This window comes from Sedimentitalea nanhaiensis DSM 24252, from assembly GCF_000473225.1.
GTDB classification, from domain to species: Bacteria; Pseudomonadota; Alphaproteobacteria; order Rhodobacterales; family Rhodobacteraceae; genus Sedimentitalea; species Sedimentitalea nanhaiensis.
In genome coordinates this window covers 3,857,836-3,970,557 of the sequence record NZ_KI421509.1, presented here as the reverse complement: position 1 = coordinate 3,970,557, position 112,722 = coordinate 3,857,836, and the positions used below count along the sequence as shown (strand labels likewise).

General features: G+C 60.3%; 111 protein-coding genes and 2 pseudogenes (2 of these 113 cut by a window edge). 41 read left to right on the top strand and 72 right to left on the bottom strand.

The annotated features are described in order from the left end of the window. Together NANH_RS0121670 and NANH_RS0121665 are read left to right on the top strand one after the other, a co-directional pair. Positions 1-2,579: the 3' portion of a sarcosine oxidase subunit alpha family protein gene (locus NANH_RS0121670; RefSeq protein ID WP_027263930.1), read on the top strand. It extends 379 nt beyond the left edge of the window; 2,579 of the gene's 2,958 nt are visible here — the last part of the coding sequence; its start codon lies off the left edge, out of view; it ends in the stop codon at positions 2,577-2,579. Then, positions 2,572-3,138, top strand: a complete 567-nt coding sequence (locus NANH_RS0121665) for a sarcosine oxidase subunit gamma (RefSeq protein ID WP_027263929.1) — start codon at positions 2,572-2,574, stop codon at positions 3,136-3,138. Before NANH_RS0121670 ends, NANH_RS0121665 begins: the two co-directional genes overlap by 8 nt. Before the next feature lies 1 nt (position 3,139). Here the strand turns inward: NANH_RS0121665 and NANH_RS0121660 are convergent, their stop codons facing one another. Further along, positions 3,140-4,150: a GlxA family transcriptional regulator gene (locus NANH_RS0121660; protein ID WP_027263928.1), complete on the bottom strand. Its 1,011-nt coding sequence runs from the start codon at positions 4,148-4,150 to the stop codon at positions 3,140-3,142. A 115-nt stretch (positions 4,151-4,265) separates the two neighbouring features. On the opposite strand from NANH_RS0121660, the gene NANH_RS0121655 reads away from it, so the two are divergent. Then, positions 4,266-4,922 (top strand): helix-turn-helix domain-containing protein, encoded by a 657-nt coding sequence (locus NANH_RS0121655; protein WP_027263927.1) that lies wholly within the window; start codon positions 4,266-4,268, stop codon positions 4,920-4,922. Between the two features lie 15 nt (positions 4,923-4,937). Here the strand turns inward: NANH_RS0121655 and NANH_RS0121650 are convergent, their stop codons facing one another. The 4 genes from NANH_RS0121650 to NANH_RS0121635 all read right to left on the bottom strand — a co-directional run bounded on the left by NANH_RS0121650 (position 4,938) and on the right by NANH_RS0121635 (position 8,803). Then, positions 4,938-6,005, bottom strand: coding sequence for a heme-dependent oxidative N-demethylase family protein (locus tag NANH_RS0121650; RefSeq protein WP_027263926.1), 1,068 nt, complete (start codon positions 6,003-6,005; stop codon positions 4,938-4,940). Positions 6,006-6,016: 11 nt separating this feature from the next. Beyond that, complete coding sequence (locus NANH_RS0121645) at positions 6,017-6,982, bottom strand: PDR/VanB family oxidoreductase (RefSeq protein WP_027263925.1); 966 nt, start codon at positions 6,980-6,982, stop codon at positions 6,017-6,019. Further along, positions 6,979-7,587, bottom strand: a complete 609-nt coding sequence (locus tag NANH_RS0121640; RefSeq protein ID WP_027263924.1) for a dimethylamine monooxygenase subunit DmmA family protein — start codon at positions 7,585-7,587, stop codon at positions 6,979-6,981. The genes NANH_RS0121645 and NANH_RS0121640 overlap by 4 nt, the downstream gene beginning before the upstream one ends. A gap of 79 nt (positions 7,588-7,666) precedes the next feature. Beyond that, positions 7,667-8,803, bottom strand: a complete 1,137-nt coding sequence (locus tag NANH_RS0121635) for an aminomethyltransferase family protein (protein WP_027263923.1) — start codon at positions 8,801-8,803, stop codon at positions 7,667-7,669. A gap of 351 nt (positions 8,804-9,154) precedes the next feature. On the opposite strand from NANH_RS0121635, the gene NANH_RS0121630 reads away from it, so the two are divergent. The 12 genes from NANH_RS0121630 (at position 9,155) to glnT (ending at position 19,073) form a co-directional block, all read left to right on the top strand. Then, positions 9,155-10,750, top strand: a complete 1,596-nt coding sequence (locus NANH_RS0121630; protein ID WP_051372541.1) for an APC family permease — start codon at positions 9,155-9,157, stop codon at positions 10,748-10,750. A gap of 170 nt (positions 10,751-10,920) precedes the next feature. Beyond that, on the top strand, positions 10,921-11,214 hold the full coding sequence (locus tag NANH_RS0121625) for a hypothetical protein (protein ID WP_027263921.1): 294 nt from the start codon (positions 10,921-10,923) through the stop codon (positions 11,212-11,214). A gap of 8 nt (positions 11,215-11,222) precedes the next feature. Next, positions 11,223-11,600, top strand: a complete 378-nt coding sequence (locus NANH_RS0121620; protein ID WP_027263920.1) for a hypothetical protein — start codon at positions 11,223-11,225, stop codon at positions 11,598-11,600. Positions 11,601-11,623: 23 nt separating this feature from the next. Further along, a complete protein-coding gene (locus tag NANH_RS0121615; protein WP_027263919.1) occupies positions 11,624-11,809 on the top strand; it encodes a hypothetical protein in 186 nt (61 codons plus the stop codon). Then, complete coding sequence (locus NANH_RS0121610) at positions 11,806-13,203, top strand: APC family permease (RefSeq protein ID WP_027263918.1); 1,398 nt, start codon at positions 11,806-11,808, stop codon at positions 13,201-13,203. The genes NANH_RS0121615 and NANH_RS0121610 overlap by 4 nt, the downstream gene beginning before the upstream one ends. Before the next feature lie 11 nt (positions 13,204-13,214). Next, the gene (locus NANH_RS0121605; RefSeq protein WP_036050201.1) at positions 13,215-13,640 is read left to right on the top strand and encodes a universal stress protein; all 426 of its coding nucleotides are present in this window, start codon (positions 13,215-13,217) and stop codon (positions 13,638-13,640) included. Further along, on the top strand, positions 13,637-14,308 hold the full coding sequence (locus tag NANH_RS0121600) for a hypothetical protein (RefSeq protein WP_027263916.1): 672 nt from the start codon (positions 13,637-13,639) through the stop codon (positions 14,306-14,308). The genes NANH_RS0121605 and NANH_RS0121600 overlap by 4 nt, the downstream gene beginning before the upstream one ends. Continuing rightward, positions 14,305-14,595: a hypothetical protein gene (locus tag NANH_RS0121595; protein WP_027263915.1), complete on the top strand. Its 291-nt coding sequence runs from the start codon at positions 14,305-14,307 to the stop codon at positions 14,593-14,595. The genes NANH_RS0121600 and NANH_RS0121595 overlap by 4 nt, the downstream gene beginning before the upstream one ends. Before the next feature lie 80 nt (positions 14,596-14,675). Further along, positions 14,676-15,572, top strand: a complete 897-nt coding sequence (locus NANH_RS0121590) for a class II glutamine amidotransferase (RefSeq protein WP_027263914.1) — start codon at positions 14,676-14,678, stop codon at positions 15,570-15,572. Position 15,573: 1 nt separating this feature from the next. Then, positions 15,574-16,257 carry a GltB/FmdC/FwdC-like GXGXG domain-containing protein gene (locus NANH_RS0121585; protein ID WP_027263913.1) on the top strand — a complete coding sequence of 228 codons (684 nt, stop codon included), beginning with the start codon at positions 15,574-15,576 and terminating at the stop codon, positions 16,255-16,257. Between the two features lie 10 nt (positions 16,258-16,267). Then, positions 16,268-17,608 carry an FMN-binding glutamate synthase family protein gene (locus NANH_RS0121580; protein ID WP_027263912.1) on the top strand — a complete coding sequence of 447 codons (1,341 nt, stop codon included), beginning with the start codon at positions 16,268-16,270 and terminating at the stop codon, positions 17,606-17,608. 103 nt (positions 17,609-17,711) lie between these two features. Then, positions 17,712-19,073: a type III glutamate--ammonia ligase gene (gene glnT / locus NANH_RS0121575; RefSeq protein ID WP_027263911.1), complete on the top strand. Its 1,362-nt coding sequence runs from the start codon at positions 17,712-17,714 to the stop codon at positions 19,071-19,073. A 247-nt stretch (positions 19,074-19,320) separates the two neighbouring features. On the opposite strand, the gene glyA is transcribed toward glnT, so the two are convergent. The 6 genes from glyA to NANH_RS0121545 are packed head-to-tail and all read right to left on the bottom strand — an operon-like array spanning position 19,321 to position 27,638. Next, positions 19,321-20,616, bottom strand: a complete 1,296-nt coding sequence (gene glyA / locus NANH_RS0121570; protein WP_027263910.1) for a serine hydroxymethyltransferase — start codon at positions 20,614-20,616, stop codon at positions 19,321-19,323. Between the two features lie 22 nt (positions 20,617-20,638). After that, positions 20,639-23,305 carry a phosphoenolpyruvate carboxylase gene (locus NANH_RS0121565; RefSeq protein WP_027263909.1) on the bottom strand — a complete coding sequence of 889 codons (2,667 nt, stop codon included), beginning with the start codon at positions 23,303-23,305 and terminating at the stop codon, positions 20,639-20,641. After that, on the bottom strand, positions 23,305-24,276 hold the full coding sequence (locus NANH_RS0121560; protein ID WP_027263908.1) for a 2-hydroxyacid dehydrogenase: 972 nt from the start codon (positions 24,274-24,276) through the stop codon (positions 23,305-23,307). The genes NANH_RS0121565 and NANH_RS0121560 overlap by 1 nt, the downstream gene beginning before the upstream one ends. 12 nt (positions 24,277-24,288) lie before the next feature. Continuing rightward, positions 24,289-25,170, bottom strand: a complete 882-nt coding sequence (gene sucD, locus NANH_RS0121555) for a succinate--CoA ligase subunit alpha (RefSeq protein ID WP_027263907.1) — start codon at positions 25,168-25,170, stop codon at positions 24,289-24,291. Further along, a complete protein-coding gene (locus NANH_RS0121550) occupies positions 25,170-26,366 on the bottom strand; it encodes a malate--CoA ligase subunit beta (protein WP_027263906.1) in 1,197 nt (398 codons plus the stop codon). Before NANH_RS0121550 ends, sucD begins: the two co-directional genes overlap by 1 nt. A gap of 24 nt (positions 26,367-26,390) precedes the next feature. Continuing rightward, positions 26,391-27,638: an alanine--glyoxylate aminotransferase family protein gene (locus tag NANH_RS0121545; RefSeq protein WP_027263905.1), complete on the bottom strand. Its 1,248-nt coding sequence runs from the start codon at positions 27,636-27,638 to the stop codon at positions 26,391-26,393. Positions 27,639-27,832: 194 nt separating this feature from the next. Here NANH_RS0121545 and NANH_RS0121540 point away from each other — a divergent pair, with 194 nt between their 5' ends. The 3 genes from NANH_RS0121540 (at position 27,833) to NANH_RS0121530 (ending at position 30,835) form a co-directional block, all read left to right on the top strand. Further along, positions 27,833-28,516, top strand: a complete 684-nt coding sequence (locus NANH_RS0121540) for a response regulator transcription factor (protein WP_027263904.1) — start codon at positions 27,833-27,835, stop codon at positions 28,514-28,516. 81 nt (positions 28,517-28,597) lie between these two features. Beyond that, positions 28,598-29,575 carry an HpcH/HpaI aldolase/citrate lyase family protein gene (locus NANH_RS0121535; RefSeq protein WP_027263903.1) on the top strand — a complete coding sequence of 326 codons (978 nt, stop codon included), beginning with the start codon at positions 28,598-28,600 and terminating at the stop codon, positions 29,573-29,575. Between the two features lie 3 nt (positions 29,576-29,578). Next, positions 29,579-30,835, top strand: a complete 1,257-nt coding sequence (locus NANH_RS0121530; RefSeq protein WP_027263902.1) for a glycerate kinase type-2 family protein — start codon at positions 29,579-29,581, stop codon at positions 30,833-30,835. Here NANH_RS0121530 and NANH_RS0121525 read toward each other — a convergent pair. Next, positions 30,823-31,251 carry a group II truncated hemoglobin gene (locus tag NANH_RS0121525; protein ID WP_027263901.1) on the bottom strand — a complete coding sequence of 143 codons (429 nt, stop codon included), beginning with the start codon at positions 31,249-31,251 and terminating at the stop codon, positions 30,823-30,825. The two genes, NANH_RS0121530 and NANH_RS0121525, sit on opposite strands and share 13 nt — an antisense overlap. Positions 31,252-31,421: 170 nt before the next feature. Between NANH_RS0121525 and NANH_RS0121520 the strand changes: the two genes are divergently transcribed. Next, entirely contained in the window at positions 31,422-32,252 is an 831-nt protein-coding gene (locus NANH_RS0121520; RefSeq protein WP_175543441.1) for an EamA family transporter, read from the top strand. Here the strand turns inward: NANH_RS0121520 and NANH_RS0121515 are convergent. The 11 genes from NANH_RS0121515 to NANH_RS0121465 all read right to left on the bottom strand — a co-directional run bounded on the left by NANH_RS0121515 (position 32,237) and on the right by NANH_RS0121465 (position 45,507). Further along, a complete protein-coding gene (locus NANH_RS0121515; RefSeq protein ID WP_027263899.1) occupies positions 32,237-33,142 on the bottom strand; it encodes a bifunctional 5,10-methylenetetrahydrofolate dehydrogenase/5,10-methenyltetrahydrofolate cyclohydrolase in 906 nt (301 codons plus the stop codon). The genes NANH_RS0121520 and NANH_RS0121515 overlap by 16 nt on opposite strands. After that, on the bottom strand, positions 33,139-34,032 hold the full coding sequence (gene folD, locus NANH_RS0121510; protein ID WP_027263898.1) for a bifunctional methylenetetrahydrofolate dehydrogenase/methenyltetrahydrofolate cyclohydrolase FolD: 894 nt from the start codon (positions 34,030-34,032) through the stop codon (positions 33,139-33,141). Before folD ends, NANH_RS0121515 begins: the two co-directional genes overlap by 4 nt. Positions 34,033-34,085: 53 nt before the next feature. Beyond that, positions 34,086-34,397 carry a chorismate mutase gene (locus NANH_RS0121505; protein ID WP_027263471.1) on the bottom strand — a complete coding sequence of 104 codons (312 nt, stop codon included), beginning with the start codon at positions 34,395-34,397 and terminating at the stop codon, positions 34,086-34,088. A gap of 185 nt (positions 34,398-34,582) precedes the next feature. Continuing rightward, a complete protein-coding gene (locus NANH_RS0121500) occupies positions 34,583-36,259 on the bottom strand; it encodes a formate--tetrahydrofolate ligase (RefSeq protein WP_027261753.1) in 1,677 nt (558 codons plus the stop codon). A 35-nt stretch (positions 36,260-36,294) separates the two neighbouring features. Continuing rightward, positions 36,295-39,075: a formate dehydrogenase subunit alpha gene (fdhF, locus tag NANH_RS0121495; protein WP_027263897.1), complete on the bottom strand. Its 2,781-nt coding sequence runs from the start codon at positions 39,073-39,075 to the stop codon at positions 36,295-36,297. Positions 39,076-39,078: 3 nt separating this feature from the next. After that, a complete protein-coding gene (locus NANH_RS0121490; RefSeq protein WP_027263896.1) occupies positions 39,079-40,767 on the bottom strand; it encodes an NAD(P)H-dependent oxidoreductase subunit E in 1,689 nt (562 codons plus the stop codon). 218 nt (positions 40,768-40,985) lie between these two features. Further along, complete coding sequence (locus tag NANH_RS28705; RefSeq protein WP_154665589.1) at positions 40,986-41,138, bottom strand: hypothetical protein; 153 nt, start codon at positions 41,136-41,138, stop codon at positions 40,986-40,988. 99 nt (positions 41,139-41,237) lie between these two features. Further along, entirely contained in the window at positions 41,238-42,644 is a 1,407-nt protein-coding gene (locus tag NANH_RS26835) for an efflux transporter outer membrane subunit (protein ID WP_051372538.1), read from the bottom strand. Positions 42,645-42,662: 18 nt separating this feature from the next. Next, positions 42,663-43,808, bottom strand: a complete 1,146-nt coding sequence (locus tag NANH_RS0121475; protein ID WP_027263894.1) for an HlyD family secretion protein — start codon at positions 43,806-43,808, stop codon at positions 42,663-42,665. A gap of 3 nt (positions 43,809-43,811) precedes the next feature. Next, positions 43,812-44,204 carry a hypothetical protein gene (locus tag NANH_RS29105; RefSeq protein WP_074920791.1) on the bottom strand — a complete coding sequence of 131 codons (393 nt, stop codon included), beginning with the start codon at positions 44,202-44,204 and terminating at the stop codon, positions 43,812-43,814. A gap of 490 nt (positions 44,205-44,694) precedes the next feature. After that, positions 44,695-45,507 carry a response regulator gene (locus NANH_RS0121465; protein ID WP_027263893.1) on the bottom strand — a complete coding sequence of 271 codons (813 nt, stop codon included), beginning with the start codon at positions 45,505-45,507 and terminating at the stop codon, positions 44,695-44,697. Positions 45,508-45,631: 124 nt separating this feature from the next. Between NANH_RS0121465 and NANH_RS0121460 the strand changes: the two genes are divergently transcribed. The 3 genes from NANH_RS0121460 to NANH_RS0121450 are packed head-to-tail and all read left to right on the top strand — an operon-like array spanning position 45,632 to position 48,134. After that, positions 45,632-45,811 carry a NepR family anti-sigma factor gene (locus tag NANH_RS0121460; protein WP_027263892.1) on the top strand — a complete coding sequence of 60 codons (180 nt, stop codon included), beginning with the start codon at positions 45,632-45,634 and terminating at the stop codon, positions 45,809-45,811. Next, positions 45,811-46,362, top strand: a complete 552-nt coding sequence (locus tag NANH_RS0121455) for an RNA polymerase sigma factor (protein ID WP_027263891.1) — start codon at positions 45,811-45,813, stop codon at positions 46,360-46,362. Before NANH_RS0121460 ends, NANH_RS0121455 begins: the two co-directional genes overlap by 1 nt. Continuing rightward, complete coding sequence (locus tag NANH_RS0121450; RefSeq protein WP_036050194.1) at positions 46,359-48,134, top strand: sensor histidine kinase; 1,776 nt, start codon at positions 46,359-46,361, stop codon at positions 48,132-48,134. The genes NANH_RS0121455 and NANH_RS0121450 overlap by 4 nt, the downstream gene beginning before the upstream one ends. A gap of 127 nt (positions 48,135-48,261) precedes the next feature. On the opposite strand, the gene pqqE is transcribed toward NANH_RS0121450, so the two are convergent. The 7 genes from pqqE to NANH_RS0121415 all read right to left on the bottom strand — a co-directional run bounded on the left by pqqE (position 48,262) and on the right by NANH_RS0121415 (position 53,778). Further along, positions 48,262-49,377, bottom strand: a complete 1,116-nt coding sequence (gene pqqE, locus NANH_RS0121445) for a pyrroloquinoline quinone biosynthesis protein PqqE (RefSeq protein WP_027263889.1) — start codon at positions 49,375-49,377, stop codon at positions 48,262-48,264. Next, complete coding sequence (pqqD, locus tag NANH_RS0121440; RefSeq protein WP_027263888.1) at positions 49,374-49,649, bottom strand: pyrroloquinoline quinone biosynthesis peptide chaperone PqqD; 276 nt, start codon at positions 49,647-49,649, stop codon at positions 49,374-49,376. The genes pqqE and pqqD overlap by 4 nt, the downstream gene beginning before the upstream one ends. Then, positions 49,649-50,398: a pyrroloquinoline-quinone synthase PqqC gene (gene pqqC / locus NANH_RS0121435; RefSeq protein ID WP_027263887.1), complete on the bottom strand. Its 750-nt coding sequence runs from the start codon at positions 50,396-50,398 to the stop codon at positions 49,649-49,651. Before pqqC ends, pqqD begins: the two co-directional genes overlap by 1 nt. Beyond that, entirely contained in the window at positions 50,395-51,291 is an 897-nt protein-coding gene (gene pqqB, locus NANH_RS0121430) for a pyrroloquinoline quinone biosynthesis protein PqqB (RefSeq protein ID WP_027263886.1), read from the bottom strand. The genes pqqC and pqqB overlap by 4 nt, the downstream gene beginning before the upstream one ends. 22 nt (positions 51,292-51,313) lie before the next feature. Beyond that, positions 51,314-51,409: a pyrroloquinoline quinone precursor peptide PqqA gene (gene pqqA, locus NANH_RS0121425; protein WP_027263885.1), complete on the bottom strand. Its 96-nt coding sequence runs from the start codon at positions 51,407-51,409 to the stop codon at positions 51,314-51,316. A gap of 107 nt (positions 51,410-51,516) precedes the next feature. After that, complete coding sequence (locus NANH_RS0121420) at positions 51,517-52,200, bottom strand: response regulator transcription factor (protein WP_027263884.1); 684 nt, start codon at positions 52,198-52,200, stop codon at positions 51,517-51,519. Positions 52,201-52,209: 9 nt separating this feature from the next. Continuing rightward, positions 52,210-53,778: a sensor histidine kinase gene (locus NANH_RS0121415; RefSeq protein WP_027263883.1), complete on the bottom strand. Its 1,569-nt coding sequence runs from the start codon at positions 53,776-53,778 to the stop codon at positions 52,210-52,212. 177 nt (positions 53,779-53,955) lie between these two features. Here NANH_RS0121415 and NANH_RS0121410 point away from each other — a divergent pair, with 177 nt between their 5' ends. Next, complete coding sequence (locus NANH_RS0121410; RefSeq protein WP_027263882.1) at positions 53,956-54,159, top strand: hypothetical protein; 204 nt, start codon at positions 53,956-53,958, stop codon at positions 54,157-54,159. A gap of 4 nt (positions 54,160-54,163) precedes the next feature. Here NANH_RS0121410 and NANH_RS0121405 read toward each other — a convergent pair whose 3' ends face one another. The 9 genes from NANH_RS0121405 to NANH_RS0121365 form a co-directional block, all read right to left on the bottom strand. Then, the gene (locus tag NANH_RS0121405; protein WP_027263881.1) at positions 54,164-54,958 is read right to left on the bottom strand and encodes an ABC transporter permease; all 795 of its coding nucleotides are present in this window, start codon (positions 54,956-54,958) and stop codon (positions 54,164-54,166) included. Then, positions 54,955-55,674 carry an ABC transporter ATP-binding protein gene (locus NANH_RS0121400; protein ID WP_027263880.1) on the bottom strand — a complete coding sequence of 240 codons (720 nt, stop codon included), beginning with the start codon at positions 55,672-55,674 and terminating at the stop codon, positions 54,955-54,957. Before NANH_RS0121400 ends, NANH_RS0121405 begins: the two co-directional genes overlap by 4 nt. Before the next feature lie 151 nt (positions 55,675-55,825). Continuing rightward, entirely contained in the window at positions 55,826-56,419 is a 594-nt protein-coding gene (locus NANH_RS0121395; protein ID WP_027263879.1) for an ABC transporter ATP-binding protein, read from the bottom strand. Further along, positions 56,416-57,108 carry an ABC transporter permease gene (locus tag NANH_RS0121390; protein ID WP_081710573.1) on the bottom strand — a complete coding sequence of 231 codons (693 nt, stop codon included), beginning with the start codon at positions 57,106-57,108 and terminating at the stop codon, positions 56,416-56,418. Before NANH_RS0121390 ends, NANH_RS0121395 begins: the two co-directional genes overlap by 4 nt. Positions 57,109-57,179: 71 nt before the next feature. Next, positions 57,180-58,145: an ABC transporter substrate-binding protein gene (locus tag NANH_RS0121385; RefSeq protein WP_027263877.1), complete on the bottom strand. Its 966-nt coding sequence runs from the start codon at positions 58,143-58,145 to the stop codon at positions 57,180-57,182. A 35-nt stretch (positions 58,146-58,180) separates the two neighbouring features. Beyond that, positions 58,181-58,435, bottom strand: coding sequence for a PepSY domain-containing protein (locus NANH_RS0121380; protein ID WP_027263876.1), 255 nt, complete (start codon positions 58,433-58,435; stop codon positions 58,181-58,183). 15 nt (positions 58,436-58,450) lie between these two features. Then, positions 58,451-58,891 carry a cupredoxin domain-containing protein gene (locus tag NANH_RS0121375; RefSeq protein ID WP_027263875.1) on the bottom strand — a complete coding sequence of 147 codons (441 nt, stop codon included), beginning with the start codon at positions 58,889-58,891 and terminating at the stop codon, positions 58,451-58,453. A gap of 14 nt (positions 58,892-58,905) precedes the next feature. Then, positions 58,906-59,880 (bottom strand): YVTN family beta-propeller repeat protein, encoded by a 975-nt coding sequence (locus NANH_RS0121370; protein ID WP_027263874.1) that lies wholly within the window; start codon positions 59,878-59,880, stop codon positions 58,906-58,908. Positions 59,881-59,893: 13 nt separating this feature from the next. Next, positions 59,894-61,081 (bottom strand): ABC transporter substrate-binding protein, encoded by a 1,188-nt coding sequence (locus NANH_RS0121365; protein WP_027263873.1) that lies wholly within the window; start codon positions 61,079-61,081, stop codon positions 59,894-59,896. A gap of 222 nt (positions 61,082-61,303) precedes the next feature. Here NANH_RS0121365 and NANH_RS0121360 point away from each other — a divergent pair, with 222 nt between their 5' ends. From NANH_RS0121360 to NANH_RS0121350, 3 genes are read left to right on the top strand one after another with little or no spacing between them, the layout of a single operon-like run. After that, positions 61,304-61,846 carry an SRPBCC family protein gene (locus tag NANH_RS0121360; RefSeq protein WP_027263872.1) on the top strand — a complete coding sequence of 181 codons (543 nt, stop codon included), beginning with the start codon at positions 61,304-61,306 and terminating at the stop codon, positions 61,844-61,846. Next, positions 61,809-62,777 (top strand): YncE family protein, encoded by a 969-nt coding sequence (locus NANH_RS0121355; protein WP_036050188.1) that lies wholly within the window; start codon positions 61,809-61,811, stop codon positions 62,775-62,777. The genes NANH_RS0121360 and NANH_RS0121355 overlap by 38 nt, the downstream gene beginning before the upstream one ends. Next, complete coding sequence (locus NANH_RS0121350) at positions 62,774-63,583, top strand: quinoprotein dehydrogenase-associated SoxYZ-like carrier (protein ID WP_027263870.1); 810 nt, start codon at positions 62,774-62,776, stop codon at positions 63,581-63,583. The genes NANH_RS0121355 and NANH_RS0121350 overlap by 4 nt, the downstream gene beginning before the upstream one ends. A gap of 2 nt (positions 63,584-63,585) precedes the next feature. On the opposite strand, the gene NANH_RS0121345 is transcribed toward NANH_RS0121350, so the two are convergent. From NANH_RS0121345 to NANH_RS0121315, 6 genes are all read right to left on the bottom strand, one after another. Beyond that, positions 63,586-64,134 (bottom strand): PQQ-dependent catabolism-associated CXXCW motif protein, encoded by a 549-nt coding sequence (locus tag NANH_RS0121345; RefSeq protein ID WP_027263869.1) that lies wholly within the window; start codon positions 64,132-64,134, stop codon positions 63,586-63,588. Next, a complete protein-coding gene (locus tag NANH_RS0121340; RefSeq protein ID WP_245601490.1) occupies positions 64,131-64,928 on the bottom strand; it encodes a substrate-binding domain-containing protein in 798 nt (265 codons plus the stop codon). Before NANH_RS0121340 ends, NANH_RS0121345 begins: the two co-directional genes overlap by 4 nt. Before the next feature lie 22 nt (positions 64,929-64,950). After that, positions 64,951-65,424 carry a c-type cytochrome, methanol metabolism-related gene (locus NANH_RS0121335; protein ID WP_245601541.1) on the bottom strand — a complete coding sequence of 158 codons (474 nt, stop codon included), beginning with the start codon at positions 65,422-65,424 and terminating at the stop codon, positions 64,951-64,953. Positions 65,425-65,564: 140 nt separating this feature from the next. Continuing rightward, a complete protein-coding gene (gene xoxF5, locus NANH_RS0121330; RefSeq protein WP_027263866.1) occupies positions 65,565-67,367 on the bottom strand; it encodes a lanthanide-dependent methanol dehydrogenase XoxF5 in 1,803 nt (600 codons plus the stop codon). Between the two features lie 251 nt (positions 67,368-67,618). Beyond that, entirely contained in the window at positions 67,619-68,443 is an 825-nt protein-coding gene (gene fghA, locus NANH_RS0121320; RefSeq protein ID WP_027263864.1) for an S-formylglutathione hydrolase, read from the bottom strand. A gap of 8 nt (positions 68,444-68,451) precedes the next feature. Next, positions 68,452-69,564: an S-(hydroxymethyl)glutathione dehydrogenase/class III alcohol dehydrogenase gene (locus NANH_RS0121315; protein WP_027262817.1), complete on the bottom strand. Its 1,113-nt coding sequence runs from the start codon at positions 69,562-69,564 to the stop codon at positions 68,452-68,454. 161 nt (positions 69,565-69,725) lie between these two features. Between NANH_RS0121315 and NANH_RS0121310 the strand changes: the two genes are divergently transcribed. Then, entirely contained in the window at positions 69,726-70,349 is a 624-nt protein-coding gene (locus tag NANH_RS0121310; RefSeq protein ID WP_036051086.1) for a hypothetical protein, read from the top strand. Between the two features lie 4 nt (positions 70,350-70,353). Here NANH_RS0121310 and NANH_RS0121305 read toward each other — a convergent pair whose 3' ends face one another. Next, positions 70,354-71,382 carry a quinoprotein relay system zinc metallohydrolase 2 gene (locus NANH_RS0121305; protein WP_027263862.1) on the bottom strand — a complete coding sequence of 343 codons (1,029 nt, stop codon included), beginning with the start codon at positions 71,380-71,382 and terminating at the stop codon, positions 70,354-70,356. A 122-nt stretch (positions 71,383-71,504) separates the two neighbouring features. Between NANH_RS0121305 and NANH_RS0121300 the strand changes: the two genes are divergently transcribed. Beyond that, positions 71,505-72,317 carry a quinoprotein dehydrogenase-associated SoxYZ-like carrier gene (locus NANH_RS0121300; RefSeq protein WP_027263861.1) on the top strand — a complete coding sequence of 271 codons (813 nt, stop codon included), beginning with the start codon at positions 71,505-71,507 and terminating at the stop codon, positions 72,315-72,317. 17 nt (positions 72,318-72,334) lie between these two features. On the opposite strand, the gene NANH_RS0121295 is transcribed toward NANH_RS0121300, so the two are convergent. The 14 genes from NANH_RS0121295 to NANH_RS0121230 form a co-directional block, all read right to left on the bottom strand. Beyond that, the gene (locus NANH_RS0121295) at positions 72,335-72,688 is read right to left on the bottom strand and encodes a hypothetical protein (RefSeq protein WP_027263860.1); all 354 of its coding nucleotides are present in this window, start codon (positions 72,686-72,688) and stop codon (positions 72,335-72,337) included. Further along, positions 72,685-73,359 (bottom strand): hypothetical protein, encoded by a 675-nt coding sequence (locus tag NANH_RS0121290; RefSeq protein WP_027263859.1) that lies wholly within the window; start codon positions 73,357-73,359, stop codon positions 72,685-72,687. The genes NANH_RS0121295 and NANH_RS0121290 overlap by 4 nt, the downstream gene beginning before the upstream one ends. 61 nt (positions 73,360-73,420) lie before the next feature. Beyond that, complete coding sequence (locus tag NANH_RS0121285; protein WP_027263858.1) at positions 73,421-75,679, bottom strand: ATP-binding response regulator; 2,259 nt, start codon at positions 75,677-75,679, stop codon at positions 73,421-73,423. 2 nt (positions 75,680-75,681) lie between these two features. Next, the gene (locus NANH_RS0121280) at positions 75,682-76,839 is read right to left on the bottom strand and encodes an FIST N-terminal domain-containing protein (RefSeq protein ID WP_027263857.1); all 1,158 of its coding nucleotides are present in this window, start codon (positions 76,837-76,839) and stop codon (positions 75,682-75,684) included. Positions 76,840-76,845: 6 nt separating this feature from the next. Next, positions 76,846-77,571, bottom strand: coding sequence for a LuxR C-terminal-related transcriptional regulator (locus NANH_RS0121275; protein WP_027263856.1), 726 nt, complete (start codon positions 77,569-77,571; stop codon positions 76,846-76,848). A 102-nt stretch (positions 77,572-77,673) separates the two neighbouring features. Then, positions 77,674-78,864 carry a BatD family protein gene (locus NANH_RS0121270; RefSeq protein WP_027263855.1) on the bottom strand — a complete coding sequence of 397 codons (1,191 nt, stop codon included), beginning with the start codon at positions 78,862-78,864 and terminating at the stop codon, positions 77,674-77,676. Continuing rightward, the gene (locus NANH_RS0121265) at positions 78,861-79,538 is read right to left on the bottom strand and encodes a hypothetical protein (RefSeq protein WP_027263854.1); all 678 of its coding nucleotides are present in this window, start codon (positions 79,536-79,538) and stop codon (positions 78,861-78,863) included. The genes NANH_RS0121270 and NANH_RS0121265 overlap by 4 nt, the downstream gene beginning before the upstream one ends. Further along, complete coding sequence (locus NANH_RS0121260) at positions 79,535-80,434, bottom strand: VWA domain-containing protein (RefSeq protein WP_027263853.1); 900 nt, start codon at positions 80,432-80,434, stop codon at positions 79,535-79,537. The genes NANH_RS0121265 and NANH_RS0121260 overlap by 4 nt, the downstream gene beginning before the upstream one ends. After that, a complete protein-coding gene (locus NANH_RS0121255) occupies positions 80,431-81,384 on the bottom strand; it encodes a VWA domain-containing protein (RefSeq protein ID WP_027263852.1) in 954 nt (317 codons plus the stop codon). Before NANH_RS0121255 ends, NANH_RS0121260 begins: the two co-directional genes overlap by 4 nt. Continuing rightward, complete coding sequence (locus NANH_RS0121250) at positions 81,377-81,748, bottom strand: hypothetical protein (protein WP_027263851.1); 372 nt, start codon at positions 81,746-81,748, stop codon at positions 81,377-81,379. The genes NANH_RS0121255 and NANH_RS0121250 overlap by 8 nt, the downstream gene beginning before the upstream one ends. Beyond that, entirely contained in the window at positions 81,745-82,650 is a 906-nt protein-coding gene (locus tag NANH_RS0121245) for a DUF58 domain-containing protein (RefSeq protein WP_027263850.1), read from the bottom strand. Before NANH_RS0121245 ends, NANH_RS0121250 begins: the two co-directional genes overlap by 4 nt. Beyond that, complete coding sequence (locus NANH_RS0121240; protein ID WP_027263849.1) at positions 82,647-83,603, bottom strand: AAA family ATPase; 957 nt, start codon at positions 83,601-83,603, stop codon at positions 82,647-82,649. The genes NANH_RS0121245 and NANH_RS0121240 overlap by 4 nt, the downstream gene beginning before the upstream one ends. 322 nt (positions 83,604-83,925) lie before the next feature. Beyond that, positions 83,926-84,537, bottom strand: a complete 612-nt coding sequence (gene scpB, locus NANH_RS0121235) for an SMC-Scp complex subunit ScpB (protein ID WP_027263848.1) — start codon at positions 84,535-84,537, stop codon at positions 83,926-83,928. Between the two features lie 53 nt (positions 84,538-84,590). Beyond that, positions 84,591-85,484 (bottom strand): DUF1403 family protein, encoded by an 894-nt coding sequence (locus NANH_RS0121230; RefSeq protein ID WP_027263847.1) that lies wholly within the window; start codon positions 85,482-85,484, stop codon positions 84,591-84,593. Positions 85,485-85,602: 118 nt separating this feature from the next. On the opposite strand from NANH_RS0121230, the gene NANH_RS0121225 reads away from it, so the two are divergent. Beyond that, positions 85,603-85,845, top strand: a complete 243-nt coding sequence (locus tag NANH_RS0121225; RefSeq protein WP_027263846.1) for a BPTI domain-containing protein — start codon at positions 85,603-85,605, stop codon at positions 85,843-85,845. Here the strand turns inward: NANH_RS0121225 and NANH_RS0121220 are convergent. From NANH_RS0121220 to NANH_RS0121210, 3 genes are read right to left on the bottom strand one after another with little or no spacing between them, the layout of a single operon-like run. Then, on the bottom strand, positions 85,835-86,875 hold the full coding sequence (locus tag NANH_RS0121220) for an ABC transporter substrate-binding protein (RefSeq protein WP_027263845.1): 1,041 nt from the start codon (positions 86,873-86,875) through the stop codon (positions 85,835-85,837). The genes NANH_RS0121225 and NANH_RS0121220 overlap by 11 nt on opposite strands. After that, complete coding sequence (locus tag NANH_RS0121215; protein ID WP_027263844.1) at positions 86,872-88,260, bottom strand: sensor histidine kinase; 1,389 nt, start codon at positions 88,258-88,260, stop codon at positions 86,872-86,874. The genes NANH_RS0121220 and NANH_RS0121215 overlap by 4 nt, the downstream gene beginning before the upstream one ends. Next, the gene (locus tag NANH_RS0121210) at positions 88,253-88,924 is read right to left on the bottom strand and encodes a response regulator transcription factor (protein ID WP_027263843.1); all 672 of its coding nucleotides are present in this window, start codon (positions 88,922-88,924) and stop codon (positions 88,253-88,255) included. The genes NANH_RS0121215 and NANH_RS0121210 overlap by 8 nt, the downstream gene beginning before the upstream one ends. Positions 88,925-89,111: 187 nt before the next feature. Between NANH_RS0121210 and NANH_RS0121205 the strand changes: the two genes are divergently transcribed. The 3 genes from NANH_RS0121205 (at position 89,112) to NANH_RS0121195 (ending at position 92,180) form a co-directional block, all read left to right on the top strand. Next, positions 89,112-90,101 (top strand): Bug family tripartite tricarboxylate transporter substrate binding protein, encoded by a 990-nt coding sequence (locus NANH_RS0121205; protein WP_027263842.1) that lies wholly within the window; start codon positions 89,112-89,114, stop codon positions 90,099-90,101. Between the two features lie 96 nt (positions 90,102-90,197). Next, positions 90,198-90,629 carry a tripartite tricarboxylate transporter TctB family protein gene (locus NANH_RS0121200; RefSeq protein ID WP_027263841.1) on the top strand — a complete coding sequence of 144 codons (432 nt, stop codon included), beginning with the start codon at positions 90,198-90,200 and terminating at the stop codon, positions 90,627-90,629. A gap of 12 nt (positions 90,630-90,641) precedes the next feature. Beyond that, positions 90,642-92,180 (top strand): tripartite tricarboxylate transporter permease, encoded by a 1,539-nt coding sequence (locus NANH_RS0121195; protein ID WP_027263840.1) that lies wholly within the window; start codon positions 90,642-90,644, stop codon positions 92,178-92,180. A 328-nt stretch (positions 92,181-92,508) separates the two neighbouring features. On the opposite strand, the gene NANH_RS26825 is transcribed toward NANH_RS0121195, so the two are convergent. From NANH_RS26825 to NANH_RS29395, 5 genes and pseudogenes are all read right to left on the bottom strand, one after another. After that, complete coding sequence (locus tag NANH_RS26825; RefSeq protein WP_051372535.1) at positions 92,509-93,798, bottom strand: cytochrome-c peroxidase; 1,290 nt, start codon at positions 93,796-93,798, stop codon at positions 92,509-92,511. Further along, complete coding sequence (locus NANH_RS0121185) at positions 93,799-94,515, bottom strand: SCO family protein (RefSeq protein ID WP_027263839.1); 717 nt, start codon at positions 94,513-94,515, stop codon at positions 93,799-93,801. It lies immediately after the preceding gene. Positions 94,516-94,610: 95 nt separating this feature from the next. Beyond that, positions 94,611-95,921, bottom strand: a complete 1,311-nt coding sequence (gene mtoX / locus NANH_RS0121180; RefSeq protein WP_027263838.1) for a methanethiol oxidase — start codon at positions 95,919-95,921, stop codon at positions 94,611-94,613. 33 nt (positions 95,922-95,954) lie between these two features. Beyond that, positions 95,955-96,758 carry an IclR family transcriptional regulator gene (locus NANH_RS0121175; protein ID WP_027263837.1) on the bottom strand — a complete coding sequence of 268 codons (804 nt, stop codon included), beginning with the start codon at positions 96,756-96,758 and terminating at the stop codon, positions 95,955-95,957. Positions 96,759-96,921: 163 nt separating this feature from the next. Next, positions 96,922-97,058, bottom strand: a pseudogene (locus NANH_RS29395) (integrase core domain-containing protein); the annotation flags it as partial. Between the two features lie 355 nt (positions 97,059-97,413). Between NANH_RS29395 and NANH_RS28830 the strand changes: the two are divergent. Genes NANH_RS28830 through NANH_RS0121150 form a run of 4 tightly spaced genes read left to right on the top strand, consistent with a single transcriptional unit; the run spans position 97,414 to position 102,806 of the window. Beyond that, positions 97,414-97,665, top strand: a complete 252-nt coding sequence (locus tag NANH_RS28830; protein WP_139236612.1) for a hypothetical protein — start codon at positions 97,414-97,416, stop codon at positions 97,663-97,665. After that, positions 97,656-99,446 (top strand): adenylate/guanylate cyclase domain-containing protein, encoded by a 1,791-nt coding sequence (locus NANH_RS0121160; protein WP_074920789.1) that lies wholly within the window; start codon positions 97,656-97,658, stop codon positions 99,444-99,446. Before NANH_RS28830 ends, NANH_RS0121160 begins: the two co-directional genes overlap by 10 nt. Before the next feature lie 48 nt (positions 99,447-99,494). Continuing rightward, entirely contained in the window at positions 99,495-100,682 is a 1,188-nt protein-coding gene (locus NANH_RS26820) for a phosphatase PAP2 family protein (protein ID WP_051372533.1), read from the top strand. Between the two features lie 27 nt (positions 100,683-100,709). Next, a complete protein-coding gene (locus NANH_RS0121150; protein ID WP_027263835.1) occupies positions 100,710-102,806 on the top strand; it encodes a S8 family serine peptidase in 2,097 nt (698 codons plus the stop codon). Here the strand turns inward: NANH_RS0121150 and NANH_RS29845 are convergent. Next, on the bottom strand, positions 102,777-103,226 hold the full coding sequence (locus NANH_RS29845) for a hypothetical protein (RefSeq protein WP_367889536.1): 450 nt from the start codon (positions 103,224-103,226) through the stop codon (positions 102,777-102,779). The genes NANH_RS0121150 and NANH_RS29845 overlap by 30 nt on opposite strands. 229 nt (positions 103,227-103,455) lie before the next feature. On the opposite strand from NANH_RS29845, the pseudogene NANH_RS26810 reads away from it, so the two are divergent. Continuing rightward, a pseudogene (locus tag NANH_RS26810) lies at positions 103,456-104,847 on the top strand (IS3 family transposase). Between the two features lie 285 nt (positions 104,848-105,132). On the opposite strand, the gene NANH_RS0121130 reads toward NANH_RS26810, so the two are convergent. After that, positions 105,133-105,339, bottom strand: coding sequence for a heavy-metal-associated domain-containing protein (locus NANH_RS0121130; protein ID WP_027263833.1), 207 nt, complete (start codon positions 105,337-105,339; stop codon positions 105,133-105,135). 141 nt (positions 105,340-105,480) lie between these two features. Here NANH_RS0121130 and NANH_RS0121125 point away from each other — a divergent pair, with 141 nt between their 5' ends. From NANH_RS0121125 to NANH_RS0121105, 4 genes are all read left to right on the top strand, one after another. Then, the gene (locus tag NANH_RS0121125) at positions 105,481-107,988 is read left to right on the top strand and encodes a heavy metal translocating P-type ATPase (protein WP_027263832.1); all 2,508 of its coding nucleotides are present in this window, start codon (positions 105,481-105,483) and stop codon (positions 107,986-107,988) included. 13 nt (positions 107,989-108,001) lie between these two features. Then, positions 108,002-108,397, top strand: coding sequence for a Cu(I)-responsive transcriptional regulator (gene cueR / locus NANH_RS0121120; protein WP_027263831.1), 396 nt, complete (start codon positions 108,002-108,004; stop codon positions 108,395-108,397). 757 nt (positions 108,398-109,154) lie between these two features. Beyond that, a complete protein-coding gene (locus tag NANH_RS0121110) occupies positions 109,155-110,093 on the top strand; it encodes a fatty acid desaturase family protein (RefSeq protein ID WP_027263830.1) in 939 nt (312 codons plus the stop codon). Position 110,094: 1 nt separating this feature from the next. Continuing rightward, complete coding sequence (locus tag NANH_RS0121105; protein WP_027263829.1) at positions 110,095-110,409, top strand: non-heme iron oxygenase ferredoxin subunit; 315 nt, start codon at positions 110,095-110,097, stop codon at positions 110,407-110,409. A gap of 75 nt (positions 110,410-110,484) precedes the next feature. Here NANH_RS0121105 and NANH_RS0121100 read toward each other — a convergent pair whose 3' ends face one another. Next, the gene (locus NANH_RS0121100; RefSeq protein ID WP_027263828.1) at positions 110,485-110,982 is read right to left on the bottom strand and encodes an aminomethyltransferase family protein; all 498 of its coding nucleotides are present in this window, start codon (positions 110,980-110,982) and stop codon (positions 110,485-110,487) included. Between the two features lies 1 nt (position 110,983). Next, positions 110,984-112,722, bottom strand: partial view of a sarcosine oxidase subunit alpha family protein gene (locus tag NANH_RS0121095; RefSeq protein WP_245601489.1) — the 3' portion only. Its footprint extends 1,171 nt past the window's final position; the window shows 1,739 of its 2,910 coding nt (coding positions 1,172-2,910); its start codon lies beyond the right edge, outside the window — the gene reads right to left on this strand; it ends in the stop codon at positions 110,984-110,986.

Here is a 112,722-nt window from a genome sequence, read left to right as displayed (position 1 = left end):
AGACCTTCATGTGGCCGGCGGCTTTCTGGGAAAAGCTGTACGAACCGATTATCCGCAAGGCCGCCGGTCTGGGTTCGCTGTCTCTGCAGGACGATCCGGACGAATATGACAAGGGGTTCCTGCATTGCGATCTGCTGATCGTCGGGGCAGGGCCATCGGGTCTGGCTGCCGCACTGACTGCCGGGCGGTCCGGGGCGCGGGTGATCCTGGCAGATGAGGATTTTGCCTTTGGCGGGCGCTTGAACTCCGAGACGTTTTCGCTGGGCGAAGATGCTGCGGCTGAGTGGGTTGCCCGGACGCTTGCAGAGCTAAATGCGCTGCCAAACGTGCGTTGCATGATCCGTACCACTGTAATCGGTGCGTTCGACCACGGCATCTGCGGCGCGGTCGAACGGGTGTCGGACCACCTGCCGGTGCCCGCGCCGGGCAAGCCCCGCCAGATCCTGTGGCGGATCTATGCCAAGCGGACACTGCTGTGTGCCGGAGCCATCGAGCGCCCGATTGCCTTTGAAAACAACGACCGACCCGGCATCATGCTCGCCGGTGCCATGCGCGCTTATGTCAACCGTTGGGCCGCAACTCCGGCACAAAAGGTCGCCGTGTTCACCAACAATGACGACGGGCATCGCACCGCTGTCGATCTGATCGCCAAGGGGGTCAATGTGGCTGCGGTGATTGACCCGCGCCCAGATGCGCCGCGTGTGGCAGATTGCGAATTGCTTGCCGGAGCGCAGGTTACCGATACTTCCGGTCGCCTGGGGCTGAAATTTATCGAGGTACAACTGGCGGACGGGTCCGAGCGCACTATCGAATGCGGCGCGCTTGGCGTGTCGGGCGGCTGGAACCCGAATGTGCACATGACTTGCCATCAGCGCGGGCGACCGGTCTGGGATGCGGGTATCGCGGCCTTTGTTCCGGGCGATGACGGGCCAGCGGGTCTGACCGTTGCAGGGGCGGCGGATGGGGCCTTTTCGACCCACGCGGCCCTGACCACGGGAGCGTCTCAGGCGGCTGCGTCCCTGGAGCAATTGGGCATCGCTGCGAAACCGGTCGATCTGCCCGCAGCCGAAGACACCCCGGTGAACCTGAAACCCTTCTGGTACGTCAAAGGCGGCAAGGGCCGCGCCTGGCTGGATCAGCAGAACGATGTGACCGTCAAGGACGTCAAGCTGGCCCATCAGGAGAACTTTCGTTCTGTCGAGCATCTGAAACGCTATACGACGCTGGGCATGGCCACGGATCAGGGCAAGACATCGAACATGGGCGGGTTGGCGATCATGGCCGAACTTGCCGGAAAATCCATCCCCGAGGTGGGGACCACGATCTTTCGGCCGCCGTATACGCCGGTCGCCATGGGAGCGCTTGGCGGGCGATCGCGGGGCAAGCATTTTCACCCGGTGCGCGAAACGCCCAGCCACAAATGGGCCACCGAACAGGGTGCGGTCTTTGTCGAGACCGGCAACTGGCTGCGGGCACAATGGTTCCCGAAACCGGGCGAAACCGAATGGCGGCAAAGCGTTGACCGCGAGGTGCGCGCCGTGCGCGGTTCGGTCGGGGTGTGCGACGTGACGACTTTGGGCAAGATCGACGTACAAGGCACTGATGCGGCACAATTTCTCAACAAGGTCTATGCCAATGCCTTTGCCAAGCTGGCAGTGGGCAAAACCCGGTATGGGCTGATGTTGCGCGAGGACGGAATCGCCATGGATGATGGCACCACGGCGCGGTTGGCCGAGGATCATTTCGTGATGACCACCACCACGGCAAACGCGGTTGGGGTCTATCGTCACCTGGAGTTTGTGCATCAGTGCCTGTGCCCGGACATGGACGTGCAGCTGATTTCGACCACCGAAGCCTGGGCGCAATACGCGGTGGCCGGTCCAAACAGTCGCAAGCTGTTGCAAAAGATCGTCGATCCTGAATTCGACATCAGCAATGAAGGGTTCGAGTTCATGGCCTGCCGTGAAATCACGGTCTGCGGCGGTCTGCGCGCGCGGTTGTTCCGGATTTCGTTCTCGGGCGAACTTGCCTATGAAATCGCGGTGCCGACGCGGTATGGCGATGCGCTGATCCGGCGATTGATGACGGCAGGTGCGGAATTCGATGTGGTAGCCTATGGCACCGAAGCGCTTGGCGTCATGCGGATCGAAAAGGGTCATGCGGCAGGCAACGAGCTGAATGGCACCACCACGGCGCTGAATCTGGGTATGGGGCGCATGGTGTCCAAGAAGAAAGACGCTATCGGATCAACCCTGTCCGAGCGTGAAGGGCTGAACCGCGACGACGCGCTGGCGTTGGTCGGTTTCAAGCCCCAGGACAGCAGCGCCAAGGTCACGGCGGGTGGCCATCTGATGGAGTTGGGAACGCCGGTCGATGCATCTCATAATCAGGGTTATGTAACATCTGCCTGTTATTCACCGATCCTGAATTCGTCGATTGGCATCGGCTTCCTGAAAGATGGCGCCAACCGTATGGGCGAGACCCTGCGTCTTGTCAGCCCGTTGACCGGCAGCGAGGTGCAAGTCGATGTCGTCAGTGCCCATTTTGTCGACCCTAAAGGAGACCGTCTGCGTGCTTGATCTCACTCCCCTGACCGCCCTTGGCGGCACAACCGCCCGCGTCGATAGTTTCGACGGCTTGCGGATTTCCGAATGTCCGGATTGGGCGCTGGCCTCGGTGGCCGCACGGCTGGGTCAGGAACCGGCTATGGCCAGCGCCGCGCGGGCGTTTCTTGGCATGGCGCTGCCGGATGTGGCGCGAACCGCAGAACCGGATCCGTTCGGGGTGTTCTGGATCGGACCCGACCAATGGATGATCGAAGCCCCGCATGACACCCACGAGTCTCTTGCGGCGCAGATCAAGGCGGCACTGGGCGACACCGCCTCGGTCACAGAACAGACAGATGGCTGGGTGCGGTTCGACTTGCAGGGAGAGCGCTGTCACGACGTTCTGGAGCGACTGTGCAACGCCGATACCCGCTCGATGGCACCGGGTTCCGTGACCCGAACCCGGCTGGAGCATCTGGGCTGTCTTCTGATCCGTCGCCCGCAGGACGATCATTTCAGCGTCCTTGGCCCACGTTCGTCCGCCCGCTCAATCCATCATGCACTGATGACGGCGGCGACCAGCGCAATCTGACTCAGACCGACGGGATCGAGCGGTTGTTCTCGACCCGGAACAGGTTGATCTTCTTGCGGTCCTGTTGCGGGGTCAGGCCAAAGGCTTCGCGGTAGTGGGCCACCATCGGGGTCGCCGTGGCATAGCCGACAGCCAAGGCGATCTGGGTCATGGTGTCCCGCGAATATTGTACCAGTTGGCGCGCGGCGTTCATCCGCAGCGACCGGTAATATTGAGACGGGCTGCGCCCAGTCGATCCTTTGAACAGGCGTTCTAGCTGGCGCGGCGACACGCCTACGATCCGCGCCACATCGGCCACGTTGAGCGGGTCCTCGATGTGGCTGGCAAAGATCCGTACCGCTTGGGCGACGGTCTCGGGCAACATGTCCGAGGTGCTTTCGCCGCGCACCGTCGGGATCTTCTGGCGCACCCCCTGCCCGCGCACCAGCGGATGCTGGAACCAGCAGGCGACCTCGGTCGTGACATCCTCTCCCAGGGTCTGATCGATCAGGTGCAGCATCAGATCAAAGACTGCCGCAGCCCCCGAAGCCGTCTGGCGTTGCCGGTCAATCACAATGACATCGTCGGTGGTTCTGAGATGCGGGAACTCGGCTGCGAAAGCCGCTTCGTAACACCAGTGCACGCTACAGACATGGTCCTCGAGCAACCCGGCGCGCGCCATTGGAAAGACACCGCCACTGACCCCGCCCAGCGTCATTCCGTGGCGGGCCAATCGGCGTAGATGCCCTTGCGTGGCCTTGGCGGTTGCAAACGGCGCCAGTGGACTGCTGAGCAGAAAAAGGTAATTCAGGTCCTCGACGTCCCGAAGGGCCAAATCCGGATCAAAGCTGACAGCGGCACTGGAGCGAACCCTATCGCCCGTTTCCGAAATCAGTTTCCATGCAAATGCAGTCTGTCCCGCGATCTCGTTTGCCGCCCGCAAGGGTTCGATCGCCGATGTCAGGCAAGCCATCGGGAAGCCCGGAAAAATCAGGAATCCCAGCACCGCCGGGCTATTATTTACAGTTACCATTTGTTACCCACAGGAAACAGTTTCCGAGCGTTTGGCTGAAATTGCACGATTTTTCTCTTGGGATGGATCAACACGCTGTAACCTCGAAACTAACACAAGATCGGGAAGGCCAGCCATGAAATCCGAAGCAGATGCGCTGAAAAAGGTCAAATCCGCCCTGAATCAGGATCCGCATCGCGTCCGTGATGGCCGCGAGAAAAACTTGGAAGTGGCGATTGGCAAGGAGGTTCGCGCCTTTCGCAAGCAGCAGAACATGACCGTTGTGGCGTTGGCCGAAGCAACGGGGCTGTCGATCGGGATGCTGTCGAAGATAGAGAACGGCAACACTTCGCCTTCTCTGACTACTCTGCAGGCGCTCGCCAACGCGCTCAGCGTACCGTTGACCGCCTTTTTGCGCCGGTTCGAAGAATATCGAGGCGCGATGCTGACCAAATCCGGACAAGGTGTCGAGACCGAGCGCATGGGCACCCGCGCGGGCCATCAGTACAATCTGTTGGGCCATATCGGATCCAACGCCAGCGGAGTGATCGTAGAACCCTATCTGATCACGCTGACCGAGCAGTCCGACGTGTTTCCGGCGTTTCAACATGACGGGATTGAAACCATCTATATGCTTGAAGGCGAGATCGGGTATCGCCATGGGACCGAGGTCTACGATCTGGAACCCGGCGATACGCTGTTTTTCGACGCTGACGCACCACACGGGCCGGAAAAGCTGAACAAACTGCCGGCCCGCTATCTGTCGATCATTTCGTACCCGCAACATTCCTGATGCGTGGGCAGGCCGTCAGGTCTGCAGTGGCGGCTCGGTGTTCTTGTCCGGCCAGATGCCGTCCGAAGTCGGCAACCCGTCGTCAAACTGTGACAGGTAGTCAACGATCATCGGCCGATTGTCGATGAACCCTTTGTATGTCGCCAGTTCGACCGGAAGATCGCGGATTACCCGGTGCAGGCGGCGGCCCCATTTCGGAACGGTTACCAGATCCTGCAGGCTGATCAGATAGCAGCGGATCGGGAACACCAGCGCATTGGACCGCGGCAGGCGGAAGAAGGTCTGCAACTCGACGCGCAGATGCTGTTTTGTGCCGATGTTTTCCGGCGTCAGCGTGGTCTTTTGAACGCCCCATTTGTGGTAATTTTCAGGGCTGGTATCGAGCAGAGGATTGACCGTCATGGTCCAGTTCAGGCGCCGTGCTGGCGTTCCCTGCTGGATGTTCAGCAGAAATTTCAGCGCCCGCACGAAAATGCCCATCTCATTCGCCTTGGGCACGGGCGCATGCCATTCAAAGAAGTTCATTCCGATGTCGAAGTCCAGACTCCAGTCCGCCTGGGTGGTGACCATGCCCGCGTCCATCCAAAGGTTGTCGTCACGCTGATCCAGCACCGCGAAATCGCCCTGGCTTTGGCGGGTGATATATTCCATCGGGCCATATGGCAGCGTGGTTTCATCCAGGAACACAAATTTGTGGTCGATGCCCAGTGGTTTGTTGATCCAGTGCCAGTTGTTGCCTTCCCGGTGCAGCTCGAACAGATCCGGATAATCCTCGGACTTGCTGACCATGATCAACTCCAGCAAGTCCCAACCCGCCAGCGTCATATGCGGCAGGCACTGACAACGCAGCGGATCCTCGGCCAGCACAAGCGCCCGATCCTTCATTTCAGAAACGTAATGCTCGTCGACATCAAACCGTTTCTCGAAAACCGATCCTGCGGGTCCACCCTGATGCTGTTCCATGTTCACCGAATACATGTAGCTGTCTTCGTGAAACGGAAAGGGGAAGCGATCAATGGCCCATTGCGAATTGCGGAACGTATAGTCGTCGCGAAAGGTCTCGTCGTTGAATTGGATTGTCATGATCTCTCTCCTCAGCGGTCCAGTACCAGGGTTTTGCCCTCGAACCGGCTGACGCAGGGCATGATCTTCTTTCCGCTGGCCTTCTGATCGTCTTCCAGCCAGTGATCATAGTGCAGGAACTTGCCGTCATAACCAATGACATCGGTTTCGCACTGCCCGCAGGCACCGCCCCGGCACAAATAGGGGGCATCGACTCCTGCGGCTTCGATGGCTTCCAGCAGGCTTTGGTGTTCGCCAACCCGGATGACCTTGTTGGACACGGCCAGCTTGACTTCGAACGGCTTGCCGGATTGCGGAGCCAGAAATTCTTCGTAATGCACCGCCTCGCGAGGCCAGCCGAGCGCCTCGGCCTTGCCCCGCACCCAGTCGATCATCCCTTTGGGGCCGCATACATAGATATGTGTGCCCAGCGGCTGGCCGTCCAGCAAATGTTCCAGGTCGATCGACTGTTTCTGTTCATCGTAGTAGATGTGTACGTTGTTGGGGTGATGATCGCACAGCTCATCGACATACGACCCCAACGCTGGCGAGCGGCAGGCGTAATGGAGTTCGAACCGACCGTTCGTTGCCGTCAACTGCTTGATCTGGGCCAGGAACGGCGTGATGCCGATACCACCCGCGATCATCAGATGTTTGCGGGCCCGCAGATCCAAAGAGAACAGGTTGACCGGATAGCTGATCACCATCTGATCGCCGGGTTTCACCTGCGTGTGCATGAAAAGCGACCCGCCCCGGCCAACGTCATCGCGTCGCACCGAAATGGTATAAGCGGTCTGATCCATCGGATCGGACATCAGAGAATAGGGATTCAGGCGCTGGATTTCGCCATCGTGCATCTCGACAACCGTGTGCGCGCCGCCTGAAAACGTGGGCAACAGCCCACCGTCGCTGCGCACAAAACGAAAGCGTTTGACCAGTTCGTTGACCTCGACCACTTCGCTCACGGTTACTGCGATCTTGTTGGTTCCGGCGCTCATGAGTACAGCTCCACCGGTTCGGGCACATTGCCGGGATTCTCGGCATCGACGCAGACGCCCTGATAGGCGGCGATCCGGCGCGAATAGTGATCGCGTACGAACAGGTTCAGACCACAATGGGAACAGACAAACGGATCGGTCATCACGTCGTCGGTGATACCCTTGCAATGCACGCATTGCATCCGGCGTGCGACCGAACCGCGATGTTCGGTCTGAATTGCACTGTGCGGAATACCGGCATCGGCGGCTTCACGCATCGCCTGCCCCATAAGGCTTTCCGTGCCGCTCAGGTAGATCTGCAACCCCATATGAGCATCCTGCAGGATGCGGCGCAGACGGGCCACTGCCGCCGAATAGCTTGGTCCGACGTACAACTGCGCCGCGCCCAGGTTTTCCAGATCTTCCAGATAGGTTTCGCCGGTGCCTTTGGGAAAGTAGAGAATGGTGGATTTGGACATCAGACGGTCATCCGCCTTGGCCAGTTCCAACAATGCTTCGGCGCCCTCGGCGTCTGCGATCATCAGGTGTGATTTGCCCGGGCGCGGTTCAAGCGTGCCCCAGACCGGTCGGCTGTTGATGGATTCGGGAAACTCGAATTTGGACATCAGCCCATATCCCTCCAGTGTTTCATGTCAGCAATAATCAAAATGCGGGACCGAACCGGCCCCGCACCTCTGTTCCGGATCAGCCTTTGGCGGTCCGCCGCTTTTTGTCCGGGTCATGGAACGGCATCGCATGGGCCACGCATTTGATCTCGCCGCTCGCGTTCTTGACCGCCATCTGCGTGCCGTCCACCGCACAGTCGACGGGCATGCGGGCAATTCCGACGTTCCATTTGTTCAGAGGAGAATACATTCCGATGGTGACAACACCAACCTGCTTGCCGTTCTTCAGCAGAGGCGCGCCTTCTTCGGCCGGTTCCTCGCCCTCCAGCTTGACGCCGTAGATCTTGAAACGTTCCTTGCCCTGCAGGCGGTAATGCTCTTCGGCACCGCGGAACCCGGTTTTGCCCGGAGAAACGGTAAAGTCCAGGCCCAGTTCCCACAGGGTGTCACCGGCTTTTTCATCCTCGAAAGGGTACATTTCCGAGTTGTCATAGGGAAAGAACAACAGATAGCTTTCGGCCCGCAGCCAGTCCAGCGTGGTGAACCGGGTCGGGATGATGCCCTTGGGTGCGCCTTTTTCGACAAGAGTGTCCCAGATATGTGGCGCGTCCTGACCGCGGCAGAAGATTTCATAGCCCCGCTCACCGGTATAGCCCGTGCGCGAGATCGTCACCGGCTTGTCGAACAGCGTGGTGTGCTGATGGCTGAAATACACCTGATCGCGGATACCCGGCACGCCCTGCTCCTGCAGGAAATCGACGGCCTTGGGGCCTTGCAACGAAATGTCGTGCAGGTTGTCGTCAAAACGTACATCCACATCACGTCCCGTCGCCGCCATCGTCAATTGTTCGTGGCCGCCGCCGGTGCCATGCACAACCATCCAGCTGTTCGGCCCCATGCGATAGATCACGCAGTCGTCGACGAACTTGCCCTCGTCGTTCAACATGGTGGCATAGGAGGACCGGCCCGGTTTGATCTTTTCCACGTTGCGCGTGGTGGCGCGGTCGATCACATGCGCCGCATGGGGTCCAACCAGATGCACCTTGTGCAGGCCGGAAACGTCCATGAAACCGGCGTTGGTGCGGATCGCCATGTATTCCTCGACCTGATCCTTGTCATAGGACCATGCGGTGCCCATTCCGCCCCAATCTTCCAGGTTCGATCCCAAGGCACGGTGCCTGTCCGCAAGGGTCGAAAATCTCCATGATGCCGTCATTCTGGTCTCCCTGTCTGTTGCGATTCTTGTGTGCAAATAAAATTGCGCCCTGATTTCAAACAGTTGACCCGGTAATACGGGTCAGCTTTCCGCTGGTATCTTGCCGAAACTCGGGTCGCGCTCCGAGAAGAGTTTTGCTGGGCATTGCCATCAAAAAACACAGGCTCGATCTAACTCAGTTGACAGAAAGCTTGCGGAGAAAGCAATAGTACATGAATAAAAGTTTACTACAGGGCAACAAATATGCGTGCGGCAGGCATCTTTTCGAATGCGCCCGTACAGCGCCCACAATCAGTAAGTTCAATAGCCGCAGGCAAAAAAATCATACGCGGCAACCAACAAGGAGCAAACATGATGGTTTCAACAACCGAATCAACTGCGCAATCCGGGGGCGGCGGAACTCTACACAGGACCATCGGCTGGAAGGATGCGTTCTGGATGGCCTCGGGCGTTCCCGCACTGGTCCTGTTCTCGATCGGTGGAATCGCCGCGACGATTGGTAGTCCGTCTTGGGTGATCTGGATGTTGTCGGTCTCCTTTGGCTTTCTGCAAGCCTTTGTCTATGCCGAGATCGCGGGGCTGTTCCCCAGCAAGTCAGGCGGCGCTTCGGTCTATGGCGCGGCGGCCTGGGTGCGGTATTCCAAGATCATCGCGCCCTTGTCGGTCTGGTGCAACTGGCTTGCGTGGACCCCGGTCCTGGCCATTGGCGGCGGACTTGCCGCCGGCTATGTGCTGACATCGTTGTTTGGCACCGAAGCTTCGATCAACGCGTGGGAAATTACGCTGCTGAATCTGGATTTCCTGAACGAAGGTCTGACGCTGCGCATAAACACGACGTCGATTGTTGGCACTGCTATTCTGTTCTGCGTGTTCATGGCTCAGCACCATGGAATTTCGCGTGCTGCCAAGATCCAGACAATCATGGGGCTGGCAGTTCTGATCCCGTTGCTGATCGTCGGTATCGTGCCCTTGCTCACGAGCGATGTGCTGACCGCCAACCTGACCCCGGTGGTACCGATTTCGGGATCGTGGGACATCGAAGGTACAACCCTGTTTCTGGGCGGTCTGTTCATCGCCGCCTGGTCGGCCTATGCGTTTGAAACGGCGATCTGCTATACCAGCGAGTTCAAGGATCCACAGCGTGACACGGTGCGTGCGATCATCGCCGCCGGCGTGGTCTGCGTCGTGGTCTATACATTGGTTCCACTCAGCTTTCAGGGCGTTCTGGGAGTCGAGGGCATGCTGGAACCGGGTATCGTTGATGGTTCGGCAGTGGCCGGTGCCATGGCGGGTATGGTCGGTGGCGGATCGATCATCGCCAAGATCATGGTGGTGATGCTGTTTCTGGCGCTGGTACTGGCGATCATGACCTCGATGGCAGGATCTTCGCGCACGCTGTATCAGGGATCGGTCGACGGATGGCTCCCCAAGTTCCTGTCCCACGCCAACGAACATGGAGCGCCGACAAAGGCGATGTGGACCGATCTGGGGTTCAACCTGATCCTGCTGATGATGTCGGACTATCTGTTCGTGCTGGCGGTCTCGAACTGCTGCTATCTGGTGTTCAACTTCCTCAACCTGCATTCCGGCTGGCTGCACAGGATCGACAATGGCAATGCCTACCGGCCCTGGAAGGCCCCGAAAATCCTGCTGTGGATCGGGGGCGGTCTGGCGTTTGTGAATGCGGTCCTGCTGGGTGCAGGAGCGAATGTCTGGGGCGAAGGTACCCTGCGGTCCGCGATCATCGCAATTGCTTTGATCCTGCCGGTGTTTGCCTATCGCCACTATGTCACCGACAAAGGCAAATTTCCGGAAAAGATGCTTGAGGATCTGACAGTTGGCGGCAATACCGACCTGTCGGTGCGTAAGGCGGGCATGCTGCCATATCTGACCCTCATGGCAGGGCTGATCGTGGTGGTTATTTCGAATCAGATCTTCCACCTCTGACCCATCCTTCAAAGGCAAAAGATAGGCACCTCTGGTGCCTGTTTTTATCTCTTCCACCCTTGTCAGTAATAAAAATTGACCAATAAGAAATTTTGTGCCACCGTTGCAACACTTCCGCGTAAGGAGAGAGGCGCGAGAACACATCAGAAAATTACAGGGAGGAAGGCAATTTGACCGATACTATGAAAGCCAGAATAGAGAAGATGTTCAGAGGCGACGCAATGTTCGCTTTTGGATTTGTGGTGGCGCTGTGGTGCGCCGTCATTTTTGTATTTTTCAGCGTTAAACCACTCATGACAGACAGCGGGCTCAGTACGGTTCTGATCTGCGCCGGGGCCTTCGTCCTGTTGTTCAACACCGCCGCCATCGTTGCGATGGTCCGGCACTATGCGCACGAAAAAGATTTCATTTACGGGTTGGACATTCGCCACCTCGACGAAATGCGTGCGGCCAAGGGAAAGTGATTCAAGCAATGGCTAACAAATATGAACCCCCAACTCAAAGCGGTCTGGGGCAGATCTTTGATTCCGTCTTTCTGCTGGCGCTGGTCTATATCGCGTTGTTCATCCCACTGGTGCTGGGACTGACCGGCGCAGGCGGAACCGACAATATGCCCGAAGTCGTCAATTGGGAAACACTGGAGCAAAATCCGGTGATGCAGGCCCAGTGGGAAAAGCTGGGATATACACCGGAAACAGCGGCCGAACTGATCACCCATCGGTTCGACTATACCATCGACCCGTTCATGCTGATCCTGACCGGCGTGGTGATCCTGGGCTATTTCATCTTCATGGTGAAGGCGTCCGACAAGGAATACCGCGACGTCATTCGCGAAAAATTTGACAGCTGAGCATCCGGGAGAGGGGCAAACCAATGTGGATAATACTTGAATACGCTGCCTGGGCGATCGCCGCCGGCATCCTGTTGTGGATGATCATGGATGCGGCGCGCGTGAACCGGCAATTCGACGAGGATACGCTGATGTCGTCCAAGGAAGGCGTGGATGAACTGTTGGAACATGGAGACGTACCGGAAGCCGTAGAGGGGACAAAAGGATGACTGCGCAAGCAACAAACAGCGACGCAAGCCAGGAACGCGTCGGCCTGCTGCGGGTTCTTGGTCCGGTGCACGTCTGGGCGCTGGGTGTGGGCATCGTTCTGGTGGGCGAGTTCATGGGCTGGAACTTTTCAGTCGGTAAGGGCGGCGCGTTTGGCGCGCTGATCGCCTGTTGGGTTATTGGCCTGCTGTACACCTGCGTCGCGATGATCGATTCCGAGGTGACATCGACCGTTGCCGCCGCCGGTGGGCAATATGCCCAGGCCAAGCACATCATGGGGCCTTTGATGGCCTTTAATGTCGGGCTGTACCTGGTGATGGCCTATACGATGCTGGAGGCCGCCGATGCGTTGATCGTGGGAGACCTTCTGGCCATTCTCGCCGGGCAAAGCGGATATGATGCGTTGGATCCACGTCCGTTTGTGGTGCTGATCATCGCGTTGCTGGCCCTGCTGAACTATCGTGGCGTGTTCATGACCCTGTCGCTGAACTTTGTCATCACAGCAGCGGCTTTCGTGTCGATCCTGATCCTTTTCATCGGCGTCAAGCCGTGGCAACCGGGTGCGATCCTGCAACACCAGGGCCTGCTGACCGAGCTGCCCTATGGCTGGATCGGGGTCATCGCATCGTTCCAGTTTGGGATCTGGTACTATCTGGGCATCGAAGGCACCTGTCAGGCCGCCGAGGAAGTCCGCTCGCCCAGCCGCTCGTTGCCACTGGGCACGATGACCGGAATCATGACTCTGCTGATTGCCGCCACACTGACATGGTATGTCTGCTCGGGCCTGCTGCCCTGGCAATATCTGGGTCAGGCTACGGTGCCACTGTATGACGCCAGCCGCATGACCGGGTCTCTGATGCTGCAGATCTTCCTCTTCGTCGGCACCATGTTCGCCGCCACGGCTTCGGCGAACGGCTGCATCAACGACGCCTCGCGCGCGTGGTTCTCGATGGGGCGGGACCGCTATATGCCGCAGTGGTTCGGCGCGGTGCATCCGGTGTATCGTACCCCTTACCGTTCGATCCTGATCCTGATCCCGATTGCCGTGTCTTTTGCCTTTACCGGGCTGCTGGACCAGGTGATCACCTTCTCGATCCTGTCGGGTTTGCTGGGCTATACGTTTATGCCGATCAACATGATCCTGTTCCGCCGTAAATGGCCGCTGGGCACGATCCGGCGCGGGTATGTGCATCCGTTCCATCCTCTGCCGGCGATTGTGCTGATGGCGCTGTGCGTCACGACGTTCTTTGCCACCTATCTGGGCTTTGGCACTCAGCTCTTGGCGATGATGATCTTTTACATCGTGGCTTCGCTGTGGTTCGTCCTGCACCGTTACAAATTCGTGCGCCGTGCGGATCAGTTCACCATGAACTGGCCGAAACCGCTGGGTTATTGAGGAGCATTGCCATGATTGACAAGATACTTTGTGCGATCGACGGATCAAAGGCCGCCATCAAGGCTGTGGATTTTGCCGTGGGAATGGCTGCAAAATTCCAGGCGGAACTGCAGTTTGTTACAGTCAGCACCGTATCCCAGGAAAGCGCGTCCAAAAGCGCCTACTGGGACAGCCGCCTGTTCGAGGCTGGCGAACGTCAGATCGCACGCGAGCTGAGCGAGGCCCTTTCGGCAGCAAAGGCCCAGGGGGTTCAGGCGACCTGCGCAACCATCAGCGGGCGCGATATCGCGGCCGCCATCGTGTCCTATGCGCAAAGCCACGCGTATGATCATATCGTGATGGGATCGACCGGACATACCGCCTTTGGTCGCCTGTTGATGGGGTCGGTGGTGGATGACGTGCTCAAGCGCGCGCATCCGCCGGTGACGGTCGTATGAACGAGGCGGCTCTCGCCGTGGCCGCCGGCGGCGTCGGCGCGCTGTTCTGGGCACACAATCGGGACAGGCGGCGCGCAATTGCGCGCCGTCAGTCCGTTTTCGACAATTGTCGCGGCCTGCTGAAAGACGCCGAAAAATGTGGTGACGGGCGGGGATACCCCGAATTACACGGCCAGCACCACGAACACCCTGTGCAGCTTGCGCTGATCAATGACACCGTTCAGCTGCGCAAGTTGCCGATCCTTTGGGTGTCGGTGACCCTACAGCGGCCCCTGCCCCATTGGCCCGGCGCGTTGGACATAATGATCCGGCCCACCAATACCGAATACTATTCGCCACATTCGTCCCTGGCGGATGGCCTGCCGACACCTGAGGGGTGGGACGCTGACGCGGTGATCCGTTGCGAAGATCGCGTCCGACTTGCGCCCCACCTTGACCGCCTTACGCCGCACGTGTGCGAATTCCTGTCGGACGGGCGCGGCAAGAATATGCTGATCACACCACGTGGTGTCCGGCTGATATGGCGTGTCGAGGAAAGCCGACGTGGCCATTATCTGGCCATGCGGCAACCGCTTTATGAAAACGAACAACTGGACCGGGGCCAAATGCAGCGCCTGCTGGACATCGCACATGGTCTTGCCAGCGATCTTGGAAAGGAAATCCATTGAGTGATACCGCTAAGCGACCGCCCAACCCCTATGTCGTGCTGGCCGTGGCTTCGGTTCTGACTGGCATGGGCCAGGTGATAAACGGACAAGCGGCGCGTGGTCTGATGATGGCCTTTACCGCTCTGTCGCTGGCCTGGGTGACCTATAACCTGACAACGCCGGACCACAGTTTTGTTGGGCGCTATGCTGGTGGGTTGATGATCCAGGCCATCGCATTGATGGATGCCTATCGTGTTGCCCGCTTCAGATGGGAGACGTGGCATCAGACCGAGCAACCCCTAAGATGAAAAAAAGTTTCTTACTAGTTGAAGTTCTGTCGGCTCAATGCTAGCGTTAGAATCAACATCACCGTGAAAGGACACACGCCATGTGCGGGATTGTGGGATTATTCCTGAAAGACAAATCGCTTGAACCGGAACTGGGCCGGTTGTTGACCGACATGCTGGTGACGATGACCGATCGCGGCCCCGACAGCGCAGGCATCGCAATTTACGGGGCCGAAAACGGCTCGCAGACCAAGCTGACAGTACAGTCGGATGATGCGGATGCAGATTTTGCAACGCTGGCCGACGATCTGGGGCGCGCCATCGACGCCCCGGTGACCCTGCGCCGCAAGGATACCCACGCGGTTCTGGATCTGCCGGCCGATCAGGCCAGCCAGGCCCGGCAGGCGCTGCGCGAACTGCGCCCTGGCGTTCGGGTGATGAGCCTGGGCGAAACCATGGAGATCTATAAGGAAGTCGGTCTGCCCAAGGATGTCGCGGCCCGCTTCGACGTTGCCAGGATGCAGGGCAGCCACGGTATCGGCCACACGCGGATGGCAACGGAATCCGCAGTCACCACCATGGGTGCGCACCCGTTCTCGACCGGTTCGGACCAGTGCCTGGTGCACAACGGGTCGCTGTCCAATCACAACAGCTGGCGGCGCAAGCTGGCGCGCGAAGGGGTTCATGTGGAAACCATGAACGACACCGAAGTCGGTGCCGCCTACCTGACCTGGAAGATGCAGACCGGCAGTACCCTGGGCGAAGCGTTGGAAAGCAGTCTGGATGATCTGGACGGGTTCTTTACCTTCGTCGTGGGCACCAAGGACGGATTTGGCGTGGTGCGCGACCCGATCGCATGCAAACCCGCAGTGATGGCCGAAACCGATCAGTACGTAGCCTTTGGCAGCGAATATCGCGCACTGGTCAACCTGCCCGGCATCGACGCCGCCCGGGTCTGGGAACCGGAGCCCGCAACCGTTTACTTCTGGAACCATTGACATGCAGACATTTGATCTTGAAGCGCGCGGCCTGCGCGACCTGAACTCCACCCTTCAGGCCCAGAAAGACGCCACCAACCAGACGGCCTGGGAAATCGTCAATGCCCGCGGCAGCCATGCCATTGCGGTGGGGCTGGACGCCCCCATCGAAGTGACGGTAAAGGGCTCGACCGGCTATTACTGCGGCGGCATGAACAAGCAGGCAACCATCCATATCGACGGGTCTGCAGGCCCTGGCGTGGCTGAGAACATGATGTCGGGCACCGTCATCGTCGAGGGCGACGCCAGCCAGTATGCGGGTGCCACAGGTCATGGCGGTCTGTTGGTCATCAAGGGCAATGCCAGCTCGCGCTGCGGCATCTCGATGAAAGGCCTCGACATCGTGGTGCATGGCAACATTGGCCATATGTCGGCCTTTATGGCGCAATCGGGTAACCTGGTGGTCTGCGGCGATGCGGGTGACGCACTGGGCGACAGCTTGTACGAGGCGCGCCTGTTCGTGCGCGGCGCGGTCAAAAGCCTGGGAGCCGATTGCGAGGAAAAGGAGATGCGCCCCGAGCATCTGGAGATCCTGCGCGACTTGCTTGAGCGGGCGGGCTGCGATGCCAAGCCCGAAGAATTCCGACGCTACGGTTCGGCCCGCAAGCTTTACAATTTCGACGTCGACAACGCAGCTGCGTACTGAGGAGATGGCAATGAAAGACGAACAACAACGTTTCGTGTCACAAACGGTGCCGATCCAGTCGGCGACATTCAGCAATCCGATCAACGCCGAGATCCGCCGTGCGGCGGCAACAGGCATCTATGACATTCGCGGTGGCGGCGCCAAGCGCAAGGTGCCCCATTTCGACGACTTGCTGTTTCTGGGCGCATCGATTTCGCGCTATCCGCTGGAAGGCTATCGCGAGAAATGCGACACCCGCGTGACGCTGGGCACGCGCTTTGCCAAGAAGCCGATCGAACTGGACATTCCGGTGACGATTGCAGGCATGAGCTTTGGTTCTCTGTCAGGTCCGGCAAAAGAGGCCCTGGGCCGTGGCGCTTCGGCGGCGGGCACCTCGACCACAACCGGTGACGGCGGGATGACCGAAGAAGAACGCGGCCATTCGACCAAGCTGGTCTATCAGTATCTGCCGTCACGCTATGGCATGAATCCGGACGATTTGCGCCGTGCCGATGCCATCGAAGTGGTTGTTGGGCAAGGTGCAAAACCAGGTGGTGGCGGCATGCTGCTCGGGCAAAAGATCTCTGATCGCGTTGCCGAGATGCGCAACCTCCCCAAAGGCATCGACCAACGGTCGGCATGCCGTCACCCCGACTGGACCGGGCCGGACGATCTGGAAATCAAGATCCTTGAACTGCGCGAAATTACCGGCTGGGAAAAACCGATCTATGTCAAGATCGGTGGTACGCGGCCTTATTTCGATACTACGCTGGCGATCAAGGCCGGGGCCGACGTTGTCGTTCTGGACGGCATGCAGGGCGGCACTGCGGCTACGCAGGACGTGTTCATCGAGCATGTTGGAATGCCCATCCTCGCCTGCATCCGCCCCGCTGTTCAGGCCCTGCAGGATCAGGGTTTGCACCGCGAAGTACAACTGGTCGTTTCCGGCGGCATCCGCACCGGGGCCGATGTGGCCAAGGCGCTGGCATTGGGGGCTGACGCGGTTGCGATCGGGACCGGTGCCCTGATTGCACTGGGTGACAATGCCCCCAAATGGGAAGAGGAATACCGCAAGCTGGGCACCACATCAGGGGCTTATGACGATTGGCACGAAGGTCAGGACCCGGCTGGGATTACCACCCAGAACCCCGAGCTGATGGCCCGGTTCGATCCGATCGAAGGCGGACGACACCTGAAGAACTATCTCAAGGTGCTGACGCTCGAGGCACAGACCATCGCACGCGCCTGCGGCCACAACCATCTGCACAACCTCGAACCCGAGGATCTGTGCGCCCTCACAATGGAGGCCGCCGCTATGGCGCGCGTGCCTCTGGCAGGCACAGAATGGTACCCCGGAAAACCCGGGTTCTGATGTATTGCAGCGCGGCGCCCGGCGGGCGTCGCGCTGTTTCGCGAGATGGCTTCCCAAAACAGAAAGCCAATGCGACCCCATATGACAGAGAGGAAAATTAATAATGCCCAAGGACCAGAAGGCCCCTGACGCCCAGACCAGTCTTGCGGATTTCGCCGCCGAGCGCGGCGTCAAATATTTCATGATATCCTTTACCGACCTGTTCGGCGGCCAGCGGGCCAAGCTTGTGCCGACACAGGCGATTGCCGACATGCAAGAGGACGGCGCTGGATTTGCCGGGTTCGCCACCTATCTCGATCTGACCCCGGCGCATCCGGATATGCTGGCGGTGCCGGACCCTTCGTCGGTCATTCAACTGCCCTGGAACCGCGAAGTGGCCTGGGTCGCGGCAAACTGCGTAATGGAAGGCCAGGATGTTGCCCAGGCGCCGCGCAACGTTCTGCGCCGCCTGATCGCCGAAGCCGCTGACGAAGGCATGCATGTCAAAACCGGCATCGAGGCCGAATTCTTCCTGCTTACCCCCGATGGAAAAGAGCTTTCGGACCCCTATGATACCGCCGAAAAGCCCTGTTACGATCAACAGGCGGTGATGCGCCGGTATGATGTGGTCAAGGAAATATGCGATTACATGCTCGAACTGGGTTGGGGTCCATACCAAAACGACCACGAGGATGCCAACGGCCAGTTCGAAATGAACTGGGATTTCGACGACGTTCTGGTGACTGCGGACAAACATTCGTTCTTCAAGTTCATGACCAAGTCGGTCGCCGAAAAGCACGGCTATCGTGCCACATTCATGCCCAAGCCGATCGAGGGCATGACGGGAAACGGATGCCACGCGCATATCTCGGTCTGGGACGCGCCCGGCGAGAAATCCAAAAAGAACGTTTTTGCCACCGACAAGAAGGGCGACGGCCCGACGGGCGAACTGGGTCTGTCCGAACAGGGTAAGTATTTCCTGGGCGGGATCATGAAACACGCCAGTGCGCTGGCAGCGATCACCAACCCGACGGTGAACAGTTACAAACGCATTAACGCGCCGCGCACGATCTCGGGCGCAACCTGGGCACCCAACACGGTGACCTGGACCGGTAACAACCGCACCCACATGGTGCGCGTGCCTGGCCCCGGTCGGTTCGAGCTGCGCCTGCCCGATGGTGCGGTGAACCCTTATCTATTGCAGTCCATCATCATCGCCGCGGGATTGGACGGCGTGCGCAGCCAGGCGGATCCGGGCAAACGTTGGGACATTGACATGTACGCTGAAGGTCACAAGGTTCGGGGCGCGCCGAAACTGCCGCTGAACCTGCTCGATGCGCTGCGGGAATACGACAAGGACAAGTCTCTCAAGGTCGCGATGGGTGAGGAGTTCTCTGCCGCCTACCTGAAGATGAAGCATCAGGAATGGAACGAGTTTTGCACCCATTTCTCGGAATGGGAAAAAGAGCGCACGCTGGATATCTGAACCAGCTTGATCAGACCGCTTCGACTTAAACCTGAATCATCTATCGCTGCCCGAAATCCGGGATTTCCAAGCGATAGATGAGAGCCGAAGTCCTGAGCCAAAGACGAAACTCTATCATTGAACAGGCCGCAGCAAGTGCTGCGGCCTGTTTGTTTCCGGGGTCAGCGATGCGCGTGCAGGCGCGGATATCTCTGAGGTCGGCCCGCCCGGTTTGGGCGGGCGTTCTGGAGTTGTGTCTGGGTGGCGCTCAGAGGTCGGGGTAGATCGGGAACCTGGCGCAGAGTGCGGTGACCTCGGCCTTGACGCGGGCTTCGGTCGCGGCGTTGCCGTCCTCGCCGTCGGCCGCGAGCCCGTCCACCACCTCGATGATCCAGTCCGCGATCTGGCGGAACTCGGCCTCGCCGAAACCGCGCGTGGTGCCCGCCGGGCTGCCCAGGCGGATGCCGCTGGTCACGGTCGGTTTCTCCGGATCAAACGGCACCCCGTTCTTGTTGCAGGTGATATGCGCCCGCCCCAGGGCCCGCTCGGTGGCATTGCCCTTGACCCCCTTGGGGCGCAGGTCGACCAGCACCACATGGGTGTCGGTGCCGTGGGTCACAGTGTCCAGACCGCCCTTGATCAACTGCTCGCTCAACGCCTGGGCATTGGTGATAACCTGTTGAATATACGTCTTGAACTCGGGCCGAAGCGCTTCTCCAAAGGCCACCGCCTTGGCCGCGATCACATGCATCAGCGGGCCGCCCTGGATGCCGGGAAAAATCGCCGAATTCACCTTTTTTGCGATTTGTTCATCATTGGTGAGGATCATGCCCCCACGAGGGCCGCGCAATGTCTTGTGTGTGGTCGTCGTGGCCACATGCGCGTGCGGGAACGGGCTGGGATGTTCGCCCGCCGCCACCAGACCGGCAAAATGCGCCATATCCACATGGAGGTACGCCCCGACCATATCCGCAATCGCCCGCATCCGGGCAAAATCGATCTGCCGCGGGATCGCACTGCCGCCGGCGATGATCAGCTTTGGCTGATGTTCGCGGGCCAGCGCCTCGACCTGGTCGTAATCCAGCATGTTGTCCTGCTGGCGCACGCCGTATTGCACGGCGTTGAACCATTTGCCCGACTGGTTGGGGGCCGCGCCGTGGGTCAGATGGCCGCCGGCATCGAGGCTCATGCCCAGGATGGTGTCGCCGGGCTGGATCAGCGCCTGCATCACGCCCTGGTTGGCCTGGCTGCCCGAGTTCGGCTGAACATTGGCAAAGTCGCAGCCAAACAACTGCCTGGCCCGCGCGATGGCCAGGTTTTCGGCGACATCGACGAATTCGCAGCCGCCATAATACCGCCGCCCGGGATAGCCCTCGGCGTATTTGTTGGTCATCACGCTGCCCTGCGCCGCCATCACCGCCGCGCTGACGATGTTCTCGGACGCGATCAGCTCGATCTCATCGCGCTGCCGGCCCAGCTCCGAACGGATCGACCCAAATATCTCGGGATCGCGCGACGAAAGCGGCTCGGTGAAAAATGTGTTGATCTTTTGCTGAACGTTCATGTGGGTTCTCCTCGCAAATTTGTCAGCCGGTCCATCCAAGCCCGGCGGCGATGCAATTCATCGACTGCATCAAAGGTACGGCTCCGGTTTGTTTCGGTGTGCTGCGCATGTCGCGCAAAAGCCCGATTTGCAGGGCGTGGATATGGTTCAAATCCGCGCGGACGAGCCCGAACCGCTTTGCCATGTTAGGGAACCGCGCCCCAATTTCGGCGCCATCGTTGAGAAACCGTATTGCTGAAACCGTCTGATCGAATTCATGACGGATCATGCCGAGTATGTGCTCGCGGACGATTTCGTCGTGGACCAGCGCGGCGTATCCGGTGGCCACTTCCATATCGGCCTGAAACAGGGATTTTTCGACCTCGTCCACAATCAGGCGAAACAAGCGGGACTTCTGAAACATTGTTTTCAGCAGCGCGTCGCCCTCGGCATTTCGAAACCGTCGGAAAGACGACATCGCTGCGCCAAACCCGTACCATCCCGTAATCAGATGCCGGTTTTGGGACCATGCAAAGACCCATGGGATGGCGCGCAGATCGTCCAGGCTGGCGGCTCCGAAGCGGCGCGCCGGGCGGGACCCCATCTTGAGCATGGCCAGCTCCTCGACCGGGCTGGACTGTTGAAAATAGTCGATGAAACCAGGCTGGTGCAGCAAGGTGCTGTAGGCGGTCTGGGACATGCCCGACAACGCTTCGAGCGCATCGTTGAACTCGGGACGCGTCTGTTCCGGCGCGCTATCCAGCGATCGCGCAAGCACCGAAGCGGCCAGCAGTTCCAACTGATTTTGCGCAGTACCACGATTGGCAAATTTTGACGACACGACTTCGCCTTGTTCGGTGGTGCGCAATTGACCGTTGATTGTGCCTTTGGGTTGGGCCGCGATCGCCCGCTCCGTGGGTGCCCCGCCCCGACTGACCGAGCCCCCCCTCCCGTGGAAAAATACTGGCGTCATGTCATGGGCCGCCAGAGAGCGCGTCACGCTGCGCTGCGCCTTTTCCAGTTCCCAGGATGAACACAGGAATCCGCCGTCCTTGTTGCTGTCAGAGTAGCCCAGCATGATTTCCACCCTGCCGCCGGCCGCGGCCAGGCTGCGCCGCGCAAGGGGAACCCGCAAAAGGGCGCCCAGGATTTGCGGAGCGGCGCGCAGATCGTCGATGGTTTCAAACAGAGGCACCACGTGCAGGTCCAGCCGTTCGGCACCAAATCCGGCATAGCGCGCCAGAAGAAAGACGCCCAATAAATCGTCGCAGGATCGGGTCATCGACAGGATGAACGGCCCCATTGCCTGGGGGTCGGCTCCAAACCGGGCCTCATGCATCAGCGCCAACAGGTTCAACAACTCGCGTGCCTGGTCCGACAGTTTTTCGCGCGCGATCCACGGCAGATCCGACTGGGCCAGCTCGGCCCGCAGCCGGGAAGACCAATCCGTTGTGCCATACGCGGGCGCGACATCCGACAGACCCCATATCTCGCCTAGAACCTGTGTCGTAACCGAAGAATTCTGCCTTACATCCAGGGTGAAGGTGCGAAAACCGAACACTTCGGCTTGCCAACGGATCGGACGCACGTGACGTGCGGCCAATCGCCGCGCATCAATTTCGGCCAACGCGGTTTCGACCCTGCGCAGGTCAGAGATAAAATCTGCCAGGTGGTCATAGGGTTGCGCTGTGCCGTCACGGGTCGCAAGCAACCGCCTGCGGATCGCGCTGAGCGCCTGACGGAACAGCTCACCCGGATTGCGGTGCAACTGTGCTTCGTCACGCGGGGCGGCAGCGATCACCGTTTGCAGCCGGTTGCTGGCGGTCTCGGGTAGCCGCGCTATGGACGAACTGATGCTGAGTTGCCGCGCTGCGGTCTCAAGTGCGGAAAGATAGCGATCAAGAATTGTCCGCCGCCCGCGTTCCAATGCGATGCGGGTCGTGTCCATGGTCACATTCGGATTGCCGTCCCGGTCGCCGCCGATCCAGGAATGGAAATGCAGGCAGGGTTTTGAGTTGTCTTCGGTGCCAAAGCGGTCGGCAACGGCATCGTGGAAGCGCTCGAACAAGTGCGGCACCGCGTCAAACAAGCTGTCGCGGAAGAACTGCAGACCCCATTCGATCTCGTCCTCGGGCGAAGGCCGTTCCCGGCGCAATTCTCCGGTCAGCCACAGCAGGTCGATTTCGGATTCGACATCCGCCAGCAAGTCGCGCCGCTCGCGGGGTGTCCAGCGCTGCGTTTCCAGAGTCACCAGCGCGCGATAAATCCGGCGATGGATTTCCAGAACTGTCACCCGCTTGGCTTCGGTGGGATGAGCGGTCAGGGTCGGTCCCACGGACAATGTGTCGGCCGCGCGCTGAAATTCGGACAGGGAACCCGTGGTGCAGCCTTCCAGAACCTTTGCGAAGCTGCCGTCAACCGCTGCTGGTCCCGCGCGGGTTTCGGTCATGCGACGTTCACGCATGGATGAATTTTCTTCAACGATCTTAATTAGTTGAAACCATATATTCAGCGCCTGAAGATACGCGATGCGGTCGGCGTCCGGTGGCAGGTTGGGGGTATCTCCCGCCAGCAGCGGCACGATGTCCGGAGCACGGCGACGGATCACATTCTGCCATAATGTCTGCAGTTCGCCGCGCAGTCGCGCGGCATAGCTGGGGGACACCGGGCCGGACGAGCCGGGTTGAACCTGTACAGCGTGCCCCAACATCAGTTGACCCGATCGCGGGGTTCACGGCCTTGAAAAAAGTCGCAAAGATTGTCGACGACGCGAAAGCCCATCGCCTCGCGGGATTCCCGTGTGGCGCTGCCCAAATGCGGCAACATTACCAGGTTGTCACAGTTCATCAGCGCCGGGTTAATATTCGGCTCGCCGTCAAAAACGTCCAGCCCGACCCCGGCGATGGTTTCAAACCACAGGGCCTGAGACAGCGCCAGTTCGTCAATGACTTCGCCGCGCGCCGTGTTGATCAGGAAGGCGTCGGGCTTCATCAGGTTCAAGCGGCTGGCATTGATCAGGTGACGGTTCTGCGCGCCGCCGGGACAATGCAGCGAGACAAAATCGCACTGCGGCAGCAATGCGTCGATGTTGTCGACCTGGGTGGCGTTGCATTGCGCCAGGATTTCGGGCGCGACCCGGCTGCGGTTCTGCACCAGGATCTTCATGCCGAACCCGTGGTGCGCGCGCTTTGCCATCTGCTGTCCGATGCGGCCATAGCCAATGATGCCGAGGGTCTTGCCCGAGACCTTGGTCCCGACCAGATGGGTCGGTCGCCAGCCGGTCCAACGTCCTTCGCGCACTTCGCGTTCGCCCTCGCCCGCGCGGCGCGCCACCATCAGCAGCAGCGTCATCGCCAGATCGGCGGTACATTCGCTCAGCACGTCCGGTGTGTTGGTTACGGTGATACCGTGGCGGGTGACGCCGGCCATGTCGATATGGCTATAGCCGACACCGTAATTGGCCAGGATCTTGGTCTGCGGCCGTTCCAGTTCAAGCGCGAGGTTGCCGATGCGGTCCGTCACCGTGGGCAGCACCGCGTCATAATTCTGCAGCGCGGTACGAAACTCCTCTGGGGTCAAGGGCGTGTCGGAAGTGTTCAGAACCGTGTCGAAACTTTCGCTCAGACGGGCTTCGACTGCGGCGGGCCAGCGGCGGGTGACCAGAACCTTGGGCTTCACCATGACTGCGTCCTCCTATTGCATGACATTCGCGATGGTTTCACCGATCACGGCCGGGTTCTCGGCCACGGTCACTCCGGCGGCGGTAAGGATCTCCACTTTTTCGCTGGCGCTTTCGCCAAAGGCCGAGATGATCGCGCCCGCATGCCCCATCGTGCGCCCCTTTGGTGCCGTCAGTCCGGCGACATAGGCGACCACCGGCTTGCTGATGTGGTCGCGGATATAGTCGGCGGCTTCAGCTTCTTGTGGGCCGCCGATTTCACCGATCATGCAGATCAGGTGGGTGTCGTCATCGTCTTCAAAGTGCTGCAGTATGTCCCGGAACGATGAGCCGTTGATCGGGTCGCCACCAATGCCGACGCTGGTCGAAACACCGATGCCGCGTTCTTTGAGCTGCGCCGCGGCCTCGTATCCAAGCGTTCCGGACCGCCCGATGATGCCCACGTTCCCCGGCAGGTATATGTGACCGGGCATGATGCCCAACAGGGCTTTGCCGGGGCTGATGGTCCCGGCGCAGTTGGGACCGGTCAGCACCATGCGTCGCTCTTTGGGATAGCGGTACATGTACCGTTTGACCCGGATCATATCCTGTGCGGGAATGCCGTCGGTGATGCAGACGCAATATCGAATGCCCGCATCGGCTGCTTCCATGATGCTGTCGGCGGCAAAGGGAGGGGGCACAAACACGAGCGTCGCCTCGGCCCCGGTTTCGGCCACTGCGTCCTTGACCGTGTTGAACACGGGTACACCTTCGACGGTTTCGCCACCCTTGCCGGGAACAACGCCGCCCACAACGTTGGTGCCATATTCGATCATGTCCTTGGTGTGGAACCGGGCCATTTTGCCGGTAATACCCTGAACGATGACCTTGGTATCGCGATCCAGAAAAATGCTCATCAGACAGCCCTCAGGTTGGGGTTTTGGTTCACGTCGCTGCGCCATGCGGCAACGGCGCGCTCGGCGGCTTCGTTCAATGTGGTGGCACGGATCAGGGGCAACCCGGACTGCGCCAGGATCTTCTGACCCTCCTGGACGTTGGTGCCGGCCAGGCGAACAATCACCGGGACATCGACCTGTACCTCGCGCAGCGCCTGCACCACACCTTCGGCGACCCAGTCACAGCGGTTGATGCCGGCGAAGATGTTGACCAGTACCGCCTGCACGTTCTTGTCCGACATCACCAGACGGAAGGCCTTGGCGACCCGTTCGGGGGTTGCGCCACCGCCGATATCCAGAAAGTTCGCGGGTTCGCCCCCAGCAAGCTTGATTGTGTCCATCGTCGCCATGGCCAGACCGGCGCCGTTGACGATGCAGCCGATATTGCCGTCCAACCCGACATAGGACAGGCCGCGGTCGGCGGCGCGGGATTCCCGAGGGTCTTCCTGCGACTTGTCGCGCAGCTCGGAAATCTGCGGATGGCGAAACAGCGCGTTATCGTCAAAGGTCATCTTGGCGTCCAGCGCCAGAATGCGGTTGTCGCCGGTGATCACCAGTGGGTTGATCTCGACCATGGTGGCGTCCAGCTCGGTGAAGGCGCGGTAACAACCCTGCAGGGTGCGTACCATCTGCTGCACCATGCCCGGCTCGATACCCAGATCGAAGGCGATCTCGCGGCACTGGAATTCCTGTAACCCGACGGCGGGCTCAACCGTTGCGCGCACAATGCTGTCGGGGCGCTCGGCCGAAATGTCCTCGATCTCCATTCCGCCCTCGGCGGAGGCCACGATCATCACCCGCTGGCTGGTGCGGTCCAACACAAAACCCAGATAAATCTCGCGGTCGATCGGCACCGCCGCCTCGACATAGACCCGATAGATGCCCTTGCCTTCGGGTCCGGTCTGATGCGTCACCAGCTTTTGCCCGAACATGCCCTCGGTCGCGGCCTGGATTTCAGCATCGCTGTCGCAAACCTTGACGCCCCCGGCCTTGCCACGCCCACCGGCGTGAACCTGCGCCTTTACCACCCAGCGGTCGCCGCCCATTTCACGGGCCCGATAGGCCGCCTGTTCCGGGCTATAGGCCAAAGCGCCCTGGGGCACCGCGACGCCAAAATTGCTTAGGACTTCCTTGGCCTGATATTCGTGAATATCCATGGTTTTTCCTCCCTCGGATGCGGCTTATTCGGCCGCGAGCGCTGTTTTGTAATGCCGATCCAGCCGGTCGCAGATGTCCCCCAGGTCGATCTCGGCCCCCAATTCATTCATGGCGGTGGCAAACCGGGTCACGATGTCGCTGATCGCGGCAGGGGTCAGCAGGTTCAGAATGCCGATCCGGACCTGCACCGGCGCCGACAGGGTCGGCCAGATGCCAAAGCCGGCCGAACGGCAATTCTGAACCAGTTCCATCTCGCGGCCCGCCAGGCTGTCGGGCAGGTTCAGCACCACAAGCGACGTCATGTTGGATGTGACCTTACAGCCCATCGCGGTGACCGCGTCGCGCAGCGCCGCCTCGTGAAAGGCATAATCCTTGGCCCGCTGGGCAACGGTGTGTTGCAGGGTGATCCGCAAAGCTTCGTGGAATGCGGCCACGGCATATGCCGAATGCGTGCGGTGATAAGTACCTTTGTCCACGTCCTGACCATCGACGATGCCCCAATGGCGTGCTTCCAGAATCGGATTGTGCACAAAGGTACGGCAGCCTGTCTGACGCAGGGTTTCGATATATCGGTCGGTAAAGGAAACCGGCGCATAGGTCAGTGGCAGGCAACAGATGCCCTTTTGCGGACAGGATGCCCAGCCTTGAACGCCGGGGAAGTCGTCGATCCTGAAGTCTTCGACACCCAGCGACGACACCGCATCCACAAGGCCCATGACATCATGTCTCTGGCACGCATCGGAAAAGCCGCGGATATCGTTGACCCGACCGGACCCGGTTTCCCAATGCGCCATCGCGGCCCATTTCGGTTTGTGTACCGCCAGCGCCGCCTCGACGATCTCGCCGCTAACGGATTCGCCATGCGGCACATCGACGATGATGACCGAGGCGGCTTTGGGGTCAAGCGGGTCGGCGGCCAGTTCCTCGGCAGTCGCGGCCTTCATCCGGACGGTCAGACCGTCGATACCCGAAAACGTTCCGTTGACGAACATCACCACCTTGTCGCCAGGCATGACCGCGCTGAACATCACGTCCAGACCGCTCCAGCCAGTGCCGGCAACGCCGAAGGTGTGGACGTTGCTGGTTCCCATGATGTCGCGCAGCATGTACTTGCACTCGACCATCCCGCGCAGAACGTCCGGCTGCATATGGTCGGCAACCCCGGCGCTGGCAAAGCGCTGCAGAACCCTTGGGTCGGTGTTGCCAGGCCCAGGGCCTGCCGCGATTGTCTCGGGAATTTCAAGCTGCGGGAAGATCGTTGAGTTCGTCATTTGCTGATTTTCCTCCGGGTCAACAACTGTCTATCCTCAGGAAACTTCTTCTCGACTATTTCTGCAACGTAAGTTACTCCTGCTTTTGGGTATCTAATTGGATAGGAAATTTACTACCCATATGGGTAAGTATGCCATTGCATTCCAAAAAACACCCTACACTTACGGGTAGTAAATTAAAATAAAGGGCGATAATGCAACATGTTAGCAAATCCACGCCGAAAATCTCGGTTATGCTGGCGGACAGCAATCCGCTGGTTCTGTCGGCTATGTCCGAATTTTTCGAACGCGATCCCCGATTCTCTCTGGTGGCAACAACCGGCACCGCCGAAGGCTTTCTGGGCACGGTCGTGCGGGCACCGGTGCAGATCGGTGTGATCGACTGGAACCTGCCGATTCTGGGGGGCGCCCGGCTGATCGAGGTGTTGCGCGAACAGGAAAACCCGCCGCGTGTCGTGGTCTATGCCGACCAGGGCAGCGACGTGCCCCGCTCCGCAATGGGCGCCGGCGCTGCCGGTTTTGTACCTCGCAGCGGGCCGGTGCAAAGCCTGCTCGACACCTGCGCCGAAGTCGCGGCTGGCAAGATGGTTTTTCCGTTTCTGGACGTGCGCGAATTGCAAAAAGATCCAATCCATTCTCTGTCCCGGCGCGAGCGGGTGATGCTGGAAGCCCTGTCCAAGGGGCTGACCAATATCGAGCTGTCCAAAGAGCTCGGGATCTCGACCAACACGGTGAAATTTCACCTCTCGAACCTCTATGAAAAACTCTCGGTTCGAAACCGCGCTCAGGCCATCGCATTCTACTATTCCAGCCGTCTGCCCGAGGAACGCGCGCGCCGGAATGATGCTGGGCCTTCTGGAGGGCCTGGACCAAAGTGAAAAAGAATTTCTTGACAGGAATAAATTTTTGTCCCTTGCATTGGCGTCATCGACCGGACCCCATCAAAGGAGCGTAGTCCCATGAGTTTTTTCCCCATCGAACAGGCCCCGGCCAGACTGAATCGCAGTGAACTGGCCGTGCCTGGAAGCCAGCCGCAAATGTTTGAAAAGGCTGCAGAGTCTGACGTCGATGTGATCTTTCTGGATCTCGAGGACGCGGTCGCCCCAGACGAAAAGGAACAGGCGCGCAAGAACATCGTGAAAGCCCTGAACGAGATCGATTGGGGCACCAAATCGATGTCGATTCGAATCAACGGGCTGGACACTCATTACATGTACCGGGACGTTGTGGACATCGTGGAACAGGCCGGAGAGCGTCTGGATCTGATCATGATTCCCAAGGTTGGCACCGCAGCGGATGTCTATGCTGTAGACATGATGGTGACCCAGATCGAGGATGCGAAAGGCTATAAGAAACGTATCGGATTCGAGCACATCATCGAGACGGCCTTGGGTATGCAAAATGTGCATGAGATCGCTGCCGCCTCCAAGCGGAACGAGAGCCTGCATTTCGGGGTTGCGGACTATGCCGCCAGTACCCGCGCGCGCACAACGGTTATCGGCGGCGTGAACGAGAACTACGCAGTGCTGACCGACCCCGACAGCGCCGGCAATCGCGCCGTGCATTGGGGCGACATGTGGCACTATGCGATATCGCGCATGGTGGTTGCAGCGCGGGCCAACGGCTTGCGCCCGATCGACGGTCCGTTCGGCGATTTCAGCGATCCCGAGGGCTATCGGGCCGCAGCCTACCGCGCTGCCGTGATCGGCTGCGAAGGCAAATGGGCGATCCATCCCAGCCAAATCGCGCTGGCCAACGAAGTCATGAGCCCCTCGGACGAGGAAGTCACCCGTGCGCGCAGGATTCTCGAAGCGATGGCCGAGGCCGAGGCCGCCGGCAAGGGCGCGGTATCTTTGGACGGACGGCTGATCGACTATGCATCGATCCGGCAGGCCGAAGTATTGGTGGACAAGGCCAGGCAAATCGCCAATGGCTAAGGCATGAGTATTGCAGAAATGCGCAGCCTGGCCCGGTCAATGTTCGACCGGGCCATTTCAGCCGCCGACCCGTCGCTGGCGGTACGTCGCCATCTGATGACCCATCCGTTTCCGCACGCGGATGGACGATGGATTGCCATTGCCATTGGTAAGGCTGCGCCGGCAATGCTGACGGAGGCGCTGCAACATTTATCGGGGCCGGTTTCGGCCCTGGGCGTGACCCACCACGAGAATGTCCAGGCCATCGAGGGTGCCGAAATCATGACTGCGGGACATCCTGTGCCGGATCGTGCCGGACAGGCCGCGGCAGAGCGGATCATCGAACTTTTGTCACAGGCCGGTCCAGACGACCGGGTTCTGGCACTGATTTCAGGGGGGGGATCGGCACTGGTCCCGGCCCCTGCACCGGGACTCAGCCTGCAGGACAAGCAGATCACCAGCCGCGTGTTGCTGGAAAGTGGTTTGGATATCAATCAGATGAACCTTGTCCGCCAACATCTGTCACGGCTCAAGGGCGGTGGTTTCCTGCGCCATGCGGCCCCTGCCCCGGTCACTGCGTTGATCCTGTCGGATGTCATTGGCGACGATCTGCGCGCCATCGCCAGCGGGCCGACCGTTTCGCCGCTGGGCAGCCGGGCTGAGGCTCTGGGCTTGTTGAAAGACGCGGGTATTTTCGAACGCTTGCCACAACCGGTGCAGGCCCATTTGCAGCAACAGCAGGACGACACCCCCCTGCCCGAAGCCCAGAACCATCTTGTTGGCAGCAACGGCATATCGCTGGACGCCATGCACGATGGCGTGCGCGGTTTCACCCCCCGGATCGTGTCGCGCAGCCTGACCGGAGACGTGGCGGACGCCGCGGGGACAATCCTTGAGGCCGCGCGTCAAGTGACCGAGGCGACCGCCCTGATTTTTGGTGGTGAGACCACCGTGCGGATCCGGGGTACCGGGCGTGGCGGGCGCAATCAGGAGCTTGCTTTGCGGATTGCCCTGGCAGGCCCGGATCGGCTGGACAGCGACTGGGTATTTCTCAGCGGAGGAACCGATGGGCGTGACGGGCCAACAGACGCGGCAGGCGGGTTGGTGGATGCCGGCACGATGGATCGGATGGTCGCGGCGGGGGTGGACGCCAAGGCGCTGTTGGAAAACAACGACAGCTATGCGGCGCTGAATGCTGTTGACGATCTGGTGATCACCGGTGCAACGGGCACCAATGTGGCCGATGTTCAGGTGATGCTCGTTCGACCTCAATCGGTATGAACGGAAATGTCGGCTGGCAGGCCCCAGGCCGCCAGATCGTTGACCAGCATCATACAAATCCGGCGCAGGATCGCCCGCATCTTGTCAATCTCAGGCCCGCCCAGCCCATTCTTTGCCAACGCGTGATCCATGCAGGTCAGCCAATCTTCGGCATCCTGTTGAGAAATCGGAATATGGGCATGCATCAGCCGCAGGTTCATGTGGCCGTGTTTTTCCTCATAATACCGCCGCCCGCCCAGAAACCCGGACATGAAATTGAACTGTTCAACACGTACATGGTCAAGGCCGTGACCCCGAAGGTGCAATTTGCGCAGGGTTTCGCCCTCGGGCAGGGTTTCGATAAAATCATAGAAATCCTCGACCAACGCGCGCAAACCAGTTTCGCCCCCGATGTGGTCGATCATGCGTTCGCTCATACCTGGCGTCTCCTTTCCAGTATCTTCGGACCCGGCCCGGTGCCGGTCGTTGTTTCAGATCAATCCCAGTGGGTCTTTGCTTGTCCGCGATTTTTTCGCGCCGGCATACCGTCACGCGCGCGTTTTTCCTGGGGAAAATCCATCATGGACGACGTGTTGCGATGTCTCTGATGTTCGGTCTTATTGCAGCCCTGGCCTGGGGCATTCATGACCTTCTGGTGCGTCATGTCAGTCAGCGCAGCCACTTGCTGACCGCACTTCTGGTCGTGTTGGCCAGCGGTGCGTTGGTGGTCGCGCCGGTCGCGGCGGCCTATGGCGATTGGTCGGCGATAACACCGCGTTCCTATGGCCTCAGCATTGCGACCGGGGCCTGCTTTGGTCTGGCCAGCCTGGGGCTGTACGGTGCATTCGCCATTGGTCCGGTGCGTCTGGTGGCACCGATCGTTGGCGCCTTTCCGGTCCTGTCGGTTGGATGGGCTTCGGTCAACGGAATTCCGGTGACGGTGCCTGAATTTGTGGCCGTGCTCGCAATCGTGGCCGGTGTGGCCCTGGTGGCCATTCTGTCGAACGATACCCGGAACCGCGGTGAGCGCGCTCATGCTATCACCCTGGCGCTTCTGGCCGCTCTGGGGTTTGCAACCACCTTTGCCTTTGGGCAGGCAGCGTCGCGGTTGGGAGCCGACTTTCCGGTGATCCTGTGCACACGCGCGGCAGCGGTTGCCGCGATGGCCCTGTTGCTGCTCGCCACGCGCGGCGGGCAACGACCGGCGGCAGCCCTCTTCCCACCTTTGGTGTTGATGGGTGTTCTTGACACCACCGCGCTGGGTCTGGTGACCGCTGCGGGATCGCTCGACCGATCCGAGTATGCCGCTGTTGCCGCGTCGCTTTTTGGTCTGATCACGATCCTGTTGGCCCGGGTCTTTCTGCACGAGCCGATGACTCGCGGGAAATGGGGAGCGGCAGTGATGGTGTTTGTCGGCATTGGTTACCTTGGATTTTGATCAATCCACCCGGCGGCGAGCTGGCGTTTGTGCGCCGTGGCGGCGTTGCGCATCAGGATCGCGACAGTCACGGGCCCGACACCGCCTGGCACCGGTGTGATCCAACCGGCGACCTCTAACACCGCATCGGTGTCCACGTCTCCCACAATGCGGGTTTGCCCGTTGGCGTCTGTGATCTGGTTGATACCAATGTCAATGACCACGGCCCCCGGCTTGATCATCTCTGGCCCGATCAAATGCGGCTTTCCCACGGCGACGACGACAACGTCGGCCCGGCGCGAATGCATCGCCAAGGACCGCGTCATGTGATGACAGACAGTGACCGTCGCACCTTCGGCCATCAACAGGAAAGCGGCAGGTTTTCCGACGATTTCCGAATGGCCGATCATCACCACTTCCAGCCCCTTCAGGTCCAGCCCGGTCTGTTTTATCAACTCGACCGAAGCCGCTGCGGTACAGGGGGCCAGCGCCACATCCGAATAGACGATGTTGCCGATCGACGCCGGATTCATCCCTTCAACATCCTTCAACGGATGGATCGCCGATTGCAACGAACGAATGCCGATATGATCCGGAACCGGGCGTTGCATAATGATTCCAAGGATATCCGGGTCGTTGTTCATCTCCGATATACGGGCCTTGCAGTCTTCCTGCGAGATTTCCGCGTTCCAAAGTTGCTGATCGAACCGGATGCCCGCCGCATTGGCCCCGCGGGCCTGATTGCGTACATAGACTGCGACTTCGGGGGTATCACCGATGCTGATCGAGACCAGCCGCCCCACTGGGGCAGTACGTTCGGCGGCAGCCACGTAATCTTTCACTTCAGCCAGGATCCGGGCCTTGACCGGGGCACCCATGATCATGCGATGATCCACCGCCGTATCCCTCATACCGTCAGGCCAGTTGTTTCTGGGATATTGTTGTCTCTGCAGGTTGCGGTGAGGGTGTTGGCGAGGAGGCAGGCGATGGTCATGGGGCCTACGCCGCCGGGGACGGGGGTGATGGCGCCGGCCACGGCGGCGCAGCTGTCATAGTCGACGTCGCCGACCAGCCGGGTGCCGCCCCCGTCCTTTTCGATCCGGTTGATGCCCACGTCGATCACCGTGGCGCCAGGTTTGATCCAGTCGCCGGGAACCATCTGTGCGCGCCCCACGGCGGCGACCACGATGTCGGCGCGGCGCACCACGGCGGGCAGATCCCTGGTGCGGCTGTGCGCGACGGTCACCGTACAGCTGTCGCCCAGCAGCAGCTGCGCCATCGGTTTGCCCACGATATTGGAACGCCCGATCACCACCGCGTCCAGGCCCGACAGGGATCCATGGTGCGCGCGCAACATCATCAGGCAGCCCAGCGGCGTGCAGGGCACCATCGATTTCTGCCCCGTTCCCAACAGCCCCACATTGCTGATGTGGAACCCGTCCACATCCTTTTGGGGCGCGATGGAATTGATCACCAGGTCTTCGTTCAGATGATCCGGCAAAGGCAATTGAACAAGGATACCATTGACTTGCGGGTCATTGTTCAACTTATCGATCAACGCCAGAAGATCTGCCTCGGAGGTGTCGGCCGCAAGCTTGTGCTCAAAGCTGTTCATCCCGACCTCGACTGTCATCTTGCCCTTTGAGCGCACATAGACCTCGCTGGCCGGGTCCGCGCCCACCAGCACCACCGCCAGCCCCGGGATGAGACCGTGATCCGCCTTCAACCGCGCCACCTGCTCGGCCACCTGGCCCCGCACCTTGGCCGCAAAGGCCTTGCCGTCGATGATCGTCGCTGTCATGTCCTGTTCCTCTTTCGCTTTGCCGCAGGGCGGGTTACCGCGCCCGGGATCTGTCAATTCTCGGGGATGGTCCGCGCCTCACGGACGATCGACCACTCTACCAGCACCTGCCACAGCGCCTCGGCCAGCGCCGGATCCAATCCCGCCTGCCCGGCCGCGGCGCGCGCGTTCGCGATCACCTGCTCGACCCGCTCCGGGATCCGCGCCGGCCAGCCATTGGCCGCCTTCAGCTCGGCTGCCCGGTCGATATAGCCCGCACGCTGCGCCAGCAGTTGCACCAGGTCTGCGTCCAGCCGGTCGATCTGCGCCCGCACCGACCCCATATCGGCACAGTCGGCGGGGGATTGGGCGTCCGGCTGGTTCATCTCTGGCTCCTGCGGTCCGGTTGTCTGTCCGGGCCGCTTGTATCCGCATGGCGCGGGGCGTGCCAGCAGATCCCGGAGACACCGTTGCGCGGACCCACCCCTTTGTGCGCCATTTTCGCGGTGTGGGGTCCGCAGGTCTTGCAGGCAAGACCCCCTATACCCCACCCCGTTTTGACCGGCGCTCCCTAAAACAGGCCTTCGATCTGGCCGTCGGAGTTGAGGCGGATGTTTTCGGCGCTGGGGGTTCTGGGCAGGCCGGGCATGGTCATGATCTCGCCGCAGACCACCACCACAAACCCCGCCCCCGCGCTCAGGCGCACTTCGCGCACCGGCACCGAATGCCCGGTGGGTGCCCCGCGCCGGTTCGGGTCGGTGGTAAAGCTGTATTGCGTTTTGGCCATGCACACCGGCAGGTGGCCATAGCCCGCCGCCTCCCAGTCGCGCAGCTGGGTGCGGATCTTGGCATCCGCCAGCACCTCATCGGCGCGGTAGATCCGCTTGGCGATGGTTTCGATCTTGTCGAAAAGTCCCATCTCGTCCGGGTAGATCGGCGAGAAATTCGCCTGACCGGCATCGACGATCTCGACCACCTTGCGGGCCAGATCCTCGGCCCCTTCGCCGCCCAGTTCCCAGTGCCGGCTCAGCACCGCCTGCGAGCCGTGGCTGGTCACGTAATCCTTCACCGCCGCCACCTCGGCATCGGTGTCGGTGACAAAATGGTTGATCGCCACCACCACCGGTACGCCAAAGGACTTAACATTTTCGATATGCCGTCCCAGATTGGCGCAGCCGGCGCGCACCGCCGCGACATTTTCCGCCCCCAGATCCGCCTTGGCCACGCCGCCGTTCATCTTCATCGCCCGCACCGTCGCCACCACGACCACCGCCGACGGCGCGATCCCGGCCTTGCGGCACTTGATGTTCATGAACTTCTCGGCTCCCAGATCGGCGCCGAAACCCGCCTCGGTGACCACATAATCGGAAATCTTCAGCGCCGTCTTGGTCGCGATCACCGAGTTGCAGCCATGGGCGATATTGGCGAAGGGGCCGCCATGCACAAACGCCGGGTTGTTCTCCAGCGTCTGCACCAGATTGGGCTGCATCGCGTCCTTGAGCAGCACCGTCATCGCCCCGTCGGCCTTGATGTCACGCGCATAGACCGGCGTCTTGTCGCGCCGATACGCCACGATGATGTCCCCCAGCCGCTTTTCCAGATCCCCAAGGTCGTTGGCCAGGCACAGGATCGCCATCACCTCGGACGCCACGGTGATGTCGAACCCCGCCTCGCGCGGAAAGCCGTTGGACACCCCGCCCAGAGACGCCGTGATCTGGCGCAGCGCCCGGTCGTTCATGTCCACCACCCGGCGCCACACCACCCGGCGGGTGTCGATGCCCAGCTCGTTGCCCCAGTAGATGTGGTTGTCGATCATCGCGCTCAGCAGGCTGTGCGCGCTGGTGATGGCGTGAAAATCGCCGGTGAAATGCAGGTTCATGTCCTCCATCGGCACAACCTGCGCCTGACCGCCACCCGCGGCCCCGCCCTTCATGCCGAAGTTCGGACCCAGGGACGCCTCGCGGATGCAGATCATCGCCTTCTTGCCGATCCGGTTCAGACCGTCCCCCAGACCAACCGTCGTCGTCGTCTTGCCCTCGCCCGCAGGCGTCGGGTTGATCGCCGTCACCAGGATCAGCTTGCCGCTCGCATTCCCCTGAACGCTGTCGATAAAACCCTGGCTCACCTTCGCCTTGTCATGCCCGTACGGCAAAAGATCGTCACTCCCGATCCCCACCTTGCCACCAATCTCCACGATCGGTAACTTAACCGCGCCTCGCGCTATCTCTATGTCGCTCTTAAAGGGCATTGCTGGATTCCTTTGCTATTGGCTTTGGCCATTTGTCACTGAGCAGCGACGGTTGCATTTTCCGATTTTCTGACGTTGCACGCGGCGAATTTGAATTCTGGGATTTTGCCGTACGGGTCGATTGCGGGGTTTGTGAGGGTGTTGGCGGCGGCTTCGACATAGGCGAAGGGGACGAAGACCATGTCGGTGGCGATCGCGCGGTCTGCGCGGGCCATGATGTCGATGCTGCCGCGGCGGGTTTGCAGGGTGATCATGTCGCCGGGCGCGACGCCGAGCCTGCGCAGGGTGGCCGGGTGCAGCGAGGCGTTGGCTTCGGGTTCGACCGCGTCCAGCACGCTGGCGCGCCGGGTCATCGAGCCGGTGTGCCAATGTTCCAGCTGCCGCCCCGTGGTCATGATCATCGGATAGTCGTCGTCCGGGGCCTCGTCAGGTGCGATCACCTTGGCCGGGGTGAACCGGGCGCGGCCCTCGGGGCGCGGGAAACCGTCGCCGAACACCACCGCCTGACCCGGGTCTTCGGGGCTGAGGCTGGGATAGGTCACGGCCTGGGTTTCCAGCCGCTGCCAGGTGATGTTGTCCAGGCTGCGCATGTTTTGCGCCATTTCGGTATAGATCTCGCCGGGGTGGGTGAAGGTCCAGTTCAGCCCCAGGCGCCTGGCCAGTTCGACCTCGATCCACCAATCCTCGCGCGCCTGTCCCGGTGGACTGACGGCGGGGCGTACCATCTGCACCTGCCGGTTGGTGTTGGACACGGTGCCGGTCTTTTCATACAGCGTCGAGGCCGGCAGCAGCACGTCGGCGTAATTCGCCGTCTCGGTCAGAAAGATATCCTGCACCACCAGATGCTCGAGCTTGGCGAACGCCTCGCGGGCGTGGTCCACATCCGGGTCCGACATCGCCGGGTTCTCGCCCAGGATATACATCGCTTTAGTGTGCCCGGCATGGATGTCGTCGACGATCTCGGTGACGGTCAGCCCCTTTTCATTGCTGAAGTCGCCGCTGCCCCAGACATCGGTAAACGCGCGGCGGACCCCGTCGTCGGTGACACTCTGGTAGTCGGGCAGAAACATCGGGATCAGGCCGGCATCGCTCGCCCCCTGCACGTTGTTCTGGCCGCGCAGCGGATGCAATCCGGTGCCGGGGCGGCCGATATGGCCACACATCAGCGCCAGGCTGATCAGACAGCGGGAATTGTCGGTGCCATGGATATGCTGCGACACCCCCATGCCCCAGAAGATCATCGCCGATTTTGCCCCGGCAAAGGTACGGGCCACGTCGCGCAGCACCTGCGCGTCGATGCCACAGACCGGTGCCATCGCCTCGGGGGTAAAATCGGCCAGATGCGCCTTTTCCGCTTCCCAGTTCTCGGTATAGGCGTCGATATATTGCTGGTCATACAGCCCTTCGGTGACGATCACGTTCATGATCGCGTTCAGCATCGCCACATCCGCGCCGGGGCGGAATTGCAGCATGTGCGATGCAAACCGGCGCAGGCCCACCCCGCGCGGATCCATCACGATCAGCTTGCCGCCGCGCTTGGTGAACTGTTTGAAATAGGTCGCCGCAACCGGATGGTTCTCGACCGGGTTGGCCCCGATCACGATCGCCACATCGGCATTTTCGATCTCGTTGAAAGTCGCCGTCACCCCGCCCGAACCGACATTCTCGATCAGCGCAAACACCGAGCTGGCGTGGCACAGCCGGGTGCAGTGATCGACATTGTTATGCCCGAACCCCTCGCGGATCAGGCGCTGGAACAGATAGGCCTCTTCGTTGGTGCATTTGGCGCTGCCGAACCCGGCCACCGCCCGCCCGCCATGGGCCTGGGCCAGCCGGGTCATGCCACCGGCGGCAAAATCCAGCGCCTCTTCCCAGCTCGCCTCGCGGAAATGGGTCGACAGGTCGCCCGGATCCACGTTCAGACCCTTGGGCGGCGCATCCGCACGCCGGATCATCGGCCTGGTCAGCCGGTGCGGGTGGTGGATGTAATCATAGCCGAACCGGCCCTTGACGCAGAGCCGGCCTTCGTTGGCGGGGCCGTTGATGCCTTCGACATATTTGATCCGGCCGTCCTTGACCTTGAGGCTGACCTGACAGCCGACGCCGCAGAACGGGCAGACGCTGTTGACCGCCTCGTCGTAATCGGCGCTGTCGCCGACCTGGTCCGCATCGACCACGCTGGCGGGCATCAACGCGCCGGTCGGGCAGGCCTGAACGCATTCGCCGCAGGCCACACAGGTGCTTTGCCCCATCGGGTCGGCAAAATCAAACGTCGGCCAGGCATCGTGACCCCGGCCCGACATGCCGATCACGTCATTGACCTGAACTTCGCGGCAGGCGCGCACGCACAGCCCGCACTGGATGCAGGCATCCAGGTTGACCGACATCGCCACGTGGCTGTCATCCAACAGCGGAATCCGCCCCTCTTCCAGCTTGGGAAAGCGGCTGGTCTGCACCCCGTTCAGCGCCGCCATGTCCCACAGATGGCTGGATTTGTCATGCGCCACCGCCGGTTCCGGCTGATCCGCCACCAGCAGTTCCATCACCATCTTGCGGGCGTTTTTGGCCCGCGCCGTGGCGGTCTTGACCACCATGCCGGGGGCCGGTTCGCGGATACAGCTGGCGGCCAGCACCCGCTCGCCTTCGATCTCGACCATGCAGGCGCGGCAATTGCCGTCCGGGCGATAGCCGGGGGCCGGTTTGTGGCACAGGTGCGGGATCGTGAGACCGCGCCCGTTGGCGACTTCCCAGATCGTCAGGCCCGCCTCGGCGGTGACCTCTGCGCCATCCAGGGTAAAGGTGACTGTCTCGCTCATGGCTCAGACCTCGTCGGCAAAATGTTTCATCGTCAGCAGGATCGGATTGGGCGCCGCCTGCCCCAGCCCGCAGATGCTGGCATCGACCATCACCGCGCAAAGCTCGTCCAGCAACGGTTTGTCCCAGGTGTCGGCCTGCATCAGCTTGACCGCCTTTTCGCAGCCCGCCCGGCAGGGGGTGCATTGGCCACAGCTCTCGTCCTCAAAGAACCGCAACATGTTCAGCGCCGCGTCCCGCGCCCGATCCCGGTCGGACAGGATCACGATCGCGGCCGAGCCGATAAAGCTGCCATGCGGTTGCAGCGTGTCGAAATCCATCGGGATGTCATCCATGCTGGCCGGCAGCAGCCCCGCCGACGGCCCGCCCGGCTGATAGGCCTTGAACACATGACCCTCGGCCATACCACCCGCCGCCGCGATGATGTCGATGATGGTCGACCCCGCCGGCAGCAGGTGCACCCCCGGATTGCGCACCCGGCCAGAAACCGAAAACGACCGCAGACCCTTGCGCCCGTTCTTCTCGGTGCCGCCCAGAACATCGGGGCCCTCGCGGCAGATCCGCGCCACCCAATGCAGCGTTTCCACGTTATGCACCAGCGTCGGCCGACCGAAGATCCCCACCTGCGCCACAAACGGCGGGCGATGGCGCGGCATGCCGCGCTTGCCCTCGATGCTTTCGATCATCGCGCTTTCTTCGCCGCAGATATAAGCCCCGGCACCGCGGCGCAGGTCGATATACCCTGCCGGCACCAGCCCGGCGGCTTCCAGCGCGGCGATCTCCTGGGCCAGGATCGCCAGCACGGCGGGATATTCGTCGCGCATGTAGATAAAGCATGTTTCCGCCTGCACCGCCCAGGCCGCGATCAGCATGCCCTCAAGGAACAGATGCGGAGTGCGTTCCAGGTAATAGCGGTCCTTGAAGGTGCCCGGCTCGCCCTCGTCCCCGTTGACCGCCAGGTAACGCGGCCCGGCCTCGGCGCGCACAAAGGACCATTTCTTGCCCGACGGAAACCCGGCTCCGCCCAGGCCCCGCAACCCCGAGGACAGCACCCGCTCCTGCACCGCATCCGGCGTCTCGCTGCCCGCGCGCAGGGTTTGCAACTGCTCATAGCCGCCGCCCGCGCGATAAGCCGCCAGGTCCTCGTAATCAGGCACATGGGCATGGGTATCGTCTGCCGCGATCGCCGCCGCGACCTTGTCCGGCGTGGCACAATCGATGTGGTTGTGGCCGATCTCCAGCACCGGCGCCGTGTCGCAACGCCCCATGCAGGGCGCGCGCAACACCCGCACCTGCGCCGGATCCAGCCCGTCCTGCAACGCCGCGCGCAGCTGCTGCGCCCCGGCCAGCTCGCACGACAGGCTGTCGCAAACCCGGATCGTCAGCGCCGGAGGCGGCGCCTCGCCTTCCTTGACCACATCGAAATGCGCGTAAAACGTCGCCACCTCATAGATCTCGGCCTGGCTCAGCCGCATCTCCTCGGCCAGCGCCCGAAGATGCCCCGCGCTCAGATGGCCATACCGGTCCTGAATCAGATGCAGATGCTCAATCAGCAAATCCCGCCGCCGGGGCAAATCCCCCAACAAATCCCGAACCGCCTCAAGCGCATCGTCCTCGTACTGACGACCCTTCGGAAAAACACGACCACGCCCGCGACCACTCTTCCATATGCCTTTTGCGGTATCCAATGCCATCGGGTCCGATCTCCAAAACTATTCCCATTGTTTAATTTATTTTCCTATGGGTCAATACCTGATTGCGGCTGTTTTCCGGGGCTACGGCGGCGCGAAACACGGGGCAGACCGAAACCTGGTGAGGGTGTCGCCAAAATCCGGCAAGATCACCTGGTCATACGATGTGCCATGGAAATCAGACGATTATCACCAGTTGCGAGACATTCGGAGCGCCGATTTCAAACAGATTTGACAAATATGAAGGCGAGCTGTGCATCAATGACACCTAAGACACCGATGCGCTGGCGGATCAGAACATCGGCTAGCCAGAGAATTTCAGCTTGAACCCGAATCATAAACTTCCGTTTCTCGCCGTCGGTGCGATCCGTCACCTGCCCGGCCTCGGGCCTCAGACCAGGAACAAATAGTGACAGTAAAACGGACGCAAAAGAAAGCGGACCGGGTCTGGCGGTGGTGCCGTGACACGCCTTTCAGAAGCTTTCACCCAAAGCCATATAAAGGAGGATCCGGTTGTTAAGCAGGGCGGCCTCGGTCTCGATGACATTTACTTGCCGTTCAAGCTGGAATTGCTGCAACACCAGCAGGCCAGTCATGTCGATTGTACCCTGAACATAGCGGTCGTTGGCAAATTCGAGCGCTTCGTTGGCATCCTTTAGAGAGTCTCGCCAGTTGGCCAGCTCGGCACGCAACACGTTTTCGTTCGCCAATGCGGTTTCGACTTCATTGAATGCCTTGAGGACGGTCTGGCCGTATTCGGCGACCGCCACCGATTGCTTGGCAGACATCCTGACCACATCGGCTTGCAGGGCACCCCCGGCGAAGATGGGTTGCAACAAGTTGACCCCGACGCGCAGAAATTCCGGATTCGCCCCCAAGAGCGCCAGTTCCGGGTCCAGCAGAGTGCCTGCTGCCGCGTTCAGGGAGATGCCCGGCAGGCGGGCAAGCTTTGCCGTTTCCGATTTGTAGAATGCGGCTATGACCTTGTTTCGGGCAGCCGTCACATCCGGGCGACGATCAAGCAGCGAAAGAGGCAGGCCGGAGGCTGGCAAGCTGCCCGGCATCCGGGGAAAACGGGAGGCGGGTTTCAGTTTCAAACCCGGGTAGCGCCCCAGCAGCACCTCGAAGCTGCCGATGGCCTGGTTCTGCGATGTTCGGATCTGGCTGGTCGCGGCCTTTGCGGCAGCGACGCGCGAACGGGCCTGCACAACGTCGAATTCCGACACCTGACCTGCCGCGGCCTTCTTGTCGGTTAGATCCAGCAGATCGGAATAGACGGTCGTGGCTTGCCGACTGACAGCGATCAGCCGTGCCAGTTCGATATTGGCAATCCAGCTGCGTGCGACGGTAGCGGCAATCGACTGCTGCAGATAGCGGGCGTCATCGGAGATGGCTTTGGCCAGCGCAGCACTGGCAGCCTGATTGGCGCGCAGCTTGCCCCAGACGTCCAACTCCCAAGATGCCGCGATGGCACCGCCCTGAAGCGTGCTCGTGCGGTCACTTTCCGTCAGCTCCGAGCGTTGACTGCCCAGTTCCAGCCCGACCTGCGGCAGAATGGGGGCACCGGAAATGACAACGGTTTGCAGCGCCGCCTCGACCCGTGCCGCAGCGGCAACCAGATCGCGATTGTTTTCCAGGCCTTCGTTCACCAGGCTGGTCATGTCTGGATCGCGAAAGCTGGCGACCCAGCTGCCTTTGACCGCCGATGTTGGCACACCCGCTGTGGACCATGTCGCCGGAACCGCAGTGCCCGCCGGCAGTGCGTCCTTAAGCAGCGCGTCGTCCGTCGGTATCGGCTGCAGCTCGCAAGCGGCGAGCGCCAGCACCGCAACGGCGGCCCCTATGACCCCAAAAGGCACCCTGTTTGCTGCTTTTATCATGGTGCCCCCCAAATTCTGCTAGATTGGCAGCGGATAGACCCAGCGGGCCCATGTATATGTCCGCAGCGAGATTTGGCCCAGCCAGGTAAACGGATTGTCGCTGGTCAGGATCAACGTGGCGCCTCCGACACCAATGCCAAGCTGAATTGACGGGTCGTCAAGTGTGATCTTGACGGGCAATCGGGCCTCGGTATGCAACGGAATGTCAGGAAACAGTGGCAGATTGCCCGATGGTGTGTATTGACCTCGGCGGCTCGCATACCAGATTTCGTCGACCTTGCCGGTGAAATGCTTGCCGGGATAGGTGTTGATCGCCACGACGACGGGTTGACCGGGGCGAACGTTCATCAGGTTTTCCTGACGGTAGGCGGCAATCAGATACGGGTCCTGGTCAAGAATGAGGGTGGCGATCGCCCCCACGCGCAAGATCCCTGATACCATGCCTTCCTGCACCTGGAGGTTGACAATCACCCCATCATTGGGGGCCTTCATCTGGGTCTGATCCAGATAGTATTGCGCTTGGGCCAGTTCGGCTTCGGCCTGGATCACCGCCGTGTTCACCCCGTCGATCTGGGACGCATAGGCAAGCTCGGCGCGTTTTTGCGATTCCTGAGCCTCGGCGAGGGATGCCTCAGACGAATTGACCCGCGATGTCCATTCATCCGCCGATTCCTGCGAGCCCGCGCGCTGCGAGGCCAGAGTTGTGAACCGTTCCTGCTGGACCTTGGCAAAGTCGAGTTCGGATTGCGCGCGTGCGACCGAGTCCTTGGCAACGGCAATGTCGGCCTCAAGAATTTTGGCATTCTGTTTGGCCGCGACAACCGCCGCCTGGGCAGCCCTTACCTGCGATTTGTATATGCTCTGGTCGAAGACAAAGAGAATATCTCCTTTCTTGACCGGCATATTCTCTTTTACCCGCACCTCTGTGACCATGGTCGGCTCGGGTAATCGTGGCACCAGTTGGATGGTATGGCGCACGACCCGAACATCCGTGGAATACGGCGACTGCATCCTGGTCCCGACCAACGGCACGATGAGCAGGTGGAGCAGGAAGAAGGCCGATATCAAACCCCAGGTCGGGGTAAAGCGCATCCACTTGAATCTGACGAATACGATCCAGATGAAGGTCAGATAGGCCAGCGTGATTGCGACAACACCCAGCATGGATCAGATCTCTGGCTCTTTAGGGATCGGTTGTCCGGGCTCCGGTTCATCCACCTTGCCGTAGGCGTATTTTTTCAACCGCGCCAGATCTTCCTTGATTGCCTCGCGCTCTTCATCGGGAAATCTGCGGATATCGATCACATCTGTCGGTTTAAACGCCCAGGTAAAGGCCTGTATCCATGGCACGACCGCTAAAAAACCGGTCCAGCCCATGGTATAGACCGCTTCGGCTTCGGGATGGTTGCGCGCGATGGCGATACGCCCCGGCAACCCGAGCAGCCAGGCGATCGCAGCCAATCCGCCAAACACGCAAATCATTCCACAGGCAAGCGCCACGAAATCCCAAAAATAGTAGTAGTTCTGGATTGCGGACCATCCGCTTTCGGCGTTTTCCATAACTTTCCTCTGCTTCGGGTTCAGAAACTATCGAACAGGCAGGGTGTAACATCTTCGTGTGTAGTCAAAACTGTCTGGGATTTGTATCTTGTTTTCCACGATTTTCTGCACGCGATGCAATTTTGTCCAGTATTGGATAACTTTCAACAAGTGCTTGCCATAAAACCGAGAATATTGACAAAAGTGCCAAGACAAATCGGATTTTGGCCGATTGATTTGCTGCCATAACACTACTGCGGCAACAAGCGCGCGTGTTCGTCGCAAGATCATTGGGCACCCGCCATCGCTGATGGCGACACTGCTCCCGCCGCTCACGCGCTTGAATGTTTTCTCGGTTCCGTTTCGCCGATTGAAGTGGGGCTTGTCCGATCGGGCTGCATTCGAAGAGCAGCTTCGGTCGACTGAGGCAGAGGCCGGCCACAATAAATGGGCCAAAACGAGTCACCCCGTTCCGGCCCATTTGAACAAACATATCCGGCTTATGTGAAAATCAGCTGTCCAACATTTCCGTGCTGGCAAAGAACATGGCCTGACTGACCGCCGAGCGCACCTGTTCTTCTGTATATGGCTTGGCGATCAGGAATGCCGGTTCCGGGCGCTCGCCGGTCAACAGGCGCTCGGGAAAAGCCGTTATGAAAATGATCGGGCGATCGCCATGCTTTTGCAGGATGGCGTTGACGGCATCTATCCCCGATGAATTGTCCGCCAGTTGGATATCGGCCAGAATCAGGTCCGGCAAATGCCGTGCCGCAAGGTTTTCGGCATCATCGCGGGTGCGGGCGATGCCGGTGACCTGATGCCCCATGCCTTTGACGATCTCGGACAGGTCCATCGCGATAACGGCTTCGTCCTCGATAATCATCACATCGCCGCGCAGGCCGGTGGCCATTTCCCTACGTGCTATACCTACCAGATGCGACGCTTCGGACTGCGGGAGATCCATGATCTGCCCGATCTGATCGGCCGTAAACCCTTCGATGCTGTGCAGCAGGAGCGCCTCGCGTGAGTTTCTGGTCAGCCCGGCCAACCTTTGTTGTGCACGGCCTTCGGGCGTTTCATCTTCGGGCGTATCCACTGGTGCCCCGGACGAATTCCAGATGAGGTGAAAAGCCCTGAACAGGGCGACCTTGGGTGCCAGGTCCGGGTGCATTACGTTCCGGTCCGCCAGGATCGCTTCGAGGGTGGCCGCCGCATAGCGATCACCGGTCTCCTGCTTGCCGGTCAATGCGCGCGCATAGCGGCGCAGGTACGGCAGTTCGCCGCCAATAGCTGTCGCAAGGTCCGCGCTGGTCGTGTCTGTCATGATGCCCTCTGAAAAAATTTCGCTTGTCGGGAACTAAACGCTGCATTCCGGTGTTAGGTTGCATGAAGAGTACAAAAAATACGACGGCACAAGACTATATCATCACGGCTCAAGAACGATCGCAATGGCAAAGAAATCCAGAATGTCGCACATGGACGAACAAGTAATAGAGAATCTGAAACGCTTATACAGCGAAACCGCGCAGGAACCCGTTCCCGAGCGCTTCACGCGCCTGCTGCAACAGTTGCGCGATCAAGAGACGTCGGAGAATGGAGCCAAGGCGGAGGGCGAAGGCGAACAGTGATGCAGTGTCCGGACCCCCGAGAAGAGTTGGTGGAGCATCTGCCAGCCATGCGCGCTTTTGCGCTCAGCCTGTCGCGAAATTCGGCGACGGCCGATGACCTTGTACAGGATTCAATTGTCAAGGCTTGGACCAATATCGACAAGTTCGAGCCCGGCACCAATCTGCGTGCGTGGCTGTTCACGATCCTGCGCAACACCTATTATTCAATGTGCCGCAAACGCAGCCGCGAAGTCGAGGATCCGACCGGCGCAGTGGCTGGAAACCTTTCGGAAAAGCCGCACCATGACGGACGTCTGGCGATCAGGGATTTCCGCGCCGCATTCGCTCAGCTGACCGATGAACAGCGCGAAGCACTGGTTCTGGTCGGTGTCGAAGGGTTTTCCTATCAGGATGCTGCCAAGATGTGCGGTTGTGCGGCCGGAACAATCAAGAGCCGTGTCAATCGCGCGCGCAAGCGTTTGGCCGAACTGATGCAATTGGACGAAGACGACACGCTGGAACTGACCGATATCGCGACCGTCGCAGTGTTAACCGGCACCAAGGCCGTATGACCGCGTACAAACCCGCACGCCGGGTGGCGACTCTGAGTGTGTCGCGCCTGACCGTGCGGCTGATCATCGTCTTGTCGTTGGCCATTTTGCCTTTGGGCCTGGTTTCGACCTATCAGAGCTGGCAGATGCTAGAGGAAAGCCGCGAGCTGTCCAAGACCGGCCTGCTGGACCGCACCCATCGTGCGGCGGAACGTGAACGCGCCCTGATCGAGCGCAGTCTGGGCGTAGCCGAGGCGTTGGCGGGAACCGTGCCGGCCCTGGACCTGGACAGCCCTGAATGTGACATTCCGTTTGCGCGTTTAACTGGGATAAGCCACGAGATTTCCTTTGCGGCCTATGTCGATCAGCAGGGGGTTCTGAAATGCGCATCGAATGGCGCGCGCGATATGCTGACCGATGCAGAGGCATTTGAAGAACTGGTCGTGACAGCAGGCTGGTCTTTATCCTCCGGGCCCAACATCGCCGACAACGGCCATATTGTCCTCAGCTTGACCGTTCCTGTCACCGCGCCGGAGGCCCAGGGATTCATTTGGGTTGCCATTCCGTTCGCGGCCGCGAACGAATTGCTGGTGGCTCCGGACGACAGGGTAGATCTGGTTCTGTTCGACCGCGACGGGAAGATTCTGGCAACCGAAGATTTTTCCGAAAACCGGCGCGATGTCCTGCCATCTGACCGGGTGCTGGCCGAATTGTCCATGCCTGACGGATACGCGTTCAGAAGCCAAAACCATCTGGGTGAGGTCCGCGATTTTGCGATCGTGCCTATTGCGAATGACAAGGTCTACGTTCTGGGGAGTTGGCCCCCGGTCGAAGGGCCCGCCCAAGTGTTTTCCTGGCGCTCGCTGGGGCTGTTTTTTCCGGCGATGATCTGGATTATCAGCGTCGTTGTGGCCGTGGTCGGACTGCACCGGATGGTGATCCGACATATCAATCGTCTGCGATACTGGATGCGCCTCTATTCGGACAGCAGGGTCGGTTTTGAGAACGCCCGGCTAGAAGATGCACCAGAAGAGCTGGAATCCGTCGCCCGCACATTTCGCGCGATGACCACGCGCATTGCCGAGCAGGAACGCCAGCGTGCAGAAGATCTCGAAGAAAAGACGATGCTGCTGCGCGAGGTTCACCACCGCGTCAAGAACAACCTTCAGGTGATCTCGAGCATCATGAACATGCAGGTTCGCAATGCACAGAGCGACGAGGCAAAACGCATGATCCGAAGCCTGCAGGACCGGGTGATGGCGCTGGCCTCAATTCACCGGCGTCTGTATTTGTCGCACAAGCTGTCGATGATCCGGGCCGATGAATTGCTGTCTGACATCGTCGGCAACCTGGTGGTAATTGGTACCACCGACGGCCATGGCGTTCCGGCCAAGGTATCGACTCATTTCGACCCAATGCAGATTGCCCCTCAGCAGTGCATGCCTTTGTCTCTGATTATGACTGAAGCGATGACCAATGCGGTGAAATATTGTGGCGCGGCCGAAGATCAGCAGTGCTGGATCGACATTGCCCTGTCGGATTTGGGTCAGGGGCGGGTCTGTCTCAGCGTCGTGAACTCTTGTGCGCCCTCCGACCGGCGGGATAGCCAGAGTGGCGAGCGCGGCCTGGGCATCAGCCTGATCGAAACATTCGCCACCCAACTTGAAGGCACGCTTGAATACCGCGAAGAACGCAACACATACCAACTGCATTTGACGTTTACATTGATCCAGCCCCAGGATGACGACGACGAAACGGAACACGCTGCAATTGAAGACCTTGGGGCGATGTAAGCTGTCGTGCCCGGCAGATTGAATGAAGCCGCTTACCCATGGAAACTGAAGCAAAGTCTTCTTGAAGCTCCACCTTCATCACCAGCGCCGGGATCCCGGACTCTTCGGTGCCGGTTAAACCGACTGTTCACATCTCGACCGGTTCCGCAGCGATTTTAGCTGGCATTTTGCGATAGGTCAGGTGCGCGTCGGCTTGTGCGGCGTGCTGATCTGCCTGGGTCTGTAATGCGCCATGATGTGGAGACTTTACGCAAACCGGATCGGTCGCGCCGGCATCGCCGACAATCGCCATCGCCTGGCACCGGCAACCGCCAAAATCCACCGTCTTGCGATCACAGCTGCGGCAAGGGTCGGCCATCCATTCTGTGCCGCGATAGGCGTCGAATGCCATGTTGGTCTGCCAGATCTCTGCCAGCGACCGGTCCTGAACCCGGTCGAACCGCAGATGCGGAATGGTCTGGGCGGCATGACAAGGCAGAACCGTACCGTCCGGCACCACGTTCAGCCCGGTCGTTCCCCAGCCTCCCATACAGCGTTTGGGAAAATCCTCGTGATAATCCGCCGGGACGTAGTCGATAACCAGCCGCCCTTTCAGCCGCGCACGGGCTTCGGCGACGATCTGGGTCGCCTTCTTTGCCTGTTCACGCGTTGGCATCAGCGCATCGCGATTCTTCAAGGCCCAACCATGAAACTGAACAGTTGCAACCTCGATCCGCCGGGCACCCATCTCCTCGGCCATTTCCAGCGCACGCGGAAGCTGATGCAGGTTGCGCCGGTGCAGCACCGCATTCAGCGTCAGCGGAAAGCCGATCTCTTTGATCCATTCGGCAACTTGCATCTTGCGCGCGAAACCGCCGCGATACCCGCCGATTTCATCCGCCATCGTTGCGTCGGTGCCCTGCAGCGACAGCTGTACGTGATCCAACCCGACGGCGTCCAATTCGCGCAGCCGCTTTTCGGTCAGCCCGATCCCCGAAGTGATCAGGTTGGTATACAGCCCGGCCTCGCGCGCGGCGCGCACCAGATCGACAAGATCGCGGCGCGAGGCGGGCTCGCCGCCGGACAGGTGCAATTGCAGCACGCCCAGATCCGCAGCCTGCCGGAAAACGTCGCTCCAGGTTGCCGTGTCAAGCTCGGAGTTTTGCCGCGCCAGTTCCACAGGATTTGAACAATACGGGCAAGACAGCGGGCAGCGATGCGTCAGCTCAGCCAGCATTGCGATTGGAGGGGCGACGGTACTCATGGCGTCACGTCCAGGAATCTGCGGTCGCGTAATGCGCCCAGAAAACCGGCGCTATCCTTGGCGATCTGGTCCGCCGGTGCGTCGTATTTGGCCGCCAGCATCCGGGTGATCTCGCCAAAACTTCGGGTGCCGTCCACCTCGTTGAGAATGGCATGGCCGACATCGTCCAGCGTCACTGCGCGTTCTGGTGCCAACAGCACCCATTTCTCGCGTACTCGGTCAAAATGCACGCGAACACCGCGCGGCAGAACCGGGATATCCCTGTCTTTCATCACGATGCCCTCTGCAAAGCCAGGCCTTGACCCGGACACCACGCACCGGGCGGAATGCGACCCGGCTCTACATAGGCTCCCCACAGGGCGTCCAGCTGCGACCACAATACATCGGTCTTAAAGATCAGCGCTGCGGCGGCGGCATCCTGCTTTTCCTGCGTGTCGGCCTGATCCAGAACCCAGGCCAAACCAAATGCAACGTCCTTGGGGGCCTCTTTCAGGCGGTTGCGAAAATAGGACAGCGATGAGTCATCGGCAAAATCATAATTCTGCAGCAACCCCTCGATGCGACTGGCGTGAATTTTGGGGGCAAACAGTTCCGTCAGCGAGGCAGCGACCGCCTCAAGCAGGGTCTTTTCACGCACATAACGCACATAGGCATCCACGGCGAATTTTGTCCCGGCCAGTACACCCTGACAGGATGCGACATAGTCCGGGTCCAGCCCGACCGCTTCTGCCAGGCGCAACCAGCGGCGAATACCCCCTTCGTTGCGATCAGTGCCATCGTGATCTTCGATCCGAGACCGCCATTGACGGCGCAAAGCGGGATCTTCGACCCGAGACATGAACGCGGCGTCCTTCATCGGAATCGAATGCTGATAATAATAGCGATTAATCACCCAGGCGCGCACCTGATCCGGACTACAGCCGCCACCGTGCAGCAGGTCGTGAAACGGGTGCAGATCATGGTATCGTTCGGCCCCGATCTGACGCAGGCGGGCTTCGAAATCGGCACGGCTTTGGGTCATAAGGTAATCTCCATTCCATCCTGGCCGATGACCCAACCAGCCGCCTGCGCGGTGGCGCGCTCGGTCGACTCCGGGCGTAAGACAGGGTTGGTGTTGTTCATGTGGACATATACCTTTTGGCCGATGTTCAGGTCTGCAAAGGCCGCGATCGAGCCATCCGCACCATCCATGGACATATGTCCCATGCGCTTGCCGGTTTTCTGACCCAATCCGGCGCGGATCATTTCGTCATCGCGCCACAACGTGCCATCGAAAAACACCAGATCGGCCCTTTCCAGACGTGCGCGAAGGGCGTCGTTCAATATCGCACAGCCAGGGATGTAAAAGACCCGCCCTGAGGCTGTGCTCATTTCCACCCCCACGGTCTGATCTCCGATCAGATCGGTCTGGACCTCGTCCCCTTCCATGTACAGCGGCACCTTGCCCGGCACCGCAAAAAGCGTCGCTGTAAGCCCTTTGACCAGCTCAAAGGGCGTGTCCATTGCGATGGCTTCGCGACGTACCACCGACGGGTCAAGCGCTGCAAATATGGGGTTCTGTACCAGAACCTCGTGGATGCCCGCGGTCGCGAACAATCTGAACGGCTGCATTTCGCGCAAGGTCAGAAGGCCGGCGATGTGGTCAATGTCACCATTCGTGAGCAGAACCGAGCGCAGCGGCAACTGACGCGGACCCGAAGGAAAAAGACAAGCCGTTTGCGCCAGTTGCTGCCGAATGTCGGGAGATGCATTCAGGATCGCCCATTCGTTCCCTTCGGCGGTCACCGCGAGTGAGGATTGGGTCTGTGAAGGTATCTTGCCGCCTCGGGCCAGGTTGCAATTGTCGCAACCGCAGTTCCACTGGGGCAAGCCGCCTCCGGCAGCCGCCCCAAGGATATGCGCGCGCAAGGTCATGATGTTCTCGCGCGCCGTCGTCTCAGAACAGGACGCCGTCGTCGTCGTAGTCCGGGCCATACATATTGATTTCCATCCCGCATTCGATTTCGCGGATGACCGGTTTCGTCCATGCCATGGTGTATCTCCTCCTGGTTTGCGAACATTTCTATGGCTTCAAAGTGACAGACAGAACCGGTTCGGGCGAATCTTATTTTATAAGACCGGCATAGACTTTGGTCGCATTCAATCTGTCAATATCTCGGGTGGACGTCCATCCAAAACAAAGCCTTTGTTCCGTAATGTTTTGATTTCAAAGCCACAATCCAAGGAAGACAGCTTTTTCCTCAAATAGCCGACATAGACGTCGACGACATTTTCGTGCCCCGTCCCACCGCGCATCCATAGCGCGTCAAAAATTTCACCACGTGGCAGGGGGGTCCCGGCATGGCGCACCAAAAGGTCCAGAACCTCGAACTCCCGTTCTGTCAATGTAACCTCGCCGCTATATGCCGACAGAGTGCGATTGGCGCGCGACAGGCGTGCGGGTTCCGGATGTTGCGCATCCGCGCGACGCTCCTGCACCCGCAGACGCGCAACCAGCTCGTCAAACAGGAACGGTTTGACGACATAATCGTCTGCCCCTGCCTCAAGCCCGGCAGCGCGATGGTCGACATCCGACAGGGCGGACAACATCAGGATCGGACCGCTCATCCCGGCGGCGCGGGCCCGGCGCACCAGTTCGATCCCACTGTCCGCTCCCAACATCACATCGACAACCGCGCCCGAGAAATCCTCGCCCATCAGCCGGGCCAGCCCCCGGTCGGCACGGTTTTCCGCTTCGGCGTCATAGCCGTACAATGCCAGCCCCCGGATCAGAGCCGATGCGATTTCCGGATCGTCTTCGATGATTAACAGCCGCGTTGTCATATTCGCAACCTAGCAACCGGACGCTGGCAAGCGAACCGCGATCTTAGTACCAGGCGCTGAACCCAGCGCCTGTTCCCGGGGCACGGGGCTGATCAGGGCGATTTCGCCGTTCTGGGTCTCGATCACCCAGCGGGTCAAGGCCAGTCCGAGGCCAAAACCCTGCGCCCTGCCATCGCCGCCCTGAACGAAGCGATCAAAGACACCGGCCTGATCCGCCTTTTCTATCCCGGGGCCGTTGTCGATGATCGCGATGCCGGGGCACCGCGCGTCGCCTGCCGGGCGCACATGTATTCGACCGCCGGATCGGGCGTGCCGGATTGCGTTGCGGATCAGGCCGACGATCACCTGCCGCATCCAGTTCGGGTCGCACAGAACCCTGGATGCTGGAAGGGCCTCGGCGCGCAGTTGTATGCCGGCATTGTCGATTTCCGACCGTGTTTCTTCGATCGCTTCGGCCGTGATCGCGGCAAGATCCGCGACGCGATAGTCCAGAGCCAGTTGCCCACTCTCCGACCGCGCCACCCGCAACAGGTCGTCGATCCTCTGGCTCATCCGTGCTGCGCGGCCCCGTATTGTTGCTAGGGCTGCAGCCGGTTCGGTGGCGCCTTGCGCACCCAATTGCGCCTCCATCAGGATCACCGTCAGCGGCGTGCGCAGTTCATGGCTGACATCGGCAAAAAATTTACGCCGGTTCTCGTCGATCTCGGACAGTGCCTCATTGGCCGTGCGCAATTCCTTTGTACGCAGCGCAATGGTGTCATTCAGCCGCTCCCACTCGGCCTGAACGGCGGCTTGGCGATCCGACAGCGCCGCCGCCATCTGGTTGGTCGCCTCGTAAAGCTGACCGATTTCATCGCCCCGCGTTGTCGGCAGATCAACAGCAAAATCGGCGTCCCGGATTTGTTCGGCGGCAGCGTGTAGCCTGTCCAGACGGATGAACTGGGGCCGGATCAACAAGAGATAAAAGGCCAGCACCATCAGAATGGCCAACAATGCAATCCCGATAGCGGCCCAGGTCAGCGTGCTGCGCAATTGTTCGATGCCCGAAAGGATATCGTTGCGCAGGCGTCGTTCGGTGTTGACCGCATGGTTCAGCAGCGGATCGAAGGCGGCGGCAAAGGTGTCGATTTGTGCCCTCAGACGAGCGCGGTCAATCGTGTCTGTGTCCAGCCCGATCAGGGTATTCTGAAACAGCGCCTGCATCCGCGCCAAACCCAGCGACTGGGTGCCCAGCCGTGACCGGGCATCCAAGCGCGAAATCTGAACCGTCGCCACAGCCCGTTCCAGATCCGAATTCAACAGTGCAAAGGTTCCGATGATGTTGTCGGCAACCGGCTTCAACCGTTCGCTGCGCTCGGACCTGGGAAGGCCGGTCTGCACCGCTTCGGTGGCGATCACCAGAAAGGTCGAGACCTGCGTGGACAGGACAGAGTATCGCGCCATGCGTGTCTCGGCCGCGAGCGCTGTCTCGAGGTGGTCGGCAATGCGCGTCATGCCGAAGAACAGAATGGCGGCGGCAAAACACGCCCCCAATCCCAGCATCGCCGCACCGATCCCGAGTCGCATTTTCAGGAACATCGTATTGCCCGCCCCCGTTCAGACCTACCCGCGCATGATTTGCGGAATTTGCTGAAATGCCAAGGAAAACCACATAATTCCGACAAAACGGGCCGTAGAAGGTGCAAAACGCGACTTCTGGTGGGAGTTATGTTAATATCAATAGGTATACTTAAGTTGTATTGACAGGAGTTTGTAATGATTGAACTGGTTTTTGTCGCCTGCATCGTATCAGCCAAACAGGATTGTCGCGAACATAGTTTGGTCTATCTGGACATCACTCCGATGGTCTGCCTGATGGCCGCGCAACCCGAGCTTGCGAAATGGGTGCAGACTCATCCCGCGCACCGGATCAAGAGTTGGAAATGCCGGGGGCTGGAAAACGCCGAGCGCGACGCCTGACCGTTCACGCGCTGCGGCGTTTCATCATCCCGCGCGCTGGATCGTAGCCCCAGACAGCAATGGCACTCAACACGATGGTGCTGACCACGACCCAGGCCAGCGCGCCCATATTGAGCTGCGCATACAGCAGGAACCGCACCAGCTCGACCACATGGGTAAATGGATTGGCGGCACAGATGTTGCGCAACAAAGGTGAACTTTCGGCCATTTTCCACAGCGGGTAAAGCGCGGAAGACAAAAAGAACATTGGAAAGATGACGAAATTCATCACGCCGGCAAAATTCTCGAGTTGGCGGACGAAACTGGACAGAACCAGCCCAAGTGCCCCCAACATCAGCCCGCCCAGGATCAAACCCGGCAGCACGGTAACATAGCCAAGCGCTGGCATGGTGATGTCGAACAGCGCCGCGATGGCCAGAAAAGCATAGACTTGCAGGACGGATATGACGGTTGACCCCAGCAGGCGGCAGAACAACAGCCACCAGCGCGGAAAGGGGCTGGTCAGGAGCAGGCGCATCGATCCCATTTCGCGATCATACACCAGGCTCAGTGAGCTTTGCATGCCATTGAACAGAAGGATCATCGCGCACAGGCCCGGCACGATATAGACCTCGTAGGTAATATAGGTTTGATAAGGCGGGATAATAGACAGGCCCAGTGCGGCGCGAAACCCGGCGGCAAAGATAAACAGCCACACCAAGGGCCGTACCAGCGCAGCGATGAACCGTTCGCGTTGATGGATATAGCGCAGAAATTCGCGGCCGACGATGGCCCGTAGCACGCCCCACCAACCGCTCATGCCGCAGCACCGGTGTGCGACAGAAACCAGTCTGAAAGGGAGCTGGTTCCGCGGATGGCTCCTGCTTGGCCGTCGGCCAGGATTGCGCCCTGATGCAGGACAAGCAAATGGTCGCTGTCGCGCACCTCGTCGGTCAGATGCGTGGTCCACAGCACGCACAGCCCCTGATCGGCCAGGTCATGTACATGCGCCGTGATCGCGGCGCGTGCGGCAGCATCCAGACCCACGGTCGGTTCGTCCAGCAACAACACCTTCGGCTCATGCAACAGCGCACGGGCCAATTCCATCCGGCGCCGATGCCCGCCATTCAGATCGCGTGCCTTTTCATGTGCCCTTTCGCGCATGTCCAGCCGCTCCAACGCCGCGTCGATGCGCTGCGATACAATGTTTCGCGGCAAGCCGTGCAGAGCAGCGAAATAGCTTAGATTCTGCCACACGGTCAGGTTCAGATCCAGCGTCGGTTGCTGAAACACCACGCCCAGAGCGGCCAGTGCCGCGCGCGGTTTGCGTTGCAAATCATATCCGGCGATGTGGATCGCCCCATCGGGTGACACCAGCAGCCGTGTCAGCAGGGAAACCAGTGTCGATTTACCTGCACCGTTGGGGCCAAGCAACGCACAGAAGGTGCCGGCGGGCACTTCAAAGGACACGTTTTCCAACGCCTGTTTCGGCCCAAATCGGAATTCCAACCCGCTGACGGACAGTCCCGAACTCATTGGACGCGGAAAAATCTTGAAGGTTTCGACATCGCGCCAGACCTGCTCCGCTTGTTTTCAATCCGTCGTCTTTTGGCACAGGCCGCATGGTTTTCTTCGAACCAGCCTGCCCGGTTTCCCGACGGGCCACAAGACCGGCGTGCCAAACCCGTCATGCGGGCAACTGCGCGGGCATGCCCTGCAACCGCAATACCCGGTCGGCCAGTTGCTGAGCTTCGGCGGCGGAATGGGTCACGAACAGGGTTGCCAGACCCGTTTCGGCAATCAGCGCTTCGGTCAGATTGATCATCTCGGCCGCCGTTTCCGCATCCAGCGATACAAAGGGTTCGTCCATGATCAGTAATTCCGGGTGCCCCGCAAACGCCCGCGCCAGGGACAGGCGGCGCCGCTGCCCCAGGGACAACTGCCCCGGAAATGCCGATTCTCTGCCCCCCAAACCGACCCGCACCAACGCGGCAGCGGCCTTTGTGCGATCCAATTCCGGATGCACCAACAGCAAGTTGTCCAAAGCGGACCGCCACGGCAGCAGCGTGGGTTCCTGAAACACCATCGCCAAGGCGTCGGGGCGTTGAACCTGGCCCTGAAAATCGGTGTCGATGCCCGCCACAATGCGCAGGATCGTAGTCTTGCCAATACCCGATGGCCCGACCAGCGCCACGGTTTCACCGGCGGCGATGTTGAAATGCACCTGACCCAGCACGGGTTTACCATTGAAATATTTGGCATCTATGGCAACCCGGATCATGCGTTGCGCCAACGGCGAACCCGCCGCTCCCATGGTTGCAGGAGGACCCATTCCACCAACAGCATCACGCCGATGAACGACAGCGCATAGACCAACACCATCGTTACGTCGAACAGCTGAAAATATAAGTGGATCTGAAATCCGACTCCTGAGGATCGACCCAGAAACTCAACCACCAAAACGATTTTCCAGATCACGGCCACACCCGAACGCGCCGCAGCCGCAACAAAGGGCGCAAGCTGCGGCAGCACCACATGGCGTAGCCGGACCCAAGCGGGCAAGCGATAGACCCGGGCCATCGCATCCAGCTCGGGGTCCAACGCCCGCGCGCCTTCACGCACGACCGTGGCCACGTTCGGGATCTTGTTCAGCGTGACAGCCAGGATCGCTGCGGTCTCGGTCAGTCCGATCCACAGATAGCACAGCACGATCAGCACCAGTGCGGGCAGATTCAGAAAGATCACCAGCCAAGGATCGAGCCAGCGATCAACGCGCGGAAACCGCCCCATGACCAGGCCCAGGATCAGGCCAAAGGTCATCGCCAGTACAAAGGCCCAAAATACCCGGCGCAGCGTCGAGCCGAGATGATACAGCAACTCTCCGGAAGCCAATTCCTGACGCATGGGCGCAATCAACTGGAACGGGCCGGGCAGGATTTGCGGATCCGCAGTCAGTGCGGCGGCAATCATCCAGACCAGTCCCAACGCCGCAATCGACAGCGGCGTCGTGAACTGCCCTTTGTTGCGGAATCGGGTGCCGGTCACTTGACGTCCGCGAACAGGCCATCGGGCACTGTTGTTGCCTGCCCGACCAAATCCACTCCGCCCAACCGGCTCATCAGCGCCAGAATCCTATCGACTTCGTTTCGATCCACCGGGCCGCGCGCGGGAATTCCGGCCAGCCAATCCACCTTTAACTGCTCAAATTCGGTGTCGGACCCGGAATTCATGCGTGGGCGGATCGCCTCCCAGGCGTCATCGGATGTGGCCAGGTACTGCTTGGCATCGCGGCTGGCGTCGTAAAACGATTGAGCCAACCCAGGGTGTTGCGCCAGATAGCTACCTTTGAAGTAGTACCCCAACAGTGGCGTATCCGGATCCAGCCCCAACGCGATACTGGCCTCTTGTACCGAAAGCAGTTGCCGCATGCCATTGGCTTTCATCTTGGCAAGAAAATGCCAGAAGTTGACTGCCCCGGCCAAATCGCCTCTCTGTGCCGATTTGTAGATCAGCGGTGGGGCACCAAACACCTGCTGCGTTTGTGCCTTCAGGTCCAGCCCGTATTGTTGCTGTGCATAGGCCCGCAGGATCAGCCAGGACTTGTCCAGCGGCCCCCCGGCGATGCCGATCTTGCCCCCGGCCAGATCCTGCAACGTCCCGGCGGGGCTGTCGTTTGGCACCACCACGCCTCCGACGGCGCGCGAATAGGGAATGAACACATAGTCCTTGCCTGCTGCCCGCTGTCGCGCCACCCAGATCCAGTCGGCCACGGCCATGTCCGCCGCGCCACCTTCGACCGCCAACCGGGTCGCCCCGTTGTCGGCATAGGGCAGAACGGTCAGTTCGAACCCGTGTTTGCGGTCCAGCCCGTTTTGCAGGATCGTCTCCAGTTCCCAATTTACCGTACCGATCTGCAGAACCGCCGCGCGCAGCTGGGGCAGGTCTTGCGCCCGGATCGCCCCGACAAGTGCCAGCAATATTAGGAACGAAGTGGCCAAAGCCTTCATGGTTTTCTTTCTGATCACGGCCTTGTCACCCGGCGTCACTCGGCGCGGCGAGAGACCTCGTTAAGATGGGTGTCCAGCAAGATGTCGAACTGATCGCCGCCCTCACAGATCACATCGTCCAGATCATATCCGTCCTCTTCTATCTCGATGTCATCGGGGTCCATCTGGCATTTCATCTCGGCCAGCTTCGCCTCGATCCGGGCGACAATCTCATCGCTGGGCCGGTCTTCATCGGCGATTGCAGGCGCCGCTACGATCAGAGACATGATCAGGGCAAAGGTCTGTTTCATCTGATTGTCCTCAGTTTATTGAATACTGATGGTGATCTGCTGGGACTCGCCGGTCGATCCGGGAATCCGTACGATGTGACGCCCGGGCTTGATCGCTATGAACGACAACTCGACCGTACCGGCCTTGTCGAATTCGATGCTATCGATGGCCATGGGGCGAATTTCGATCTTGTTGATCACAATTTCATTCATCCAGATTGCGCGAAAGAATGACGGGCCTTCAATCGCCAGTTCAGCGGACCCATCTGCGGTGATCTCAAGCTTGTAGTATGCGCCCGATTGCAAGGTAATATCTTCACCCAAAGCTTGCCCCGAAGCGAGTGTGAGAGGAATGGTTTCACCCCGGTTGCACTTGGCGAGCAGGCCGGCAAACCCCAAGTCGGCGCACAGTGGCGCAGCCAGCGCCGAATTCGAAAATAAACATGCAATAACAGTAAGTAAAAGCCTTTTCCTCATCTTCTTTTTCCTTTTCAATCGATGATCGCCACACCCCAGGGCTGTTGCCCGACCTGAACGGATTTGATCGCTTTTTCCTTTTTCACGTCAATCACGGTGATATCGTTGGAGTTTCCGTTGGTGGTCAGCAGGAACTGTTCGTCCGGTGTGAACGACAGTTGCCAGACCCGCTGACCGACAAGGATGTAATCCAGCACTTCGAGAGTTGCGCCATCGACTACCGCCACCCTGTTGGCGGGCCCCAAGGCTACGAACACACGGCGACCGTCATGGGTGATCTTGACGCCGACAGGTTGCAGCCATTCCGGCAGAACCCCGGGCACCGCGAATTTGATCTTGCCGATAACACTTGGGGTGCCGTCCGGGGCGATATCCATCGCCGTGACTGTGCCGCCGATTTCCGAGCTGACAAACAGACGGGTGCCATCCGCGGTGTATTGGGCATATCTCGGGCGCTGATCGACCAACACATTGTGCTTGATCTGGTAGTCCCCGGTCGAGATGAAATGCGCCATGTTGGTCGTCTCGGAAGTATTGACCACAAACTTTGCATCCGGGCTGATCGCCATGCCTTCCGGTTCGACCCCAACCGGCACCTCGGCAAGGATCGCATGGGTTTCGGTGTCGGTCACAGTGACCAGGTTGTCGTCTTCGTTGGCAATGAACAGCGGATTTCCCGACGGGTGCAGCACGAACAGTTCCGGGTCGGGACCGGACGGCAAGGTATAGATCTCCTTGTATGTTTCAGTGTCAAAAACCCGCACGATATTGTCATCCGAAGCACAGACATAAAGCAGTTTACCATCGGGACTGACAGTAATGCCGCGCGGACGGTTGCCGCCGAAGAATTCGGCAATCACTTCCCAACTGTCTGTGTCCACCACCGTGATCGTATTGCCGCGCTCGTTGGAGACAAAAGCCTTGCCCGCCAGCGCCGGGGCGAGGCCAAGGACGCTTAGGGCAATGGAGGTGATTATTGTTGCTTTCATGTGCCTCTCCGGATCAATTGAATGATCTGCATCCGGATTCCGGGGCGTCGAGCCCGAGGGAATCCAGCGCCGACCGCTGGTGCAAAAAGCCCTCCTGCGGGCTGACGCTGACGGTGATTTGACCGTCATACAGCAGGATTGGCTGCCGCAACTGACCATTCCAAGAACGAAACGTCACCTTCTGTCCCTTGAAGGCAGCGAGTTCGAAGGCGTCCGACAGCACATAGTTTCGTATACCGTCCGGGTCGGCGGTGTTCGCGCGGGTCACCGCCTCGCCAACCACGCGCAGGGCCAGCCAGACATTGTAATCCTCGGGCTTTACATAGCGACCGGCCAGCGCCTCGAACCGGGTCTGGAACTGGGTCGCGCCCCAGGCTTCGTGCGCGCCGTGAAACGTCACCGGGCGCAGCCCGGCCGATCCCATCACGGGGCGCGGTGTCCACAGGTGGTACGACAGGTAACGGGCAAAAAAGTCGGACGCATCCGCCGCAACCACCATGTCATGCGCGGGCGCCCCCTGGGTAAACGTGGGCAGTTGGCGTTGGACCAGAACATGGCCAGAATCGGTGCGTCGCGTGCCGCCGGTGTCTTCGAATACCCGATCTTGGACGATCCTGGCCCCGAATTTCACCGCCGCCTTGCGATAGGCCTCCGCCAGCTTTACGTCCGCCGGGTTAGATCCAGAGATCAAGAGCCATTCGGGCCATTTCTTCCAAATGGCAAACTGTCCGACTGCATCTGCCATCATCGCATTCGAAGGCGCGATATGCAGCAGGTTGGGGCGGCATTGTTCGTCCCGCAATGCCGTGTCCGGGGCGCTGACATTGAACACCAGCGCGCCCGCTTCTGCGGCGCGGTCGGTCAGGCGCAGAAGATCCGCCTCATCGGCCAGAAGGGCCACAATCCGGATGCCATCCGACAGGATCTGCGCGAGCGCGGCGTCGGCCGCATCGGGTGTCACGGCAATTGTACGGGTTTCATAGCTGTGCCCCAAGAAGCCGCCGGTTGTGCCGTTATCCTCGTCCGCCAGAATGGCCCCGGCAAACCCTATATCATCGGCGCGCAGATCGTAGCGGCTGATTGGCAGCAGGCGGGGATAGTCGATACGCAGGACGGCTGTCTTGACCTCCAACCCCACGGACGCCGTGGCCAGGACACACAGAAACAGACCCGCCATGAGCGGAGCAAACATTTTCGACAACGAGACCTCCCTCGCCCGGGCGCAGTCGCCGGGCCATCTCTGAACAGTGGTCAAATCCGGATTGCAATTGGAACCGATACTTTTGGCCGTGTTTCGCAAACAGAGTAGCAGCTTCACGATAGGGCTCGATTCTTATTTTTTAAGAACGGCCTTATGCGACTGACTTTGTTTGCTTTTGAGCGCGCCAGCACGTCGGGCAATGGGGCCGAAATCGGAGGAACGATGAAAAGACGCCTATTTCTGATAACAACTTCCGCCGCTTTGCTGCCTGCTCTTGCGCTGGCGCACGGACCGACTCGACAAAAAGTCACAATGACCGCCGAAGTCGCCGCCGATCCCGCCCAAGTCTGGGCCGCGATCGGAAACTTTCAGGATATGAGCTGGCATCCGGCGGTGTTCTCGACCAAGGGCGACGGAGCAAATCAGATCGACGCGACCCGCCTTTTGACTTTGGGTCAAGACGGCGGACCGACCATCTCCGAGGCGCTGTACAAATACAGTGACGACAAGATGAGCTATTCCTACCGTATCATCGATGTGAAGGTCGAAGTGCTGCCGGTGACGAACTATTCCTCGCATCTGACGGTCAAGCCGCGCGAGGGCGGCGGGGCGCTGATCGAGTGGCGCGGGGCGTTTTACCGGGGCTATCCCAACAACGATCCGCCAGAAGAACTGAACGACGAGGCCGCCGTGGCGGCCGTGACCGGGATCTATCAGGCCGGTCTGGATGCGCTGGTCGATCGCTTTGGCGCGCCGGGGTCCTGAAGCCGTACTGATCCTGACTTTGACCGCCGCGGCCCCCGCTGCGGCGGAGTTGGCTTATGTGACTTGTCAGAACGGCGAGGAGCTGAGCGTTCTTGACCTTGACACCGGACAGGAAGCCGCCCGCTGGCCGGTGCCGGGAAAACCGGCAGGTGTGGCGGTGACAACCGCCGGCAACATCTACACGGTTTCGCCCGACAGCAAGACCGTGCGCCGCATGTCCACGGCAACCGGCACTGTTCTGGCAAGCGCTGTCCTGGATGGCGGCCCCATTGGTGCGGCATATGACCCCGCGCGCAATCGGCTGTTCGTTTCGGATTGGTACAATGCGCGCGTCTGGGCCCTGGATGGCGACACCCTGGCGCATACGGCCGAGTTGCAGACGGGCGCTGCCCCTGCGGGACTGGCACTGTCCGGTGACGGGCAGTATCTTGCCTCGGCTGATAGGGACGCCAACCAGGTCTCGATTTTTGACGCCGGCACCCTTGGATTGCTGTATCGCGTTACCGTGGGCGAACGCCCCTTTGGTTTGCGTTTCGCCCCGGACGGGCGGCTGTTTGTGGCCAATGTCGGAACCAATGATCTCAGCATCGTCGATGCCGCCCTGGGCCGTATCACCGCCACGGTTCCTGTGGGCGACCGGCCCTATGGGGTGGCCTTCGCCAGCGGTCGGGCCTTTGTGACCAACCAGTACGAAGACACGGTCAGCGTGATCGCGCTGGACGGGCTGACAGACGAGGGCAAGATCGATGTCGGCGAATACCCCGAAGGCATTGACGCCACCGCCGATGGCAGCGCCGTCGCGGTTGCCAACTGGTTCGACAATACGATCACTGTGATCGACGCGCACAGCCTGTCCGTGCTAAGACAGGCAGACACCTGCGACGGCCCTCGGGCCTTTGGCAGATTTCTTCTGGGAGGAGGAAACCAATGACACATATCGGCCTTGGTGCGGCGCTATTGTGCGCCACATCCCTGCCCGCCTTTGCCGGCGAGTCCTGGGATGCGGTCCGGGCGCAGCTGTTTGCTGACCGGGTATTGCTAGACGGCGCGGGGGTGATTGCCATAGATGCTCCCTATCGCACGCCCGACGATGCCCGTACGGACATTGCGGGCCAGGTCCGGGCACCCGATGGGTTGCGCGTGGGCAAGGTCACGCTGATTCTGGACGAAAACCCGATGCCGGTGTCCGCTGTGTTTGAATTGCAGAACCCACAATCGCGGTTCTTTTTCGATGTCACTATGCGGGTGAACGGGGCAACGCCGCTGCATGTGGTGGCCGAAACCACCGACGGGCGGTTATGGGTGTCCGAGGGATTTATCAAAACCTCGGGCCAAGGTGCGTGTTCCGCCCCTCCCGGTACGGATCCCGAACTGGCGCTGGCCAATTTGGGGCGGATCGATTTACAGATGGGCACCGGCGTTCCGGGTCTGTCCGCCAGCACACTGGACAGTCTGACCGCGCGGCTCAGCCGATTGGACGTCGATATTTCCCACCCCTCGCACTCGGGGATGCAGATGGATCAGATCTCGCTCTTGTTTATTCCTATGCGGTATGTCGAAACGGTGGGTATTGATCTGGACGGGGCCGGATATGTCGACATGACGGGGTCCATTTCATTGTCGGAGAACCCCCGTGTGGGGCTGTCCGTGCCGGGTGGAACCCGATCGGTCGATGTGACGATGACCGATACCGATGGCACTGTCAGCACGGCGCACAAGCGGGTCGCCGGGTATTGATGTCACTGCGGCTGCGGCTCTTCCGGTTCAACTCGTTGTAGCGGATAATCCCACAGGGCCCAGCCATCGGTCCCCTCGGGTAGCCAATAGACCTGTGCATAGCCCCATTCGATCGCACGTTTCGCGGCGTTCCAGCTCATCCAGCAATCTTCAAGGCAGAAAAACAACACCGGATGGTCCGTGTCTCCACCTGTTATCCGGTCCAGCCCGTCGCGAAAATACTGGGCGGTTACGTCGGCGATTGCGCCATAGCCCACATTGGGCAACCAGATCGCGCGGGGAATGCTGTCGCGGGGTTTGTCGCGCCAGATCGTGCCCTTGGGCAGGTTCGGCGGTTTCGGTGCCTGGGGCAGGACGTCGACAAAGCCCACCTCGCCCGATTGCCACAATATATATGCCTGTTCAGGGCCGACGACTGTGGCTCCCGCCAGTGTTTGGGGCACCGGGGCGCGGTAATGATCCATTCGATAGGCATCGGGTTCTGACACCGTCTGTGCAGTCAACACCAGCGGCAGGATCGCAATAACGATCACTGCCAGCGCCTGTTTCAATTCGATACCTCCTTCATCTCGGTGCCCAGGTCCGAAACCTGCGGCACGCCAGCTTCGGCGAGCAATGAATTGATTTCACTCTGATTTCGGCGAATTATGGAATTCAACTTTCGCTGCCAGACCTTTTCGCCTTGCCGCACGCCCATCGTGATCCTGTAAAACAGTTTAGGCGGTAATTTCTCGTGGATCAGCGGAATGACCGTGAATTGCGGATAATCCGTTTTGACCAATGGCCCACCCATCGGTCCCCACAGAATGGCCGCATCAATCTGCCCTTTGGCCAAATCGTTCAACATGTCTGTTCCCGGGCTTTCGTGACGGCGGTCCACGAACAGGTTATAGCTTTGGGCCTGTCCGATCAGACCGTTGCGGGCCATATGCGCCGCCGGCGGTGTCCCGGCAATGATGCCTATCCGCCGTCCTTCCAGGGCCGGGTCGTCCAATGCCCGCACCGCTGCCAGATCGCCATCCGTGGGTACAATCAGGGTATAGACCGACGTCAGATAATGGTTGGTGTTCAGAACCAACTCGTGGCCCTGCGCATAGGCCATAACCACATCGCATTTTTTGGCCTTCAGGGTGTTCCGGATGAACCCGGTGGCCATTGGATACCAAGTGTATTGCACCGGCAACTCCAGCTTGGCTGCCACCAGTTCGGCCAGCTTGTTTTCATATCCCGAACCATCCTTGGACGACATCGGAAAATTCGCCGGGTCCGCGCAGACCCGCAGCGCCGTCTTTGACACCAGATCCGAAGTCTGCGCCATCGGTGCGGCCGTTGTCAGCCCCAACATAAACGCTGCCGCGACTAGGTATCTATCCCAGACAGGCATTTTCATCTTCGCGAATGACATCCGATTTCGGTTCTTTTTTGCCCGGGCGTCCGCGCGGTATGGCATCGGTACCCCGTGCTTTAAGATAGACATATATATCATTGATATAACACATTACATTTGGATTATCTCCAAGCGCCGGCATGACAGAGTTATCGGCCGCATCCACCCGCTTACGCCCGTTGGTCACCACGTCGATGAAATCGTAATAATCCATATCGATGGCGGATTTTTTCAACGCCGGAGCATAGCTCGACCCTTCGCCTTCGGGGCCGTGGCAAACGTGGCATTCAGAGTGATAACGTCGGAATCCGGAATAGCTGGGCCAATCGATGGTGCCATCCTCGGCCACATTGTAGGTGGGGATGTCGTCTTCGGTAAAATACCGTCCATCTTCGCTGTAGGCTACAGCGATGTTGTCGGGCTTGGCCTCGTCATCGCCTTGCGCCATTGCCATCTGCCCCAGTCCCAGTCCCAGAACAACAACCGCCGCCAGCAGAACTCTTAATTTTTTCATTATTTGACCTCTGGTTTCCAAGTATGAGCTGGCGCAGATCGCATTGCGCCAGCCCACATTTCTACAGGTCTCAGTCCCGATCAGTTGGGCAGAGCAAAGACGGTCAGTTGACCCCCCAGCGCGGTATAGTCGCTGAGCGCGGCATAGCCGCCCACGGCACCCAAACCATCGTTCGGATTGGTCAATCCAGCCGCCAGACCAATTCCGGCCCAGCCACCAACACCCGACAGGATGCCGATGTATTGCTTGCCGCCATGCTCATAGGTCATCACGTTGCCGATGATCCCGGATGGGGTCTTGAATTTGTACAATTCTTCACCGGTTTCCGCATTCACCGCCTTCAGATAACCTTCGAGCGTACCGTAGAATACCACGTCGCCAGCAGTCGCCAAAGGACCGGACCAGACCGAGAACTGCTCGGGGATCGACCACTTGATTTCACCTTTGGTGTTGTCCCAGGCGATGAAGTTGCCCATGCCGCCATGGCTGTCCGGCGCAGGGTACATTGCCAGAGTCGCGCCGACATAGGGTTGACCCGCCGTGTAGCTGACACGGAACGGCTCATAGTCCATGCAGACGTGGTTGGTCGGCACATACATCAGCTCGGTCTTGGGCGAATACGCCGCCGGCTGTTGGTCTTTCGACCCCAGCGCCGCCGGGCAAATGCCAGTCGAGTTCACGTCTTCGCCATTCTGTTCGGTCGAGTACTGTGCCACGACTGCGGGACGACCATAGGTTTCGCTGGCCGGATCCATGTCCACACCGGTGGTCCAGTTCACCGTCGGATCGAATTTTTCTGCCACCAGCAGTTCGCCGGTCACGCGGTCCATGGTATAGCCCAGACCATTGCGGTCGAAATGGGTTAGCAGCTTGCGTGCCTGGCCATCAATTTCCTGCTCCGTCAGGATCATTTCATTGATACCGTCGTAGTCCCATTCGTCATGCGGGGTCATCTGATAGACCCACTTGGCCATGCCCGTGTCGATGTCACGCGCCATAATGGTCATGGACCAGCGATTGTCGCCAGGGCGTTGTCCCGGGTTCCAGGTCGAAGGGTTCCCGGTACCGTAGTACATCAGGTTCTCTTCCAGATCTGCTGAGTACCAGCCCCAGGTAGTGCCGCCGCCGATCATCCACTGATCGCCTTCCCAGGTGTTTGTGCCCGAGTCCGCACCAACCGGCTTGCCTAGATGGGTGGTCTTTTCCGGGTCCATCAGGATGTCGGAATCCGGACCCATCGAATACGCACGCCAAACCTGTTCGCCAGAGTTCATGTCATAAGCTGTCACCGACCCACGCACGCCGAACTCGCCGCCCGAGATCCCGACAATGACCTTGTCCTTGACTGGCAGAACGGTCGCTGTGTTGGTCTCGCCGATGGACGCATCGCCATTCTGGGCTTCCCAGACGACATCGCCGGTCTTGGCGTCCAACGCCACGACCTTGGTATCGGCCTGGTGCAGGAAAATCTTGCCCTCGGCATAGGCCACGCCACGGTTGACGGTGTCACAGCACATCACCGGAATCACATCCGGGTCCTGTTTGGGTTCGTATTTCCAGATGATCCGGCCCTCATTGGCCAAATCCAGCGCATAGACGATGTTCGGGAACGGCGTATGTACATACATCGTATCGCCGATGACCAGTGGCGAGCCCTCATGACCCCGCAAAACACCGGTCGAGAACGTCCAGGCCACCTGCAGGTCGCCCACATTCTCGGCATTGATCTGATCCAGCGCAGAATAGCGCTGGTTCTTGTAATCGCCCGTCTGGATTGCCCATTGCTTGGAATTATCCATCTGGGAAACGAGATCGTCATTCGCAACCGCTATCGAGGCGACACAAAGGGCAATCCCGGAAGTCAAAAGCGTTAGCTTTTTCATTTTAGCTCCTCCCGTTGGTGCGGCCGTCTGGCCGCGGTGTCGGCGGTGGGTCCGATGTCGGACCCACCGCCATTTTCTGCCTTCAACGCCGGGTGTTGGACCCGAATGTTCAGACAATTCGGTGTGCTGCGGCCCGGCTCCGACGGGGCGGCCCGCAATTCGAAATTCAATGCCGCAGTTCCGGGATCCCCGGAACCGTTTGCAAACAGAATGATGCCATTCTTGCGATGCCCTCCTCCCAAAGGTTTCGCTCAGAGCAACCGCTCCGCGTGCCAGGCGACATGGTCGCTGGCAAAGGTGTTCACAAAGAAATACGAATGGTCATAGCCGCGTTGCATACGGACCTGCCCGGGTTGGCGGCGGCGCGCCATCATGTCGGCCAGCGCCTCGGGCTTAAGCAGGTCGAGAAACTGATCGCTGGCACCCTGATCGACCAGAATATCGCCCTTCCAGCCATACTCTTCCAGCAGCAACGTCGAATCGTGTCCGGCCCAGGCGGTCTCATCGTCGCCCAGATAGGCGCTGAGCTGTTTGCGACCCCAATCCGATTGCGTCGGTTGCGCGATCGGCGCAAAGGCCGAGAGCGACTCGAACAAAGCTTCATTGCGCAACGCGATAGTGATCGCCCCGTGGCCGCCCATCGAATGGCCGGTAATCCCGTGCTTGTCTTGCACCGACAGATGCTCTGTCACCAGGTTGCGCAATTCGGTCACCACATAGTCATACATTCGGAAATGCGATTTCCATGGATCGCGGGTGGCATTGACATAAAACCCCGCACCCTGCCCCAGATCATAGGCCTCGTCGTCTGACACCGTGGTTCCGCGTGGCGAAGTATCGGGAAAAATCACCGCCAACCCGTGCCGGGCCGCATGTTGCTGAAAACCGCCTTTGGTCATCGCATTCTCATGCGTGCAGGTCAGGCCTGACAGATACCACAGCACCGGCACCGGACCATGCCTGGCCTGAGGTGGCAGATAGGCACCAAAGGTCATGTCACAGCCGCAGGTTTCCGACCTGTGGGTATAGACCGTCTGGCATCCGCCAAAGCTATAATTCTCGGACACGATCTCCATCGTTTTCCTCAATACTCGACGACGGCGCGGATGGATTTGCCCTGGTGCATGAGCTCGAAGCCTTCGTTGATCTGATCCAGCGAGAGTTTGTGGGTGATCATCGGGTCGATTTCGATCTTGCCGTCCATGTACCAGTCCACGATCCGGGGGACATCGGTGCGGCCGCGCGCGCCGCCAAACGCGGTGCCGCGCCAGGACCGTCCGGTGACCAGCTGGAACGGACGGGTAGAGATTTCCGCGCCTGCAGGGGCGACGCCGATGATGATGCTTTCACCCCATCCCTTGTGTGCGGCCTCGAGCGCAGTGCGCATCACGCCGACGTTGCCGGTGGCGTCAAAGGTGTAATCCGCGCCGCCCCTGGTCAGCTCGACCAGATGCGCCACCAGATCGCCATCGACCTTGGACGGGTTGACGAAATCGGTCATGCCGAACCGCGTGGCCATATCGACCTTGCCGTCGTTCAGGTCGACGCCGACGATCTGGTCCGCCCCCGCCAGCCGCAGGCCCTGGATCACGTTCAGACCGATGCCGCCAAGGCCGAACACGATGGCGCGCGACCCGATCTCTACCTTGGCGGTGTTGATCACGGCGCCAATGCCGGTGGTCACGCCGCAGCCGATGTAACAGATTTTGTCGAACGGCGCGTCGCGGCGCACCTTGGCCAGCGCGATTTCCGGCACAACCGTGTGGTTGGCAAAGGTCGAGCAGCCCATGTAGTGGTGGATCGGGGTGCCGTCCAGCATCGAGAACCGGGTCGAGCCGTCGGGCAAAAGCCCCGCGCCCTGGGTGCTGCGGATCGCCTGGCACAGGTTGGTTTTCGGGTTCAGGCAATATTCGCATTCGCGGCATTCCGGCGTGTAGAGCGGGATGACGTGGTCGCCGACCTCAAGCGTGGTGACGCCCTCGCCGATCTCGATCACGACGCCGGCGCCCTCGTGGCCCAGGATGGCGGGAAAGATCCCCTCGGGGTCGTCGCCCGAGCGGGTGAATTCGTCGGTGTGGCACAGGCCGGTGGCCTTGATCTCGACCAGAACCTCGCCAGCGCGCGGGCCGTCCAGATTTACTTCCATGATCTCAAGTGGTTTGCCGGCCTCAACCGCCACCGCTGCTCGCGTCCGCATCTTTAGTGCTCTCTCCCCTGACGGTTCTCAACTGGAACCCCTTGTCCTAATCCGAGTATGAATGAGGCCGGGTTCAGAACAACTAAGACAATGGTGGGTATTCGCCCGCATAGACTTGCGAGACCGCCTCGGACATAGTTCAGGCACTGAGGGGAATGCTGATGCTGCCATACAAACTCAATGCTCTGACGCTGGCCCTTGCCGGGCTGGCCACACTTGGTCATGCCGCCGATTATGCCGATCCGACCTGGCCCTGCGTGCAACGCAAGGTGGGACAACTGTCGATCGGACTGATGTGGCCCCTGCCCGTACAGTCGCAGGTGGAGACATCGGATCCTGGCACCCAGCGCGATGTTGCCGAGTTGGCACAGACTCTGGCGTTGCGCCGGGTAGATCTGGAACAGATGCAGCCCCGGATCGCCGCATTTGCCGCGAAATACGATGGCGATCCACAGGTTCTAGGCGGGGTTTTTGTCGCTGTCTTCGACATCCTGTCGACTCGCCGTATGCGCATTATCGACGGGATTGGCGATTTTTCTCTCAGCCAGATTGGGCTGGCCGAACAGATCGAAACAACCCGGAACGATATGGATCGCCTGCTGGCCGCTGACGAACCCGATTTCGACCGGGTCGACAAGCTTGAAGAAAAACTGGACTGGGATCAGGTAATCTATTCTGACCGTCAAAAGTCGATCGCCTATCTGTGCGAAACCCCTGTGCTGCTTGAACGCCGCCTGTTCGAAATTGCCCGGATGCTGCAAGAGCTGGTGCGGGAACAGGGCTGAACCATCATTCCCACTCCAATTCCGTAAAGGCGACAGTCGCATTACGCGGGTTGTAGGCATCAAACAGTTGCCATTGCTTGGCTTCGCTATCGGCAATATGGGTGATCGCCTCGCCCAGACGTTCGCCTGAGGCTATCGCCGCGCGGGTGTCGGATTCGAGCGTCTTCAGATAGCGCTGCATGTCGCTGGCCGATACAGGCCAAGGCAGGATCGGCCCCCCGTGACCGGGCACAATCCGACTGGCCCCAAGCGCGATCATCTCGTCCAAAACCGCCTGCCACCCCAGTAACGCGCCATCCAGTGCAGGGGTATGGCGGTGAAAGACCAGATCACCCGTAAACAGGATGCCAGAGTCGCGGTCCAGCACGGTGAGATCGTTGCCCGTATGCGCCATTGGCCAGGCGCGCAGATCCAGCACCCGGCCGCCCAGGTCGATCTCGGCGGTCTGCGAGACGGTCTGTGCGATCTGTACCGCCTCTGTCCCGAGGAAAGACCCCGCGCCGATCAGTTGTTCCAGACTTTCCAGATAATTGGCCTGCCGGTCGGCCAAGGCCCGGTTCAGGTTGACATGGCCCACGGCTAATGCCCCGCCTTGAACCAAGGGGGACGCACCAAGGACATGATCCGGGTGCATGTGGGTCAGAATTACATGGCTGATGGGTTTATCCGTCCGGCTGCGGATCGCCCGCCAGATTCCTTCGCCGATCCAGCGCGCGCTTCCGGTGTCGATTACCGCAACGCTATCGGCGCCGATGATAAAGCCAATGTTGGCGACATCGCCCAGGTTGGCATCATCCGGCTCGGCGATCTCGCCCATATGGACAAAGACGCCGGGCGCGACTTCGTCAAAGTGCAGCACCGGTCCAGTCGGCTGGCAAGTGGGATCCCCGGTCTGAGCGGCCAGCTCGGGCGGGTGCGCTTGCAGTGCCTCCAGACAAGCCGCCTGTGTCGGGGCTTCGTAGCCCGGCAACAACTGGTCCCGGCACGGTGCGCCTGCCAGGCTCATACACAGAGTTAAAACCGCTTCGAACATCGTGTCGCCTCCGCCGCCATAGTGTCACACGCTATTGTGTTCCGCTATCAACCTAAGGTCGCGGTATAATGCGATGTTGAAATGTGGCATAAGGCCCGAAACCCCATGCAGGAGGAGATGGCATGGCCAGACATTTTCGGAACGCTGTGGCGTTTGTGTTGTTGACGGCGACCCCGGTCTGGGCCACCGAAGCGGTCAATAACCCGCTGACCGATAGCGACACCTGGCAAGAGTTGCGCGGCGATATTGTGGGCGAGGTGCCGATTGGCAATGGCGATGCGATGTTGCAGGTCGATGCGCCCTATCGTGCCCATGACGCGGCAACGGTACCGGTGGTGCTGCGCCAGATCGACCCCGGTATACAGATCACGCGTGCGACTGTGGTGATTGACGAGAACCCGGCACCGGTTGCCGCCGAGTTCACGTTTTCCGAAGCGATGGCACCGCTGGAGTTCGAACTGCGCGTGCGTGTCAATCAATATTCCAATCTGCGGGTGATCACCGAAACCCCCGACGGGCTGCAGATGGCGGGGCGATATATAAAGGCATCTGGCGGCTGTTCTGCGCCGGCCACACGGGATCCTGAGGTCGCATTGGCGTCGATGGGCCAGATGAAGCTGCGCATGTTCGGTGAACCGGCGCAGATGTCGACGCCACGGCGCGAGGCCCAGATCATGATACGCCACCCCAATTATTCCGGGCTGCAGCGCGATCAAATCACGCAACTGTTCATCCCTGCGCATTTCATCGATCATCTCGAAGTCTGGCAAGGCGAGGATCTGTTGTTCTCGATGGATGGCGGGATCTCGATTTCTGAAAACCCGGTGTTCCGCTTTACCTACACCGACAACGGGGCAACCGACCTGACGGTGAAAGCGACCGACACGGATGGAAATCGGTTCGAAAAATCCCTGCCCAAGGCAGCGGCCAGCTGAGGCAGGCTTCGGGCCGTTCAGAAACAGATAATCTCGGCTTCGGCCTGTGCGCGGCGCAGGTCGGCGACGGGTGTTTGCGCCGCTACAGCGCTGTTAAAGACCGCCATGCGCTCGCCTCCCACCCGGCGCATAGACAGCACCGTTTCCGCCTGCACATACCGCTCATAGGGCAGGATCGAGGCGATCTCGTCAATTGAACAGGCACAGCGTTCCAGCATCAGGCGGCTTTGCCCATTGGTTGCCATGCAGGCAAAGACATAGTCCGCCCGTGCGGCTGTGGGATAGTCATTCAGCCGTTCGGCGACGCTTTGGGCCCAAGCCCCGCCAGGGAGGCTGACCAAGGTCGCGATCACAAAGGCCAGATGTTTCATTGTACGGCTTCCAACCGGTCAAACTGCAGTTCCAAGAGGTACGTCGGGGCACCCTTTCCGGTCGGGTTCGGTGCCTCTGCAACCAGGCTCAGGTACCAGCCCGGAACGGCATCGGACATGGAAACTCTCAACTCCAGATCGTCAAAACCCTGCATCCGGTCCCGGTTCGGGTCGTCGGCAAAAGGGCGCAGACGCACTGTCTGTACGGAGATTGTCCGCCCCTCGTACTGGGATTGAGTGGTTTTCACCTCGCCTTGTTCGGTCAGGATCTCTTTTACACGGTTACGGATATAGAATGGGCTGCCACCCGCACTTGCGGCCATGTCGCGGATCACCGTTTCATAGAAATACATGATCATTGGATTACCGACGCTGGCCGGAAACCGCCCCAGCGAACGATGTTTGGCTTCTTGACGAAAATCAAGTTCCGCCATTGCAGGTTCGCCCGGTTTGACCACCAGCGCGACATCGCCAGTGCCGCGTGTGGCCGCCTGATCGTCCAGCGCGTTCCGCACCCGACGGCTATAGATCAATTCGGTGCCCCGTTCGATCCGGTCAAGCGTTCCAGTACGGAAGAGAAGATCGTAGGTCTTTGTTTCCGCGGCAGAACTGGCGGTCAGTGACCCAACCAGCACCATAGCGGACAGCGTCAGCATCAGCGTTTTCAACATCCTGAATCCTTCCGGCCTCCAGCTTAGCCCTGTTCTCGGGACTGTCATGGGCGACTTTTGTCTATGCCTGCTCCTGTGTGTCTTCAACACCGTTGGCTTTGGACGGAGGCCAGCGGATTTTCCAATCGATCAGGGCACGAAGGCGCGACAGCCGTACCGGTTTGGGCATGACGGAAAAGTCGTTCCTGACCCCCGTGCGACGCAATACCTCGCTGCGGTCGGCGGTGATCATGATCGCCGGTATCCGCGTTCCGGTCTCCTCGCGGAGCGCGGCGATGGCCCGCACCCCGTCGTCGCTATCGCTTAGCTGGTAATCCGCCAGGATGATGTCCGGGGCCATGCCCATATCGCGCACGTAGGCCAGCGCTTCTTGTGTCGATTGCGCGGCCAGAACCGATGCGCCCCAGCGTTCCAGCCGTTGCGCGGTGGCAAACAGCACATCCGCGTCATTTTCGATCAGCATCACGATGTGATTCAGCGGCAAGTCCCCTGCTTCCCCGGCCAGCACATCGGGATCCGGTTCCATCCGGTGACCTTCGACCACGTCCATTTCGATGCTGAACACCGACCCGGTGCCCGGTTTGGATCGCACCCAAAGCCGGTGTCCCAAATGTCGGCAGGCACGTTCGACCACCGACAGACCCAGGCCCATACCCGACCCCAGGGGAACGTTGGGCGCGCGGGTGAACTCTTCGAAGATGCGTTGTTGGTCTTTGAGCGCGATGCCGATGCCGGTGTCCCAGACCTGTAAAATGACTTTTTGCCCGTGACGCCGACACCCGACCAGAACCCGCCCTCCCGGATGGGTGTACTGGATCGCGTTCACCACCAGGTTCTGCACCGACCGCAGCAAATAGACCGGATCCGAGCGCACGGATACCGAACAGGGAACCATGCAGAGCCGCACGTTTTTTTGTTCCGCGACCGTGGATTGATCGGCATTGATCCCTTCTATCAATGAGCCCAGATCGACCACCGAAGGCGTCACGGCATCTGCCTCGGCGCTGTCGAGCCGTGAAATGTCCAACAACGAATGCAGCAGCTGCTCGGTAGATTCGAAAGCGCCATTCAACCGCTCGACCGTGGGCAGCAGATCGGTGTCATGCGCAGATTCCTTTAGCGTGGAAATCAACAGCTTTGCGGCGTTGATTGGCTGCAAAAGGTCGTGACTGGCAGCCGCCAGGAACCGGGTCTTGGACGAGACTGCCGCCTCGGCGCGCTCCTTGGCCAGCCGCAGGGCTTCTTCGACGCGGGCCTTTTCGTCAAATTGCTCGGTCAGCCGCAGGTTCGCGCGGGTCAACTCGGCGGTGCGTTCCAGCACCCGATTTTCCAGCAGTTCCGTGGCGCGATGTTCCAAGGTCACGTCCTTGAGTTCGACCAACAATCCGCCGTCTGGCAACGCGTTTGCCTGCACTTCCAGCATCCGGCCTGCACCGTGGCGGACCCGTTTGCGCACCCAACCCTGATCCCTGAGCTGCTGCCGCCACGAGTCGGCCCGCAGCATCGCATCGTTCCCGATCAGCGCATGGGTCCGCATGAATTCCAGCAGCCGCTGCAAGGTTGCGCCCTTGCGCAGAACCGTTACCGGAACCCCCAGGATCTGCCGGAACCGGTCGTTTTGCATCATCACTTCGCCATCTGCGGAAAAGGTGCAGACGCCCGAAGTCATGTTCTGAAACACCGCCTGCAGATAGTCTGCTTGCCGCCCAATCAGGTTTTCCTTTTCCGCCCGGTTTTGCCGCACGATAGAGGTTATTTCGGTCAGCAAGAGCACGATGCTGTCCGACCCGGTCCGTTGCACGCTCATCTGATACCAGCGGTCGCTGGTCAGCTCGATCAGCAACGACACCATTGAGGTCCCCCCGGTTCCCGCCATCAAGGTCGATACCGAAGCGCTCAGCTTGCCGTCGATGGAAACCAGATGAGCACTTTGGGGCAGCAGATCGATATAGGCTGGCAAGGGCAGACCCGGCACCACCTGCGGCGACACATCCGGCAGCAAGGCGCGGAACAATTCGTTGCAGATATCCAGTTGCCCATCGGTGAACAGGGCAAACCCCTCTTCCATTGACGACAGCGCATCGGCCAGGTTCTTGCGAGACCGCTCGCGTTCATAACGCGCGCTTTCCAGCTCCGTCGCGGCGCGTTCCAGATCCCGGCTTTGAGCGGCAACCTTTTCCTGCAATTCGATGGCGGATTGAAAGGCATTATAGGCCGAAGGGCCGACCTCGGTCTGCCGGTTTGCCCGGCGCACCAGGGCGTCGATGATCTTGGCCTGTTTGGCGATCTGTATGCTAAGCGGGTCGTCCGCGTTGATCATCGTCACAGCGGATGCCCCTTGTTCGACTCAAAAAAGGCTACGCCGACAAAGGTTTGATTCATATGGACACCGCAATGTTGTTCACCAAAGGTGTTGAATCCAAGGACCCTCCGATTGCGAAAAATGCCCGACACCGCCGCGCCCAACTGCTTTTGCTCGATTTCGAGCTTGCGCAGCACACAGTCAAACCCAAGGATGAAATCGGGTTGTCGGCCTTGGGCGTCGCTGATGCTCAGGCCGGCTTCCAGCGTCTCGATGATCTCTTGTCCACGGCCCAGTGTCATGATCAGCCCGTCATCTATCGCCGCCAGAAACGACAGCGCGTGGCTGTCGGTGACATCGCTGACGGCCCGAACGTAATAGTTCATGTTGTGCCGCACCAGCATCGGGTTTTCTGCAAATATCTGCGGCGACAGCTGGGCGACGGAACAGCCTACCAGCCTTGCATATTCATCCGCTGCCGGGGCACCGTTGATTTCATAGACCAGCCGGTCTTCGGGATTGGCGCGGGTGATCACCAACTGCGTCTCGCCGGGCAGAAAATGGTCGAACCCCAGCCCCTGAAATTGCAGATTGGTCTCGAGCAGCAACAGAACCGCCGCATTGCGGTGAAACCGGCCCCCGTGCAGCACAAAGGTCTTTTCGAACAGCAGCCCGTCGGCTGCCGAGCCACCAAAGATCGGCAGCCCATCCAGAACGGTTTCCAGGGTCGAGACCAGAAGATCCTCTTGTTTGGACAGCCCGTCCGAGAAAATCAGCGCCAGGCGATTCCAGCTTGCGGTGTGAGAGAATCGGTCAGTGTGGCGTTTCGCCATGGCTGCGATCTCGGGGATCGACAGCGGGGCCAGCGGTTCGATCAGCATCGAGGCACAGCGGAAATGGGCCTTGGGAAAGGCCAGAAGCAACAAAGTGTCGGTCTCATATCCCTGCGGCGTGATCTGACCGGCCGTCGTGCAACCGAACACCGGAACCCCGCCCAACGCCGCATCCAGCCCTTGGGCCAGCGCGTCCAGATCGTACCCTTCTGGCGCAAAGGCCAGTGCAAAACAGGTATCGGTGGCATCAATCTGTGCCGCTACCTCGTGCACGGCATCCACGGCATTGCCCGCGCTGGAGCAGGCGACCTTGACAAAACTGGGGTCCGATAGAGCGTTTCGCATCTGCGTCTATTGGTTCAGAAACACGCGTGCTTCGGGCATGTCATCGCCTTTGGCTGCCGCGAGCACTGCACTTTCCACCATCACTGCGGCCTGGGTGCGGTTCTGCACCCCAAGCCGACGCAGCAGGGCCGTGATATGGGCCTTGACCGTGGCTTCGGCCAGCGACAACTCATAGGCGATCTGCTTATTCGGTTTGCCGGCGCAAATCAGTTTCATGATGCGCTGCTGTTGCGGTGTCAGCGCGGCCAGTTTCGGGTGCACCGCTTCGCCGCTGACCGTCTTTTGTGCGCTGCCTTCGGGCATACGATAGCTTTTGGGCACATATTTCCGCCCTGCGGCGATTTCAGTCAGCACAGTCTTCAGGGTCTGCGCCGAGGCATCCTTGCTCAGAAAGCCGGCCGCGCCTTCTGCTAAAAGCGATTGCACCAATTCGACCGAGGCCAGCGAGGAAATCACAAGAATCGGCGTATCCGGCAGTCGTGCGCGCAGGCTGACAAACCCGGAAATGCCGGTGACATCGGGCAGTTTCAGATCGAACATCACCAGATCCGGGCGCAGGTCGGTCTCCAGAGCGGCCAAGGCTTCGCCCAAAGTCCGGGCCTGCCGGATGGCGCTGTTCGGAAACACCAGCGTCAGCGCAGAGGCCAGCGCGTCACTGTAGAGGGGGTGATCATCAACGATCAGAACCGATGATACCGAACCCGGCGGGGCCGTTACATTCATATGTCGCATTGGTCGTCCTCCCAACAGAAGGCTAGCCCAACGGTGACATATTTCAACCGTACTCGGTGACTCGGCAGCGGGTTTTTGCACTTCCGATACCCTGGATACGCTCTAGCCCGCTCTCATGAAGGATCGGGCAAAGGCCGTGAGGTTCGGTTTCGGCGCATTTGGGGCATAAATTGCGCGGTCCAGATCGGCCAGCATCTGAACACGTTTTGCAGACGGGCCGTCGCGCCGCAGCAATGCCGCCGCGCTGCGTCGAACCGTTTCCAGACGGCCGGAGCGTGCGGCCTGGCGCAACTGCCGCACCGCCGGGTCGAGAACGGAAAACCGATGCAAGGCGCGTATCCCGACCGGCCGCCAGCCCTTAACCGCAACTGCCGACCCGAGGCCAAATACCGCCATGGCAAGTGCCGCAACCGGCCAGCCCGGCAGAGTTGCGGGTGGCGGCGGTGGTCCGGTTCGGGCGGTCGGATCAGGCACACCATCGGCCCCATAGGCGACACGCTGCGCCGAAATCGCCACCGTGCGCTGTTCGCGCAAGGCGGTGTCGAAATAGGATAGCGTGAAGGGTTCGACAATGGTGGATGTGCCATTGGTTGGCCGGATGGTCCAGCGCCAGAACGCATGGGTCACCGGCCCGTTGGGTGTCAGTTCAATCAGGCGCTTGTCCGGATGCGGAAAGATCATTGCCGAAGGCGAGCGCAAGTCTGGCATTGGCGGGATCATCTCGGGCGTGACCCCCAACGCCGTGACACGTATCATGCGCAGCACGCCTTCACCCGGCGCGAGCTGGTCGGGCGTATTCGACCAATGGTCGGCCACCTTCAGCCGCGCGGTCGGGAACCACCAGCCGTCGGCACCCTGTGCCGGAGCGGGATCAACCGAGATCGTCACCGGCTTGGATTGGACCGGGTAATCGAACCAGTCGTCACCTTCGTCCGTCAGGGTCAGATGATGCACGAAGGGGCCGATGGTCAAACGGCCGGGGCGGTCGGGATAGATCGCCATTCGCCGCTCCATGACCTTGACCTTTTCTCCATTGATCCGGGTGTCTGTCCATGTATCTTGCCCCAGCTGGGTCCAGCTGAACCCCTCGAAATCCGGCTGCTGCAGGCGTTCAAGTGTGATGTGACGTCGATAAACGCCGCGGATCGTAATTAACACCATCTCGCGCTCGTATCTCTGTGCTTGGGGGGCTTGCACGCTCACGCTCAGCTGCAGCTGGCCCGGCAGAACGGTGTCCGATTGCGCCAGCGCATGCAGCGGCCAGATCAGCAGTACGGCCAGAAACCATCTCATCGCGGGTCCTCCGGTGCCGGGGCGGACAGACCCAGCTTGGCGCGGCGCTTGTGTTCATGGGCGATCCGCGCCGCCAGGTATTCGCCCGGTACATCCGATAGCTGTTGCAGCCAGCGGTCGTCGGCCACCATGAACTTGTCGTCAAAGATGCGCCGCACCTTCTGCTCGCCGCGACTGGCCAGTTCGGCCATGCTCAGCATGGTGGTGGCATTGGTTACATCACTGCCGGTGCCGACGGCGCGGGCAGCGCCGCGTGCGACGAAAGACTCGGCCTGCGGACCTTCGCCTTTCCGATCCGGAAACAATGCCAAGGCGTCCGGATCGATCCCAAGACTGGCATAAAAGGCCGCGATCACCTCGAAATTGGCGAGCGCATCCGGATTGCCCGCCGCGATTGCCACGTCATAGGATTCGAGCGCAGCGGCATAGGCTCCGCGTTGCGCTTGGGCATTTCCCAGATTGTAATGTGCCCCGGCCTCGGCAAAAGCCTGCGCAGCGCCGGCCATGTCCTTGGCACGATACAGCGCCACGCCGCGCCAGCCGGGATCGGAAAACAGTCCTGCTGACAGGCCCGGCAAGCCCGCCGCAAGCAACAGGCGGCCAAAGGGTGCGGTGCCGCCCAAAACCGATGCCAAGACCAGGCAGGCCAAGGTGAGGGCCGCCAAGCCCCTCATGCCGGTGACCTTCGGAACAGAAGAAGCAGTGGAAACAAGGCCAGCGCCAGCAAATAGCGACCGCAGTCTTTCCAGAACAACAACGGGTAGTCCTGTTGCTGCAATCGAGTGCGCGCCGCATCCCCCAACCAGGCCGCCAATGCGTCAGTCTGCGCAAGCGTAAAAACCTGACCATCACCAACCCCCGCATGTGCCAGCATCTGCGGGGTCGGATCCGTGAGCGAGACCAGTGACAGCCGCGCGCCCTGTTCCGCGATCCGCCCGGTCTGTTGCAGGGACTGTACATCCAGTCCCGCGCCATCGGTGAACAGGACCACATCGCCGGCAATCACCCCGGCGTCTTGCAGCAGCCGCACCGCCAGTTCCAGACCGCGTTCAGGGCGCGAACCGGGATCGGGCACGGTCTTTGGGTCGATCAGGGAAAAAGTTTGCCCCAACTGTGTCTTGTCCGCGGTCATGTCGGTTGCGACATAGGCGTCACCGCCATAGACGATCAGGCCCCCCGGGCGCGTGCCGAGCGCGGCAATACCGAACCGCCCCATGGTCGACATCTGCGTCCAGCGCGCATCCTCGGTGACGCTGGCCGAGGCATCGACCACAAACAGAACCCCATCAAGATTGCGAAACGATACCGTGTCACGCCGTTCAAACGCCGGACCGGAAAGCGCCAGCATCGCGATTGCCGCTGCCGCCAGCGCCGCCCCCGATGACAGACGGCTGGCACCGGGATCGATCCGCCCCAGCACCGTCAGGGCCTGAAGCAACTCCGGATTCGCGATGCGCGCCCAATCGCCCAATCCGCCCCGGTAGCGAAACAACCACCCGCCATAAGCAGCCAGAGCGATCAGCGCCAACAGCCACAGCGGGCGCAGTAGGGTCAGATCAAGTGCACTCATCCGGCCTCCCTCCAGGCCAGCAGCAGACACAGCAGGGCGGCCAGCGCGGCGGGCCAGATCCAGTAGTCGCGCCAGACTTCTGCGGCCAAACCATCCGCCGGGTTTGCCTCAAGCCGATCCAGCGCTTCGGTCACCGCAACCAGGTCCCGAGTGGTCCGAACGCGGAAACTCTGCCCGCCTGAAACCTCCGAGATCGCCTGCAGAGTCTGGGCGTCGACCACGCCGCGTTCACCCGCTTCGGCGGTGTCCAGATCCTTGGGTCCCAGAGCAATAGTGTGAACCCGCACGCCCATCCGCGCGGCCAGCTCTGCAACGCCGCGCGGGTTGGTCGCACCCGCATTGTTGACGCCATCCGACAGCAGGATCGCCACCCGCGAGGCGGCATCGGACCGGGCCATGCGTTTCAGCGCCAGCCCCAAACCATCCGAGATGTTGGTCGCGCGCCCGGAGATTCCGATGGTCGCCTCTTCGATGCGGCGGGCCACCGCTTCGACATCGAAGGTGAAGGGCGCGGCGTAATACGCTTCTGAACCGAACACGATCAGCGCCACCCGGTCCCCGCCCCGGCGGCGGGCAAAATCCGCGCCCACGGTTGTGACCGCCTGCAGACGCGTGATCCGCTCGCCGTTCAGATCGAAATCGTCCCGCACCATTGATCCGGACAGGTCCAGCACAATGGCCAGATCCCGTCCGCTCACCTTTAGCGCGGAAACTGGCGACAGGTCACGCGGCCCGGCCAGGGCCAGCAACATCAGCACCCAGACAGCCCACAGGGTCAGTCGCGCAGGCCGATCCGTGGAGGCACCCGCCCCCGCCCCGATCAGAGACTCGCCGATCCGCTCGGGCACCATGAGAGCCCTCCCGCCATTGGCGCGCGCTCCCAGCAGCCGGATCGCGGCAAGGGGCAGCGGTAGCAACAGCAAGACCCAAGGATCGGCCAATTCAAACATGGCGCTCGACCTCGGCCTGCAGGGTTTCCAGATCCAAACTGTCCCGCGGGCGATACAGCCGGTCTTTCAACAGCGCATACCGTTCCGGCGCATGGTCGCGAAGCAGATGCAGGCATGCAATTCGGCGGGCCGGTTCAGGCAGTGCAGCCAGGGCCGCCACCCGGTCCGCCGCGTTTGGTACCCGTGCGGTCGGGCGGCGCAGGCTGAACAAGCGGAACAGCGATGCCAGCAGCAACGCCGCAAGACCGGCCAGAGCCACGGCGGCGGCGATCTCCGCAATGTTGTCTCCGGCAGTGCCGGGCGGCAGGTGGATGTCGCGCAACCCGGCCAGCATAGCGGTTTCGCTCAGTCCGCTCTCGTTCATGCCGCGCGATCCGGTGGAAAAGCCGCGGCGATGCGGCGTGCGGTGTCTGTGACCGGGTCGCCCGCATCCAGCACCAGTGCCGGTCGGCCTGCAATCTGCACAATGGGCCTGGCCGATTGTTCGGATGCAGCGCCCAATCGAATCCGTGCGCGCCGCCCATCCGGCAAGCGGATCGGATATCGTCCCCGCGGCAGATGGCGGCTGTCGGCATCAGTGATCAACACCAGGCGCGGCGTGCGGCGCCGGGCCAATGCATCCAGCCGATCGGCCAGGTCTTGCCCCGGCACATCGAAACCCGAAGCCAGGACCAACTCGGATCCCGCCGGCGCGAACCGGTCGGCGCGCGTCAGCCCGCCGTCCAGAGGGTGGTCCCGGATCATTCCGGTCTGAACCGCCGCAAGACCGGCATGATGGGCCTGAACCATGCCACCTATCACATCCAGCATGCCGCGCGTGCGCCCGCGCGGCGGAACCACGATCGGATCAGTGGGAGTGATCGCCAACAATGCCACCCGCCCACCGGTCTCGACCACGTTCCAGCCGATCATCGCCAGTGCCTCGGCCGCCGCCACCGAGCGAAAGGCGCGGCGGATTCCCCAGAACATCGCCGGGCGAAAATCGGCGACCAGCAAGGTGATGCGATCACGTTCCTGTTGAAACTGACGAATATGCAACCGCCCGGTGCGCGCCGTGGTGCCGCGATCAAGATGGCGAATGTCATCGCCGGGCACATATTCGCGTATGTCGGCGACCTCAAGCCCATGGCCCTTGCGCCGGGTGGTAAAGCCGCCGGGCAACGCCGACAGCACCGGGGCCGCATCGGCCATCAGCGCAACGCGGCGCAAAGAAATCAGCGCATCGGCGCTCAGGGCAACGCCCGCGACCGATAACGCCCGCTTCACAGCGGTTCGACGCGGGCCAGTATATCGGCCACCACGTCGCGCGGTTTACGTCCCTCGGCCACTGCGCGCCAGGTCAGAACCATGCGGTGCGCCAGCGCATCGGGGGCCAACAACGCAACATCTTCGGGCAGTGCAAAGTCGCGCCCCAGAAGAAAGGCCCGCGCCCGCGCCGCCGCCGCCAGCGCCAGCGAACCACGCGGTGACACGGCATGTTCGATATCCCTGGCCAAGTCGCCCTCGCGGGTGGCGACCACCAGCCGCACGATGTAATCGCGCAGTTCAGGTGCCAGATGCACTTGGCGTACCTTGGCGCGTGCCGCATTCAGCTCGGCCAAAGTCATTCGGTGCGGTATGGACGTGCCCCCGCAAGCCTCGGCCTCGACCAGATCCAGGATCTGCCGTTCCGTTTCGATATCCGGCAAGGTCAACAGAACATGCAACAGGAAGCGGTCCAGCTGGGCCTCGGGCAAGGGAAAGGTCCCGTCATGTTCGATCGGGTTCTGCGTCGCGACGACCAGAAACGGGTCGGGCAGCGGATGGGTCTCGTTGCCGGCTGTGACTTGGTTCTCCGCCATCGCCTCCAGCAGCGCCGACTGCACCTTTGGCGGGGCGCGGTTGATTTCGTCCACCAGCACCAGATTGTTGAACACCGGGCCTCGCACGAATTCAAAGCTGCCGTTCTGCGGGCGATAAACCAACGTGCCGGTCAGATCCGACGGCATCAGGTCCGGAGTGCATTGGATGCGGGCAAAGCTGGCTTCGACCGCATCCGAAAGCCAACGCACCGCCCGTGTCTTGGCCAATCCGGGCGGGCCTTCGACCAGCAGGTGCCCGCCGCAAAGCAGTGCAACGAGCAAACGTTCGATCAGCTTTTCGTGTCCGATCAGGCCTTGCGCCAACTGCGCGGCCAGTAATCCAGCGCCCTCGGGCGGGTCAGCCGGTCGTATATCCATCATGCCTCCCTGCCACATAGGCTGCGGCCCTCTGGAGCCTAGCCTATGCCGCGTGGAGCGTGCGGCAAACACCCCCATAGGTCTTATCCGCGCCTCTGTGTCGGCGACGGAAGATGTGATTTCTTGGGGCCGCCGCCCCCCCGCCCCGCATTGATTTTTGCAAAATAGATTGCTGGTGCGGTTGATCGGGGCGACTCGACCCCGACCCCGACCCCGACCCCGACCTAAAGGCATTTGTTTTAAAACCTTTTATCAAGTTCGGCAGCCATCCCGATGTCGGCATCGCCCTCTGGGCAGCAGCCTGACTGCCCATTAACCCGGTTCATGGGGTTCGCTTCAAGCTTTCCGGACCTACGCCCGCATCCTGCAACTGTTCCCGATCCGGCAGGTCACGCAGCGATTGCAGATCGAATGCAACGAGAAACTGGTTGGTCGTGACAAATGTGTAGGGTGCTCCGCGTCTCGGGCTGCGCGGGCCAGTGGCGATCAGGCCGTGCGCGTGGAGCCGCCCTATCAGGTCGCGATTGATCTCCTTGCCAAAGATGTCCTTCAACCCATCGCGCGTGATGGGCTGATTATAGGCAATCGCCGCGAGCACTGCGATGTCGAATTCACGCAGATCCAGATCTTGCCCGCCCGCATCGGCCGCCGCACGGATTACAGCGGCATAGGCAGGCCGGCTGCGCAGACCCCAGGCGTCAGCGACCCGGGTGATTTCATAGGGCCGGTCTGCCAGATCTGCCGCGAGGTCCTGGACCAACAGGTCCACCGACGCCCCCTGCCCCACTACCCGCGCCAGGTCTTCGCGCGGGACCGGTGACGCGCTGGCGAACAACACCGCCTCGATCCGACGCATCCACTCGCGCCACCGCAGTTCAGGCGGCAGTTCTTCCAGTTCACGATCCAGGCCGGGCTCGGATTGATTCTTGGCCATTTGGGGCCGCCTGCCCGTGCCGCGAACCTGGGCCTCAGTGCCGCCGGTCATGATTACACTCCGTACAGTCGAAACGTGTCGCGCCCGGTGAGTTCGCGCACCGCCCCCAAGTCTACCAGACGGTCGCACAGCCGCCGCGCCGCGCGATCGGACATGATACCGGACAAGGCGACGGATGGTGACAGCGCGTCTTTGGTCAGAAACATCTGCACCGCCGGGCCTGCCGCCTTGGCCCGCAGTTTCGGGGTCACGGCCTTCAGTTTGGCGGTCCGCCGGGCCAGATCCGAAGCGGTCGTTGCCGCCTGATCGGCCGAGGTCACAATTGAGCGGTGGCAGGCCAGTCGCAGATCGGCACCGGTCTGGCGCAGATCCCGTCCGGTCAAACCGGCAGCCAACAGCGGCAAAGCATGATCCCACCCGACCGCCCGCGCGAGGGCCGAATCGGCCAGAATCAGCGCCACCGTGTCTTCGCCCGGGCACTCGGTCAGCACGGTCTGCAAAACCTGCGCCGCGCGCGCCACCGGTCCGCCGCGGCCGCCTCTCAGCCACCCCGGCAGATGGTTGGCAAAGGTTTCGGGCAACGCCCTTTTCAAGGTCGCCACCGAAATCGGTCGCGCCACCGAACGCCGCCATTGCTGAAAGACCGCGCCAGCCGGTCCCGGTTGGTCGCCCGGGCGCAGCATATGTACCTCGTCGCGCATCGCCGCCGTCTGCTCGGGTCGCCCGGCCAAGGCCAGGCAAGACTCTGCCGCGCGCAGAGCCAGACGCTCGCGCAACAGGGCATGGGGAACTGTCGCGCGGGTCAACACAACATGCAGTGCTGCCAAAGCTCCACCAGACAAAAAAGCCATGTCTTCAGAAGTTTCAGCACGGATCGAACTTACCCAACCGGGAAGATTCTGTAAGCTGTCGAGGTCACTATTCAGACTGGGTTGGATATATGTCATACGGGAAAGCGTACCTCATGACGGCGCTTGTTTCCACATCGTTCACCACTAACCGCCGCTGCATTTTCAACTCTGCCGAAAATGGACGCGCATCTGCTTGGCATCGTGACCATATCGAATGCCTGCGAGTCCCTGTCGGCGGTGGGCCTCGTTCAGGTGGAACTACAATGCGACGAAAGGCTACGGGGCCGGTCTGGCCATCGCCAACATGGTGCGCGAACAATCCGGCATCAAAATGGAAATCACCTCGCCCCACCCAAATTCGGATCGAAGGTTCCCGGCCAGCTTGCAACTGCCGATAACCTATCGCTCGCGACTGCTGCTGGGTTTGCGATTTCGCGATTTCCTGATCATTTCTTGAAGGTCGACCGCCATTGTCCAATGAGGCGCAGGCGCCTGTGCTGGTCTCCGGCAACAAGCAGGGTAGGCTCAATGCGGATGTCGCGTCGGGCGCTTATGGGAAGGCCAGTTGCCTCGCTGTCCTCGAGATCCACGAGTTTACTTTTGGCGAGAACGGATTGACCTTCCGAAGAAAGAAGAAAATCCAGCAGGTCCGCAGACGCCGCCGGGTTTCGAGCTCCACGAGGGATCATATAGGCGCGTGACAGGAAAAGCGTGTAGTCCTCTGGTTTGATGACGCCAATGTTTTCCGAAGCGATGGCGTCCACATAGGACCCCAGCACATTGTAGGCGATAAGATAGCGCCCGGTGGCAACCCTCTTGATGATTTCTGCGGAACAGCAGGTCGCGATGGCCCGGCTGCGGGCGAACCCCTCTAACAGCGCGCCGAAGGTTGTCGCCTCGAGACTGTCTGCGAACGCGAAAAGGTAACCCAGCCCAGATGCTTCTATGTCATAGGTTGCGATCTTGTCTTGATATGTCTGACCACGCTGGCGCATCAGATCGAGCAGTGCAAACCGTGTGCGGGGGACCTCACTCTCGGGCACCAGGCTGGTGTTGTAAATGATAACCGCGGCTTCGTGGGTGACACCCCACAATTCGTCGCGCCAAATCCGGGAAGGCGCAAGCGCCGCAGTCAGATCCGACCTGTATGGGCTGGCGCATGCACGATTGACCAAATCGACCATCTGGTGAATTGCCGACGAGAACACTGCATCGGCCTGTGCCACCTCTCCTTTGCATGCAGAAAGACTGTTCGCATAGAGCGCGTTTGAGCCCCATTGCTCATAGATGACTGAGACCATTGGATTTTTGGCGACAAATGCCTGAAGTGCGGGCCGCAGGATCAAATAGTCCGTTGTTGAGCGGACAACCAATGCCGTAGCAGCCTCGCCGGCCGCCGCAGGGACGAGTTCCACCGCTTCCTGCGCGGTGACCGGGGCCTGCGTGGCAAGGACCGCGACGAGAATCCTAAGCAGATTGCGGATCATGTGGCACTTTCCCCGGATACCGGAAGCTCGATCGCGGCACAAAACCCGCGAGAGGTCCGGTCGAAATGAAGCCGTCCGGCAAACGCCTCGGCCACCGACTGCGCGATGGACAAGCCCAATCCGGTGCCGCCGGAAACGACTGAGCGCTCGAACCGCTTTCCAAGACGCGACAACACATCCGACGAAGGCCCAGTTCCAGCGTCCTCGACCCAGAGAGACGCTGTAATTCCGTCCAGTGACACGCCTATTCGGATCGGTGGCTTGCCATGCCGCATCGCGTTGACCAAAAGGTTCTTGGCAGCCTCGCCCAATGAAATCTCATCTGCCATGACAACGACAGGATCGGGGCCGATGACCAATTCAACCTCGATCCCGGGCGCGATCAACTCATGGTCGCGCTCTTCGACCACCGCCAATGCAATGTCGCGCAGATCCACCGGGACAGGGGGCGCATTGTCGGTCCGGTGAATGACCAGCGCACGCGACAGGATCTGATCCAGCAGGTCGCCAAGCGACCGGGTTCGCCGCAACAAATGCTGAAGCCTTTGCGCCTGTCTTTCGGGCGGCTCTTGTTCCAGCGCCAGTTCTGCCTGGGCGCGGATCGCAGCAACCGGCGTCCGCAGTTGGTGGGCCGTATCCGAAATCAGATGACGCATGGAATCCACCTGTCGTTCCAGCCTCAGCATAAAGCGGTTGAGAGCGACGAGCATGACGCCCACCTCTGCCGGAACATTGGTTTCCATTGGCGTCAGGTCGTAGGGATCGCGCGCCGACAATTCGTCTGCGATTCGGCCAAGTGGGCGCATGGCCGAGCGCACGACGAGAAACGCGATCAAGATCAAGGCGACGCCGGCAAACGCAGCGGCGGTCATTGCCCTGCTCGCCAGATCAAATGCCATGGCGTTTCGCGCTTGCAAGGTTTGCCCCACAATGACCGAAACATTGCCCGAAAAGTTCCGTTCTGCAAAGCGCCGGACAACAGCTACAAAACGCGCAGGCTCGCCCTGCATCCGTTCATCATAGAAAAACGTGTCGCTGCCTGGGCGGTGCCGGCCCTCCGGTATCCGCGCGGTGTTATGACCGGTGAGCAAATTTCCAGATGGTCCACGCACAGCATAGGTGATGCGGTCATTGGACGCGAGCCCGAGGAGGGCAAAGGCCGAGACCGGAAGATCGGCCAGCGGCGCGCCATCGATCACGTTTATGGATTCGGCAATGTCCTGTGCCGCGCCGACCAGCAGTCTGTCGTAGGCTTGGCGGGCGGCGGCGCGCCCGTAGGACCAGGATGCGAGCGCAACGATAATCCCGCCGATGGTCAGGACGGCAAAAACAGCGATCATGACACGCGACAACAAGGATCGTTGGGTTGCTATTGCCTCAGTCATCCTCGCAGATCCGGTAGCCGAAACCGCGCTGGGTCTGGATCGCGACACCGGATCCGGAGATTTTCTTTCGGAGCCGCGCAATGTAAAGTTCGATTGCGTTCAGACCGACATCCATCTCGCTGAATGCGAACAGCCCCTCATACAGGCGATCTTTGCTCAGAACCTGCCCCACCTGACGCAGAAGCAGGCCCAACAAAGCCGCCTCCCGTCGGGTTAAATCCAGCCTGTCGCCAGAGATTTCGGCAGTCTGCGACGAGGGCCAATAGCTGAGCGGACCCAAGCAAATGACATCGCGTTTCTGTTCGTTGTTCCGGCGCGTCAAGGCACGCAGCCGGGCTTCGAGTTCACGCTGATCGAAGGGCTTGACCAGGTAGTCGTCGGCTCCCAGATCAAGGGCTCCGACACGGTCATCCACCGAGAACTGGGCCGTGAGCATGAGCACCGGAGTCCTGTCCCCGCGCGCCCTGAGCTGGCGCAACAGTTCGGTGCCGGTTCCGTCGGGCAGATTGATATCCAACACCGCGGCATCGTAACGTTGCACCGCAAAGAAATCCTCGGCCGTTTCGACATCGCCTGCCAGATCGCACGCCATGCCGACCCGCCCCAATCGCGCGGCTATGGCTTCGGCCAGATCTGCAGCATCTTCCACAATCAGGATTCGCATGATTCGTCCGCTTCCTCCCGATTTGGACGTTGCTTTCACGGTGAAAAATGCTGTGACAGCTTGGTGACAGGATTCACTGGTAAGGTTCTTTTAGCCCGCCAGGAGAGCGCTGCAAACCGCAGTCGTATCGGCGGCGCAGCATCCGGCGTGCGCGAGCGCCAGATTTGCCCTACGGAGGAGATAGAGAATGTTATTCAACGCAAGCAGGCTGGCAATCGCAGCCGCGATTTTGTGCACATCCACACTGGCCGCATCGGCCCAGAATTATTCCCCCGAGAACCCCGAGTGCATTGCGCCTGCCAACCCCGGTGGCGGTTGGGACTTTACCTGCCGTCAAGTCGGAAAGTCGTTGCAGGATCAAGGACTGCTCGATTCGACCATGCAGGTTGTCAATCTCGCGGGTGGCGGTGGCGGTGTCGCCTTCGCCGAGGTCGTGAACAAGCGTGGCGATGACAATGATCTGATCGTTGCGGCCTCTTCGGCAACCGCAACCCGTCTGGCGCAAGGTGCCTACCCGGGCAATACCATGGATCAGGTGCGCTGGCTTGCCTCGATCGGTGCGGATTACGGTGTCATCGCAGTGGCCGCCGACAGCGAGATCGCTGATCTGCCCCAACTTCTGGAAATCATCAAGACCGACCCAACAGCGATTTCCCTGGCTGGTGGCTCTGGCGTTGGTGGCTGGGATCATCTAAAAGTTCTGATCGCCGCACGCGAATTTGGCGTCCAAGACGTCCGCACGGTGAAATATATCGCTTTTGATGGCGGTGGGGAGGCCGTAACTCAACTGCTGGCAGGATCGGTCCAGGCTTTCACCGGCGACCTCTCCGAAGCCAGGGGCTTTGTGGAAAGCGGGGACATCCGCGTCATTGCGGTTCTGGCTCCCGAACGTCTGGGCGGCGAATTTGCCGAGATGCCGACCGCGAGAGAACAGGGCATTGATGCCATCGGTGCAAATTGGCGTGGCTTCTACGCGCCCGGCGGCATGTCCGATGCGGCGTATGATGCATGGGTTGCAAAAATCGCCGACCTCTACGCGTCTGACGCATGGAAAGAGGTCATGGAGGCAAATGGTCTTGCTCCGCTTGATCTGCAAGGGGCTGCCTTTGAAGAGTTCGTTTCGAGTTCCGTGAACCAGATTCAACAGATCTCGAGAGAAATCGGCATTATCAAGTAAGCGCTGCACGCTGACTGGTTACATCCGGAGGCGCTGCGGATCCACGCGGTGCCTCCGATCGAACACTTCTGACATATCCAGCCAAAGGAGATCTCAATGAGCGATCGTATTTTCGGCATCTTCGGCCTGCTCCTCGCCATAGGTTTTGCCTTTGCCGCCTTCACGATTGAGGAGAGTTTTCTTTCCGATGCCGTCGGCCCCAAAGCCTTCCCCCTGATCGTGGCCACAATTCTCGGGCTTTCGAGCCTTGTGATTGCGCTGCGGCCCGATGCCGAACCCGATTGGCCTGCACTTCGCCGTCTGGTGGAAGTCGTCTCTGCAGTGGTTGTGATGGCCCTCTACGCAAAGCTGTTGCCCGTTGCCGGTTTCGTGATCGCCACGGCCCTTGCCGCGACCTATCTCTCTTGGCGCTTGGGATCGCCCTTGGTTGGTGCCATCGCGACAGGCTTTGGCACTTCGATTGGCATCTATGTCGTTTTCCATCTGGTGCTGGGGCTTTCGCTCGCCCGCGGCCCACTCGGTTTCTAAGGAGGCGCTGCAATGGAAACTTTCGCAAATCTCGCAGACGGCTTCGCCATCGCACTGACATGGCAGAATCTGCTATTGGCATTGCTCGGCTGCTTTCTGGGCACTGTAATGGGGGCTTTGCCCGGGCTTGGACCGTCCAATGGTGTGGCAATTCTGATCCCTCTGGCCTTTACCCTGGGGTTGGGCGCGACGCCGTCCCTCATTCTTCTTACGTCGGTATATTACGGTGCGATGTATGGAGGGCGTATTTCGTCGATTCTGCTCAACATTCCGGGCGATGAACCCGCAATGATGACATGCTTGGATGGCTATCCAATGGCCCAAAAGGGCATGGCAGGCCAAGCGCTGTCACTCTCCGGCATTGCCTCTTTCGTCGGGGCGTTCTTTGCCACATGGGGCTTGATCTTTCTCGCGCCGCAGTTGGTGAAAATTGCACTGTTGTTTGGACCTGCCGAATATTTCGCACTATTTGCACTGGCCTTCATGACCTTGGGCGGCGTGTCCTCGACCAATCAGGCCAAATCCGCCTTTGCAGCAGCCCTCGGACTGGGCCTCGCGACGGTTGGCGTCGATACGCAAACCGGCGTACCGCGATTTACCTTTGGAGAGGTTCACCTTTATGACGGTCTTGATTTCCTTGTGGCGATCGTGGGCCTCTTCGCCTTGTCCGAAGTCTTTATTTTCCTCGAAAACCGCCATGGCAATTCCGACGCAAAAAAGAGCAAGCTGGTCATCGGTCGGCTCACCACGCCGCTTTCGATGCTGAAGACCTGCACACCCACAATGCTTCGCACCTCGGTTCTGGGTTTTCTTGCCGGGGTCCTGCCGGGTGCAGGCGCGTCACTGGGCTCGTTCATTTCCTACTCGATGGAAAAACGGCTTGTGGATAAGGAAGGCACATTCGGAACTGGCGACCCACGCGGCGTAGCCGCCCCCGAAGCTGGCAACAACGCGGCAGCCGGGGGTGCGCTGGTGCCGATGCTGGCCCTTGGGGTCCCCGGATCCGGAACCACTGCGGTTCTCTTGGCAGTCCTTCTGTCGCTTAACATCACGCCGGGCCCATTGCTCTTTGCCAACAACCCGGACGTGGTCTGGGGCCTGATAGCAGCACTTTTCATTGCCAATTTAATGCTTCTGGCAATGAATATCCCGATGGTCAGCCTGTTCACACGACTTCTGCTCATTCCCCCGCGCATCCTGATGCCAATCGTTGCGATGGTTTCCTTCGTCGGGATTTACGGCATATCCGGATCCTCGTTCGATCTTTTGGTAATGATCGGGTTCGGGGTCATGGGTTGGGTGCTTCGTAAACTCGACGTGCCTCTGGTCCCGATCATTCTGGGTACGTTGTTGGGGAACGCGATGGAAAACAACCTGCGCCGCGCGATCACCATCGACAATGGAAATTGGTTCACCCTGATCGACAGCCCGCTTGCAATCGGCCTTTGGGTAGTGGCGATAATCGGTTTCGTTCTACCCCTGATTTTCGGGCGCAAGGTTCGTGCTGGCATGCACCAAAGAAGAGATGAGGAAAGTTCTATAACAGACTGATCATAAAATATAATCCATCTTAAAGGGGTGCGAAGTCATACGGGTTGTACAGATTTTTGCGAATGTACGCTCTTGTCCTTTGCATCCCTTTTTGCACGGGGGTCCGGCACCGCTGGCAGTGATAGGTGATACAGGTTTAAGTTCAATTGCTCTAGATGTGTAGTGCCCGCCAAGCCGCCGCCTCGCCTCAAGTGCCAGTTCGCGCGGACATCGCAAATGAGGCGCCTTGAACCACTCCCGTCTCCGTGCCGACAGCTCGCGGATGCGCACCGTAAACTTAATTGGTCTGGGCTGTTGCTGGTGTCGGTGTTCGGCTTCAGCAGGATGGTCAGTGGTTATCGGGGGGCTGGCTGCGCGCCTCGGCAGCGAGGCAGTTGAGATTGGGAGAGGTCAGGCTCTCCAGGAACGCTTCGAGATCGCCAAGCTCGGCATCCGACAGCCCGAGCGGATAGACGAGCGGGCTTTGTTCGGGATGTCCCGGCCCTCCCTCGTTGTAGAAGTCGAGCACCTCGCGCAACGTATTGAATCCGCCATCGTGCATATAGGGTCCGGTCATCGCGACATTCCGCAGCCCGGGCGTGCGGAACTTCCAGCGGTCGGCGGGGTCCTCGGTGATCTCGTAACGGCCAAGATCGGCTTCGCGCTTGCTGCTGACAGAGGCAACGCGGTCGAAATCGACATCTACAAAGACACCTGGGGCCAGCTGCACCCGGGTGGTTTCGGGTGGGTTCTGCCGCATCTCTTCGCGCAGAAAGCCATAGCCGGTATCGTGAAAGGCCTGATCGGTGAACAGCGCGTGGTCATCTCCTATCGGATGGCATCCGGCGCAATCGGCCTTGCCGGTAAAGAGTTCGAACCCGCGTTTCTGGGCCGGGCTCAAGGCGTCGGCCTCGCCGCCATAGTGCCAGCGGTCGAAGGGCGCATTTCCCGCTAGCAGGCTGCGCTGATAGGCGGCCAGCGCCTGGCCCATCCGGTCCAGCGACGCCGGTGCTCCGAAAGCACCCTGGAAGCGGGCGTGATAGGTGCTGTCGCGGTTGAGGAACGAAACCACCCAGCCAGCCGAGGGGTTGGCCATCTCGTTGCGTGCCACCAGCGGCGCGATGAACTGGGTTTCCAGCGTCTCGTCCCGCCCGTCGTGAAAGAGCGGATTGAGAAAACCGACATTCAGCAGTGTGGGCGAGTTGCGCTTGACGCTGCGGCCCTCGACGCCCACGGCGCTCTGCAATTTCCATGTGGTGAAGGCCTGTTCGGGTACGTGGCACATCGCGCAGGACATGGTCTTGTTGATCGACAGGCGCCGGTCGAAGAACAGCTTGCGACCGAGTTCGATCTTGGCCGCAGTCGGCGGGTTGTCGTCGGGATGCGGCATCGGCGGCAGGCCGAGCTGCGGGACCTGGCTGCGGATAAGCGCGCGTTCGGCCCAGTCGCCGTCGCTCTTTGAACAGCTCGCCGGATCAATCGGCGTCGGCAGCCCGGCGCTGCCGGGCTGTGGTGTCAATTGCGTCGCGGGGCCCCGCGTGGTGGTGGCCAGATCCGTGGCGCTTTGCGCACGGGCCGACGCTGGATGCAGAACCACACCCGTCAGGACAAGCGCCCGAAGACATGCCCGCCCCATCATTCAGATCAGCCCTTCTTCCATCATCAGCGTTTCGACATCTGTCATCAGAAGCCGCGGGTCGATCAGGCCCAGCCCGTAGATGTTGCGGATCTGACCTGCGCCATCGACGAGGAATATACGCAGCAGGTGGCTGATGTTTTCCTGATCCTTGCTACGGTCCACGGCCTGACCATACCCATTCAGGATGGGCTGAAGCTCCGCCTGTCCGGAGGTGGTGAGCACATGCCATTCCAGCTTCTTGTCGGCATTGCCATCCGAGATGACCGGATAGGCGAAAGCCTCGATTGCCTCGACCGTGTCGCGTTCGGGATCGAAGCTGAGGGTGACCAGTTGCACCTTGTCGCGCAGTTCGGGCACCAACATGCTGGCATCGTGGATGTCAAACAGCGTCGCCATCGCCAGCGGACAGCCGTTGATGTCGCCGCAATTGAGATAGACGAAGCTGACCAACGAGATCTTGCCCAGGGTAATCTCGGACAGGGTCCGGGCCTTGCCGTCGATGTCGAGCACATTGCCGTTCGGGGCGGTCTTGATCCGGTGCAGCGCGTAGGTGCCCGGCTGCGGCGGATCGAACTGGAACTCCTCGCTGGGTTCAAAGACCGAGGACATCGGCCGACGCTCGCCAAGCGAACTGCGCGGTCCGCCCAGCCAGAGGGCCAGCGCCACGGCCCCGAGAGAGGCCAGCACGATCGCGGCAAGGGCCGGTTTTGTGAACATTGCGAAACCTCGTGACTGGATGCGGGACCTACAGGGTGGGATCCCGGGGCCCACCGTAGCGGGCCTCGGGGGTTTACATTGCGCCGAACGCGCGATCAGCTATAGAGCGCCGCGCTGCCGAAACGCATGAGATGAGCGCGACCCAGCTGCGCTTCGTAGAAGTCGATCTCGAAATCGTCGACGAGTTCGCTGCCATTCCACTTATAGGCCTTGAGATACTGGGCGTCGTCGGCGCCCTTCTTGTCCCAGTTGCCCAGCAGCGACGAGGTGTAGTAAACTCGCTCGCCGTCCCAGCTCTGGCTGACCATGTTGACCTGGCTTGCGATCTTCTTCTCGTAGATCTGCTTGGGGTTATGCGGATCCGACACATCGAACAACCGCGTTGTCCCATCCATGAAACTGTTAATCCACAGCGTCTGGTCATCGGCAGCCAGCGAGATGTCCACCGGTAGTGGAATATCCGCCGGATTGCCGATATCGGCAACCGCTTTGGCCTGCCATTCGCCCGCGTCATCCTCGTAAATCAGCCACAGCTTGGACGTAAGCGCGGTGGTCGAGAACGCGTAGTTGGCATTGGGTCCCCAGGGGAAGCGGACCTCCAGCGGCGCGCCGGGGACGCTGAACACTTTCTTGGGCTGACGGGTGTGCAGATCCCACTGAACCATGGTTCCCCCAAAACGCTTCATCGCTTCGGCATCGCCCAGCATCTGGCCGAAATCCATCATGTAGTTCGACCAGCCGGTGAAGGACGAGGTCAGCATGATGTTCTTGCGAATGAGGGCGCGCACATCATAGCCGTATCCGTCGGCTACGGCGCCGTCAGCAGCGACAGCACCCTGCATGTCATCGGCGGTGGGCATCCAGTAGGTTGCGACGTATTCGCCGTCATCGTTGTATTCGACCAGCGCGGTCCGCCCGCCGTGATCCTCATCATTGCTGAGACCGGTGATCATCATCCGCCCCGGCAGGGCAAAGAATGTGTGTGGGCCAACGCAGCCGCCCGAATCCTTGACGAAGCTGTCGATGGTCTTGTGCAGGCTGGGCTTGGACGGATCGGAATGCACATCGAAGATGAAGATCCGGTTGGTATCCAGCCCGCCAGCCCAGAGATAGCGCCGGTCTGAGTTGAACCCGGCGTGGTGCGCCTCGTTACGCCCACCGACCGAGACCGAGTTGATCACCTGCCCGCGTGTGTCGGAGTTCGGGCGCAGGTCGACGGTGACCATCTTGTCCTGTTCATCGCCCATGCCCTCGACGCCCAGCGTCCATATATAGACATATTCCTCATGGCCGGTGATCATCGGCATGTAGGGTGACTGGCAAGTCTCATCCGCCGAGACACTGAACGGCATCGCCGTCAGGGCAAGGGCCGATACAGCCATTCCTCCGAATTCTCTTCTTTTCATGGTTTCCTCCTCGTTGACATGATCGCTTAGTTTCTATGACGGCTGTCTATCCCGCCAGATTTCGGGCTCCGGATAGACCGGTGCTGTTTCCAGAACGCTGCATTGCTGTACCGCCGCCGAGGCCCGCTGTGCCTGGGCGGTCAGAACCGGCAGAATTCGGTTCTGGATCTGTGGCGTGATCCGAGATGACGGTCCGACAACCCCGATGCTGAACACCGATCCCAGCCGATCCACTTTGACCGGAACCGCCACGCTGGTGACACCTTCGTCGATTTCACCTTCGCAGACCGCAAAGCCATAGCGGCGAACCTGGCTCAATTCCTTTTCCAGCAACCCGAGATCGGTGACCGTTTTTGCGGTGAACCTAATCGGAGCCACATCCATCAGCTCCTCGCGCAGATCGGGGGCCAGGAAGGCCGCAATCGCCTTGGCCGAGGAACAGGCGTGTACCGGTCGTGGCCCAAGCCCGGGATAGATGTGCGACACCGCCGGATCACTGGGGGTTTCCACCGCCACAATATCCACCCGACCGCCCCGATAGCGGGAAAAAAACGCCGTTTCACCCAGATCGTTCACGGTTTTCTGTATCATGGCCGCGACGGCCCTGATCACATGACTGTCTGCCTTACCGGTCAGAGCGATCCGCACGAAACGCATGCCCAGCACATAACGGCTGCCACCGTCGGTTTCGTCCAGAAAGCCACAGTCCACCAGCGAGGCGACATTCCGGTAGATCGTCGCCTTGGGCAATCCGGTGATTTCCATCAGGTCCCTGACACTCACCGGCGCAGAGGCTCCGGCAATCGCTTCGAGCAGGTGTATGAGCCGTTCTTGCATGTGATTCCCAAATACCAGACCATTATATCATAATATGAGAATTCGATTCAGAAAAGAAAATCCTTGTCACCCCAGCGGCCCCGCTTGAGTGGTCCAAGTCAAAAGCTGGTACATAGGTAGGCCTTTGGTCCGTCGGGACGATGGCCTCTGGCACAGGTGGGCGTCAGTCCAGTGCACTGTGGGGTCGCTTGGTATTATAGCGTTTTCTCCAGCTTTCGACAATGATCTGGGCTCACGGAGCGAATGGAATACTGTACCGTTCAGCACTTCATCCCGCATCCGTCCCTTGAAGCCCTCGCAGGGTAAACAGATCCGTCAGCGCGTGCGTCTCAGGCAGGTGCCGGACAGGATCGCCGTCTCATCCGGGATGCGGTCCACCGGTTCCAGTGCCTGCGAACCGGCGCTGTCGTAGAGCATCTTACCGTCCATGGGATCGCTGAGCGCACACGATCCGCGCCGCTCAGTCTGTTCCGACCCGCTCAGAGCACGAGAGGTTTTAGCCTCGCCCTAACAGGATATGACCACACGCCATTACGCCAAATTCTATATCCTACTGAATCCATTTGGTCTGGTTATGCTCTTCGACGATGGGTATGCGCCTTTCCCATGGAAATCCGCGCCCAGGTAATCCGCAGAACTCAGGGCTGGGGTGTGGATGTCAGTGTTCACGGACGCGCTCGGCTCGATGGCACATGTTCCTGTAAAGTGGCATTGGGCCAAGTCATTTCGCCGCTCGGCCGAACCCTTGCCGATGCAATACGGATTTCAGGTCGATGCCTTCAGTCAATACAACCTGCGGTTCATTTCCTTCCAGAATCCTGCAATTAATGTCATATTTGTTCATGAAGATATTTTGACAAGTGATTTGGCATACGGAATTGGGCAATGGAAGCGGGAATGGTTATAGGCCAGACCACGGCCCGGCATCTGGCGCAGCTTGCGGAGGTGTCGACTGCTGTCCTTTTTATGGACATCGTGGACTCTGTTCGCCTGATCGAAGCCGACGAAACCGGTGTCGTTGCCCGCTGGCTGAGCTTTGTCGATGAGCTGAAGGCCGATCTGCAGGCCCGTACGACCGGGCGGATCGTCAAGCGCATGGGCGACGGACTGCTGCTGGAGTTTCCCAGCGTCGAAGATGCCATTACAACCGCCTTTCACATATTGGACCGGGTCAGCCTCATGAACACCGGTCTGGCGCCAGCGGCACAAATTCAGATGAGAATGGGAATGCATGTCGGCAAGGTGATCCGCAGCCCCGAGCGCGACATCTTTGGCAAACAGGTCAATCTTGCGGCGCGGCTGATGACATTGGCACGTGCCGGTCAAATCGTGACATCGGCGGATGTCCGCGATGCAGTGACCGACGGGGTGCATGCCGATTTCGAGGATCTAGGTGAATGTTACCTCAAAAATCTCGCTCACCCAGTACGCGCCTTTCTGGTGCATCCTCAGGGCACATCGTTGCAAACGCTTCCGATGCTGGTCGCCGAAGATCTGCTGCCAACCATCGCCGTAATTCCGTTCACCCCAAAAAGCCGGTCCGAGAGGCAAATCGCGCTCGGCGAGATCATTGCTGAGGACATCATCAGTGCATTGTCACGTTCCACCGATCTGCACGTGATTTCAAGGCTTTCATCGGCTGGATTTAACTTTTCGGCTCACTCTCTGAAAGCGGTCGGTCAGGCGCTGAGTGCGGACTTTGTGTTATCGGGAACCTATGTCGGCGACGATCGGAACGTGACGCTGAACGTAGAACTGGCAGATGTACGTTCCGGGCGGGTTATCTGGTCGCAAGACCTCACGAACAAGATGGCGATGCTGCTGGGCAAGGATGGTGCGCTTCAGTCCTTGGCCTATGACATTCATCAGGCCATCGTCGCGACCGAGATGCACCGCGCCCAATCCAAGCCGATGCCGACGCTGGAGAGCTATTCGATCCTGATGGGAGCGGTTGCGCTGATGCACCGGCTGTCACGCCGCGATTTCGACTATGCCGGCGAACTGCTGCGGCATTTGATAGAACGGGTGCCGAACGCACCGGAACCCTATGCCTGGATGGCCCGCTGGCATGTTCTAAAGGTCCAGCAGGGTTGGGCCGACTCGGTCGAACGCGAGACAAAACGCGCGCTCGATCGGACACAAACCGCCTTAAGGATCGATCCCCTGAATGTCCCCGCGCTGGTTTCCGAGGGGTTTGCCCTGACCAATCTCAAACACGATCTCGAGGAAGCGCTGGACCGCTATGATCATGCGTTGGAAATCAATCCCAACGAGCCGACGGGACGATCTTTGCGCGGGATGCTTCACGGATTTCAAGGCAAGGGCGAATTGGCTGTGCGCGACACTGAACGCGCCATGCATCTGGCCCCGCTCGACCCGAACCGGTTCTTCTTTCTGGCCATGGCGGCCGGTGCGTCGATGGCAAACGAAGATTATTCTCGCGCGCTGGAACTGACCCGGCAGTCCTTGCGCCTGAATCGCATGCATACCTCAACCTTGCGCATGAAAGCGGTAGCTGAAATGCGCCTGGGACGAGAGGAGGAAGGCCGCCAAACCGCCAGCAAACTGCTGAAATTACAGCCGGGCCTGACGGTCGACTCCTGGAAAAAGGGATCCCCCAGCGCCCGCTACCCGGTGGGCCAACATTTTGCGCAATCATTGAAAGAGGCAGGAATCCCCGAAAACTGAGCGGTTTTACGAGCGACATCAATTGCATTGACAATAAGGAGCTTTCACATGACCAGCGACATTAAGAACTTCCAGGAAGGCGCATTCGGAGCGTTTGGCGCGTTTGGTGCTTTCGGCGGAGCCGGTGCAACAGGTGCCTTCGGCGCGTTTGGAGCCTTTGGCGGTCCACCCGCGGATTCTCCTCTTGTCGTCAACTCTCTGATTTCGAACCGCGACGGCATTGCAGGGGTCTGGACTCCCGTCGGTTCCGGCACGGTTTCGCAGAACGGCGAAGAAGAGGTGAGCCACCTCAAGCGCCTCTCGCCGCTTGTCCGGGCCAGCATCTACGCTCAGGAATTGGGTGCCCGCATCGGGTTTACCTATCATGACGACGCTGCACGGGTGTGGGCCACGGAGATTTCCGATGCGGGAAATCCGGTGGTCGCATACAAACCGCTGGTCACGTTGAAACGACCGGGCATCGGCGTCTTTGAAAAGCAGCTGGATCTGGTCGCAAACTACTCCGACCTGCGCCCTGACCGGGCGACTGAAATCGTCGCACAGCTGGGGTCGCCGACCGAGTTTCTTCGTAGCATCGCCTTTCTCCACCCCGAGCGTACGCCCTATTCGCTGGAACTTTTGGCAACCGCGCACTGGCTGGCAAATTTTGTCGAGATGCGGGTCAAATACGCGCTGGCCTGTAAACGCCCGATCGAGTTTTCGCCCCAGATTCAGCCGATGATCCTGACACCGACACATGACAGCCTGCCAAGCGGACATGCCACCGAATCCTTTTTGCTGGCGCGGGTACTGTGGCTGTTGCTGCGGGATGCAAACACCGCCAGCCCCGGCAGCACGCCCTATGCGGCCCCAAGCTGGGGCGACATGTTCATGCGCCAGGCGGCGCGGATAGCGATCAATCGTACCGTCGCCGGGGTGCATTTTCCGGTCGACAGCGTTGCAGGGGCAGTGCTGGGCCTGACCCTGGGCGGATATTTCGTGGATCTTTGCCTGGCAAGAAGTCCTGTCGACCATTGGCTTTTCGACGGCACTGAGTACCCCGAAGAGCGAGATTTCAACTGGCGCGAGTATTACTCTGCGGACGGACTGACCAGCCCCGGACAGCTCGAGGCGAAAAATCCGGACGATATTCTCTATGTCGCGAAGGCACCGTTCGTCGGTGGCGCCAACCTGGTGAATGCGCTGCCGCTGAGTTGGCTTTGGGCGCAGGCCAAAGCCGAATGGACCGGGGTGTGACCCGGCTGAGCAGGAAGGGAGTCTGACATGTCGTTGAAATGGTATTCCGATCCAAAGCCCGAACAGTTCAAAAACCCGGCAGCAGCGTTCCGGCTGAATGCGCTGGACGATCTGCTGACATCGCCCGATCAACCAAGCGCGGATGAAATCTGGTGGCTGGCCGCGCTGGAATTCGGCACGAACAAGGATGGCAGCCCCCGTTCCCTTGAGGAATTCATGGATTGGATCCCCTCACAGTTCATCGACCAGCTGTTTGTTCCACCCGAATACTATTATCCCGACAGCCTTCTGGAGACGGAAACGAACTCGGTCACGGTCGTCGCACAGCGCGCGCTTCTCAATCTCATCAACCAAGTCGACAGTGACGCGCCAGTCAGCATGTTGGACCTGGGCGGGGTCGCAAGCCCCGATATGCTGCGCTATTTTCGCGATGGCCCAGAACTTAATCTGAGACATATCCATGAGCAACTTCCCGAAGGGGCGGCGGTCATCGCGGTCATCGACAGCGGTATCGCAGTTGGACACAACCTTTTCCGAAAGCGTGGCAGCGGCACTGCTCTTGATAAGACCCGCGTCGCGTTCCTTTGGAACATGGACGGTGCGACGACGCCTTCATCGCCGCCGCAGCATTGGTTCCGGAGCGGGATCGACACTCTTCTGGCGCTGAACATGCATGAGGATCATCTGGACGAGGCCACGTTTTATGCGCAGATCGGCCTGATCGACTGGCCCCGCCACGGCCTGAACCCGGTGGCGCACCGGATTTCCCACGGCACCCATGTGATGGGGCTGGCCGCAGGGCTCGAGCCGAAAGACGCTGACCTGCTCGACAAGCGCCCGATCATTGCGGTGCAGTTACCGACCAATCTGGTGCGGGACGTCTCGGGCGCAAATATGAGCCCGGCGATCAAGCAGGCGCTGCAATTCATCCGCCGGGCCGCCAAGCGGTTCACGATAGGTCTGACCAGCAATCGTCCCCCAGTGGTCGTGAATTTCAGTTTTGGCGATTTTTCCGGACCGCACGATGGGACCGGCAAGATGGCCGAAGTGCTGGGAAAGGGATTTAAGTCGAGTTCGACCAACATTCGTGCCGTGGTCTTGCCTTCGGGGAATGGCAACCTGTCCCGTTGCCACGCGCAGGTCGATCTGACCGCGCGGTATCCGCGCGCAGATCTGAACTGGCGCGTGCAACCGGAGGATTTGACGGTCTCGTCCGTTGAGATCTGGTTGCCAAAATCCGCTGCGGTCCCGCCGGTCGGTTCGATTTCGCTGAGTGTCGATCATCCGGCAATCGCGCACTCGGTTACTGTCGAATGCGTTCCGGGTGCCAAAGCGCATTTGACGGCAAAGGACGGGACAAAGATTGGCCATGTCAGTTTCACCGGACCGCTGCATCCGACACTGCGCAGCCGGTTCACGATTTCGATCCGCCCGACGGCCGCCGCCGATCGCATTGTCGCCTTGGCCCCGGCCGGTGTCTGGCGTTTGACGCTTGAATTGGGACAAAGCGCGGACGATCTGCGGCTTGAAGCCTGGATCGCCCGAGACGAGACGCTGCCGGGGTTTCCCGATTTCGGTCGCCAGTCCTACTTTGACAATTCCGACTATGTCCGCTTCTACCGCCCTGGTGTCGCTGTATCGCCCTTCGATCTGCCTGCACTTATCGGCAAGCCGCTAAGCTATGACCCTGCGGATCCGGGCCTGGTGCGCCGCGCCGGTACAATCAGCGGGTTTGCCTGCGCAAGCGCGCCGGCGGTGCTGGCAGGAATCGTACAACCGGATCGGACAATAGCTGCGTATTCCTCTGGTGGGCCGACCGATAATCCGGATCGAATGGGACCCGATGCCTCCGCCACCACGGACGACAGCCCAGTGCTGGCCGGGGTGCTGAGCGCGGGATCAAACAGCGGTTCTCTGGTGGCAATGCGCGGCACAAGCGTCGCCGCCCCGCAGGCCGTGCGCTGGATCGCGGCAGAGCTTCGTCCGTCAAAACACGATGGCCGCACCCTGATCCGAGACATGGCCACGTCGCATCCCAAACTACCAGAGGTGCGAGCAGGCAAGGGTCATATGAACGTTGATCCCCCCTTTGGTTCACAGCGCCGCCCACGGCCCGAAGCCTAGCATTCTGCCTTGCCGGACACAGAGCCATAAAAACCGCCCACACCAACGGCAATGCCATGCGCACCGATGCACATCCCGCTCAGAGATCCATGCGGGTCTGAAGAGACTTTCATTACAGAAGGGCGGCCATTGAGCCTGGTCCTCGCTCCATACCCTGAATCGTCCTGCGTCGGCGATGTTGATATCATCGGGGACAAGCAGGGCGTCAGCCGTCCAACCGGACAGATCATATTTGCCCATACAATCTGCGGCCAAGGTCTGTATATCGGACAGGTCACCCGAGGCAGTCGCGCTCGGCAGAGTCTCTATGCGAATGCTCTCGTAGTTGTCTGCATGATTGCGTTCACACAACTCTTGGCGGCCACCGAATTCGGTGGCGACGACAACCCATAGCAACTGCAGACGTTTCGCCCGTTCGATCGCCTGTTGAGTTCAATTGGGCATTACCCCCTGTGCGCCTTCCCGCAGAGCAACTTGCGGGGCGTGATCCACGGGGGGCCGTTGAACATCATCGCAGCCGTACAGCCTCGTCTGTGACCTCTATGAACGAAAAGCGTTGCAAATTGTCTGAGGTCAGCGCCATTGGGACAGTTTAGGGTGATTTGATAAGAGAGGGTTTCTGGCACATCGTAACCACCAAGGAGTGGAGATGAGACAGAAACCCGGAACACGTAAGAGCCACGGCGAGAAAGTCGTCAAAGACATCCGCCGAGCCACCCGCAAGCAGTATTCAGCGGAAGAGAAGATCAGGATCGTGCTGGACGGCCTGAAGGGCGAGGACAGCATTGCAGAGCTGTGTCGGCGAGAGGGCATAGCGCAGAGCTTGTATTACAGCTGGTCCAAGGAGTTCCTCGAAGCTGGGAAGAAACGTCTGGCGGGCGACACGGCGCGCGCAGCGACATCGACCGAGCTCAAAGACCTGCGCCGTGAGGCACGCGATCTGAAGGAAGTGGTTTCCGAACAGGCCCTTGAACTTCGGTTGCTCAAAAAAAGCATAATCGCGCCCTCTCGGCAGAATGCTTTGCATTCGCCTGCCGGGTAATAGATGGGGGCGACGACGAATGAGGTATCCCGCATCCGAAAAGCTGGAGATCATTCGCCTCGTCGAAGGGTCGCATCTCCCGACCACACGAACGCTAGGCAAGCTGGGCATTCCCAGGACCACCTTCTATCGCTGGTATGACCGGTATCTGTCCGGTGGTCCCGAGGCGCTTGAGGATCGCAGTCCCAAGCCGTCACGGGTCTGGAACCGCATTCCCGAGCCGGTTCGAGAGAAGATCAAGGACCTGGCCCTGAAGGAAAGCGATTTGTCGCCACGCGAGTTGGCTGTGCGCTTCACCGACACGGAAAAGTACTTTGTGTCAGAGGCTTCAGCCTATCGCATCCTCAAGTCTTATGACTTAATCACCAGCCCCGCCTATGTGGTTCTGTCAGCCGCAGACGAGTTCCACGACAAGACCACTCGGCCGAACCAACTCTGGCAGACCGACTTCACTTACCTGAAGGTCATCGGCTGGGGCTGGTTCTATCTGTCGACCATCCTCGATGATTACAGCCGCTACATCATCGCCTGGAAGCTCTGCACGACGAGAAGTCGGGCGATGTGACCGACACGCTGGATCTCGCGTTGCAGGCTTCGGGTTGTGATCGGGCGACGGTCCTGCACAAGCCACGGCTGCTCAGCGACAACGGGTCCAGTTACATCTCCAGCGAGTTGGCCGACGGGCTGAAGGACCGGCAGATGGATCATGTTCGAGGCGCTCCGTATCACCCGCAAACTCAGGGCAAGATCGAGCGATGGCACCAGACTTTGAAGAACCGCATCTTGCTGGAAAACTACTACCTGCCCGGTGATCTCAGGCATCAGATCGATGCCTTTGTCGATCATTACAACCACCGGCGCTATCACGAGAGCCTGCAAAACCTCACCCCGGCCGATGTCTATTTCGGGCGCGGCCAGACCATTCTGAAACAACGAGAAAGGATCAAACGGAAGACCATCGAAACGCGACGCTTGCTTCACCGCAAATCCGCCGCATAATCGCAACAAAAAGATGAGCCAGAACCTCTCTTAGCTCAGGCCGCCAACTGGCCCAAAACCTCTGACGACGGACAAGCTGTGGACACCTCTGTCACGCACCGGTCCTAAGGTTCAGCTTCAAAAGAGCGCCGTCTTTCATGATCGGTGACAACCTGGTTCGGCCTTTGTCGAACGGGTACAGCGGGAGTCGGGAGTCACGTGTCGAAATGCTGCGGGACGTCGATAAAACACGCCGTCAAATCAGGTGTTAAAATGGTGCCGGAGGCGTCGGCACCATTTCTTATGTCAGATCGCAGTCGGCGCAGTCACTTCAAAACCGCCACTGCGGATTGCTTCTGATATCGCCCGCTCGCTCAGAAAGCTTTCCACCTCGACACTGTGGGTGCCAAGATCGCATGAAACCCTGGCGGTTGGGTCGATTGCCATGATCGCCTTCTCGATTGCAGTCGTGCAGTGCCCGCAGCTCATATCAGGAACGCTTATTCTGGTCATGTCTGTCTCCTTCAAACTTTCATTCAGGTGAGGCCTTCCACTGCGGGAAGGTCAAGGGCTGGGCAAAAAATATTTCAACCGTATTGACCTTCCAGCAGATGGAACCCCTATCTAGCGGTTGAGCAAACCCAGGAGGTGTCGATGTCAGACCCGCAAACCCTTCGGCTTTCCGTGCAGAACATGACCTGTGCCTCCTGCGTCGCGCGGGTCGAACGGGCGCTTTCCGCGCTGCCGGGTGTCAGTGATGTCCGCGTGAATCTCGCCAGCGAGACGGTTCAGGCGCAGATTAATGCATCCGCTCGCATCTCCGAAGTCATGGCGGCGCTTGACCAGGCGGGCTATCCCGCCCGGACGCAAAGCGTGCGCTTGAATGTGGCGTCGATGTCCTGCGCTTCATGCGTGGGGCGCGTAGACAAGGCACTGGGGTCAGTCCCGGGTGTGCTGAATGTGAACGTCAACCTCGCCTCTGAAACCGCGACGGTCACCTATGCCGACGGTGCGGTGGGCCTTGCGGATTTGTTGAAGGCGGCGAAGGACGCAGGCTATCCGGCCGAGCCCGCAGAGGACACTGCGCACGAGGATCGCAGTGCCCGCAAAGACAGCGAGGCGCGGGTTCTGGCCCGAAAGGCGGCTTTGGCTGCGGCGTTTACCCTGCCGGTGTTCGCGCTGGAAATGGGCGCGCATATTATCCCCGGTATGCATGATCTGATCGGTCGTACAATCGGCCATCAGACCAGTTGGCTTATCCAGTTCGTGCTCACCACAGTCGTGTTGGCCGGGCCTGGTCGCGCGTTCTATACCAACGGTTTTCCGGCGCTCTTCAAGGGCGCACCTGACATGAACAGCCTTGTCGCGGTTGGCACTTCGGCGGCTTATCTCTATTCGCTCACGGCTCTTTTCGCTCCCACACTGCTACCCGAGGCCTCGCGTGCTGTGTATTTCGAAGCGGCGGCGGTGATCGTGGTACTGATCCTTCTGGGCCGATGGATGGAAGCCCGTGCCAAGGGACGCACCGGGGCCGCGATCCAGAAACTTCTTGGCCTTCAGCCACGCAGTGCCCGGATTCTGGTGGGCGGAGAGCTGCAGGATGTGGCGATCGAAAGGCTCTGCACCGGCGATATCCTCGTCGTGCGCCCCGGCGAGCGGATCGCAGTGGACGGCGTGGTGACCGATGGCAACGCACGTGTCGATGAAAGCATGATTACGGGCGAGCCGGTGCCCGTGGCAAAGACGGCCGGCGACCCGGTCACCGGCGGCACGGTCAATGGTACCGGAGCCTTCAAATTCCGGGCGACACGCGTCGGCGCCGACACGACGCTGGCACAAATCATTCGCATGGTCGAAGAGGCGCAGGGAGCCAAACTACCCATTCAAGGCATGGTCGATCGGATCACACTGTGGTTCGTGCCCGCCGTTATGGCATTGGCTGTACTAACCGTGATCGTCTGGCTCCTGGTTGGCCCATCGCCCACCTTGTCCCATGCCTTGGTGGCGGGCGTATCAGTGCTGATCATCGCCTGCCCCTGTGCCATGGGATTGGCGACGCCGACCTCGATCATGGTCGGGACCGGCCGGGCCGCCGAGATGGGCGTGCTGTTTCGCAAGGGTGACGCGCTGCAACAGTTGACGGACGTCGATGTCGTGGCGCTCGACAAGACAGGAACGGTGACTGCGGGCCGCCCCGAACTGACGGATCTGGTATTGGCCGACGGGTTCGACAGGGTCGAGGTGTTGGCTCTTGTGGCTGCTGTCGAGACACAGTCGGAACATCCCATCGCTGACGCCATCGTTCGGGCGGCGCGCGCGGAAAATCTGGCGCGGTACGACATCGAAAGCTTCGAGGCCATCACCGGACACGGCGTCCGGGCAAACGTGGCTGGCCGCAATATCCTGGTCGGGGCCGACCGCTTGATGATGCGCGAAGGGTTGGAAATCGGCATGCTGGCCGATGAAGAACGCCGCCTCGCAGAGCAGGGTCGCACCGCGCTTTTCGCGGCCATCGACGGACGTGTGGCTGCGGTGATCGCCGTCGCCGATCCGGTGAAACCCGCCAGCGCAACGGCGATCCGGGTGCTGCACGATCTGGGGCTGAAAGTCGCCATGATCACAGGTGACAAGCGCGAAACGGCAGACGCCATTGCACGAGAAACCGGCATCGATCATGTCATCGCGGGCGTGCTGCCAGACGGTAAGGTCGCGGCGCTGGACAAATTGAGCGGAGGCGGACAGCGCATCGCTTTTGTCGGTGACGGGATCAACGATGCCCCGGCACTTGCCCATGCGGATGTGGGCATCGCGATAGGCACAGGAACAGACGTGGCCATCGAGTCCGCCGACGTGGTTCTGATGTCGGGTGACCTGCGTGGAGTGGTGAATGCGTTCGAGATCTCGACCCGCACCATGCGCAACATCCGTCAGAACCTGTTCTGGGCCTTCGGCTATAACGTTGCACTGATCCCCGTGGCGGCAGGCGTGCTTTACCCTGCTGTCGGCCTTCTGCTCTCGCCGGTGCTGGCGGCGGGCGCCATGGCGCTCAGCTCGGTCTTTGTCCTGACGAATGCGCTTCGCCTGCGCCGTGTCCGCCCCGCGATGGACGAAACGGAATCCACTCGTCCTACGGTGCCCCTGTCACCTGCCCCGGCCGAATGAAAAGGAAACCAACATGAATATAGGAGATGTGGCCAGTGTTTCGGGCCTGCCAGCCAAGACCATTCGCTACTACGAAGATATTGGCCTCGTGAGCCCCCTGCGCAGTGCCAACGGCTACCGCACATTCAGGGAAAGCGACGTGCACAAGCTGGCTTTCCTGGGCCGGGCCCGCGCCTTGGGCTTTACCATCGAGAACTGCCGGAACCTGTTGAAACTCTATGCAGACACCGACCGTGCCAGCGCCGAGGTGAAGCAAATCGCAGAAGAGCACTTGCAACAGATCGACCATAAGATCGGCGAACTGACCGAGATGCGCGCAACGCTCGCACATCTCGTTGATGCTTGCGCGGGCGACCACCGTCCCAATTGCCCGATCCTGGCCGATCTGGCGATGGCGCGGCAAGGATGAATAACTGAAAAAGCCCCCCGGATGTCTAACCCATCAGAACCCGCTCTTGATTCACCTTGACGCTGACGTCGCCGGTATCCGCGAATGTCGGGGCGAACTGAAGCCCACGGTTCTGTCGTCAAGGAGCGCCATCATTTTGGTTGCTCGGTCGCGCTGGAATGACGGAATTCAAACCGGCGGAGCGTTCTTGACACTCTTTGAATGGGCCTGCGATTCGCCGCTGCTCACGCCCCGTAGTGCCTCTGCGCAGGAATCAATCCCCAAAACGTCGATACCCATCGGAGAGCTGCTCTCGTCCACCTATACCCGCAGCACCGGGTGTTTGATCCCACGGTTTGATAGAGCGATCTATTCTTTGGGCCGGAAGGACGCACAATGGGACAGGTTCGTCATGGCTGCGCCACGGTCGCGCATGCCGTCAGAGCAGCGATACAGCGCTCCACTGCCCGGCAGGGCATTGCGCGGCAATGTCCCGAGAGGAGCAAGCTACGAACGCGGCGCTAAGCCGGGAACTTGGGATGAATGTCAAAACGGCTGCCAAGTGCCGCAAGCAACGAAAAGGCCATAGCGAGGTTGCGCGCCAGAACCACCTTTGCCAAAGATCCTGCTCGCGGTTCTGGACAGACCCTGCCACCGGCAGCTATGAACACCTCAATGGAAGCGCGAGATTTGCGTTTCCATGGTGCGGAGCACTTCCGTCTCCGGCGTAATCGTGGAAGGGAAAAAGACCCCCCGATTGCTGAACACGAGGTACATCATGACTGATGCTATCGTAACGCCCCTGACCCAGGCATTGGCAGAGGGCAAGCTTTCACGCGAAGAGTTGAAATCATTCTTGCAGCGGTCGAATGGGCCGGCGCTGCGCAGGCTGATCGCCTGGATCGCGGTTCTCGCCCTGACCACGACCCTTGTCGCCCTGAGCTGGGACAGCTGGCTGATCTGGCCGGCGATGCTGCTGCAGGGGGTGGTGCTGGTGCACCATTTCTCTCTGCAGCACGAATGTGTGCATTACACTGTGTTCCGCACCCGCTGGCTGAACGATGTGGTGGGCAATATTTGCGGCTTCATCATCATGGTACCGCACAAGCATTTCCGCTATGAGCATTGCGACCATCACACCTATACTCAGCTGGTGGGCGATGACCCCGAATTGGTGGCCATGCCGCAAAACCTGTGGCAATACGTGTTCTACTTGTCCGCCATTCCCTATTGGCGTGCCAAGTTCACCGAACTGTTCCGTCACGTGGCCGGACGCCTGACATCGGAAGAGGAACGGTTCATCCCCAAAGTCGAACGTGCCGCCGTGTTTCGCGAAGCGCGGATCATGCTTGCAGGGTATGTGCTGATCCTGGCGGCGATGGCCGCCAGCGGCAACTGGGCCTTGCTGTGGTTCTGGGTCATACCGATGATTCTGGGCGAACCGGTCATGCGGTTCATTCGCATGACCGAACATGTGGGCCGCCCGACCGTGCCGCAGATGCACAAAAACACCCGGACCAACCTGGTGTCGTTTCCCTGGCGGTTCCTGTGCTGGAACATGAACTATCACGCCGAACATCACTATGTGTCCTCGGTGCCATTCCACGCGCTGCCGCGTCTGCATGAAAAGCTGAAGGATCACATACACGTCGAACCCGGCGGCTATCTGGGGGCCCACCGCGACATCCTGCGGCAACTTTTGGGCAGGAGGCTGTAAAATGGCGGAAAAAGGTTGGAAGGATATCCTTCCCGTCAAGGAGCTGGAAGCGCAGTGGGTCACGCGGGTGCAGTTCGGGGCGCGCAAGCTGGCTCTCTATGACACCCCCAGTGGAATCTATGCCTCTCTGGCGCTGTGCAATCACGGCGGTGCGGATCTGTGTGACGGATATTTCGACGGACATGTGATCGAATGCCCGCTGCATCAGGGCGCGTTCGACGTGCGCGACGGCAAGCCGGTCTGCGCCCCGGCGACGCGGATGATGAAGACCTTTGAAACCCGCGTCGAAAACGGCATGGTCCAGATCATGATGTGACACACACCCCCCGGCGGCGACCGGGGACTACCACCATTTGTCGCCGCCACGACCGCGCACATCGCCCTTGCGCAGTCAGGTCAGCGCCCGGTTCAGATAATCCTGCATCATGTCTCCATGGCTTTGCTCGACGGCGCATTCGAACCCGCCTTCGCAGCGCAGCACCATGGCCTTCAGCCCGAACGCCTCGGTATGGCTTACCGCATCCGCGCCAAAGACCGCAGGGTGCAGGTCGAGTGGACAGGCGATGGCCATGACCTGATCCGCATCCCTGCCGGTCACAGCAAAAAACGTCAGCGTATCCGAGATCCGGACAATGCTGATCTGCGGCGGCGCGGCGGCGGGGCCGAGCGCACGCTCCAGCGCCTCTTCCTCGGCGATGCCCGTGCGCAAAAGCAGATGGCGGGGTCCGATATGATAAAGGCTGCGCCCGCCCCTGCGGGTGAGACTGTTGGGCCGTGCCGGCATCGGCGGCAGATGATCGCCCGCCCAGCCCCACAAATCGGCCTGCGGCCCCTTCAGATCGAACAGCGCCGAGAGCCCGGCCTGCTTGCAAGTTACATCATAGCGCATTTCAAGACCTCAAACGCTGACCACCCGGATCGTAAAACACCGGCGCGGTGACGCGGGCCGCTATGACCTCGTCCCGCAGCCTTACATGCACGGTTTCCCCCTGCCGTGTCCTGCCGTTCACCAACAGCGCCAGCGCCACCCAACGGTTGTTCACCCCACTCCAGACACATGCGGTCACCAGCCCCTCGGTCGCCTCTTTCCGTCCGCCCGGCGTCAGCGGAGCGCCTTCCGGGATCTGCGCATTGGGATCGTCCGGCAACAGGCCGACCAGTTCGCGCCGCGGCTTGTCCGCCGCACGCCGCAAGGCGACCGCACGTTTGCCCAGATAGTCGGATTTCTTCGCCGACATGATCCACCCCATGCCCAGATCGTGCGGGTCGACGGTGCCGTCCACCTCATGGCCCAGCGACAGGAACCCCTTTTCTACCCGCAGAACATGGTTGGCCTCGGAGCCCACCGGCTGAATCCCAAAAGGTGCACCCGCAGCCATGACCCTGTCCCAAAGTTTCCGCATGTGGCGCGGTGCGACGTTGATTTCATAGGACAGTTCTCCGGTGAAACTGACCCGCACCACCCGCGTGGGCAGGCCCGCGACAGTGCCGTCGCGAAACGTCATGAAGGGAAAGGCGGCGTTGTCCAGATTTATGTCGGTGCCAAGCGCCTCCATCACCTCGCGCGCCCTGGGGCCGCAGACGGTGGCATTGTTCCACTGGCTGGTGACCGCCGTGACCATCACCTGCCAATCGGGAAACTCGGTTTGCAACAGTTTCTCCATTTGCTGATTGACCGCGTCCGCATGGCCGGTCGATGTGGACAGTATCCAGCGATAGTCGTCCAGCCGCAGCGCCACTCCGTCGTCCAGGATCAGCCCGTCATCGGTCAGCATCAGCCCGTAACGCCCATGCCCCGGCTTCAGATTAGCCATCTTGTTGGTATAGAGAAAATCCAGAAACCGCCCGGTATCGCGGCCTTTGAGCTCGAATGTCCCAAGCGGCGAGCCGTCATAGACCCCGACCGCTTCGCGCACTGCCCCGCATTCGCGATTCACGGTTTCCTGAAACGACTCGCCCGGTTGCGGGAAATACCCCGGTCGCTGCCAGCGCGCGCCCGCCTCGTACATCACCGCACCCTGTTCGCGGTTCCACTCTGTGATCGGGGTATGTCGATAGGGAAACTGCACCTCGCCCGTGCGAAGCCCGCCGACAGCACCGAACGACACCGGCGCATAGGGGGAGCGAAATGTGGTGGAGCCGACTTCCGGCAGCGTCAGCCCCTTTTGCTGCGCTACCGTTCCGATGATGTTGATGTTGCCGGTCTTGCCCTGATCGATCCCCATGCCGCCGGTCGTATAGCGTTTGACATGTTCGATATTGTCATAGCCTTCGCGCAGCGCCAGTTGCACGTCCGCGACGGTCACGTCGTTCTGGATATCCAGAAACGCCTTGCCCGCAGCCTGCACCCGCCACAGCGGTGCGATGGCATAGGCCGCCTCATGCGCCCGCGGAACATCGCCGCCGGTCGCCGCCGCGCTGGTCAGCACCTCGGGTAGGGTCATCAGCCCCGCCGCCGCGCCGACGCTTGCGGTCGCCTGCGCCGGGATGTCGGGAACAAATGCCGCTAACGTCTCGTCATAGCGCAGGCTGCCGCGGGATTGCGAGAACAGATGCACCGCCGGGTTCCAGCCACCCGAATGGGCCAGCAGATCGCAGGCGATGCTGCGTGTTGCGCCCCCCGCTAGGG

What these genes read in the sequence shown, in the direction of transcription:
- NANH_RS0121660 (WP_027263928.1), bottom strand. Translation starts at nt 4,150, where the DNA reads ATGGTAACTGTAAATAATAGCCCGGCGGTGCTGGGATTCCTGATTTTT.
- NANH_RS0121655 (WP_027263927.1), top strand. Translation starts at nt 4,266, where the DNA reads ATGAAATCCGAAGCAGATGCGCTGAAAAAGGTCAAATCCGCCCTGAAT.
- NANH_RS0121650 (WP_027263926.1), bottom strand. Translation starts at nt 6,005, where the DNA reads ATGACAATCCAATTCAACGACGAGACCTTTCGCGACGACTATACGTTC.
- NANH_RS0121645 (WP_027263925.1), bottom strand. Translation starts at nt 6,982, where the DNA reads ATGAGCGCCGGAACCAACAAGATCGCAGTAACCGTGAGCGAAGTGGTC.
- NANH_RS0121640 (WP_027263924.1), bottom strand. Translation starts at nt 7,587, where the DNA reads ATGTCCAAATTCGAGTTTCCCGAATCCATCAACAGCCGACCGGTCTGG.
- NANH_RS0121635 (WP_027263923.1), bottom strand. Translation starts at nt 8,803, where the DNA reads ATGACGGCATCATGGAGATTTTCGACCCTTGCGGACAGGCACCGTGCC.
- NANH_RS0121630 (WP_051372541.1), top strand. Translation starts at nt 9,155, where the DNA reads ATGATGGTTTCAACAACCGAATCAACTGCGCAATCCGGGGGCGGCGGA.
- NANH_RS0121620 (WP_027263920.1), top strand. Translation starts at nt 11,223, where the DNA reads ATGGCTAACAAATATGAACCCCCAACTCAAAGCGGTCTGGGGCAGATC.
- NANH_RS0121615 (WP_027263919.1), top strand. Translation starts at nt 11,624, where the DNA reads ATGTGGATAATACTTGAATACGCTGCCTGGGCGATCGCCGCCGGCATC.
- NANH_RS0121610 (WP_027263918.1), top strand. Translation starts at nt 11,806, where the DNA reads ATGACTGCGCAAGCAACAAACAGCGACGCAAGCCAGGAACGCGTCGGC.
- NANH_RS0121605 (WP_036050201.1), top strand. Translation starts at nt 13,215, where the DNA reads ATGATTGACAAGATACTTTGTGCGATCGACGGATCAAAGGCCGCCATC.
- NANH_RS0121600 (WP_027263916.1), top strand. Translation starts at nt 13,637, where the DNA reads ATGAACGAGGCGGCTCTCGCCGTGGCCGCCGGCGGCGTCGGCGCGCTG.
- NANH_RS0121590 (WP_027263914.1), top strand. Translation starts at nt 14,676, where the DNA reads ATGTGCGGGATTGTGGGATTATTCCTGAAAGACAAATCGCTTGAACCG.
- NANH_RS0121585 (WP_027263913.1), top strand. Translation starts at nt 15,574, where the DNA reads ATGCAGACATTTGATCTTGAAGCGCGCGGCCTGCGCGACCTGAACTCC.
- NANH_RS0121580 (WP_027263912.1), top strand. Translation starts at nt 16,268, where the DNA reads ATGAAAGACGAACAACAACGTTTCGTGTCACAAACGGTGCCGATCCAG.
- glnT (WP_027263911.1), top strand. Translation starts at nt 17,712, where the DNA reads ATGCCCAAGGACCAGAAGGCCCCTGACGCCCAGACCAGTCTTGCGGAT.
- glyA (WP_027263910.1), bottom strand. Translation starts at nt 20,616, where the DNA reads ATGAACGTTCAGCAAAAGATCAACACATTTTTCACCGAGCCGCTTTCG.
- NANH_RS0121565 (WP_027263909.1), bottom strand. Translation starts at nt 23,305, where the DNA reads ATGTTGGGGCACGCTGTACAGGTTCAACCCGGCTCGTCCGGCCCGGTG.
- NANH_RS0121560 (WP_027263908.1), bottom strand. Translation starts at nt 24,276, where the DNA reads ATGGTGAAGCCCAAGGTTCTGGTCACCCGCCGCTGGCCCGCCGCAGTC.
- sucD (WP_027263907.1), bottom strand. Translation starts at nt 25,170, where the DNA reads ATGAGCATTTTTCTGGATCGCGATACCAAGGTCATCGTTCAGGGTATT.
- NANH_RS0121550 (WP_027263906.1), bottom strand. Translation starts at nt 26,366, where the DNA reads ATGGATATTCACGAATATCAGGCCAAGGAAGTCCTAAGCAATTTTGGC.
- NANH_RS0121545 (WP_027263905.1), bottom strand. Translation starts at nt 27,638, where the DNA reads ATGACGAACTCAACGATCTTCCCGCAGCTTGAAATTCCCGAGACAATC.
- NANH_RS0121540 (WP_027263904.1), top strand. Translation starts at nt 27,833, where the DNA reads ATGCAACATGTTAGCAAATCCACGCCGAAAATCTCGGTTATGCTGGCG.
- NANH_RS0121535 (WP_027263903.1), top strand. Translation starts at nt 28,598, where the DNA reads ATGAGTTTTTTCCCCATCGAACAGGCCCCGGCCAGACTGAATCGCAGT.
- NANH_RS0121530 (WP_027263902.1), top strand. Translation starts at nt 29,579, where the DNA reads ATGAGTATTGCAGAAATGCGCAGCCTGGCCCGGTCAATGTTCGACCGG.
- NANH_RS0121525 (WP_027263901.1), bottom strand. Translation starts at nt 31,251, where the DNA reads ATGAGCGAACGCATGATCGACCACATCGGGGGCGAAACTGGTTTGCGC.
- NANH_RS0121520 (WP_175543441.1), top strand. Translation starts at nt 31,422, where the DNA reads ATGTTCGGTCTTATTGCAGCCCTGGCCTGGGGCATTCATGACCTTCTG.
- NANH_RS0121515 (WP_027263899.1), bottom strand. Translation starts at nt 33,142, where the DNA reads ATGAGGGATACGGCGGTGGATCATCGCATGATCATGGGTGCCCCGGTC.
- folD (WP_027263898.1), bottom strand. Translation starts at nt 34,032, where the DNA reads ATGACAGCGACGATCATCGACGGCAAGGCCTTTGCGGCCAAGGTGCGG.
- NANH_RS0121505 (WP_027263471.1), bottom strand. Translation starts at nt 34,397, where the DNA reads ATGAACCAGCCGGACGCCCAATCCCCCGCCGACTGTGCCGATATGGGG.
- NANH_RS0121500 (WP_027261753.1), bottom strand. Translation starts at nt 36,259, where the DNA reads ATGCCCTTTAAGAGCGACATAGAGATAGCGCGAGGCGCGGTTAAGTTA.
- fdhF (WP_027263897.1), bottom strand. Translation starts at nt 39,075, where the DNA reads ATGAGCGAGACAGTCACCTTTACCCTGGATGGCGCAGAGGTCACCGCC.
- NANH_RS0121490 (WP_027263896.1), bottom strand. Translation starts at nt 40,767, where the DNA reads ATGGCATTGGATACCGCAAAAGGCATATGGAAGAGTGGTCGCGGGCGT.
- NANH_RS26835 (WP_051372538.1), bottom strand. Translation starts at nt 42,644, where the DNA reads ATGATAAAAGCAGCAAACAGGGTGCCTTTTGGGGTCATAGGGGCCGCC.
- NANH_RS0121475 (WP_027263894.1), bottom strand. Translation starts at nt 43,808, where the DNA reads ATGCTGGGTGTTGTCGCAATCACGCTGGCCTATCTGACCTTCATCTGG.
- NANH_RS29105 (WP_074920791.1), bottom strand. Translation starts at nt 44,204, where the DNA reads ATGGAAAACGCCGAAAGCGGATGGTCCGCAATCCAGAACTACTACTAT.
- NANH_RS0121465 (WP_027263893.1), bottom strand. Translation starts at nt 45,507, where the DNA reads ATGACAGACACGACCAGCGCGGACCTTGCGACAGCTATTGGCGGCGAA.
- NANH_RS0121460 (WP_027263892.1), top strand. Translation starts at nt 45,632, where the DNA reads ATGGCAAAGAAATCCAGAATGTCGCACATGGACGAACAAGTAATAGAG.
- NANH_RS0121455 (WP_027263891.1), top strand. Translation starts at nt 45,811, where the DNA reads ATGCAGTGTCCGGACCCCCGAGAAGAGTTGGTGGAGCATCTGCCAGCC.
- NANH_RS0121450 (WP_036050194.1), top strand. Translation starts at nt 46,359, where the DNA reads ATGACCGCGTACAAACCCGCACGCCGGGTGGCGACTCTGAGTGTGTCG.
- pqqE (WP_027263889.1), bottom strand. Translation starts at nt 49,377, where the DNA reads ATGAGTACCGTCGCCCCTCCAATCGCAATGCTGGCTGAGCTGACGCAT.
- pqqD (WP_027263888.1), bottom strand. Translation starts at nt 49,649, where the DNA reads ATGAAAGACAGGGATATCCCGGTTCTGCCGCGCGGTGTTCGCGTGCAT.
- pqqC (WP_027263887.1), bottom strand. Translation starts at nt 50,398, where the DNA reads ATGACCCAAAGCCGTGCCGATTTCGAAGCCCGCCTGCGTCAGATCGGG.
- pqqB (WP_027263886.1), bottom strand. Translation starts at nt 51,291, where the DNA reads ATGACCTTGCGCGCGCATATCCTTGGGGCGGCTGCCGGAGGCGGCTTG.
- pqqA (WP_027263885.1), bottom strand. Translation starts at nt 51,409, where the DNA reads ATGGCATGGACGAAACCGGTCATCCGCGAAATCGAATGCGGGATGGAA.
- NANH_RS0121420 (WP_027263884.1), bottom strand. Translation starts at nt 52,200, where the DNA reads ATGACAACGCGGCTGTTAATCATCGAAGACGATCCGGAAATCGCATCG.
- NANH_RS0121415 (WP_027263883.1), bottom strand. Translation starts at nt 53,778, where the DNA reads ATGTTCCTGAAAATGCGACTCGGGATCGGTGCGGCGATGCTGGGATTG.
- NANH_RS0121410 (WP_027263882.1), top strand. Translation starts at nt 53,956, where the DNA reads ATGATTGAACTGGTTTTTGTCGCCTGCATCGTATCAGCCAAACAGGAT.
- NANH_RS0121405 (WP_027263881.1), bottom strand. Translation starts at nt 54,958, where the DNA reads ATGAGCGGTTGGTGGGGCGTGCTACGGGCCATCGTCGGCCGCGAATTT.
- NANH_RS0121400 (WP_027263880.1), bottom strand. Translation starts at nt 55,674, where the DNA reads ATGAGTTCGGGACTGTCCGTCAGCGGGTTGGAATTCCGATTTGGGCCG.
- NANH_RS0121395 (WP_027263879.1), bottom strand. Translation starts at nt 56,419, where the DNA reads ATGATCCGGGTTGCCATAGATGCCAAATATTTCAATGGTAAACCCGTG.
- NANH_RS0121390 (WP_081710573.1), bottom strand. Translation starts at nt 57,108, where the DNA reads ATGATTGCCGCCGCACTGACTGCGGATCCGCAAATCCTGCCCGGCCCG.
- NANH_RS0121385 (WP_027263877.1), bottom strand. Translation starts at nt 58,145, where the DNA reads ATGAAGGCTTTGGCCACTTCGTTCCTAATATTGCTGGCACTTGTCGGG.
- NANH_RS0121380 (WP_027263876.1), bottom strand. Translation starts at nt 58,435, where the DNA reads ATGAAACAGACCTTTGCCCTGATCATGTCTCTGATCGTAGCGGCGCCT.
- NANH_RS0121375 (WP_027263875.1), bottom strand. Translation starts at nt 58,891, where the DNA reads ATGAGGAAAAGGCTTTTACTTACTGTTATTGCATGTTTATTTTCGAAT.
- NANH_RS0121370 (WP_027263874.1), bottom strand. Translation starts at nt 59,880, where the DNA reads ATGAAAGCAACAATAATCACCTCCATTGCCCTAAGCGTCCTTGGCCTC.
- NANH_RS0121360 (WP_027263872.1), top strand. Translation starts at nt 61,304, where the DNA reads ATGAAAAGACGCCTATTTCTGATAACAACTTCCGCCGCTTTGCTGCCT.
- NANH_RS0121355 (WP_036050188.1), top strand. Translation starts at nt 61,809, where the DNA reads ATGCGCTGGTCGATCGCTTTGGCGCGCCGGGGTCCTGAAGCCGTACTG.
- NANH_RS0121350 (WP_027263870.1), top strand. Translation starts at nt 62,774, where the DNA reads ATGACACATATCGGCCTTGGTGCGGCGCTATTGTGCGCCACATCCCTG.
- NANH_RS0121340 (WP_245601490.1), bottom strand. Translation starts at nt 64,928, where the DNA reads ATGTTGGGGCTGACAACGGCCGCACCGATGGCGCAGACTTCGGATCTG.
- NANH_RS0121335 (WP_245601541.1), bottom strand. Translation starts at nt 65,424, where the DNA reads ATGGCAATGGCGCAAGGCGATGACGAGGCCAAGCCCGACAACATCGCT.
- xoxF5 (WP_027263866.1), bottom strand. Translation starts at nt 67,367, where the DNA reads ATGAAAAAGCTAACGCTTTTGACTTCCGGGATTGCCCTTTGTGTCGCC.
- fghA (WP_027263864.1), bottom strand. Translation starts at nt 68,443, where the DNA reads ATGGAGATCGTGTCCGAGAATTATAGCTTTGGCGGATGCCAGACGGTC.
- NANH_RS0121315 (WP_027262817.1), bottom strand. Translation starts at nt 69,564, where the DNA reads ATGCGGACGCGAGCAGCGGTGGCGGTTGAGGCCGGCAAACCACTTGAG.
- NANH_RS0121310 (WP_036051086.1), top strand. Translation starts at nt 69,726, where the DNA reads ATGCTGCCATACAAACTCAATGCTCTGACGCTGGCCCTTGCCGGGCTG.
- NANH_RS0121305 (WP_027263862.1), bottom strand. Translation starts at nt 71,382, where the DNA reads ATGTTCGAAGCGGTTTTAACTCTGTGTATGAGCCTGGCAGGCGCACCG.
- NANH_RS0121300 (WP_027263861.1), top strand. Translation starts at nt 71,505, where the DNA reads ATGGCCAGACATTTTCGGAACGCTGTGGCGTTTGTGTTGTTGACGGCG.
- NANH_RS0121295 (WP_027263860.1), bottom strand. Translation starts at nt 72,688, where the DNA reads ATGAAACATCTGGCCTTTGTGATCGCGACCTTGGTCAGCCTCCCTGGC.
- NANH_RS0121290 (WP_027263859.1), bottom strand. Translation starts at nt 73,359, where the DNA reads ATGTTGAAAACGCTGATGCTGACGCTGTCCGCTATGGTGCTGGTTGGG.
- NANH_RS0121285 (WP_027263858.1), bottom strand. Translation starts at nt 75,679, where the DNA reads ATGATCAACGCGGACGACCCGCTTAGCATACAGATCGCCAAACAGGCC.
- NANH_RS0121280 (WP_027263857.1), bottom strand. Translation starts at nt 76,839, where the DNA reads ATGCGAAACGCTCTATCGGACCCCAGTTTTGTCAAGGTCGCCTGCTCC.
- NANH_RS0121275 (WP_027263856.1), bottom strand. Translation starts at nt 77,571, where the DNA reads ATGCGACATATGAATGTAACGGCCCCGCCGGGTTCGGTATCATCGGTT.
- NANH_RS0121270 (WP_027263855.1), bottom strand. Translation starts at nt 78,864, where the DNA reads ATGAGATGGTTTCTGGCCGTACTGCTGATCTGGCCGCTGCATGCGCTG.
- NANH_RS0121265 (WP_027263854.1), bottom strand. Translation starts at nt 79,538, where the DNA reads ATGAGGGGCTTGGCGGCCCTCACCTTGGCCTGCCTGGTCTTGGCATCG.
- NANH_RS0121260 (WP_027263853.1), bottom strand. Translation starts at nt 80,434, where the DNA reads ATGAGTGCACTTGATCTGACCCTACTGCGCCCGCTGTGGCTGTTGGCG.
- NANH_RS0121255 (WP_027263852.1), bottom strand. Translation starts at nt 81,384, where the DNA reads ATGTTTGAATTGGCCGATCCTTGGGTCTTGCTGTTGCTACCGCTGCCC.
- NANH_RS0121250 (WP_027263851.1), bottom strand. Translation starts at nt 81,748, where the DNA reads ATGAACGAGAGCGGACTGAGCGAAACCGCTATGCTGGCCGGGTTGCGC.
- NANH_RS0121240 (WP_027263849.1), bottom strand. Translation starts at nt 83,603, where the DNA reads ATGGATATACGACCGGCTGACCCGCCCGAGGGCGCTGGATTACTGGCC.
- scpB (WP_027263848.1), bottom strand. Translation starts at nt 84,537, where the DNA reads ATGGCCAAGAATCAATCCGAGCCCGGCCTGGATCGTGAACTGGAAGAA.
- NANH_RS0121230 (WP_027263847.1), bottom strand. Translation starts at nt 85,484, where the DNA reads ATGACATATATCCAACCCAGTCTGAATAGTGACCTCGACAGCTTACAG.
- NANH_RS0121225 (WP_027263846.1), top strand. Translation starts at nt 85,603, where the DNA reads ATGCCTGCGAGTCCCTGTCGGCGGTGGGCCTCGTTCAGGTGGAACTAC.
- NANH_RS0121220 (WP_027263845.1), bottom strand. Translation starts at nt 86,875, where the DNA reads ATGATCCGCAATCTGCTTAGGATTCTCGTCGCGGTCCTTGCCACGCAG.
- NANH_RS0121215 (WP_027263844.1), bottom strand. Translation starts at nt 88,260, where the DNA reads ATGACTGAGGCAATAGCAACCCAACGATCCTTGTTGTCGCGTGTCATG.
- NANH_RS0121210 (WP_027263843.1), bottom strand. Translation starts at nt 88,924, where the DNA reads ATGCGAATCCTGATTGTGGAAGATGCTGCAGATCTGGCCGAAGCCATA.
- NANH_RS0121205 (WP_027263842.1), top strand. Translation starts at nt 89,112, where the DNA reads ATGTTATTCAACGCAAGCAGGCTGGCAATCGCAGCCGCGATTTTGTGC.
- NANH_RS0121200 (WP_027263841.1), top strand. Translation starts at nt 90,198, where the DNA reads ATGAGCGATCGTATTTTCGGCATCTTCGGCCTGCTCCTCGCCATAGGT.
- NANH_RS0121195 (WP_027263840.1), top strand. Translation starts at nt 90,642, where the DNA reads ATGGAAACTTTCGCAAATCTCGCAGACGGCTTCGCCATCGCACTGACA.
- NANH_RS26825 (WP_051372535.1), bottom strand. Translation starts at nt 93,798, where the DNA reads ATGATGGGGCGGGCATGTCTTCGGGCGCTTGTCCTGACGGGTGTGGTT.
- NANH_RS0121185 (WP_027263839.1), bottom strand. Translation starts at nt 94,515, where the DNA reads ATGTTCACAAAACCGGCCCTTGCCGCGATCGTGCTGGCCTCTCTCGGG.
- mtoX (WP_027263838.1), bottom strand. Translation starts at nt 95,921, where the DNA reads ATGAAAAGAAGAGAATTCGGAGGAATGGCTGTATCGGCCCTTGCCCTG.
- NANH_RS0121175 (WP_027263837.1), bottom strand. Translation starts at nt 96,758, where the DNA reads ATGCAAGAACGGCTCATACACCTGCTCGAAGCGATTGCCGGAGCCTCT.
- NANH_RS28830 (WP_139236612.1), top strand. Translation starts at nt 97,414, where the DNA reads ATGTCAGTGTTCACGGACGCGCTCGGCTCGATGGCACATGTTCCTGTA.
- NANH_RS0121160 (WP_074920789.1), top strand. Translation starts at nt 97,656, where the DNA reads ATGGTTATAGGCCAGACCACGGCCCGGCATCTGGCGCAGCTTGCGGAG.
- NANH_RS26820 (WP_051372533.1), top strand. Translation starts at nt 99,495, where the DNA reads ATGACCAGCGACATTAAGAACTTCCAGGAAGGCGCATTCGGAGCGTTT.
- NANH_RS0121150 (WP_027263835.1), top strand. Translation starts at nt 100,710, where the DNA reads ATGTCGTTGAAATGGTATTCCGATCCAAAGCCCGAACAGTTCAAAAAC.
- NANH_RS0121130 (WP_027263833.1), bottom strand. Translation starts at nt 105,339, where the DNA reads ATGACCAGAATAAGCGTTCCTGATATGAGCTGCGGGCACTGCACGACT.
- NANH_RS0121125 (WP_027263832.1), top strand. Translation starts at nt 105,481, where the DNA reads ATGTCAGACCCGCAAACCCTTCGGCTTTCCGTGCAGAACATGACCTGT.
- cueR (WP_027263831.1), top strand. Translation starts at nt 108,002, where the DNA reads ATGAATATAGGAGATGTGGCCAGTGTTTCGGGCCTGCCAGCCAAGACC.
- NANH_RS0121110 (WP_027263830.1), top strand. Translation starts at nt 109,155, where the DNA reads ATGACTGATGCTATCGTAACGCCCCTGACCCAGGCATTGGCAGAGGGC.
- NANH_RS0121105 (WP_027263829.1), top strand. Translation starts at nt 110,095, where the DNA reads ATGGCGGAAAAAGGTTGGAAGGATATCCTTCCCGTCAAGGAGCTGGAA.
- NANH_RS0121100 (WP_027263828.1), bottom strand. Translation starts at nt 110,982, where the DNA reads ATGCGCTATGATGTAACTTGCAAGCAGGCCGGGCTCTCGGCGCTGTTC.